The organism is Fulvivirga marina (assembly GCF_016775155.1).
In the GTDB taxonomy this organism is placed as follows: Bacteria; Bacteroidota; Bacteroidia; order Cytophagales; family Cyclobacteriaceae; genus Fulvivirga; species Fulvivirga marina.
The window spans coordinates 75,733-191,075 of record NZ_JAEUGD010000058.1 but is presented as its reverse complement, the minus strand read 5'-3'; the positions used below and the strand labels follow the sequence as shown (position 1 = coordinate 191,075).

At 40.5% G+C, this 115,343-nt stretch carries 94 protein-coding genes; 45 read left to right on the top strand and 49 right to left on the bottom strand.

The genetic code is table 11. From position 1 onward, the window contains the following. Positions 1–62: 62 nt before the first annotated feature. From JMN32_RS17205 to JMN32_RS17170, 8 genes are all read right to left on the bottom strand, one after another. The gene (locus JMN32_RS17205; protein ID WP_202857599.1) at positions 63–1,121 is read right to left on the bottom strand and encodes a M20 family metallo-hydrolase; all 1,059 of its coding nucleotides are present in this window, start codon (positions 1,119–1,121) and stop codon (positions 63–65) included. Between the two features lie 5 nt (positions 1,122–1,126). Further along, positions 1,127–1,900: an acetylglutamate kinase gene (argB, locus tag JMN32_RS17200; protein WP_202857598.1), complete on the bottom strand. Its 774-nt coding sequence runs from the start codon at positions 1,898–1,900 to the stop codon at positions 1,127–1,129. Positions 1,901–2,063: 163 nt separating this feature from the next. Further along, complete coding sequence (locus JMN32_RS17195) at positions 2,064–3,002, bottom strand: N-acetylornithine carbamoyltransferase (protein ID WP_202857597.1); 939 nt, start codon at positions 3,000–3,002, stop codon at positions 2,064–2,066. Beyond that, on the bottom strand, positions 2,977–4,137 hold the full coding sequence (locus JMN32_RS17190; protein ID WP_202857596.1) for an aspartate aminotransferase family protein: 1,161 nt from the start codon (positions 4,135–4,137) through the stop codon (positions 2,977–2,979). Before JMN32_RS17190 ends, JMN32_RS17195 begins: the two co-directional genes overlap by 26 nt. A gap of 302 nt (positions 4,138–4,439) precedes the next feature. Continuing rightward, on the bottom strand, positions 4,440–5,258 hold the full coding sequence (gene proC / locus JMN32_RS17185; protein ID WP_202857595.1) for a pyrroline-5-carboxylate reductase: 819 nt from the start codon (positions 5,256–5,258) through the stop codon (positions 4,440–4,442). Positions 5,259–5,383: 125 nt separating this feature from the next. Then, positions 5,384–6,358 (bottom strand): N-acetyl-gamma-glutamyl-phosphate reductase, encoded by a 975-nt coding sequence (argC, locus tag JMN32_RS17180; RefSeq protein WP_202857594.1) that lies wholly within the window; start codon positions 6,356–6,358, stop codon positions 5,384–5,386. A gap of 120 nt (positions 6,359–6,478) precedes the next feature. Then, the gene (locus tag JMN32_RS17175; RefSeq protein WP_202857593.1) at positions 6,479–7,690 is read right to left on the bottom strand and encodes an argininosuccinate synthase; all 1,212 of its coding nucleotides are present in this window, start codon (positions 7,688–7,690) and stop codon (positions 6,479–6,481) included. Further along, on the bottom strand, positions 7,663–8,373 hold the full coding sequence (locus JMN32_RS17170) for a GNAT family N-acetyltransferase (protein ID WP_202857592.1): 711 nt from the start codon (positions 8,371–8,373) through the stop codon (positions 7,663–7,665). The genes JMN32_RS17175 and JMN32_RS17170 overlap by 28 nt, the downstream gene beginning before the upstream one ends. 61 nt (positions 8,374–8,434) lie before the next feature. On the opposite strand from JMN32_RS17170, the gene JMN32_RS17165 reads away from it, so the two are divergent. The 4 genes from JMN32_RS17165 to JMN32_RS17150 all read left to right on the top strand — a co-directional run bounded on the left by JMN32_RS17165 (position 8,435) and on the right by JMN32_RS17150 (position 14,098). Then, positions 8,435–8,626, top strand: coding sequence for a hypothetical protein (locus tag JMN32_RS17165; protein WP_202857591.1), 192 nt, complete (start codon positions 8,435–8,437; stop codon positions 8,624–8,626). A 107-nt stretch (positions 8,627–8,733) separates the two neighbouring features. Continuing rightward, positions 8,734–9,231, top strand: coding sequence for a tetratricopeptide repeat protein (locus JMN32_RS17160; RefSeq protein WP_202857590.1), 498 nt, complete (start codon positions 8,734–8,736; stop codon positions 9,229–9,231). A gap of 43 nt (positions 9,232–9,274) precedes the next feature. Further along, positions 9,275–12,556 carry an amidohydrolase family protein gene (locus JMN32_RS17155; RefSeq protein WP_202857589.1) on the top strand — a complete coding sequence of 1,094 codons (3,282 nt, stop codon included), beginning with the start codon at positions 9,275–9,277 and terminating at the stop codon, positions 12,554–12,556. A 408-nt stretch (positions 12,557–12,964) separates the two neighbouring features. Next, positions 12,965–14,098 (top strand): DmpA family aminopeptidase, encoded by a 1,134-nt coding sequence (locus tag JMN32_RS17150; RefSeq protein ID WP_202857588.1) that lies wholly within the window; start codon positions 12,965–12,967, stop codon positions 14,096–14,098. A gap of 9 nt (positions 14,099–14,107) precedes the next feature. Here JMN32_RS17150 and JMN32_RS17145 read toward each other — a convergent pair whose 3' ends face one another. After that, entirely contained in the window at positions 14,108–15,199 is a 1,092-nt protein-coding gene (locus JMN32_RS17145) for an alkane 1-monooxygenase (protein WP_202857587.1), read from the bottom strand. 305 nt (positions 15,200–15,504) lie between these two features. Here JMN32_RS17145 and tgt point away from each other — a divergent pair, with 305 nt between their 5' ends. The 12 genes from tgt to JMN32_RS17085 all read left to right on the top strand — a co-directional run bounded on the left by tgt (position 15,505) and on the right by JMN32_RS17085 (position 33,245). Beyond that, positions 15,505–16,635 (top strand): tRNA guanosine(34) transglycosylase Tgt, encoded by a 1,131-nt coding sequence (tgt, locus tag JMN32_RS17140; RefSeq protein WP_202857586.1) that lies wholly within the window; start codon positions 15,505–15,507, stop codon positions 16,633–16,635. After that, a complete protein-coding gene (locus tag JMN32_RS17135) occupies positions 16,636–17,709 on the top strand; it encodes an LptF/LptG family permease (protein ID WP_202857585.1) in 1,074 nt (357 codons plus the stop codon). Continuing rightward, positions 17,709–18,623: a DMT family transporter gene (locus JMN32_RS17130; protein WP_202857584.1), complete on the top strand. Its 915-nt coding sequence runs from the start codon at positions 17,709–17,711 to the stop codon at positions 18,621–18,623. The genes JMN32_RS17135 and JMN32_RS17130 overlap by 1 nt, the downstream gene beginning before the upstream one ends. Before the next feature lie 282 nt (positions 18,624–18,905). Then, on the top strand, positions 18,906–19,265 hold the full coding sequence (locus tag JMN32_RS17125) for a hypothetical protein (RefSeq protein ID WP_202857583.1): 360 nt from the start codon (positions 18,906–18,908) through the stop codon (positions 19,263–19,265). Between the two features lie 816 nt (positions 19,266–20,081). Continuing rightward, the gene (locus JMN32_RS17120; RefSeq protein ID WP_202857582.1) at positions 20,082–23,267 is read left to right on the top strand and encodes a glycoside hydrolase family 48 protein; all 3,186 of its coding nucleotides are present in this window, start codon (positions 20,082–20,084) and stop codon (positions 23,265–23,267) included. A 349-nt stretch (positions 23,268–23,616) separates the two neighbouring features. After that, positions 23,617–25,746, top strand: coding sequence for a glycoside hydrolase family 97 protein (locus JMN32_RS17115; RefSeq protein ID WP_202857581.1), 2,130 nt, complete (start codon positions 23,617–23,619; stop codon positions 25,744–25,746). Positions 25,747–26,046: 300 nt separating this feature from the next. After that, entirely contained in the window at positions 26,047–26,976 is a 930-nt protein-coding gene (locus JMN32_RS17110; protein ID WP_202857580.1) for a DUF5996 family protein, read from the top strand. A gap of 221 nt (positions 26,977–27,197) precedes the next feature. Next, entirely contained in the window at positions 27,198–28,310 is a 1,113-nt protein-coding gene (locus JMN32_RS17105) for an SPFH domain-containing protein (RefSeq protein ID WP_202857579.1), read from the top strand. Next, positions 28,310–29,425 (top strand): hypothetical protein, encoded by a 1,116-nt coding sequence (locus JMN32_RS17100; RefSeq protein ID WP_202857578.1) that lies wholly within the window; start codon positions 28,310–28,312, stop codon positions 29,423–29,425. Before JMN32_RS17105 ends, JMN32_RS17100 begins: the two co-directional genes overlap by 1 nt. Before the next feature lie 265 nt (positions 29,426–29,690). Next, positions 29,691–30,566, top strand: a complete 876-nt coding sequence (locus tag JMN32_RS17095) for a thioredoxin family protein (RefSeq protein ID WP_202857577.1) — start codon at positions 29,691–29,693, stop codon at positions 30,564–30,566. 89 nt (positions 30,567–30,655) lie between these two features. Then, positions 30,656–32,536: a tetratricopeptide repeat-containing sensor histidine kinase gene (locus JMN32_RS17090; protein ID WP_202857576.1), complete on the top strand. Its 1,881-nt coding sequence runs from the start codon at positions 30,656–30,658 to the stop codon at positions 32,534–32,536. 370 nt (positions 32,537–32,906) lie between these two features. Next, complete coding sequence (locus JMN32_RS17085; protein ID WP_202857575.1) at positions 32,907–33,245, top strand: single-stranded DNA-binding protein; 339 nt, start codon at positions 32,907–32,909, stop codon at positions 33,243–33,245. Positions 33,246–33,470: 225 nt separating this feature from the next. Here JMN32_RS17085 and JMN32_RS17080 read toward each other — a convergent pair whose 3' ends face one another. Then, positions 33,471–34,019: an ExbD/TolR family protein gene (locus JMN32_RS17080; protein ID WP_202857574.1), complete on the bottom strand. Its 549-nt coding sequence runs from the start codon at positions 34,017–34,019 to the stop codon at positions 33,471–33,473. Positions 34,020–34,108: 89 nt separating this feature from the next. On the opposite strand from JMN32_RS17080, the gene JMN32_RS17075 reads away from it, so the two are divergent. The 6 genes from JMN32_RS17075 (at position 34,109) to JMN32_RS17050 (ending at position 40,886) form a co-directional block, all read left to right on the top strand. Then, positions 34,109–36,106, top strand: coding sequence for a BatA domain-containing protein (locus JMN32_RS17075; protein WP_202857573.1), 1,998 nt, complete (start codon positions 34,109–34,111; stop codon positions 36,104–36,106). 18 nt (positions 36,107–36,124) lie between these two features. Further along, positions 36,125–37,396 (top strand): dihydroorotase, encoded by a 1,272-nt coding sequence (locus JMN32_RS17070; protein WP_202857572.1) that lies wholly within the window; start codon positions 36,125–36,127, stop codon positions 37,394–37,396. Then, positions 37,383–37,937 carry a DUF4199 domain-containing protein gene (locus JMN32_RS17065; RefSeq protein ID WP_238354520.1) on the top strand — a complete coding sequence of 185 codons (555 nt, stop codon included), beginning with the start codon at positions 37,383–37,385 and terminating at the stop codon, positions 37,935–37,937. The genes JMN32_RS17070 and JMN32_RS17065 overlap by 14 nt, the downstream gene beginning before the upstream one ends. 456 nt (positions 37,938–38,393) lie before the next feature. Next, positions 38,394–38,948 (top strand): DUF4199 domain-containing protein, encoded by a 555-nt coding sequence (locus JMN32_RS17060; protein ID WP_202857570.1) that lies wholly within the window; start codon positions 38,394–38,396, stop codon positions 38,946–38,948. A gap of 2 nt (positions 38,949–38,950) precedes the next feature. Then, entirely contained in the window at positions 38,951–39,919 is a 969-nt protein-coding gene (locus JMN32_RS17055; protein WP_202857569.1) for a glycosyltransferase family 2 protein, read from the top strand. 1 nt (position 39,920) lies between these two features. Continuing rightward, on the top strand, positions 39,921–40,886 hold the full coding sequence (locus JMN32_RS17050; protein ID WP_202857568.1) for a glycosyltransferase: 966 nt from the start codon (positions 39,921–39,923) through the stop codon (positions 40,884–40,886). Positions 40,887–41,041: 155 nt separating this feature from the next. Here the strand turns inward: JMN32_RS17050 and JMN32_RS17045 are convergent, their stop codons facing one another. Then, a complete protein-coding gene (locus tag JMN32_RS17045) occupies positions 41,042–41,815 on the bottom strand; it encodes a class I SAM-dependent methyltransferase (RefSeq protein WP_202857567.1) in 774 nt (257 codons plus the stop codon). A 141-nt stretch (positions 41,816–41,956) separates the two neighbouring features. Between JMN32_RS17045 and JMN32_RS17040 the strand changes: the two genes are divergently transcribed. Then, positions 41,957–42,358, top strand: coding sequence for a hypothetical protein (locus tag JMN32_RS17040; protein WP_202857566.1), 402 nt, complete (start codon positions 41,957–41,959; stop codon positions 42,356–42,358). Positions 42,359–42,423: 65 nt separating this feature from the next. Here JMN32_RS17040 and purB read toward each other — a convergent pair whose 3' ends face one another. After that, positions 42,424–43,767, bottom strand: a complete 1,344-nt coding sequence (purB, locus tag JMN32_RS17035) for an adenylosuccinate lyase (protein ID WP_202857565.1) — start codon at positions 43,765–43,767, stop codon at positions 42,424–42,426. A 254-nt stretch (positions 43,768–44,021) separates the two neighbouring features. Here purB and JMN32_RS17030 point away from each other — a divergent pair, with 254 nt between their 5' ends. From JMN32_RS17030 to JMN32_RS17010, 5 genes are all read left to right on the top strand, one after another. After that, the gene (locus JMN32_RS17030; protein WP_202857564.1) at positions 44,022–45,155 is read left to right on the top strand and encodes a ferredoxin--NADP reductase; all 1,134 of its coding nucleotides are present in this window, start codon (positions 44,022–44,024) and stop codon (positions 45,153–45,155) included. 213 nt (positions 45,156–45,368) lie between these two features. Beyond that, positions 45,369–47,093 carry a M3 family oligoendopeptidase gene (locus JMN32_RS17025; protein WP_202857563.1) on the top strand — a complete coding sequence of 575 codons (1,725 nt, stop codon included), beginning with the start codon at positions 45,369–45,371 and terminating at the stop codon, positions 47,091–47,093. 651 nt (positions 47,094–47,744) lie between these two features. Next, positions 47,745–48,050 (top strand): hypothetical protein, encoded by a 306-nt coding sequence (locus JMN32_RS17020; RefSeq protein WP_202857562.1) that lies wholly within the window; start codon positions 47,745–47,747, stop codon positions 48,048–48,050. 542 nt (positions 48,051–48,592) lie between these two features. Further along, positions 48,593–48,943, top strand: a complete 351-nt coding sequence (locus JMN32_RS17015) for a hypothetical protein (protein ID WP_202857561.1) — start codon at positions 48,593–48,595, stop codon at positions 48,941–48,943. 104 nt (positions 48,944–49,047) lie between these two features. Further along, the gene (locus JMN32_RS17010; RefSeq protein ID WP_202857560.1) at positions 49,048–50,880 is read left to right on the top strand and encodes a tetratricopeptide repeat-containing sensor histidine kinase; all 1,833 of its coding nucleotides are present in this window, start codon (positions 49,048–49,050) and stop codon (positions 50,878–50,880) included. A 414-nt stretch (positions 50,881–51,294) separates the two neighbouring features. On the opposite strand, the gene JMN32_RS17005 is transcribed toward JMN32_RS17010, so the two are convergent. The 4 genes from JMN32_RS17005 to JMN32_RS16990 form a co-directional block, all read right to left on the bottom strand. Next, a complete protein-coding gene (locus JMN32_RS17005; RefSeq protein WP_317191790.1) occupies positions 51,295–51,819 on the bottom strand; it encodes a MarR family winged helix-turn-helix transcriptional regulator in 525 nt (174 codons plus the stop codon). Positions 51,820–51,865: 46 nt separating this feature from the next. Next, a complete protein-coding gene (locus JMN32_RS17000) occupies positions 51,866–52,444 on the bottom strand; it encodes a YceI family protein (protein WP_202857559.1) in 579 nt (192 codons plus the stop codon). A gap of 236 nt (positions 52,445–52,680) precedes the next feature. Continuing rightward, positions 52,681–52,935, bottom strand: a complete 255-nt coding sequence (locus JMN32_RS16995; protein ID WP_202857558.1) for an RNA recognition motif domain-containing protein — start codon at positions 52,933–52,935, stop codon at positions 52,681–52,683. A 355-nt stretch (positions 52,936–53,290) separates the two neighbouring features. Further along, positions 53,291–54,010, bottom strand: coding sequence for a tRNA1(Val) (adenine(37)-N6)-methyltransferase (locus tag JMN32_RS16990; protein WP_202857557.1), 720 nt, complete (start codon positions 54,008–54,010; stop codon positions 53,291–53,293). Between the two features lie 210 nt (positions 54,011–54,220). Between JMN32_RS16990 and JMN32_RS16985 the strand changes: the two genes are divergently transcribed. Genes JMN32_RS16985 through JMN32_RS16975 form a run of 3 tightly spaced genes read left to right on the top strand, consistent with a single transcriptional unit; the run spans position 54,221 to position 57,140 of the window. After that, on the top strand, positions 54,221–55,903 hold the full coding sequence (locus JMN32_RS16985) for a formate--tetrahydrofolate ligase (RefSeq protein WP_317191789.1): 1,683 nt from the start codon (positions 54,221–54,223) through the stop codon (positions 55,901–55,903). A 33-nt stretch (positions 55,904–55,936) separates the two neighbouring features. Further along, on the top strand, positions 55,937–56,785 hold the full coding sequence (gene fdhD, locus JMN32_RS16980) for a formate dehydrogenase accessory sulfurtransferase FdhD (protein ID WP_202857555.1): 849 nt from the start codon (positions 55,937–55,939) through the stop codon (positions 56,783–56,785). After that, entirely contained in the window at positions 56,769–57,140 is a 372-nt protein-coding gene (locus JMN32_RS16975) for a DUF7009 family protein (protein WP_202857554.1), read from the top strand. Before fdhD ends, JMN32_RS16975 begins: the two co-directional genes overlap by 17 nt. A 109-nt stretch (positions 57,141–57,249) precedes the next feature. Here JMN32_RS16975 and JMN32_RS16970 read toward each other — a convergent pair whose 3' ends face one another. The 7 genes from JMN32_RS16970 to JMN32_RS16940 form a co-directional block, all read right to left on the bottom strand. Beyond that, entirely contained in the window at positions 57,250–57,705 is a 456-nt protein-coding gene (locus tag JMN32_RS16970; protein WP_202857553.1) for a carboxymuconolactone decarboxylase family protein, read from the bottom strand. 110 nt (positions 57,706–57,815) lie between these two features. After that, entirely contained in the window at positions 57,816–58,658 is an 843-nt protein-coding gene (locus JMN32_RS16965) for a sigma-70 family RNA polymerase sigma factor (RefSeq protein WP_202857552.1), read from the bottom strand. Between the two features lie 125 nt (positions 58,659–58,783). Next, positions 58,784–60,187, bottom strand: coding sequence for a S41 family peptidase (locus JMN32_RS16960; RefSeq protein WP_202857551.1), 1,404 nt, complete (start codon positions 60,185–60,187; stop codon positions 58,784–58,786). Positions 60,188–60,265: 78 nt separating this feature from the next. Beyond that, on the bottom strand, positions 60,266–60,688 hold the full coding sequence (locus JMN32_RS16955; RefSeq protein ID WP_202857550.1) for a DUF3995 domain-containing protein: 423 nt from the start codon (positions 60,686–60,688) through the stop codon (positions 60,266–60,268). Continuing rightward, positions 60,688–61,128: a prealbumin-like fold domain-containing protein gene (locus JMN32_RS16950; protein WP_238354519.1), complete on the bottom strand. Its 441-nt coding sequence runs from the start codon at positions 61,126–61,128 to the stop codon at positions 60,688–60,690. Before JMN32_RS16950 ends, JMN32_RS16955 begins: the two co-directional genes overlap by 1 nt. 185 nt (positions 61,129–61,313) lie before the next feature. Further along, positions 61,314–63,773 carry a PspC domain-containing protein gene (locus tag JMN32_RS16945; protein ID WP_202857549.1) on the bottom strand — a complete coding sequence of 820 codons (2,460 nt, stop codon included), beginning with the start codon at positions 63,771–63,773 and terminating at the stop codon, positions 61,314–61,316. 54 nt (positions 63,774–63,827) lie between these two features. Continuing rightward, complete coding sequence (locus JMN32_RS16940) at positions 63,828–64,166, bottom strand: PadR family transcriptional regulator (protein ID WP_202857548.1); 339 nt, start codon at positions 64,164–64,166, stop codon at positions 63,828–63,830. A 332-nt stretch (positions 64,167–64,498) separates the two neighbouring features. On the opposite strand from JMN32_RS16940, the gene JMN32_RS16935 reads away from it, so the two are divergent. The 4 genes from JMN32_RS16935 to JMN32_RS16920 all read left to right on the top strand — a co-directional run bounded on the left by JMN32_RS16935 (position 64,499) and on the right by JMN32_RS16920 (position 74,627). Then, on the top strand, positions 64,499–65,572 hold the full coding sequence (locus JMN32_RS16935) for a putative type IX sorting system protein PorV2 (protein ID WP_202857547.1): 1,074 nt from the start codon (positions 64,499–64,501) through the stop codon (positions 65,570–65,572). After that, the gene (porU2, locus tag JMN32_RS16930) at positions 65,569–70,611 is read left to right on the top strand and encodes a putative type IX secretion system sortase PorU2 (protein WP_202857546.1); all 5,043 of its coding nucleotides are present in this window, start codon (positions 65,569–65,571) and stop codon (positions 70,609–70,611) included. The genes JMN32_RS16935 and porU2 overlap by 4 nt, the downstream gene beginning before the upstream one ends. Before the next feature lie 387 nt (positions 70,612–70,998). Beyond that, positions 70,999–73,986 (top strand): ligand-binding sensor domain-containing protein, encoded by a 2,988-nt coding sequence (locus JMN32_RS16925; protein WP_202857545.1) that lies wholly within the window; start codon positions 70,999–71,001, stop codon positions 73,984–73,986. A gap of 11 nt (positions 73,987–73,997) precedes the next feature. Continuing rightward, a complete protein-coding gene (locus JMN32_RS16920) occupies positions 73,998–74,627 on the top strand; it encodes a response regulator transcription factor (protein ID WP_202857544.1) in 630 nt (209 codons plus the stop codon). 575 nt (positions 74,628–75,202) lie between these two features. Here JMN32_RS16920 and JMN32_RS16915 read toward each other — a convergent pair. The 16 genes from JMN32_RS16915 to JMN32_RS16840 all read right to left on the bottom strand — a co-directional run bounded on the left by JMN32_RS16915 (position 75,203) and on the right by JMN32_RS16840 (position 88,597). Further along, positions 75,203–75,514 (bottom strand): hypothetical protein, encoded by a 312-nt coding sequence (locus JMN32_RS16915; RefSeq protein ID WP_202857543.1) that lies wholly within the window; start codon positions 75,512–75,514, stop codon positions 75,203–75,205. Positions 75,515–75,521: 7 nt separating this feature from the next. Further along, positions 75,522–76,781, bottom strand: coding sequence for a hypothetical protein (locus JMN32_RS16910; RefSeq protein ID WP_202857542.1), 1,260 nt, complete (start codon positions 76,779–76,781; stop codon positions 75,522–75,524). A 16-nt stretch (positions 76,782–76,797) separates the two neighbouring features. Continuing rightward, on the bottom strand, positions 76,798–77,022 hold the full coding sequence (locus JMN32_RS16905) for a hypothetical protein (protein WP_202857541.1): 225 nt from the start codon (positions 77,020–77,022) through the stop codon (positions 76,798–76,800). A gap of 277 nt (positions 77,023–77,299) precedes the next feature. Further along, positions 77,300–78,010: a hypothetical protein gene (locus JMN32_RS16900; protein WP_202857540.1), complete on the bottom strand. Its 711-nt coding sequence runs from the start codon at positions 78,008–78,010 to the stop codon at positions 77,300–77,302. 71 nt (positions 78,011–78,081) lie between these two features. Beyond that, a complete protein-coding gene (locus tag JMN32_RS16895; protein ID WP_202857539.1) occupies positions 78,082–78,309 on the bottom strand; it encodes a hypothetical protein in 228 nt (75 codons plus the stop codon). 6 nt (positions 78,310–78,315) lie between these two features. Beyond that, entirely contained in the window at positions 78,316–79,314 is a 999-nt protein-coding gene (locus tag JMN32_RS16890; protein WP_202857538.1) for a beta-ketoacyl-ACP synthase III, read from the bottom strand. A 336-nt stretch (positions 79,315–79,650) separates the two neighbouring features. Continuing rightward, positions 79,651–80,343, bottom strand: a complete 693-nt coding sequence (locus JMN32_RS16885; protein ID WP_202857537.1) for a lycopene cyclase domain-containing protein — start codon at positions 80,341–80,343, stop codon at positions 79,651–79,653. Positions 80,344–80,396: 53 nt separating this feature from the next. Beyond that, positions 80,397–80,864 (bottom strand): sterol desaturase family protein, encoded by a 468-nt coding sequence (locus tag JMN32_RS16880; RefSeq protein WP_202857536.1) that lies wholly within the window; start codon positions 80,862–80,864, stop codon positions 80,397–80,399. Between the two features lie 13 nt (positions 80,865–80,877). Then, positions 80,878–81,354: an SRPBCC family protein gene (locus tag JMN32_RS16875; RefSeq protein WP_202857535.1), complete on the bottom strand. Its 477-nt coding sequence runs from the start codon at positions 81,352–81,354 to the stop codon at positions 80,878–80,880. 26 nt (positions 81,355–81,380) lie between these two features. Further along, positions 81,381–82,826 (bottom strand): SDR family oxidoreductase, encoded by a 1,446-nt coding sequence (locus tag JMN32_RS16870; protein WP_202857534.1) that lies wholly within the window; start codon positions 82,824–82,826, stop codon positions 81,381–81,383. Then, a complete protein-coding gene (locus tag JMN32_RS16865; RefSeq protein ID WP_202857533.1) occupies positions 82,823–84,124 on the bottom strand; it encodes a cryptochrome/photolyase family protein in 1,302 nt (433 codons plus the stop codon). The genes JMN32_RS16870 and JMN32_RS16865 overlap by 4 nt, the downstream gene beginning before the upstream one ends. 82 nt (positions 84,125–84,206) lie before the next feature. Next, a complete protein-coding gene (gene idi, locus JMN32_RS16860) occupies positions 84,207–84,728 on the bottom strand; it encodes an isopentenyl-diphosphate Delta-isomerase (RefSeq protein ID WP_202857532.1) in 522 nt (173 codons plus the stop codon). 2 nt (positions 84,729–84,730) lie between these two features. Beyond that, positions 84,731–85,567, bottom strand: coding sequence for a phytoene/squalene synthase family protein (locus JMN32_RS16855; RefSeq protein ID WP_202857531.1), 837 nt, complete (start codon positions 85,565–85,567; stop codon positions 84,731–84,733). A 3-nt stretch (positions 85,568–85,570) separates the two neighbouring features. Further along, positions 85,571–87,046, bottom strand: a complete 1,476-nt coding sequence (locus JMN32_RS16850) for a phytoene desaturase family protein (RefSeq protein ID WP_202857530.1) — start codon at positions 87,044–87,046, stop codon at positions 85,571–85,573. Between the two features lies 1 nt (position 87,047). Then, positions 87,048–87,554 carry an RNA polymerase sigma factor gene (locus JMN32_RS16845; protein WP_202857529.1) on the bottom strand — a complete coding sequence of 169 codons (507 nt, stop codon included), beginning with the start codon at positions 87,552–87,554 and terminating at the stop codon, positions 87,048–87,050. Positions 87,555–87,712: 158 nt separating this feature from the next. Beyond that, entirely contained in the window at positions 87,713–88,597 is an 885-nt protein-coding gene (locus JMN32_RS16840; RefSeq protein ID WP_202857528.1) for a MerR family transcriptional regulator, read from the bottom strand. Positions 88,598–89,153: 556 nt separating this feature from the next. Between JMN32_RS16840 and JMN32_RS16835 the strand changes: the two genes are divergently transcribed. Further along, complete coding sequence (locus JMN32_RS16835) at positions 89,154–91,424, top strand: GEVED domain-containing protein (RefSeq protein WP_202857527.1); 2,271 nt, start codon at positions 89,154–89,156, stop codon at positions 91,422–91,424. A 428-nt stretch (positions 91,425–91,852) separates the two neighbouring features. Then, entirely contained in the window at positions 91,853–94,390 is a 2,538-nt protein-coding gene (locus JMN32_RS16830) for a fibronectin type III domain-containing protein (RefSeq protein WP_202857526.1), read from the top strand. A 190-nt stretch (positions 94,391–94,580) separates the two neighbouring features. Here the strand turns inward: JMN32_RS16830 and JMN32_RS16825 are convergent, their stop codons facing one another. The 7 genes from JMN32_RS16825 to JMN32_RS16795 form a co-directional block, all read right to left on the bottom strand. Beyond that, positions 94,581–95,207, bottom strand: coding sequence for a class I SAM-dependent DNA methyltransferase (locus JMN32_RS16825; protein ID WP_202857525.1), 627 nt, complete (start codon positions 95,205–95,207; stop codon positions 94,581–94,583). A gap of 202 nt (positions 95,208–95,409) precedes the next feature. Further along, positions 95,410–96,339 (bottom strand): NAD(+) diphosphatase, encoded by a 930-nt coding sequence (nudC, locus tag JMN32_RS16820; protein WP_202857524.1) that lies wholly within the window; start codon positions 96,337–96,339, stop codon positions 95,410–95,412. A 10-nt stretch (positions 96,340–96,349) separates the two neighbouring features. Then, positions 96,350–96,673: a winged helix-turn-helix transcriptional regulator gene (locus JMN32_RS16815; protein ID WP_238354518.1), complete on the bottom strand. Its 324-nt coding sequence runs from the start codon at positions 96,671–96,673 to the stop codon at positions 96,350–96,352. Positions 96,674–96,899: 226 nt separating this feature from the next. Beyond that, a complete protein-coding gene (locus tag JMN32_RS16810) occupies positions 96,900–97,832 on the bottom strand; it encodes a PD40 domain-containing protein (RefSeq protein ID WP_202857523.1) in 933 nt (310 codons plus the stop codon). A 31-nt stretch (positions 97,833–97,863) separates the two neighbouring features. Beyond that, the gene (locus JMN32_RS16805; protein WP_202857522.1) at positions 97,864–98,637 is read right to left on the bottom strand and encodes a DnaJ domain-containing protein; all 774 of its coding nucleotides are present in this window, start codon (positions 98,635–98,637) and stop codon (positions 97,864–97,866) included. Between the two features lie 65 nt (positions 98,638–98,702). After that, entirely contained in the window at positions 98,703–99,794 is a 1,092-nt protein-coding gene (locus JMN32_RS16800; RefSeq protein ID WP_202857521.1) for a hypothetical protein, read from the bottom strand. Then, positions 99,791–100,420, bottom strand: a complete 630-nt coding sequence (locus tag JMN32_RS16795) for an ABC transporter ATP-binding protein (protein WP_202857520.1) — start codon at positions 100,418–100,420, stop codon at positions 99,791–99,793. The genes JMN32_RS16800 and JMN32_RS16795 overlap by 4 nt, the downstream gene beginning before the upstream one ends. 265 nt (positions 100,421–100,685) lie before the next feature. Between JMN32_RS16795 and JMN32_RS16790 the strand changes: the two genes are divergently transcribed. Further along, positions 100,686–100,994, top strand: coding sequence for a hypothetical protein (locus JMN32_RS16790; RefSeq protein WP_202857519.1), 309 nt, complete (start codon positions 100,686–100,688; stop codon positions 100,992–100,994). Positions 100,995–101,059: 65 nt separating this feature from the next. Here JMN32_RS16790 and JMN32_RS16785 read toward each other — a convergent pair whose 3' ends face one another. Beyond that, on the bottom strand, positions 101,060–102,238 hold the full coding sequence (locus JMN32_RS16785) for an MFS transporter (RefSeq protein ID WP_202857518.1): 1,179 nt from the start codon (positions 102,236–102,238) through the stop codon (positions 101,060–101,062). A 197-nt stretch (positions 102,239–102,435) separates the two neighbouring features. On the opposite strand from JMN32_RS16785, the gene JMN32_RS16780 reads away from it, so the two are divergent. The 3 genes from JMN32_RS16780 (at position 102,436) to JMN32_RS16770 (ending at position 106,919) form a co-directional block, all read left to right on the top strand. After that, entirely contained in the window at positions 102,436–103,116 is a 681-nt protein-coding gene (locus tag JMN32_RS16780; protein ID WP_202857517.1) for a response regulator transcription factor, read from the top strand. Positions 103,117–103,121: 5 nt separating this feature from the next. Next, the gene (locus JMN32_RS16775) at positions 103,122–104,375 is read left to right on the top strand and encodes a sensor histidine kinase (protein WP_202857516.1); all 1,254 of its coding nucleotides are present in this window, start codon (positions 103,122–103,124) and stop codon (positions 104,373–104,375) included. Positions 104,376–104,486: 111 nt separating this feature from the next. Further along, complete coding sequence (locus JMN32_RS16770) at positions 104,487–106,919, top strand: outer membrane beta-barrel family protein (protein ID WP_238354517.1); 2,433 nt, start codon at positions 104,487–104,489, stop codon at positions 106,917–106,919. Between the two features lie 238 nt (positions 106,920–107,157). Here JMN32_RS16770 and JMN32_RS16765 read toward each other — a convergent pair whose 3' ends face one another. Beyond that, the gene (locus JMN32_RS16765; RefSeq protein ID WP_202857514.1) at positions 107,158–108,513 is read right to left on the bottom strand and encodes a sensor histidine kinase; all 1,356 of its coding nucleotides are present in this window, start codon (positions 108,511–108,513) and stop codon (positions 107,158–107,160) included. Positions 108,514–108,644: 131 nt separating this feature from the next. Between JMN32_RS16765 and dinB the strand changes: the two genes are divergently transcribed. The 4 genes from dinB to JMN32_RS16745 all read left to right on the top strand — a co-directional run bounded on the left by dinB (position 108,645) and on the right by JMN32_RS16745 (position 114,256). After that, positions 108,645–109,859 (top strand): DNA polymerase IV, encoded by a 1,215-nt coding sequence (dinB, locus tag JMN32_RS16760; RefSeq protein ID WP_202857513.1) that lies wholly within the window; start codon positions 108,645–108,647, stop codon positions 109,857–109,859. A 110-nt stretch (positions 109,860–109,969) separates the two neighbouring features. After that, positions 109,970–112,960, top strand: coding sequence for a DNA polymerase III subunit alpha (locus JMN32_RS16755; protein WP_202857512.1), 2,991 nt, complete (start codon positions 109,970–109,972; stop codon positions 112,958–112,960). A gap of 306 nt (positions 112,961–113,266) precedes the next feature. After that, complete coding sequence (locus JMN32_RS16750; protein WP_202857511.1) at positions 113,267–113,800, top strand: hypothetical protein; 534 nt, start codon at positions 113,267–113,269, stop codon at positions 113,798–113,800. Between the two features lie 234 nt (positions 113,801–114,034). After that, complete coding sequence (locus tag JMN32_RS16745; protein ID WP_202857510.1) at positions 114,035–114,256, top strand: pinensin family lanthipeptide; 222 nt, start codon at positions 114,035–114,037, stop codon at positions 114,254–114,256. 469 nt (positions 114,257–114,725) lie between these two features. Here the strand turns inward: JMN32_RS16745 and JMN32_RS16740 are convergent, their stop codons facing one another. Beyond that, complete coding sequence (locus JMN32_RS16740) at positions 114,726–114,989, bottom strand: winged helix-turn-helix domain-containing protein (protein WP_202857509.1); 264 nt, start codon at positions 114,987–114,989, stop codon at positions 114,726–114,728. Positions 114,990–115,343: the final 354 nt, after the last annotated feature.

Genomic DNA, 115,343 nt, shown 5'->3' with positions numbered 1-115,343 from the left:
CAATCTTCCCTCGAGGGAGGTACCCGCAGGGAGGAGGGTAGTCTGCGTTAACAATATACATCTCATTTTCTAATCAATTTTTCCAACAGCTCCTTGTACACTCTAATCCCCTCTTCAATTTCTTCAATATAAATAAATTCATCCGGAGTATGAGAACGAGCGGAGTCTCCGGGACCTATTTTTATGCTTGGGTATGGGATCAGTGCCTGGTCACTTAAAGTCGGAGAACCATATGTTCTGATCTGCATTTTACTTGCTAGTTTTACCACCGGATGGTCTTTGTCTATCCCTGATGGCCTTAAACGTGTTGACCGTACTTTTACTTCACAACTGGTGTATAGCTTTATAATTTCCAGAATCTGCTCATGGCTGTAAGCATCTGTTACACGAATGTCAACCACAAAACTGCAAGTGTCTGGAACCACATTATGTTGTGATCCCGCCTGGATTTGGGTAACATTCATATGAATAGGTCCCAGTGTTTCAGAAACCTTTGGGAAATGGTAGCCCTCAAACCAGCTGATATCTTTTATGGCCTTATAAATTGCGTTTTTCCCCTCATTTCTAGCCGCATGCCCCGCCTTTCCTTTTGCAGTACAGTCCAGCACCAACAATCCCTTTTCGGAAACGGCCATTTGCATCAGGGTGGGTTCCCCGACAATAGCAAGTTCCAACTCGCCCAAGTCAGGTAGTATGCTTTCTATTCCACCTTTGCCAGAGATCTCCTCTTCGGCAGTAGCTGCTATGATAAGATTATGTGTTAAGTTATCGGCTTCATAAAAAGCCAGAAATGTAGCAATAAGACTCACCAAAGCCCCGCCCGCATCATTGCTGCCCAATCCAAACAGCTTTCCATCGACCACTTCTGCTTTGAAAGGATCTCTGGTATATCCGGCGTTCGGTTTAACCGTGTCATGGTGCGAGTTGAGCAGAATAGTCGGTTTGGTCGGATCGTAAAACTTATTTCTTGCCCACACATTATTACCGGACCTGAACGCCGCTATTCCACGTTGTTCCATAAACGTGGCAATAGCCTCAGCCGTGCCTTCCTCTTCCCGCGACAATGAAGGAATATTAATTAATTCTCGGAGTAATGATATGGCGTCTTGCGTGTAGTCCATGAAATTTATAACAAAATAGTACCTGCGGGTTTATTCAGATCGAGAGCATGCTTAATGCCTACTTCAATACCATGCCGTCGGGCAGCAAAAGCATTATCAAGTTTGGGGATCATACCGGTGTGGATGATGCCGTCATCTTTAAGTTGCTGGTAGTGCAAATACCCCAGTTCACGGATCAAAGTGTTGTCGTCGTCAGCATCCAGCAGTACTCCTGGCTTTTCAAAGCAATAAATGAGTTTCGTTTCATAAAATTTAGCCAGTGTGGTTGCTATGCCTGATGCCAGAGTATCGGCATTGGTATTGAGTAAATTACCTTGCTGATCATGTGTCAAGGCGCAAAATATAGGGGTGAGGCCTCCGTCAATAAAAAAGGATAATCTCTCGACATCAATATTGTCCACTTCAAAATCACCTACATATCCGTAGTCAATCTCTTTGGTTACACGCTTTTGCGCAGGGATAACGTTGGCATCCGCACCAGTCAGGCCGATTGCATTACATCTGAATGCCTGAAGCTGAGCAACTATGTTTTTATTGACCAAACCTCCATATGTCATGGTGACCACTTTGAGGGTATCAGCGTCAGTAATACGTCTCCCATCAACCATCTTTGGTTGTAATCCCATTTTAAGAGAAAGCTCAGAAGCAATTTTCCCCCCGCCATGGATCAGGACTTTAGGAGAGTCCAACTGGCTAAACTCCTGCAACACATGCTTCAAAGTTTCAGCATCATCAATGACATTACCTCCGATTTTAACTACGGTTAGTTTGGTTTTCATATCTATAACTTTACTGGATGGCTAACACCCCTGTAGTCCCCTCAAGAGGACAGTTAGTGTAGTGCCATCAATTTTAATAGTTTGCACCCCTTGAATCCTTCAACTGCGCTAAAGTCCTCCCTCAAGGGAGGTGGCCGCAGTCCGGAGGGTGTTCTGCTGAACGTCATTTCATCCTCTCCAATATCTCCAGCAACACCACCTGCGCTGAAAACTCACGGTTTTTTGCTTGCTGGTAAACTATTGAGTGATCAATAACCTCATCAGTAGCCACCACATTTCTGCGTATAGGCAGGCAATGCATAAACTTTCCATTATTAGTTAGAGCCATTTTGTCGCTGGTAATTGTCCAGTCCTGTTTTACCTCCAAACGCTGTCCATAATGGTGATAGCTGCTCCAGTTCTTGGCGTAAATGATGTCCGCTCCTTCAAAAGCTTTGTCCTGATCATGGCAGATGGTTACACCATCGATAAACTGATCATCCAGTTCATAACCTTCCGGGCATGCCAGCGTTACTTCAGCATCTGTTATTTTTATCCACTCCAGGAATGAATTCGATACCGCCTGTGGCAAAATGCGTGGATGGGGAGCCCATGACAGAACTACTTTTGGCTTTTTTATGCCCAGTTCTTCAATAGTGATCAGGTCTGCCAGCGATTGTAACGGATGCCGGGTGGCTGATTCAAGACTGATGATGGGCACCTCTGAATGTTTCACAAATTGATTGATTACATTTTCAGAGTAATCCTCTTCCCGGCTTTTCAAAGCAGGGAAGGTTCTTACTCCCAGAACATCAACATACTGGCTCATTACCCGGGCGGCATCTTTGATATGCTCCTGATTGTCGCCATCCATGATGGCGCCATCATGAGTTTCTATTTTCCAGCCGTCTTTATCAATGTTCATCACCATGACATTCATTCCCAGGTTCATGGCCGCTTTCTGCGTGCTCATGCGGGTTCTCAGGCTGGGATTAAAAAACACCAGCCCGAGAGTTTTGTTTTTTCCTATCTGATTACCAAAAGGATCTTTTTTTAAGGCCAACGCCTTTTTTACTAAACTACCCGGGTCTTCCGAGTCACTTACCGATAAGAACTGCTGCATCTGAACTTATTTTTTGAATGCTTAATTTTAGTTTCTCTACAAATAAAGCGGCTTGCTCCTGAGTTAGGGTTAGCGGTGGCAATAACCGGATTACATTGGGGTTAGCTGCCATTCCTGTTAAAACATGCTGCTCCTTCATTAGGTTTTCTCTTATATCTTTTACAGGGAAATCGAATTCCACACCGATCATCAAACCAGCCCCGCGAACTTCTTTCACTTCAGGTATGGCTCTTAAAGCTTCGATCAATTCTGCCCCTACCTTTTGAGCATTTTCTACAAGCTTTTCATTCTCGATGATTTCCAATGTTGCTAAAGCCGCTACACAAGCCAGGTGGTTGCCCCCAAAAGTGGAGCCCGACATACCAAACCAACCCTCAATTTTCGGACTGATGAGTACGCCGCCCATAGGAAAACCGTTGGCCATACCCTTGGCTACTGTGATCAGGTCAGGTTGCACATCAGCATGTTGGTGTGCAAAGAATTTTCCACTGCGGCCATAACCGGACTGTATTTCATCCACAACCAGTAAAGCGCCATACTTTTCACAAAGTTGCTTTAGTCCCGGAAGGAAATCGGCCTCAGGCATGTAAATACCGGCCAGTCCCTGAATGCCTTCTATCAACACGGCGCAGACATCTTGGTTTTTTAAGGCAGATTCAACAGCATTAAGGTTCATTTCCAGAAACTGCACATTGCTGTACTTGTCAAGCCGCGAACGGTATTTATCGTTGTCCGTTACAGAAAGCGCTCTTGAAGTACGACCATGAAAGGACTTGTTGAAAGCAACAAGCTTATCCTTTTGAGTATGGAAAGAGGCTATTTTTAAGGCATTTTCGATGGCTTCTGCTCCTGAGTTACATAAAAATAACTGGTATGCATCATATCCTGATATTTTACCCAGCTTATCCAAAAGGCTGTGTTGAACAGGGTTAATTACGGCATTGGAGTAGTAGGCTATTGCGTCCAGTTGTTCCTTTATACGTTTAACATAATGGGGGTGCGTATGACCGACCGAGATCACCGCATGTCCTCCGTAGAGGTCAAGATACTGAGCGCCGGATCTGTCATAAATGTAGCATCCCTGAGCTTTCGTAAGCTCGAGGTCAAGCTGGGGGTATACCTTAAATAGTTTCATAATTGTTATTTAGTCATGGATGATTTTTGTAGTTCATCTTTTTGTTTAAATGGTTAATAAATTCTTTTTCTTTTGTCTTATAAATGGTATCTCTTGAGTTTCTGTTCGGAGAACACCCCTGTAGCCCCCTTAAGGAGACATTTTGGGACATTGCTATCAATCATTCAAATACAGCCCTTTATTAGTTGCACACTTTAAATCCTTTTATGCCCTAATCCTCCCTTGAGGAAGGTGTTCTGATTTTTTCTGTCGGGACAGAGGGTGTTCCCTGTAGTATTTTATTTTTCAATGTTTATTCGTTCTTATTTTGATGTTTCCTTCATTTTATTGATCCTTTCATAGGATTTCACCAGTCCCTTGATCAATGCCGAACTAAGCCCATTATGTTCCATTTCATTCAGGCCAGAGATAGTGCAGCCTTGAGGTGTTGTTACCTTATCAATCTCCGTTTCAGGGTGACTACCACCGTTCTCGCCGAGAAGGCTTGCTGCGCCCAAACAGGTTTGAACAGCTATCTCCTGAGCATATTCAGCATCGAAGCCCAATTGTACTCCTCCTTGCGTAGTAGCCCGGATGAAGCGCATCCAGAAAGCAATGCCACTGGCACAAACTACCGTGGCAGACTGCATGAGTTCTTCTTGAATGACCAGAGTTTTGCCTACACAGTTGAAGATAGTTTCAACCATACCTGTCTTTTCCTTTCCCAGTTCATTGTAGGCAATACAGGTCATAGATTGCAGTACTGCAATAGCCGTGTTTGGCATAGCCCGGATGATGGGAAATTTACCGGGGAGTGAGGCTTCCATTTCAGCGATGGTCACCGCTGTAATTACAGAGATTAACATGTGTTTGTCTGGGTCCAAAACCGGGCTTACCTCTTGTAATAATCCTTTTAGTTGTTTGGGCTGGACGGCAAGAATGACAATATCCGCTTCGCTCACAGCTTTAGGGTTTTCTGTGGTTATGGTTACAGAAGGGTCCTTGATACCAATTAAGCCGCTGATGTCTCGTCGTGTGAGTATCAGTTTATTGGTTTCCAGCAAACCACTTTTTTTCAGTCCTTTGTAAATAGCAAGACCAAGGTTGCCCGCTCCTAAAATGGCTATTGTTTGTTGTTTCATGTGTATATAGTTAATTTCTAAGGGCCACTGGAATAACCAAAGTGGCCAAATTCTGCTCTGTGATCAAAAAAGAAGTTTGATATTCATATCGGTTCGTATAGCTTAGTTTTACGGTCATTTCATGATTAGAATGCGTTTGCTTTTAATTTGAGTCCAAGGCTTTGATCCAGGCTAAACATCAGGTTCATATTTTGAACGGCCTGTCCGGAAGCCCCCTTTAATAAATTGTCTATAATACTTGTGATCAGCAGCTTGTTTCCATGCTTCTCAAGTTGAATCAGGCAGTTGTTGGTGTTGACTACCTGCTTGAGATGAACGGGTGATTCAACCACCTTTGTAAATACTGCTTCACGGTAGAAGTCTTTGTAAAGCTTTTGTGCGTCTTCCAGGGAGCCTTCAAAGTGGGTGTAAGCGGTTGCGAATATTCCCCGGCTGAAGTTACCTCGCACTGGAATGAAATTAATGTCCTGCCCAAACCCGGATTGAAGACTCTCAATACTCTCTTTTATTTCTGTGAGGTGTTGATGTTTAAATACTTTGTAAACAGAAACATTATCATTTCTCCAGCTAAAATGTGTTGTTCCGCCTGGAGCCTGACCTGCGCCAGTTGACCCGGTAATAGCGTGTACATGAACTTCGTCTTTGATCAGGCCGAAGTCAGCCAATGGTAGCAGAGCCAGTTGAATAGCAGTTGCAAAGCAACCAGGATTAGCTATATTCTGAGCTGATTCAATTCTACTTTTATTTAATTCAGGCAGCCCGTATATAAAGTTACGGTCACCATAAGTGGCCTTTGCCTGATGGCGAAAGTCCTGACTTAGGTCTATAATGCGTGTGGAGCTATTCAGATCATTTTCTTCAACCCATGCGTATGATTTTCCATGCCCTTGACAAAGGAAAATGACATCTGCCTGAGCCATAGCATCGCTGAAAACCAAATCAGTTTCTCCGATCAGGTCGTCATGGATGCTGCTGACAGGTTTACCGCTTTGACTGGAGCTTTGAACAAAACTTATTTCAACTTCAGGGTGGTGTATCAGTATGCGCAGCAGCTCCCCTGCTGTATATCCTGCTCCACCTATAATTCCTGTTTTTATCATTTTATCTTTTGGTTATTCTTAAATATGGCTCGTCATTCCAAATTTGATTAGACCGGCATATGGCCTTGCTAAGTGTCCTGGAATTACGTCCAGGGTGACGGCTGCTATTTAAATTTTAAATTAAGTGGCCTCTACTTCGGCCTGTTTGTTTACAGCATAATAGATCTTCGTCTGGTTCGCCAATATTTTAGTGAAGCCTTTTACATCCTCGCCAGTCCATCCGCTGTTCATTTCACCGTAGTGTCCAAACTTGGAGTTCATCAGGTCATGTTCAGACTCAATGCCTGTTATTTGAAAATGGTATGGAGCCAATGTTAAATAAACCTTACCCGTTACATTTTCCTGAGTATCCTCTATGAACTTCTCTATATTTCGCATGACAGGGTCAAGGTATTGTCCTTCGTGCATCATCATACCATACCAGCTAGCCAATTGTTCCTTCCAGTGCTGTTGCCATTTGGTAAGCACATGCTTTTCCAGCAGGTGATGTGCCTTAATGAGCATTAGAGGAGCTGCGGCCTCAAACCCTACACGGCCTTTGATACCGATGATCGTATCACCAACATGAATGTCTCGCCCAATAGCATACTCATTACCCAGTTCGTTTAGCTTTATTATCGCATCCACTGGTTTGATCGACTCTCCGTCAATACTAGTGATCTCGCCTTTTTCGAAGCTCAGAGTGATTTGGCAAGCCTCACTTTTTTTCAACTGGCTGGGATAAGCCTGTTCAGGGAGAGCTTCTTTAGAGGTCAGTGTTTCAGCACCTCCGACACTTGTGCCCCATAACCCTTTATTGATAGAGTATTTTGCCTTTTCCCAGTTCATTTCCACGCCGTGTGACTTCAAGTATTCTATTTCAGCCTGGCGGGAAAGCTGCTGATCCCGTATAGGAGTTATGATCTGAGCATTAGGTACCATGATGTTAAATACCAGGTCAAATCGTACCTGATCGTTGCCAGCACCAGTGCTTCCGTGTGCGATGTGCGAGGCATTCACCTCTTTAGCATACTCGGCAATGGCAATAGCCTGAAATACACGCTCAGCACTTACAGATAGTGGGTAAGTGTTGTTTTTTAAAACATTACCAAAAATGAGGTACTTGATGGCTTTTGCATAAAATTCATCAACAACATCAATGGTTTTATGTTGTGTCACGCCCAGTTTATAAGCGTGATCTTCTACCGACTTAAGTTCTTCCTGGCTGAATCCTCCAGTATTGACCAGAACGGAATGAATCTCCATGTTAAGGTCATGCTTCAGGTACTTAACACAGTAAGAGGTATCTAACCCTCCGCTAAAAGCTAAAACAACGATATTTTTGACAGCCATGATGATTTATTGATTTTGAGATTACCAGATTTGTTTTTGATTTTTTGACGCAAACGGTCAGCTCCTTCCTTAATGCCCTGAAACTTCATAAATCGCTTAAACCTTTCCCATTGCTCCTCTTTGTTGAGCTTTTTGTTAGCTGGTTTAGCGGGTTTGCTCGGGTCGAACATCATACCTGTACAAAGGCAATGTGACCTGTTGGTACGGGTTAGGATGTCATAATTTCGGCAACTCTGGCATCCCTTCCAGAAATCTTCGTCTGTTGTTAATTCAGAAAAAGTTACCGGTTTATAGCCCAGATCAGAGTTAATCTTCATTACAGCGAGGCTGGTAGTGATACCAAAAATCCTTGCTTCTGGAAATTTCTTTCTTGAAAGCTTGAAGATCTCGGCTTTTATGTCTCGGGCCAATCCTGTATTGCGAAAGTCAGGGTGCACGACTAGCCCTGAGTTAGCTACATGCTTGCCATGTCCCCAGGTTTCGATGTAGCAGAAACCAACGGGGGTATTATCTGATATGGCAATAACAGCCTTTCCTTCCATCATTTTAGCACTTACATAGAGATGGGAGCGTTTGGCAATACCAGTGCCACGTTGTTGGGCGGCTTGCTCCATCATAGAGCAAATTTCTTCGGCAAAGTGCACATGCGCTTCACCAGCTATGGTAATTTTAATTTCCGACATTGCAGGAAATAATTTAAGAATGTGAGCCTTTCGGCCTTTGATTAATTGAGAATAAGATTGATTGGAGGATGCAGTGGACGTACCACCGCTAAAAGATTATATACCCGCAAGGGGCCTGGCTGCCCTAATCCTGGCCACAGGAGCATACACCGCGGCTGCCGCAACGGCTGCTACGTTAAGAACGGGTGTATATGTGGCTGAATTTTTCATCGAAAGCCCAAAGTATGTAACTTTATTTTTTATTCGCAAGTAATAAGTTAATTTATTAACGTTATCTGCATTTTTTTGTTTAGACTACCACTAGTGTAAAAAGTCACTATTTTTTATCAATACATTTTGAAAACACTTAATTTGGCAGCTATGAAAACACTTTTTGTAGCCTTAATGGCAGTTTTTGCCTTCTCTTCCGGTATATGTCAAGACCAGCAAAAAGTTTCTGAACTGGTAGATATTGGTTATCAGGAATATGAGTCTGGTGATTACCGTTCGGCAATTGACTTTTTCAATCAGGCGTTGCGGCGTGATCCTGAAAATCCTGAGGCTTATTACCTTATGGGAGTATGTAGATCGCAGGTTGGAGAGAATTGGGAAGCTATCACAGCTTATAACAGGGCCTTGGAGATCAAGCCGGAGTATCCTGAGGCTTATTATGAAAAAGGGTACGCCTATTTTGTACTCAACCAATTCGAAGAAGCCATCGCTGCATTTGACGAAGCTATAAAGCTTAGACCCGATTATGCTTTGGCGTTGATAAACAGAGGCAGCATCAAATGTATCATAGGAAAAACTCAGGAGGCTGCTGAAGATTGGGAAAAGGCTAAAGAGCTGGGCTCTGATGTGCCTGTAGAGTGTGAGTAGAATTGAGAATTTAAAATTAGAATTAGGAATAAATAATACAACAATGAAAAAACACCTGCTAGTAGGGGTATTCCTTGTAATTGCATCAGTAGTTAATGCACAGAAAAAAGAAGAGTGGAAAGTTGCTGATCCGCACGGAGACTGGAACTTTAAAGAAGTTGATCTAAAAACGGATAAGGGAACCTGGATGAATCTGGATGTGAGTCCTGATGGGAATGAGATTGTTTTTGACCTCTTGGGTGATATTTACATTATGCCGGTAACCGGAGGTGAGGCCAGGGTTTTGAGGTCAGGTCTTCCATTTGAAATCCAGCCCAGGTTTAGCCCGGATGGTAAGAAAATATCCTTTACCAGTGATGCAGGTGGAGGGGACAATATTTGGATCATGGATCGTGATGGTAGTAATGCTAAACAACTGACCAAAGAAAGTTTTCGGTTGTTGAATAATGCAGTTTGGGCCGCTGATGGGAACTACATTATTGCCAGAAAGCACTTTACGTCTCAGCGATCATTAGGAGCAGGGGAGATGTGGATGTACCATGTTACCGGAGGGAGTGGGCTACAGTTGACAACTCGAAAAAATGATCAGCAGGATGTTAATGAGCCATCAGCGTCTGCTGATGGTAAATATTTGTATTATAGTGAAGATATGTATCCAGGTGGGTACTTTAAGTATAATAAAGATCCGAACAGCCAAATCTATGTGATTCAGCGATATGATTTTACTGATGGATCTGTTAAAACTATTACCGGAGGCCCGGGTGGTGCTGCAAGGCCTCAGGTATCCAGAGACGGTTCAAAACTTGCATTTATTAAAAGGGTCAGAGAAAAGTCTGTATTATTTATACACGATCTAAAAACTGGTGAGGAATGGCCTGTTCATGATCAACTGAATAAAGACCAGCAGGAAGCGTGGGCGATATTTGGTGTTTACCCCAACTTTAGCTGGAGTCCGGATAATAAGTTTATTTATATCTGGTCAGGCGGGAGAATCAATAAAATTGATGTAGCGAATCTTACCGTAACAGATGTGCCTTTTACAGTTAATGCGAAATTGAAGATCGCAGAGGCTCTTAAATTTAGAAATGAAGTGGCTCCTGATAAGTTCAGTGCCAAAGTAATTCGTAATGCAGTGACCTCACCTGATGGTAAAACTTTGGTGTTCAATGCGCTTGGACATATTTACAAAAAAGAACTGCCTGATGGCAAGCCACAAAGATTAACCTCCTCGTCTGATTTCGAGTTTGAACCTTCTTTTTCTCCCGATGGTAGCGAAGTAGTATATGTGAGTTGGAGTGATGAAGGAATGGGCGCAGTTCAAAAAATTAGCCTGAAGAGCAGAAAAGCACAGCCTGTTAAGGTAACATCAGAAAAAGGTATTTTCAGAAGCCCGGCCTATTCCCCTGATGGTAAAGAGATCGCTTATGTAAAGGAGTCAGGAAACAGTGTGTTGGGGGGTACATTTGATAAAAATGCAGGAATATACAGGGTTTCTGCCAGCGGAGGCAAGGCTAAGCTTGTGGTGGAGCAGGGAGAATATCCTAGCTACAGTGCTGATGGGGAACGAATATTCTTTCAGACTGGTGGATACTTCTTCGGAAACCTTACTAAAGAACTTAAAAGCGTTGACCTGAATGGTGAGGATGAAAGAACTTTGTTAAAGTCAAAATATGCCAACAGACTGGTGCCCAGCCCTGATAACAAATGGGTAGCTTTTATAAACCTGCATAAGGCATATATTGCTCCAATGCCTCACACGGGACAGACCATAGATCTGGATGATAAAACAACGGCTTTCCCTGTATCACCTATTACCCGAGATGCCGGTATCAACCTTCATTGGTCTGCAGACAGTAGAAAGATTCACTGGACGCTGGGCGAGGAGTATTTTACCAATGATATTAAAGAGCGTTTTACCTTCCTTGAAGGTTCTCCCGACAGCATACCTCCTGTAGATACGGTAGGGTTGAAAGTAGGCCTTGTAGCTGATGCCTATAAGCCTCAGGGTACTGTTGTGTTTAAAGGAGCCAGAATAATCACAATGGAAGGTGATGAGGTGATTGAGGACGGTACTATAATAGTGAAAAATAACAAGATTGAGGCTATAGGTAAGACCGGAGAAATAACGGTGCCTGCTAATGCTAAGGTATACGATGTTGCGGGCAAAACTATTATACCGGGTATAGTGGATGTTCATGCTCACGTAGGAGCATTTAGCTACGGTGTGTTGCCTCAAAAGCACTGGCCTTTTTATGCAAATCTGGCCTATGGAGTAACTACGGCACATGACCCTTCGGCCAATACTACCACTATATTTGCGATGTCTGAACTCATTAAATCAGGTCAGATGCATGGGCCGAGGTTGTATTCCACAGGTATCATACTTTATGGAGCAGACGGCGACTTTAAAGCAACAATTAATAGTATTGATGATGCTAGGTCGGCATTAAGAAGAACTAAAGCATTTGGTGCGTTCTCGGTTAAAAGCTATAATCAACCGCGCAGGGATCAGCGTCAACAGGTAATTCAGGCAGCAAGAGAGCTTAACATGCTGGTTGTGCCGGAAGGCGGTTCGACTTTCTACCACAACATGACCATGATTATGGATGGTCATACAGGAATTGAGCACAATATACCTGTAGCCCCGGTTTACAAAGATGTTGAAACGCTTTGGGGAAATAGTAAAACAGGCTATACACCAACACTTATTGTTAATTACGGTGGTTTGAATGGTGAGTACTTCTGGTATCAGAAAACCAATGTTTGGGAAAATGAAAGGTTGTTGACCTTCTACCCAAGAGGGGTTGTTGACTCGAGGTCAAGACACAGAACCATGGTTCCTGACAAGGAGTATGAGAATGGACACATTCTGGTTTCTAAAACAGCTAAAGCCCTGACTGACGCAGGGGTAAAGGTTAATTTGGGTGCCCATGGACAGCTTCAGGGGTTAGGTGCCCACTGGGAGCTATGGATGCTACAACAAGGTGGAATGACTAATATGGAAGCCTTGAAAGCAGCCACAATCAATGGTGCTAACTATCTGGGTATGGATGATCAGATTGGGTCGTTGAAAGCCGGCAAGCTGGCAGACCTTGTGGTGCTGGATAAAAACCCACTGGAAGATATTCAAAATAGTAACTCAGTAGTTTATACCATGGTGAATGGCAGGCTCTATGATGCCGCTACCATGAACGAGATCGGAAATAGAGAGGAAAAAAGAACTAAGTTCTACTGGGAAAATAATAAGTACAATCAGGCGTTTGATTGGCATGAGGCTGGAGAAAGCTATATGACCGTAGGTTGTAGCTGCGAAGAGAGCCACTAAGTTTATATCACAGGTTTGAGACTTAGCCTTACCGAGCTTTGATGTTTGGTAAGGCTTTTTTTGCTGTAAGATTGCGTAAATGAGAACCTCACTAAAAATTCGTCGTCATAATCAGGGAGATCACGTCGTCATACCTCCTCATGATTACAGCTAGTAAAAAATACACCGTCATTGCGACGGCCGAGGGAGCAATCTCCCTGTCGCTTCACATCCCCACGAGGAAATAAAAACTTTGAATTTAAAATGTGTGTATTGGTTTAAAAATCAGTGGGTTAAAAATTTTATGGGAGTTGAGGCATTCACCCACGTTGATTTGGGCTTGTTTTCATAGCCTTGTCTAATTACCTTGCCAGCCATCATTAATAAAATCAATCTTAGCCGTTAGTGAAACGGCAACGCCGTAAAACCATGAAAAAAAGTATATTAACCCTAATATTGACTGTAACTGTACTGATGCATGTTAATTCACAAACCAAACGATTAAGAGATTACGGAATAAAGATCGGTGTTTTAAAAACCGGTCAGAATAACGCTATAACTGATGTTGCCGGAGTAAAAGTCGGCCACACCACAGTGGTAAAAGGCGACAACATCAGGACTGGCGTAACAGCAATAATACCTCATGAAGGTAATATTTATCAAATGAAGGCGCCAGCAGCGATGTATATTGGCAATGGCTTTGGTAAACTAGCCGGATACAGCCAGGTAGAGGAACTAGGAAACATAGAAACACCCATTATTTTAACGAATACACTTAGCGTGCCTGCCGCTGCTGAAGGGCTGATTACTTATACCCTCAATCAGCCGGGGAATGAAGAGGTAAGATCAGTAAACGCTATTGTGGGAGAGACAAACGATAGTTGGCTAAATGATATTCGTGGTAGGCATATTACCCAGGAACACATACTCGAGGCCATTAAAAGTGCTAAGTCAGGTAAAGTAACAGAGGGAAATATTGGTGCAGGTACAGGAACCATATGTTTTGGTTATAAAGGAGGTATAGGTACATCTTCAAGAGTGGTTCCAAAGGCTAAAGGAGGTTATACTGTTGGCGTGTTAGTACAAACCAATTTTGGAGGTGTTTTGGAGATCAATGGTGTTCCCATAGGTCAGGAGCTTAATAATTATCCTTTTATGGAGGAGCTTCTTAATGAAGCTGACGGATCATGTATGATCGTAGTCATGACAGATGCTCCACTTTCATCGCGTAACCTGAAGCGGTTGGCAAAAAGGGCTATGTTAGGCCTTGCTAAAACAGGAGGAATAGCCTCAAATGGTAGTGGCGACTATGTAATCGCCGTGTCAACAGCAAAAGATAACTTTGTGCCCAATTCGGAGGAGTCCATGTTTTACAAAAGTGAGGTGCTGTCTAATGAGGCCATGAGTCCATTGTTTCTGGCAACCATTGAAGCTACAGAGGAAGCCATCTTGAATTCACTGTTTGCGGCAGAAACTACTGAAGGTAGAGATAGTCATACCATCAAGGCGCTGCCCGTAGGGCAGGTCGTAGATATCATGAAGAGATACAATAAGGTGAAGTGACTTATAGGCTTATGCAGCTTGCAGGTCATGCGATGAGTGCCACTTTTCCAGCCTTTTATTCATCATGCTGAACCATAGCGGAGGAACCAGTGCAATGATGATCATAGTAGGGTAGCCGGCCGGCAATTGCGGGCTTTCATCGTAATGGTCCAGTACCTGGTATCTTTTAATGGCATTGGCATGGTGGTCAGAGTGACGCTGTAACTGAAAAAGAAAGAAGTTACTGATGAGATGGCTGGCATTCCACGAGTGAATAGGAGTTACCCTTTCGTACCTGCCTTCGGAAATCTCTTTGCGCTGGATACCGTAATGCTCTACATAGTTGACCAGTTCAAGCAGGCTAAAGGCAAAGAAACTTTGTGCGAAGAAAAACACAGGTACCTGCCAGGTGAAGTAACCTGCATAGGCGCTAAGAACGAAAGTAATTGCTGCGCAAAACAAGATAGGCAGCACAGCAAACCAGATCATGCTGTTATCCAGACTCAGCGGTTTTTTACCTTTACGTCGCAACCTGTCATTTTCAATTTTCCAGGCATGGGTATAGCCCATAAAAACGGATCTTACCCAAAAAGCGTAGAAGGTTTCATTTTTGTGAGCCGTGGCAGGATCTTCAGGAGTTGCCACATGTACATGATGGCCTTTATTATGTTCTATATAGAAATGCATATAGCAGACTGTCATCAGCAGTAGTTTGCTATAAAATCGCTCTAAAGGGGATTTTTTGTGACCCAGCTCATGAGCTACGGTTATACCGATGCCACCAGTAACTAAGGCAAAACTTAAAGTGAAACCGATCCATTCTAAAGGAGTGTTGATGTTGCCGAAAGTTACTACATAGATGCCCCAGAGAAGAAAGGCCAGTTGGAACCAGGTCCAGATGTATGTTACAAAACGATAATAAAATTCGTTGGATACCGCCTTAACCTTCTCTTTAGGTATATTTTGAGTATTAATCCCTACGGATTGGTCAATTAATGGCATTAAAATAAATACATGAAGCATGGTAATGAAATTTCCCCATCCTCCCAGAGTGTAGCCCAGCAGTATCCATGCAGGCAGTATAAAAGCAGTAAAAAAGCCTAGTTTGCGACCTATATTCATGTATGTAAAATAGTGAATTTAGGTGAGGTTTGCCAGTACTATGAAGAATCAATACTAATAAAATATAAACGTTGCTCTTTAATTTAACCTGCCTTTTCGGTTTGCAGGAAGGTGTCTGATTGTGGAAGACCGGGTTTAGGTCATTGATTTTTATTTTACTTAAAGCCATGCTGGGGGAATAAAACCATGAGGTATGCAGCCCTGGAACCTATGTCCATAAATTTCAATACTGAGTAAAATACTAAACCTTAGTGGCATTTGTAATATTCCCCTTATTTTTGCAGGCCATTTATTAAAGGTAAAAAATGAATTTTAAGCTAGAGTCAAAAGATCCTGGGAGCAAAGCAAGAACAGGTACTATAACCACTGACCATGGAGACATCAAGACTCCTATTTTTATGCCGGTAGGTACAGCAGGTTCTGTTAAAGCGGTACATCAACGAGAGCTGAAGGAAGATATCAAAGCCCAGATCATATTAGGAAATACTTATCATTTATACCTTAGGCCAGGGCTTGACATTCTTGAGGAAGCAGGAGGTTTACATAAATTTAATGGGTGGGACAGGCCTATTCTTACGGATAGTGGAGGGTACCAGGTCTACTCATTGGCCGATACACGTAAAATAAAAGAAGAAGGAGTAACCTTTCAGTCGCATATCGATGGCTCAAGGCATATGTTTTCACCAGAGGCAGTAATGGATATTCAGCGGACCATAGGGGCAGATATCATCATGGCTTTTGATGAATGTACACCTTACCCCTGTGAATACGACTATGCTGAGAAATCCATGCATATGACGCATCGCTGGTTGAAACGCTGCTGCGAGCATTTTGACAAAACTGAAGGTAAATATGGATATAGTCAAACATTATTCCCGATAGTGCAGGGCAGTGTTTACAAAGACCTGCGTACACAGTCTGCTGAGGCTATAGCATCGTTTGAACGTGATGGTAATGCTATTGGAGGTTTGTCTGTAGGTGAACCGGCGGAAATGATGTATGAAATGACGGATCATGTTTGTAATATTTTGCCGTTAGATAAGCCACGTTACCTGATGGGAGTAGGTACGCCTGCCAACATCCTGGAGTGTATTGCTTTAGGTATAGATATGTTTGACTGTGTGATGCCTACCCGAAATGCCCGGAATGGCATGCTGTTTACATCGGAAGGTATCATTAATATAAAAAATAAAAAGTGGGATAGAGACTTTTCTCCGATCGACCCAGTTTTGCCTGGATATGTCGATAATTTTTATTCAAAAGCTTATCTTAGACATCTGATCATGAGCAAGGAAATTTTAGGCGCGCAAATTGCTAGCATACATAACCTAAGTTTTTATCTATGGCTGGTAGGAGAGGCTCGAACACAAATAGAAGCGGGCACTTTCAGTCAATGGAAAAACAAAATGGTCAGCAAGGTTTCTCAACGACTCTAAATGAAGTTAATAGATAAGTACATACTTAAGAAGTTTTTAGGGGCTTTTATCTTTACAGTTCTCATTATTGTATCCATTATTCTGGTGATTGATATCACAGAGAAGACGGATAAATTTGCGGATGCGGGTTTGCAAACACCACAAATCCTGGGTTACTATCTGGATTTTATTCCATGGATAGCCAATTTTATTACCCCACTAACTGTTTTTATTGCTACAGTATTTGTTACAGCCCAAATGGCCGGGCACACTGAAATAGTGGCTATACTGAGTAGCGGTGTTTCCTTTAAAAGAATGTTGCTACCCTACCTGATCGGATCTACCATGATTGCTGTTACCAGTTTTGTGCTTACAGGATGGGTAATACCTAACTCTAATAAATCCAGGGTGGCTTTTGAAGTGGAGTACCTTAAGAGCAAATTTTACTTTGATAAAACTAACTACCACATACAGGTGGCACCCAATACCTATCTCTATATCAGGAGTTATAATAACCAGACAGAGATGGGGTATGATTTTACCTTGGAGAAGGTTGACGGAACCAGACTTTTAGAGAAACTTTCGGCGTCGCGGATCAAATGGGATGAGGATAAATCGAAGTGGGTGCTGAGCAATTGGCGTAAGCATAGCATAACCGGTGATGTTGAAAAAATTGAAGAGGGCAAAGAAATAGATACAACACTGGCTATACATCCTAGTGAATTTGATAATGACTATCGCAGTCAGGATGCCATGACCATTGATGAACTCAACGAACAAATTGATAAGCTCAGATTGCGGGGGGCCAGCAATGTGGAGGTTTTTGAAGTAGAAAAATACACCCGTTTTACTTCGCCGTTTGCAGTTTTAATACTGACCTTCATGGGAGTAATCGTATCAGCAAGGAAAACACGAGGTGGGGCAGGGTTCCAGATTGCCCTGGGGTTCTTTTTATCTTTCCTTTATATTTTGTTCTTTATCATGACCAAGACCATTGCCGAGGCGGGAAGTATGAATCCTGCATTTTCGGTATGGATTCCTAATATTCTATTTGGAGGAATTTCACTTTTGATGTATAAATACGTACCCAGGTAATGACTGCTACCACAAAAGATTATGTCACCTTACACTTTATTGTGTGGATTTGGGGGTTTACGGCTATTCTTGGACTTCTTATTTCTATTCCTTCGGTTGAAATAGTTTGGTACCGTACCATGCTGGCCTTTATGGCACTAGGAGTTATGCTACATTTCAGAAGGCATAACTTTCAACTTGGGTACAAAGAAGTACTTAAAATCCTGGGTACCGGTTTTATTATTGCAGCTCATTGGATACTTTTCTTCGCAGCGGCAAGAGTTTCCACAGCTTCTGTTTGTTTGGCGGGTATGGCCACCTGCTCTTTGTGGACCAGTTTTGTTGAACCTTGGGTGAACAAGAGAAAGATCAAGATCTTTGAAGTTGTTCTTGGCTTAGTAGTTATTGTAGGCCTGTATATTATTTTTAGATTTCAGTTCAACCACGCCCTTGGATTACTGATGGCAGTGGTTTCTGCTATGCTGTCAGCCCTGTTTTCTGTGATTAATGGGCAACTGACAAAGAAACACGGACCTTATATGATCACCTTTTATGAAATGCTTGGTGCATTTCTGGGCACCTCGTTATTTTTTCCGGTCTATATGACTCACTTTGCATCAGATGGGCAGCTACACTTGGTACCTACAGCTATGGATTGGCTTTACCTTTCCATACTGGCCTTGATTTGCACAGTTTACGCATTCTCCGTGTCAGTAGAACTTATGAAAAGGATATCAGCCTTTGTGGTTAACCTTACGGTTAACCTTGAGCCTGTTTATGGTATTATCCTGGCCGTACTCATTTTTGGAGAAAAGGAAAAAATGGAGCCAGGCTTTTATTGGGGAACGCTAATTATTCTTGCTTCAGTCTTGGTTTACCCGGTTATCAATAAGCGCTATAAGCGGAAAGCTCTTGAGGTAGATAATCTGCGATGACGGTTTCTGGTCTTCATGGTGTGAAGAGAGGGGAGAATGACAAAGCAATCTCCTGATTTTGCATAGACTTTAGGAAAGCCTGCAACTAGCAAGAAAGTAGCGGTAACTATTTTATATTATTAAGTTCCCTCTTAATTTATCCAGACTATGTTTTGATTATCAAAATTTTATAGTTTGGATTAAAATGAAGGACGATAAATTACGAACATACATTATAGGAGGGGCATTTTTAGCTTTCCTTGGTCTCAAGGATTTTCCTGTATTCAATCCCCTGTATCCAGAATGTCAAAAAAAGTAGAGCAAGAAAAGAAATTTGATATTTATGCCACTTGCGAACTTGCAGGATTACAAATAAACAATACCACTGCTAGATTGCAGGTAAGGTCTAACCTCGATCTGTGTGATAAGCCAAGAATTGGATTGCTTCTGTTGTTTTTAATTGGAGTGTTCGTAGGAATCTTGACAATCGCCTATTCTCACAATTATATAGAAATAATAATAGGGGCGTGCCTTGGATTCGGAATTGCGGGATTTTCAGTATTGATCATGTTAAAACAAGCTTCAGACTATCTTTTGATAACTAAGGAGAATATTGAATTTCGAAACGATTTCAAAAAAAGAAGGCTGCTGATCTTAAAGTAAAAATGCATTTAAGAACTGAGTGTGTTCAATTGAAATCACTGCCAGGGTCAGGGTCCAAATTTAGGATTGTGGAGTTATTAATTTGCAATGGTATAAATGAGTATCGAGTGTTAAATTTTCAATTGGAAGAGAAGTTTTCAAAGGAAGCTAATATCCTTGGAAATGAATTTTGTAGACTCATTAAAGATAGAGTTAAGAAAGCTTGATTGTACAATTGTTTATTCGGTCCAGATCGATGACTATGGCCTAAGCTTGAACCACAAATGAGACTATATTCCAATAATAACATTCAGGCAAGAGGTTCCCTCAAATTTTCTGCCACTCCTTAGCTTGTTCAAATCATTTCCTTGATGAAACAGCATTTGTTCCGATGATAATCTTGTGATGAACAGTAAGTTTTCTCCGCTTTTACAATCTTACTAAGTCTGACCGTGATATAATCACCCCGCTGTTTTGATGTAAATGTCGCGGTTTTAATTTTCATCCCATGTATGCGTTCCAAACTAAAAAGGTAAGGTAGAAAGCCCCCTTTTATGCCTGTTTAAATGGTTTTTTATGGCAGACAATACTCCAGAACTTTGAGACTATAGTGCCAACAGGTGAATTTAATTAGTGATTTCTTTGGGAAAAGCTCGAGTAAGAGTCTGGTGAAAACAGATTCTTGTTTTTGGGGACTCAATACCAGCTACTTTCTGTGAGATGCATATTCCGAACATTGACGGTGGGATATATCACGGAAATGAATTTACTCCCACTATCCCCTTTTTTAATATGGAATGTAATCGATTAATCAACTATAACCAAACCCTTACTTCTATGAAGACAAATTTAAAATTACCGATGCTTTTTTTGTTGATGCTGGCATGGTGTTCCTATGTCAGTGCGCAGAACGTGTACATTGATAGGTTTAAAGAGTTAAGAGGAGAGTTTTACGATCCTGCCAACGGCTATTTTAGCCCCGACGGAGCTCCCTACCACTCAGTAGAAACCTTGATTGTAGAAGCTCCTGATCATGGGCATGAATCTACCAGCGAATTATATTCTTACTGGATCTGGCTTGAGGCCATGCATGGCAGGATCAGTGGAGACTGGCAGCCCTTGAATCAGGCATGGGGGAAAATGGAGGATCATATTATTCCTTCAAAAGAGGACCAGCCCACTAACAGTGCTTACAATGCTTCAAGTCCTGCTACCTATGCGCCGGAATTCCCCGAACCTAGTTACTATCCATCACCATTGCAGTTTAACACACCCGTTGGGAGTGACCCTGTATCGCCTGATTTGACGGCTGCCTATGGTCCGGAAGTCTATGGCATGCACTGGTTGCTAGACTGCGATAACTTTTATGGTTATGGAACAAGAGGTGACGGCGTTACCACCCCGTCTTTCATCAACACCTTCCAGAGAGGGGAGCAGGAGTCTGTTTGGGAAACAGTTCCCCAGCCCTCTTGGGAAGCGTTCAACTGGGGAAGCGACAAAGGTTATTTGCCTTTATTTACCCTCGACCAGAACTATGCACAACAGTGGAGGTATACCAATGCGCCGGATGCAGACGCCAGAGTAGTGCAGGCCATGTATTGGGCAGCTGAGTGGGCAAAAGAGCAGGATTTGAACCCTAACTCAATCATTCCACTAAATGATGCCAGCAAAATGGGTGATTTTACCCGGTTGGCCATGTTTGACAAATACTTCAAACCGCTGGGTGCGCAAAGTCCGGATGCTTCAGCTTCTGGTTATGAAAGTGCACATTACCTGATGTCGTGGTACTATGCGTGGGGCGGCTCTATTTCTACTTCTGGAACCTGGGCATGGAGAATAGGATCAAGTCATTGCCACTTTGGATATCAAAACCCGGTTGCAGCCTGGGCTTTGACAGCCTATGATGATTTAAAGCCGGCATCTCAAAACGGAGCCAGAGATTTCGGAACTAGTTTGGATCGTCAGCTTGAATTCTATCGCTACCTACAATCAGCTGATGGCGCCATTGCAGGTGGAGCTACTAACAGTTGGAACGGAGACTACAGCCCATATCCGGCAGGAAAATCAACTTTCTACGGAATGGCCTATGATGATCAACCCGTGTACCATGATCCCGGAAGCAATACCTGGGGAGGATGGCAGGCATGGTCTATGGAGCGGGTGGCTGAATACTACTACCTGTCCAACGACCCAAGAGCCAAGGAGTTGATGGATAACTGGGTGCCTTGGGTAAAAGAGCATGTTCAGTTAACAGGTAGTACTTTTCAAATCCCTGCTGAACTGGAATGGAGCGGTGAGCCGGATACATGGAACCCTGACAACCCGGGAGCTAATAGTAACTTAAGAGTAACAGTAACCGGTTATAACCAAGATTTAGGAATCGCCGCATCCTTTGCCAAAGCTTTAATTTATTATGCCGCAGCTACGGAGAAATACGAAGTGATCGATGAGGAATCAAAAGTACTTGCCAAGGAGATATTGGACAGAATGTGGAATAACTTCCGTGATGAAAAAGGCCTTGCTTCTCCCGAAGAAAGAGGAGATTATGTCAGGTTCTTCGAGCAGGAAGTCTATGTTCCTGAATCTTTTAACGGAACCATGCCTAATGGAGATGTTATAGAAAGTGGCATCACTTTTCTTGATATCCGCAGCAAATATAAAAATGACCCTGACTTTCAGAAGCTGCAAAGCAGTTACGAGAGCGGTCAGCCTTACGAAACCAGATACCACAGGTCATGGGCGCTGATAGAAATTGCCCTGGCCAATGCAGAGTATGGTTTCTTCTTTGGTGATGGTGGTGATGCTTCTCCTACAGTAAGCATTGAGTCTCCAGCTAACAATGCCGTTTTTACGCCTGGTAGTGATATTACCATTCAGGCCAACGCAGCGGATGACAATGTAGTGGCATCGGTAGAGTTTTTCCAGAATGGTATCAGCTTGGGTGTAGATAATAGTGAACCGTATGCAGTCATTTGGAATAATGTTGCGGAAGGAAGTTATGTATTAACTGCTGTTGCTACGGATGATGCTGGAAATACAAGAACATCGATTCCTGTAAACATTACTGTTGGAGAGGAGAATAATGATCCTGTTGCTATAATATTGGCTAATCCACTTACAGGAGAGGCATCATTAGAGGTGAACTTTGATGCCAGTGGTTCGAGTGATGCAGATGGCGATGTGCTTTCCTACAGTTGGAACTTTGGTGACGGAGCTTCTTCCACAGGAGCAGTTGTTAGCCATATTTATACAATGGTAGGTACATATGCAGCTACGGTCACGGTAACAGATGGCAATGGAGGTTCGGCTACGGCCAGTGTAAATATTGAAGTATTGCCTTCAGGTCCATCAGATTGTGGTTTTGATACACCACTAGCATCGGGCTTGCCTAGCATAAACAAGAGCTTTAACAATACTCATGTGCTTGGTGCAGGAGGCCCTGACCTGAGCAATGTCACTAACTTTACCATTAACTGGAGTATCCAACACAACGGTTTATGGCAGTTGTCTTTCAATACAAATAATGGTCAACCCAACTGGTGGATTGATTTAAGAACTGTGTCTGCTTCAGCATTTAGCCAGGCACAGCCGGATATAACGTTCAGCAACAGCGGTATTCCGGGTTTGGATGGGGCTTACTGGGTGGCATTGGATAACGATAACTTTGTGATGGTATCTAAAACAGGCGGATTTTCTATCTATTTCAGTAATGCATCCACACCGCCGGTTTGTAACGCGAGTAGCAGGTTAGCGCAACGGTTGCCAGAAGCTGAATACAGATCAAATTCGGATATTGTTGTATACCCTAACCCTGCGGCAAACAAGTTGAATGTTGTGGTACGAGATGGTTATACCTGGCTGCGATTGGTGGATGTAAGCGGCCGTGTAGTACTCGATAAACAAACTACTACTTCTAATTCCCAAAGTATAGAACTGGACGTTAGCAGTTTTGAGCCAGGAATGTACCTGTTGCATATCAACAATGGAGACAGATCTGAAATAAAGAAGGTGGGGATAAAGTGAAATAAAAATAGTTAGATAGGAGGCCCTCGGAGTTGATTTGGCTTCGGGGGCTTTTTTGTGGGGTGTGCAGAGGAACCCTGAGTCACCGGAATTACGATTTAATCAATCGGTTTTTAAATTATCAATGCTTTTTATACCTAAACGGGTATATTTTATCTCAACACCATATAGTTATACTTGTACGGGTATAATTTTATAATTAAGTCTCAAAGCGTGGGAAAAAGCTAATATTGGCAAGAAAACTGGGTAAATGAACCCTTCTACCAAACCTTTCCTCTATACTCAATACCCACTTTTCAATACTACTCTTTATTTTAGAGCCTGAAAGAATAAAAACTAAAAACGTCCCATGTTAAGAAAACTAACCCTGCTGGCAATGGTATGCCTGATTCCTATACTATTGACGGCTCAAGAATTAAAATCCCCTGATGGTAATTTGTTAATGAAGTTTGAATTGTCTGATGAAGGGATCCCTTATTACAACCTGAATTATAAAGGCAAACCGGTTATAAAGCCCAGTGCGCTGGGGCTGGAATTGATGGATGTCGCTTCCATGGATGCAGGCTTTGAGATAAAAGAAGTAAAAGAGCAGTCAGTGGATAATAGCTGGAAGCCCGTTTGGGGAAAGCAGTCAATCATTAGAAATAACTATAACGAACTGTCGGTCATGTTGGTGCAGCCCGCTCTTAAAGGGCGTTTTATCCGTATCAGGTTCAGACTTTTTGATGACGGGCTGGGCTTTAGGTACGAATTTCCCAAGCAGCCTGAGCTAAAATACTTCATCATCAAAGAGGAACTAACCGAATTTTTCCTTGCTGGTGATCACAAGATATTCTGGATTCCTGGTGACTATGACACAAACGAATATCCATATACTACTTCTAAAATCTCTGAGCTACCTGAGAAAATGGAGGAGGCGACCATTCAAGTAGCGGCTCAAAGCCCTATTGAAAATCTGGCAGTGCAGACACCATCCATGATGAAGACTGCCGATGGTCTTTATATCAACATTCATGAGGCTGCTTTGGAAAATTATTCGGCTATGAATCTCAATGTAGATGCTGATAATTATAAAATGAGTGCTCACCTTACGCCAGATGCCATTGGCAATAAGGGCTATTTGCAAACGGATACACATTCGCCCTGGAGGACCATAGTAGTAAGTGACAAGGCTACAGATATTCTGGCATCTAACCTGATTGTAAATTTAAATGAACCTACCTCTTATCAGGATGTATCATGGATAAGCCCCGTCAAGTACATTGGTGTGTGGTGGGAGTATTTTGTCCATGGCGGAAGTACCTGGGCTTATGGCACTGAAACTAATGTGAAGATGGATGATGATTTTTCGAAATTAACTCCCAATGGTCGGCATGGAGCCACTACTGAAAATGTAAAAAAGTATGTCGATTTTGCAGCAATGCACGGTTTTGACGCTGTTTTGGTTGAGGGTTGGAATATAGGCTGGGAAGACTGGTTTGGCAACTGGAAGGAAGATGTTTTCGATTTTGTAACACCATACCCCGATTTTGATGTAGAAGAGCTGCAAAAATATGCCAGTGCCAAAGGTGTACGAATTATGATGCATCATGAAACTTCAGGTTCAGCTGCCAACTACGAGCGCAGACTGGACAGGGCATTTCAGTTTATGGCTGACCATAACTACAATTCAGTAAAAACCGGTTATGTTGGTAAGATTATACCCCGGGGAGAGCATCATGATGGTCAGCGGATGGTGAATCATTATATCCATGTGGCACGACGTGCCGCAGATTACGGGATCATGATCAATAGCCATGAAGCCGTTCGCCCTACAGGTTTACATCGTACTTACCCTAACTGGATAGCTCAGGAGTCTGCCAGGGGTACAGAGTTTGAAGCTATGGGTGGCCTGCACCCGGAGCACACGACTATTCTGCCTTTTACAAGACTGATGGGAGGGCCAATGGATTATACACCAGGCATTTTTCAAACCACTTATAACGATGGCGAGCAGCGGATAAATACTACCTTGGTAAAGCAGCTGGCATATTATGTAACCATGTACAGCCCACTACAAATGGCGGCTGATCTGCCTGAAAATTATGACCGTTTCCCTGATGCATTTCAATTTATTAAAGATGTAGCTGTAGACTGGGATGAAAGCCATTACCTTGAAGCCGAGCCGGGCGATTATGTGACTATAGCTAGAAAAGCGAAAGGTGAAAACGAGTGGTATGTCGGCGGAATAACCGATGAAAACGCCCGAACTGCTAACATCTTATTCAGTTTTCTACCCAAAGGAAAGAAGTTTGTGGCTACTATTTATGCGGACGGCAAAGATGCTAGCTGGAACGAAAACCCTCAAAGCTATGATATTCGAAAGGTTGTGGTTGACTCAAAAAGTAAATTGAACCAAAAACTGGCTGCCGGTGGAGGTGTTGCTATCAGCATAGTTGAGGGTACAAAAGAAAATATGAAAGGCCTTAAGAGGCTTTAAATAAGCAAGTATTCCACTTGTAAGGTGCAAGAAATTGTTATAAGCTGTCTTAAAAGTCACATTCATCACTTTTGAGGCAGCTTTGATAGTATATTTTACCCGTGACGAGTGAGATCAGTTGTTTGCATTTGTCTCTTATTAAGATAGCATGAAAAGCCATTACTAAAAGCAGCACCTTCGATTTAAACAGTAAGCTAATTATTGGTGTCAAACTGCAGACTTTGTTATCTTACAAAAGGGCTCAAGCGTGTTGAATTGTTGGTTATAGACCTGAGCCACCCGTACAAAACAACATACGTTATGACACAAGCCCCTCAATTGCCTGATTTACCCTTCCATGCCTGGACTGATACTCGTCTTACCCTGCATTTGATATTGCAGATTATCGGTAAATCCCAGTTAAAACTAACAACCAGAAAAAATCACTGGTGGTACATCACCTTATACGTCACATCAAGGGGTTTTGGCACCCACAGCATTCCTATTAATTGTGGTCAGGATAGTGTTGATATAACGTTTGATATATTGAGAAAAGAAGTTGTTATTTTATGCAGTACAGGTAGAATAATGACTATATCTCTGAAGAAAGAGCCTGATGTTGCTACTTTCTATAAACAATATATGGAAGCACTGGCCAGCCTCGGCTTGTCCCCTCAGTTTGTACCTAAACCCTTTGATATGGGGGTTGATGAACCATTTGACCAGTTGAAGGAGTATCACCACTATGATTGGGATTTTATTAACCGTTTTTGGGGAATCATGAGGTGGAATGATGCTATTTTTAAAGAATTCAGCGGAAGATTTTATGGTAAAACCTGTCCTGTTCAGATTTATTGGCATCATATGGATTTGGCTGTAACCCGGTTTTCAGGAAAGAAACTCCCGGCTATGGATAGCTCGGCTCGTACCTTAGAGAAGGATACTTATTCGCATGAACAAATAAGTTTTGGCTTCTGGGCGGGGGATGATAATGTTCAGGAGCCTATGTACTACTCTTATACTTATCCATCCCCAGAAGGAATTGATCAAGAAGTTTTGAAACCAGATGCAGCAAAATGGATGGATAGCAATGGTAGCCCTATGGTACTTCTTACTTACGAATACGTAAAGAATGCCAAGGATCCAGCTGGGGCAGTATTATCTTTTTTGGAAAGTGCCTATCAGGCCGGAGCGAAACGAGCGGGCTGGAATTTAGAAGAGCTCAAAGTGCCTGCCATCAAAGACCTATGATAGACTCAAAAACTTAATTTAAGAGATAAGTCTAAAGGAAATAAATAAGCTACTTTAGATTTTCTAGCATTCTCTGATTATAACTATAGCAGAATTAGATCGGGTGCCTTGTAAATTTTTACTGAAATAAAATCACTGAAAATTATAAAGTTTATTTAATTTGGATGGTGATTTTAGCGTTGTATAACCTGGGTCAACATTATTACCAATAAACTAAGGACATGGGACTATTTAGCAGTATCAGGGGAGAATTTATAGATATCATCGAATGGACCGACAATACCAATAATACTCTGGTATACCGGTTTGAAAGGCACGATAACGAGATAAAAAGTGGAGCGAAGTTAACCGTAAGGGAAGGCCAGGTGGCTGTATTCATTAATGAAGGTCAGCTGGCGGATGTGTTTTTGCCAGGCATGCATACGCTCACAACTGCCAACCTGCCAATTCTGTCTACTTTAAAAGGGTGGAAATATGGATTTGATAGTCCTTTCAAGGCAGAGGTTTATTTTGTTAGTACGCGCAAATTTACGGACCAGAAATGGGGTACTAAAAACCCCATAACGCTTTCAGACAACCGGTTTGGTATGCTGGAAATCCGCGCATTTGGTACTTATGTGATCAGAATTACTGACCCCGGACTCTTCATCCGCGAGGTGGTAGGTACAGATGGACACTTCACAACAGATGAAATCAATAACCAGCTTAGAAGTCTGGTGGTTACCCGCTTTACAGATGCTATAGGAGAGGCTGATCTGCCCGTAGAAAAATATGCTGCCAATACCAATGAAATATCCCAACTGGTGCAGGGCATCATGCAGGAAGATTTTGAAGTTTATGGAATTGACCTGGCTAATTTCCTAATAGAAAATATCTCTATGCCAGACGAAGTCAAGTCTGAGATATTCGAGCTAAGTAGACTCAGTGCGGTTGATCTGGATAAGTTTGCAAAGATCAAAGCTGCCAAAGCATTGGAGAAAGCTGCTGAAAATGAAAGTGGTACAGCAGGTGCCGGAATGGGCATGGGTATGGGTTTTGCCATGGCCAACCAGATGGGACAGTCTTTTTCACAACAACAAAACCAACAACAAAACCAACAAACACAAGGGGGCCCGCCACCAATACCTAACCAAGTAACATTTTATGTGGCGATCAACGGCCAGCAGGCGGGGCCATATGATATGCCTACACTACAACAAATGGTAACACAACAGCAGGTTACAAGAGAAACTTTGGTCTGGAAACAGGGTATGGGTAACTGGACAGCAGCAGGTCAGGTATCAGAACTTAACAGCCTGTTTGGTAGTGTGCCACCGCCACTTCCCCCTCAATAATGAATATGGAAAGTCAAATGAATCAGGAGGCAGCTACAACAGGTACTTTTGGCTGCACCTCCTGTGGCGCAGACCTGAAATACAAGGTAGGTACATCAGAGCTGAAATGTGAATACTGTGGTGCTACAAATGAGATTCCTCAATCAGAGGAGGCCATAGAAGAACTGGATTTTGAAGCACATTTTGAGCAGGCTTCGAAAGCTCAGGATCATATAGCTGTAAATATGGTTAAATGCTCGGTGTGTGCTGCCGAATCATCTTTGGAGTCCAATATCACTTCATCTCATTGTCCTTATTGCGATACACCATTGATTGTGAGTACGGCCCACATCGAAGATATTTTGCAGCCTAAAAGTTTACTGCCTTTTAAAGTTACCAAAGAGGAGGCCCTGAAGGCATTTCGTAAATGGATTAATAGCCTCTGGTTTGCTCCTAATGCCTTAAAAAAGGCAGTGCTTTCGTTTGACCATTTTAAAGGGGTTTACTTGCCATACTGGACTTATGATGCGCAAACGGATACTCCTTATACCGGTCAGAGAGGGGAGTACTATTATATTACAGAAACTTATACAGCGACCGAAAATGGTAAATCTGTGACAAAAAGCAGACAAGTGCGTAAAACACGTTGGCACTCGACTTCAGGCCGGGTTCAACAGTTTTTTGATGATGTGCTGGTGCCAGCATCGCAGAGCTTGCCACAAAAGCAGGTAACAGCCTTGCAGCCTTGGGACCTGGATAATCTGATACCATTTGATGCCAAATATTTGAGTGGCTTTATTACCGAAAAGTATCAGGTTGATCTGAAACAGGGGTTCGGTCAGGCCAGTAGAGTTATGGATGCCCGTATTTCCCACCTGATTCGCCAGGACATTGGAGGTGATGAGCAGCGTATTCTTAACTACAATACTGCCTACTCTGATATAACATTTAAGCACATCTTATTACCGGCGTATGTCAGTGCATATAATTTTAAAGGCAAACTTTACCGCTTTTTAGTCAATGCAAGAAGTGGTGAAGTGCAGGGGGAAAGGCCATGGAGTGTGGTCAAAATTGTATTGGCTATTTTAGCTTTTGTTGGTATTTCAGCACTTTCCTACTGGCTTTTTGGGAAATAAGGTTTAGCTTGACAAGGAGCAGGTTATGATTACAAATTTGGCTGTTGCTTTACTAAACTTTAAAAGTTTGGTAAAGTTTACGGCTGGTTGTACTAGCGGAGACAATAATGAGGGATTACAATGGCTTTAAATTGATTTTGGAAACATCAATTACTCATATTACCTACCTTTTTTAACACTTCATTTAGAGTACTTTAACAAACCATTAACATAAATAATGGAAGGAAAAATGTTGTTTTACAATTTTAACATCAACCAAACCATTATGAGATTACCCCTAATTATTTTTGTTCTTGTACTTAGTGGCATGGTAAAAGGCCAAACCCCTACAACATATACATCCAATGGAAAGACCCATTTGCTCGGGGAGTTTGATCTTACCGTGTTGGAAACCGATACATTGTACAGTCAGTGGTACCAGCAGAGCTATGAAAGTGCTGAACTGGATTACACCAAAATAGATTGGAAACATAACCTGCATGGGATAGAGGTGGAAATTTATATGGGTACATGGTGTGGTGACAGTAAAAACTGGGTTCCTAAGTTTGTCAGAATGTGGGAAGAACTCGGCCTGCCAAGAGATCAGTTAAAGTTTATAGCCCTTTATGGTTCGGGAGCACATTATAAGCAAGGACCAGAAGGTGAGGAGCAGGGAAAGCAGATTCATCGTGTACCCACTTTTATATTTAAAAGAGAGGATACGGAATTTGCCAGAATAGTAGAAAGCCCGGCCTCTGATCTGGTTACAGATGTTGCTCAGATAGCACTAGGGTACCCTTCAAAACCTAACTACAAAGCAGCAAACTTCTTGTTAGAGCACTTTTCGTTACATCCAATAGATCATATGAGAGATAAAATCAGGTTCTATTTCAGTCAGACATATCATTTGGTGGGAAAAAGTAGTGAGCTGAATACCTTGGGCTATGTGTTGCTTAAGGCAGGGGAAATTGACAAAGCCATTTATACTTTCGAACTCAATACTTACCTATTCCGATATGAGCCTAATGTTTACGATAGCTATGGAGAGGCGCTGGCCATGGCGGGAAAAGTAAAAGAGGCAAAAATACAATACCAAAAGGTATTGGAATTGGATCCGGAAAATAATAATGCCAGGCAGCAACTGGCTGAGTTGGAGGAATAAGACAGTGAGCCGTTGCTATCAATTAGGATAAATCCAGAAAGGAGGACGAAAATAGTTTAAGATTTAGTTATATTTCATAAGTCTAAACTATGGTTTTTCGTCTGATGATATGGTGTCTTTGCTTTTTTGCTGCTCAAGTTTGGGGTCAATTCACCTATGCTCAAAAACAAGGTAAAATATGCGATGAGCAGGTAAATAAAAGAGACAGTATAAGCCAAGAGATACTTTATACTAACCCTAAGAGAGCGCTGATGTTGGCCAGGGAGAATCTTAAAGCAGTTGAAAATCAGCAGAATAATGATCGGTGTAAAGGCCGTGTATTATTAACACTGGGGCTGGCAGAGCAGTATACCAATGATCTGGTAAAGTCCGTCGAGTATTTAAAGCAAGCCAATATCATATTTAAGAGAGAGGAGATGTATGTGGAGCTTGTTGAAAGCCACAACCTTATTGGAGGTAGTTTTTATAAAATTGGTCAGTTTGATCAAACCATAAAATCAACCAAAGAAGCCTTGAAAGTGGCTAGAAGTAATGACCTGAAAGGTAAAATCCCTGTTTTGTATAATAACCTGGCGGGTGCTTATAGAGAGCTGAATCAGTTTGAAACGGCTCTGGAATATGTAAACCTGTCAATCAAAGACTTGACTCGCCAAAAAGACTTTTTAAGATTGCTATATGCCTATAGTACAAAAGGAGAAATATTGCTCAGCCAGAAGAAGTATGACAGTGCATTGTATTTCATACAGAAGGCTTATGATACAGGTGAGGAGCATAATTTACATGTCGATTATTCAAGAGCTTTTTGTCTGTATGGCATTGCCGTTAATCACTTTCAATTAGGAGATATAGGAAAGGCAATTTCTTTTGGAAACAGGGCTTACAAAACGGCGGATAAAGAACATCTGATTTTTATTCAAAAGGACATAGCCCTCTTAATGTCTAGGATTCATCATCGCTTAAATAATATTGACAGTGCTTTCTTCTATCAGTCGAAGGTGTTTGAGATTGAAGGTAAAATACAGGCGAAAGAAAAAACAAGTCAGTTGAATAATATTATATTCAGAGAGCAGGAAGAAAAGATGCAGCAGCAGATAGTGAAGACAAAAAAACAGCAAAACCTTTCAATAATTGGAGCTATTATAGGGTTTGTATTACTATGCCTGCTTATTCTTTTTATAATGCTCAATAAGAAAATACGTAGTCTGTATCAGCAGGTAAAGGTACAAAAGGAAACTATAGAAGTTTATAATTATCAACTTGCCACACAACGGGACGAACTGGATAGTTTGAATCAGCTCAAAGACCGGATGTTTACCGCCGTAATGCATGACTTTAAGACGCCCATCAGTACATTAGAGAACATGCTCAATTTGCTTATCAAAAAACATATGTCACCTGATGAGGCGGTGCCTGTTTCAAAACAGCTTTTGCAGGTTGTAAAGCAATCTAAAACTTCGATTAACAATATTATCACTTGGATAAAGAGCCATTTTGAAGGGTTTACAGTTCGGCGTGATACTATCGATTGTGATGCTTTATTTAGTGAGATCAAGACATACCATGCTAGTCAGGCCAATAAAAAGAGTATAATGATTGAGGTGGACAATGGGGTGCGTCTGAATTTCATATCTGATCGGGAAATACTTTTTGTCGTACTTAACAACCTCATGTCAAATGCCATCAAGTTTTCCAATAGAAATGGAAAAGTTAGTCTGAAATCATCCATTAAGGACAAAATTGTGACGTTTGAAGTCTCCGATACAGGGGTTGGTATTTCGCAGGATATTCAGAAAAAACTGTTTGGGACCTCGAACTATTCCACAGCAGGAACCTCACTCGAAAAAGGTACCGGTTTAGGTTTGCTTATATGTAAGGAACTGATTGAAAAAATTGGAGGAGACATATCTGTAGAAAGCGAACTTGGGGAAGGGACTACTTTTAGGGTATCAATACCTTTTCGCAATAGTTGATAGGTTGTTTTATAAAGAGATTTGCAAATTTTTCCAACCATATTTCATATTGCAGCGACATACTTATTGTAATGGTATTTCTTCGGTATGCACTGGTGAAGCATTTATTTTATTTGTTTTTTAGGGGTTATTACAGATTTAAAAGGTCAAAATCGTAAACTTTTTATAAAGCCGAATATTGTTCTGTATTTTTTGTTTTATTCTGATTATCAATTTTTTACTCATTTGTAAACGACTACAAACGGATAATAAGCGACTACAAATATTTACTATCCGACTGCCTTTTTTTGCTTGCTCTTACTTTGTGCCAACGAAATCGATGAACGGCTCATCACTGATAAAAATTATAAACTTTTAATTATTACACGACATGAAAAATTTAAGAAACAGCGTACAGTTAATTGGTAGACTAGGAAAAGACCCTGAAGTTAAAAACCTTATAAGTGGTAAGACAATGGCAAGTTTTACGCTCGCAACTTCAGACAGCTATCGCAATTCTAAAGGAGAAAAAATAGAAGATACACAATGGCATAACATTGTAGCCTGGGGGAAAACAGCCAAAATAGCAGAGGAGTACTTGCAGAAGGGACAGGAGATAGCTGTTCAGGGTAAACTGATACATAGATCATATGAAACCGTAGAAGGTGAAAAGAGATACATTACAGAAATCAACATCAATGAGATTTTGATGCTTGGGTCTAAGAAGTAACAGCTAGATGCTACATTCTCCCTTGCTTTTGATAGGCAAGGGAGAATGTGATCACTAAGTTATGATCATCAAACCAGTCCTTCACCTTAACGGCTCTCCCTCCCTTGGCTTGTCAAGAGACAAGCCGCTCTCACCCCCTAACTATACCGCCATAGTCTCGTCCCAGACAGACCACTATACTCATTCTTTAATTGGTCGCACTTCCCAGGCAGGGAATTAAAAATATCAATTAGATGGTTCTGCAATGGAGATATTCATAGGTATGCCCTTCCTACCCAAATCGTATAACCACTTTTCAGCAGGTACGGCTAATGATAAGTTGCGATATTCCGCAGGAGTGATTCTGGCACGTTTTGCATAAATCTCATAATATGCAGCTTTAACCTCATCTAGCATTTTAATAAACATCTCTTGGGTAGTACCCCGGTTGGTTTTAATAGAAACCACAGCTTTCGAAGGGCTTTCACTCAAATCGGCCGATTTTCCGTAATTCAAAATGAAGGCTTTTATCTCTTCCCTAAGCCCGGACGTATTCTCGCGGAGTTCTCCTTCAACCAGCAGTTTATCCTGAGAGTTGATCTGTATCTTGTATAAATTACGCTCATTAATCGGCACTAATTCAGTTTTAAGCCGTTCAGGAGGTAACAACAAACTTATTCCTTTGTCGTTTACAATCGTGGTGGTGATCATGAAAAAGATGAGTAACAGGAAAGCTATGTCGGCCATAGAGCCTGCATTGACCTGCATTTGTTGACTGTTGTGTGAATTTCTCATAACTTTTTATTTCCATAATCTCTTAAACAGGTAAAGTCACTTCAATTAATCTGCGTATGATTGGTTGATTTTTTCTACTTTTGCAGCCAATGAATTTTTTATACCCACAATTCTTATATGCCCTTTTCGCCCTCTCTATACCGATCATTATTCATTTATTCAATTTTAGAAAGACTAAAAAAGTATATTTCTCCAATACCCGCTTTCTGCAAAAAGTAAAAGAAGCCAGCAGCTCAAAAAGAAAACTTAAGCATTACCTCATCCTTGCCTCCAGGCTTTTGATGTTGTTTTTTCTGGTTATAGCATTTGCTCAGCCCTTCTTTCCATCTGAAGAGGAAGCTTCTGCACAAGGTAAAACATTGATATATATTGACAACTCATTGAGTATGAATAATGAGGTGGATGAAGGGGTAGCTGCTTTCGATGAGGCAATGCAGTATGTTAACACACTGACGGAGCTATACCCTACTTCTGTTGAGTATAAAGTATTGACTAATGACTTTAATACCTACTCAGGTATTTATCAAAATAGAAAAGAAGTTTCAGAGCTTACCACGGAGTTGCGCATGACAGGCGTTACTCGCTCTTTTGAGGACATCAAAGAAAGGCTAAGCCTACAGAAAGATGATGGGACCTACGATGTTTTTTGGATAAGCGATTTTCAGGTATCCACTGCTGGAAAGGAAGAGGAAATACATTTTGACAGCACGTACAGTGTGAACCTTGTACCCATGAATTTCACTTCTGTCAATAATGTTTACGTTGACTCTTTGTACCTGGATAACCCTTTTCTTATCGGAGATGAGAAACTGAAATTGAATGTTGTTCTTAAAAACATAGGTGAGAAAGAGGCTAGTGACCTCATAGTTAAGGTATATGTAGACGAGGTGCAGTCTGCTACCGCAAGTGTAAACATCAAACCCAATGATATAGTGACGGCTACCTTTGATCTGGCCTTTAATATTGAAGGTAATAATAAGTGTCGTATTAGTTTTGAAGAGTTTCCGGTCACTTTCGATAATGATTTTTACTTCACGATCAATGGTAGTCAGAAAATTGATGTACTTGAGATCAAGAGCAAGTCAGAGGTTATCCATGTGCAGAGTGTATTTGGCAATGAAGAGTTATTTAATTTAAAGAGCACAAACTATTCAAATCTTGATTATAGTCTGATCCCTGAAGCAGACCTGGTGGTGGTCAATGGACTGGAGAATATAGACCCATCGCTGGCAGTGGTATTAAATGAATACTTGGCGGAATATGGCAATGTAATTTTTATCCCGGCATCTTCACCTGATATTGCAAGTTACAGGCAGTTATCTGGTCTGGGAAATCTTACTCACATGGACTCTGTAGGTAAAGTAGCTTTAATGACTCCGGATTTCAAAGATCCGTTTTTTGAAAATGTTTTCGAGGAGACTAATAAGAGCTTTGCCATGCCTGAAGCTACAGGGGTAGTGCAGTGGGGGAGAGATCGAACCGCTTTACTGAAATACAATAATGGGATGCCATTCTTGTCTAAAATGGGTGTTAACGGGAACCTATACGCCTTTGGATCACCTTTGAATACTAATTATACCAGCTTGCATGCTCATGCCATTTTTGTCCCTATTATGTATCGTATAGCAGCCCAAAGTGCTTCAAAGGAGTCAAAGCTATATTATTTTATTGATGATCCACGAATCACTTTCAAAACAGATACATTGATCACGGATAATATATTCAAGCTGAAAAGAGGAGATGAGGAGATCATTCCCTCGCAACATATTGTCGGCAACAATGTATTTATGGAAGTACCCAAATTCACTTTGGGAGTAGGCTTTTATGAACTGGTGTTTGAAGGAAAAAAACTCACTACCCTGGCTTTTAATGCCTCCCCTGCCGAATCAGATCTGAGGCAATACCTGACTGAAGACCTAAAAAACACTTTTAAGGGCAAGGTAGAGGTATTTGAAGTGCAGGATGAAGAAGGTTTTAAACGTTCAGTAGAAAAAAAATATATCGGACAACCGTTATGGAAATATGCTATTATTATTGCACTTATATTTCTTTTAATGGAAGTTTTATTAATTAGGTTTTTGCCATAATTTCATGTGTCAATTATAATGAAGAAAGTACTAATAAAATCAGCCCAGGTCATTGATGAGTTATCCGCTTACCACGGTAAGACTGTTAATGTACTTATTGATAAAGGAAACATTGTAAAGATTGGAAAGGAAGCCCCTGAAGCAGATAAGGTTATTGATGCTAAAGGTATGATACTTTCGCCAGGCTGGTTTGATTTGCGGGCTTCATTTGGAGACCCGGGTTACGAGTATAAGGAAGACATTACTTCAGGGTTGGAAACTGCAGCGGCAGGAGGATTTACAGGAGTGGCACTACTACCCAATAATAAACCTGTAACACAAACTAAAAATGATGTCAGCTACCTGAGGTCAAGGAATATAGATTCCCTGACTGAGGTATTTCCTGTTGGGGCAGTATCTATTGATACCAAGGGAGAAGAGCTGACAGAGATGATTGATCTGCACCATGCCGGAGCAGTGGCTTTTTCAGATGGAATTAAGCCTATATGGCATACGGATATTCTGTTGAAATCCTTGCAGTACCTTCAGAAATTTGATGGCTTGCTGATCAACCTGCCAGAAGATATGCGCCTCAATCTGTTTGGTACTATGAATGAAGGTGTAAATAGTACTATGCTCGGGATGAAAGGGATGCCTAAGCTATCCGAAGAGCTGATCGTACAAAGAGACTTGGAGTTGCTGCAGTACGCAGGTGGAAGACTTCACTTCACTAATATATCTTCGGAGAAGTCGGTAGCAATGATTAAAGCAGCTAAAAAACGTGGGCTGGAGGTGTCCTGTGATATTGCAGCCTTTCAAACCGCTTTTGATGACAGCGCTCTGAGTGGTTTCGACACTAATTTTAAGGTAAATCCACCTTTTAGAGAGAAAAAAGATAACAAAGCATTGATCAAAGGCTTGCAGGAAGGTACTATTGACGTAATTGTGTCCAGTCATATAGCCCAGGACGAAGAAAGTAAGAAATTGGAGTTTGATCTGGCTGATTTTGGTATTATCAGTCTCCAAACGGTGGCTCACAACCTGACTATGTTGTCTTCGGCTGTTGACATGGAGTTGTTGATCAAAGCCGTGACTTATAATCCTAGAAAGTTGCTTCGTTTACCCATCCCCGTGGTAAAAGAAGGTGAGGGTGCTAACCTTACACTTTTTGACCCCACGCATGAATGGACTCTGGATAGAAAGAGCAATAAATCTAGATCGAAGAACTCACCTTATTGGGACAAGACCATAAAAGGAAAGGCGGTAGCAGTATTTAACCAGGGAAAGCAATATATAGATGACGCAGTTTAATAATATGAAACCCATTTTTAAGATCCCGCTTAAGTATGGTTTAATAGGTTCCCTCTTTGGTATTATACTTATTATTGTTCTTTTTTATTCCAATCGGCATCCTTTATTGATACCACCCATGTTTGATTTTAGGATCATTCTGTTTGGGCTATTTATCTTCTTTGGCCTTAAAGAGTTTAGGGAGTACTACAATGGAGGTATCCTTAATTTTTGGCAAGGCATGGTAATAAGTTTTATCATGTATATGATGATCGGTGTAGTGGTAGGGGTGTTTATCATCGCATTTGCAAACCTTGTTCCTGAGTTCCTTGAAGGGTATATAACAGGTACCATTAAGGGAATGGAGTTGGAAAAAAGCAGACTACTGACTGAAGGGAGTATAACCATTTCGGAAGAAGAGTTTAATCGTCAGGTTACACTTTTGAAAGAAACAAGCCCCATGCTTTTGGCTGTAGACTATATTATAAAAAGCTGTTTCATTGGCTTTTTCCTAGCCATCATAATTTCAGTGATCCTGAGAAGAACAGAAAAAAGATTTTAACTAAAACCAGCCTTACCAAAACTCAAATGGTTTAGTAAGGCTGGTTAGCTTTAACTCTGATTATGCATTAGGGCTTCGTTAGGAGGGTCTAAATGGTAATGAATGAGCAAAATCAAGCAAAGGGTCTGATTTGAAACTATTCCGACAGAGCGTTCTCATCCTTACCCTGACCGATGCTCTGTCCCCCTGACAGAATACAAAACATACATTATCTCTGAAAAAATCAAGTTTCCAAGTGTTTCCTACTTCTGCTTTATGCCTTTTGGGTAGCGCTTTACCTGCTAATTGACAGATACTTATTCCTCATCATCTTCAGGTTAACACCTTCCTTTTTTCCGGTTAACAGGAATTCAGACCATGCAATTGATAAGCTTTTGAAATATAGATCCTTGGAATTAATTTTCAACCGTTAATAAATTCAGTTAACTTAATAGATACAACCAAAAACCTTTTATTATGGAAGATAGTAATTCTGTACTGGATCACTCACAAGGAGGAGAGCAGATCTCTGTGAAGCAAGTAGCCACCAAATACGGTCTGATTTTAGGAGTAATCTCAATAGCCTTATTTTTGGTCACGGTATTTGCCGGACTTATAGGGAACCAAGCCATGCAATATGTGGGGTATATACCTACCATTATACTCATTATTTATGCACATAAGGAATTTAAGTCGGAGGGCGATGGGTTTATGTCTTACGGGCAAGGACTTGGTTCAGGTACTTTGTTGGTTTTGATAGGTACCGTTATCTCAACTGTTTTTTTCTATGTGTATGTCAAGTTCATTGACTCATCTTTTATGGAGATTGTAAGAGAAAAGCAGCTTGAAGGTATGCAGGAGCAAGGGATGAGTGAAGAGCAGATAGATCAGGCTATGGCGATGGCAAGCGGCTTTATGACCCCTGAATTTATATCGGTAATCGCTATTTTCATGACTGTATTTTTTGGATTTATCTTATCTTTGATCATCAGTGCGTTTACTAAAAATAGTAATCCGGATCTTGATATGTAACTATGCTAAATAATTTGGATATTTCCGTGGTGGTTCCGCTTTACAATGAAGAGGAATCACTACCGGAACTTTGTGATTGGATAAGCCGTGTAATGCTGACACACGGCTTTACTTATGAAATAATATTAGTGGATGATGGTAGCAGTGATCGTTCTTGGGAAACGGTACGCAACATCTCTGTCAGCAATCCATATGTAAAAGGCATAAAGTTTAACAGAAACTATGGCAAATCAGCTGCCTTAAACACTGGCTTCAAAAAAGCCAAGGGCAATGTGGTGATCTCCATGGATGCAGACTTGCAGGACAGTCCCGATGAAATCCCCGATCTGTATAAAATGATCATGACTGAGGGGTATGATATGATATCGGGCTGGAAGAAAAAACGCCACGATCCAATCTCAAAAACTATTCCTTCAAAGTTCTTTAATTACATCACCCGAAAGATATCGGGTATCAAACTTCATGACTTCAATTGTGGGCTGAAAGCATATAAAAACCAGGTAGTAAAAAATGTCCATGTTTATGGAGAGATGCACCGCTATATACCTGTAATAGCCAAGTGGAACGGCTACAGTAAAATAGGTGAAAAAGTAGTGGAGCATCGCGCTAGAAAGTATGGTACTACCAAGTTTGGCCTGGAACGTTTTATTAATGGTTTTCTGGATTTGCTTTCTATCACATTTGTTTCCAAGTTTAAGCGCAAGCCCATGCACTTTTTCGGTACATTAGGTACCTTGTCATTTTTTACAGGTCTGATCATAACTATTTATGTTATCGGAGATAAACTCTATCGCCTGAATTATAAAATGCCCGCAAGAGATGTGGTGGATCAGCCCTTATTCTTTCTGGCGCTTGTTGCATTGGTGATCGGTGTTCAACTCTTTTTAACGGGCTTTTTGGCTGAGATGATGGCCATGAAATCACAGTCTTCTAATGAATACCTGGTAATAGAAAAGATAGGTTTAGAGTAAGATGCGTCTTTATTCTGTAATTATTCCTGTTTATAACCGCCCTGATGAGGTAGATGAATTGCTGGAAAGTCTGACCCGTCAGACCTATAATCACTTCGAAGTACTGGTTGTTGAGGATGGGTCTTCGAAACGATGTGACGGGATAGTTGAAAAGTACACGAATAAGCTTCGCCTTACCTACTTTTATAAACCAAACTCAGGTCAGGGATTCAGCCGAAATTTCGGTTTTGAGAAAGCCAAGGGCGATTTTTTAGTCGTGTTTGATTCGGACTGTATCATTCCTGATCACTATTTCGAAACCGTTGAAAAGTATCTGGATAAGCACCAGTTAGATGCTTATGGTGGGCCGGACCGTGCACATGATAGTTTTACTCCTACTCAAAAGGCTATTAGTTATTCGATGACCTCCGTTTTTACTACAGGGGGTATTAGAGGAGGAAAGAAGCGTGTGGGGGCATTTCATCCGAGAAGTTTTAACATGGGTATTTCCAAAGAGGTTTATCAGAAAACCAAAGGCTATAAGATTACCCGGATGGGAGAGGATATAGAGTTCAGTATCAGGATCATAGAATTGGGTTTTAAAACCGGTCTGATAGAGGATGCTTATGTGTACCATAAAAGAAGAACCAGTCTGAGTCAATTCTATAAGCAGCTACACTTCTTTGGACGCGCCAGAATCAATATCAGCAGATTTTACCCTGATGAAATCAAACTGGTTCATATGCTGCCAGTGGTGTTTACCCTTGGGTTCTTCCTCATGTGGGTACTTCCCGTTGTAAGTCCGGTACTATTTTTTATAGCATTTACAGTCTTTATCTCGTTTTTTGGACTCATATTTTTCGATGCTTTTGCAAAAGAGAAGAGCCTTCAGGTAGCGGCATTAAGTGTAGGGGCAGCATTTACGCAACTGTTTGCCTATGGTGTAGGCTTTCTCACCGAAGGGTGGAGGAAATTAGTGAAAGGCTAAGTTGATAGCCATGCATGACAAAATTAAGCGGTTGCTTTACTCAACTGCTAAAGTTTTATGAAGCTTAACATTCAGTCCACACCAGCAAAAAGGGGATGACCTAGAAACAGGCAAACCATTCTACTCCATTTCAGACATTCATATGCAAAGCCTGATTACCCCTTTTTTTGACAGAAATAAATAATCTCATGGGCAGGCAGCGCATACTTCTTTACAGCTTCCTCTCCAAGTTCATAAATAAACCGGTCTTCAGTGACATCAAAGCCAGCTTTGCGAAGTCGATCTGGGTAGTCTTTGCCATATAATCTGACATGGTCATCCTGGCCGTACCACTTTTCGCGCTCACGAGGATCGGTAATCGATTTATCTTCAAAAGTAACATCGGGAACTGGACTGAAGAAAGGTACCTGCATGATGGCCCATCCGCCAGGTTTTAGTACACGATAGATCTCACTCATGGCCTTGATGTCATCATCAACATGTTCCATAACATGGTTACACATAGCGGCATCAAAGGTGTTGTCTTCAAAAGGGATTTCGTGGACATCCATTTTTACCTTCGCCAGGGGAGATTCAATATCTCCGGTAATATAACCATCCTGGTGTTGGGCTTCAAATTGTTTCATGAAGCACTGCTCGGGAGCAATATGTAGAAAATGTATCTTCTCCTTAAAAAAGTTGGTCTTCTCCTTTAGATACAACCATAGAAGTCGATGTCTTTCAAGGGACAGAGAATCAGGGCATAACGCATTAGGACGAGGGTTAATCCGTCCGTATGGAAGAAACTTTCTATAGCTTTTATTGATTATAGGGCAGGTCACGTTGTTGCCTCGAAGAAAAATCCCTACTACTTTTAGTGCAGGAGCACTCACCCGTTGTAAGTATTTACGGGGAACAAAACGAATAATGAAGCTGATCAACTTTTTCATGAAGGGGCAAATATATCAAAGAGTGAGGCCATTTTAGAAGTAAAGCAAAAAAGAATATGGCTATATGCTGGTGAAATGGCCGGATCACGTGCTTTGTTGCTGATTTCTGTGGTTAAAAATAATTTATGTTAGATTTGTAATATGAGAATGGGTGTCTATATCATTGTTTTCTTGTTGTCAGCAGGAACTTGCTATGGTCAGGATGATTTGAAATTTGGAGATACAGGAACTACAAATAAAGCCTCTAAGTATAAGCCCAATGCTAAAATGCATAAGAAAAGACGAATGATTCAATGGGTGAAGAGTGATGCTGCAGGGCTACTGCAAGGTAATAGGTGTATGGACGAAATAACCAATGATATGGGGTTTGTCTATGTGGTACAGCCTAAAGGACAGGTAGGGAATAGAAGTGAGTTTGGGCGCTTGGCACATAACTTTTTTGCCAAAATAGGCATAACTTTTCGCAATGGGCCCTTTTGGAAATTTAAACTCAAAAAGAAACGTAGAGAATGCCGACGCAGTACCGGAGACTTTGTTGGTTAATGTAGGCTGATAACAATATAGGGTTTGCCGGAACCCTGAAGATTCCGACAAATTCAAAACTTTTTCTAAACACCTGTATAATTAAAAGGCGAAATAACTTTAAGCTCTTCTTTAATGCTATCAGAGACATTTAAAGTGTCTATAAAACTCTTGATGCTCTCCTCAGTTACCTTTTCATTCTTTCTGGTTAATTCCTTAAGCGCTTCGTAAGGTTTTGGATAGCCTTCGCGACGAAGGATAGTTTGGATAGCCTCAGCTACAACAGCCCAGTTTTCAGACAGGTCAGCCTCAATAGCATTTTGATTAAGTTCAAGTTTTTCAAGACCCTTCTCAAGAGATTTCAGGGCAATTAAGGTGTGAGCAAGAGGAACGCTTATATTTCTTAAAACGGTTGAGTCAGTAAGGTCACGCTGCAGTCTGGAGATGGGCAGTTTTGCAGATAAGTGCTCAAATATAGCATTTGCCAAACCCAGGTTGCCCTCTGCATTTTCAAAATCAATAGGATTTACCTTGTGAGGCATGGCCGATGAACCGATTTCTCCGGCCTTTATCTTTTGTTTGAAGTAGTTTGAAGCTATGTACTGCCAAATATCTCTGCTAAGATCAATGAGTATGGTGTTGATTCTTTTTAGGTTGTCAAATAAAGCAGCAAGGTTGTCATAGTGTTCTATCTGGGTAGTTGGGTGACTTCTTTCCAGTTCCAGATATTCTTTAACGAACTTGTCTCCAAAAGCAACCCAGTCTGTATCAGGGTATGCAATGTGATGTGCATTGAAGTTACCTGTTGCTCCTCCGAACTTGGCTGAGTAAGGTATTGTTTTTAATAGTTCTATTTGTTTAGCTATTCGGGCATGAAAGACCATGAATTCTTTTCCTAGTCTGGTTGGAGAGGCGGGCTGTCCGTGAGTTTTAGCCAGCATGGGTATGTCCTTCCAACTCTCAGCATCCTGAGCTATTTTGGTGTGAATCTCACCCAAAAGAGGTAAAACAACTTTTTCCAATGCATGCTTCAAAGAAAGAGGAATAGCCGTATTGTTAATGTCTTGAGAAGTTAACCCAAAATGAATAAACTCTTTGTATTCGCTGATATTGAGTTTGTCAAAATTCTCTTTTATGAAATACTCAACAGCTTTCACATCATGGTTGGTAGTCTTCTCTATTTCTTTGATGCTCTCCGCGTCACTTTCTGAAAAGTTTTCATAGATATTACGCAATTGAGCAAATAGCCCACGGTCAAACCCTTTAAGCTGAGGAACATCTGCTTCGCAAAGTGCTATGAAATATTCTATTTCTACAAGCACTCGGTACCGGATAAGTCCAAACTCTGAAAGATATTGAGCTAAAGAATGAGTATGTCTTCTGTAACGACCGTCAACAGGTGAAAGAGCGGTTAATGCATTTAAATCCATGAAAGAGATAGGTTTTCTTTGAAGCGCACAAAATTAATAAAATAACTCTTTTAAGCAGTTAATAATTACGGATTTAATAAGACCTGTTATGGTCGTTTTTCTTAATTTTGATTCGGGCACAGAAAGGGTTAATTAGGCTTGTAATACAGCTTTTTTTAGAGTTAAATGATTACTTACTACCTTTATGCCTTCAAAATTATTGAACATAAAGCCGGGTATAGCGCTTTTAAATAAACAGCTAAACATTCAAATCAATGGCATTCAGCTTTTTTAAGAAAAACAAAGAGGAAAAAGAAGAGAAAAAACAGCCGCAGAGCGGAGGTAGTCATTATTATAACCTGAAGGTAAAAGAGATCATTCAGGAAACTAAGGACGCCATCACTATCGTTTTTGAGAGTCCTGAAGATAAGATTAATTACAAATCAGGTCAGTTTCTTACCCTGATAGTACCTATGGAAGGTAAGGATGTGAGAAGGGCATACTCCCTATGCTCATCACCGTTTGTAGATGGAGACCTTGCCGTTACCGTTAAAAGAGTGGAAGGCGGATTAATGTCCAATTGGTTGCCCGATAACCTGAAGGTGGGGGATACTATGAGGATCATGGAACCTATGGGTGTGTTTACTACCGAGTACAAGTCAGATAATAAGCGGCATATTATAATGTTTGCTGGAGGTAGTGGTATAACACCTATGATGTCCATTACAAAATCCATGCTTACCCAGGAACCTGATAGCATTATATCATTGATATATTGTAACAGAAATATAGACAGTATTATTTTTAAAGAGAAGCTGGACCAGTTACAAACTGACTACGAGGGAAGGTTTCGGGTGATCCATATCCTGGACGATGCCCCCATGAATTGGCAGGGACACTCGGGTTTGCTAAATCATGGTATGCTGGTTAAAATATTTGAGCGTATTCCAAACTGGGGAGAAGATAATACTACTTACCTGATGTGCGGGCCTGAGGGTATGATGAAGAATGTTGAGAACCTGCTGGATGAGCAGAAAATTGATAAAAGCAGAGTTTTTAAAGAAAGCTTCGTAGCCGGAACTATCGATAAGGAACTCAAAAAAGAAGGTGCAGAATCTGTAGAGGGAGAAATAGTAACCCGAGAGGTTACAGTTATCTATGATGGTGAGGAGCATAAGTTTACTGTAGAACCTGATGCTACAATTCTTGAAACTGCTTTGGATTTAGGAATTGATCTTCCCTACTCTTGTCAAAGTGGTTTATGTACTGCTTGCAGAGGAAAATGCATCTCAGGTAAGGTGAAGCTTGATGAAGAAGAAGGTCTTAGCGAATCAGAAATTGAGGAAGGGTATGTACTTACCTGCGTAGGTCACCCTTTATCCGATGATGTGGTGATAGAGATCGGGTAAATAAAGGTTCGGTCTTGAGGAAGTTGGAAAGCAAGCCAAGGTTTGCGCCAATGTAAAATGTATTGATTTCTCCCCCGATTCAGGTACGGCTACTTGTCTGTATTGCGGAGAGTCTGTCAAATCAGGAGCATATGTTAAAGCAGTGACTCCTGAACATGGTGAGTTTTATCTCAGTAAGGTCAAGTATTACAAAGAAAAAAGAAACAGGAACCCATGAAAAAGGAAATAGTACTACCAGAAAGAAAGCCAAGGAAATTTTTGCCAGAAGATTTTAAAATAGATAACTGGGAAGGACTTGAGCCATTTTATAACAATTTATTGGAGAGAGAGATCAATTCAGCGGAAGACTTGCGCAAATGGCTTAGTGATCGCAGCGAACTGGAATCGATAGTGTCAGAAGATGCTGGCTGGAGATATATTTTCATGACTCGATTTACGGATAATGAAGAATATACTAAAGCGTATCATCATTTTGTGCAGCAAATCCAGCCAAAAATATCTCCTATTGCGGATAAGTTAAACAAGAAGGCCCTGAACACTCCTTTTACGGAAAAACTGGAGCAGGAAGAAGGCTTTGATATTATGATCCGTGAGTTAAGAAAAGATATCGAAATATTCAGAGAGGAGAATATTCCGCTTTTTACTGAAATGCAGACCGAGACTCAAAAATTTGGGCAGATCAATGGTGCCATGACGGTGGAGGTCGATGGGAAGGAGCTTACCTTGCAACAGGCTGCAGTTATGCTACAGTCCACCGATAGGGCTAAGCGTGAAAAGGTATATCATAAGATTGCCAAACGAAGACTTCAGGATAAGGAAAAGCTCAATGAACTATACAGCAAACTTATCTCCCTGAGAGATCAGGTGGCTGAAAATGCAGGTTTTGATAATTATCGTGATTATATGTTCAAGGCTATGGGCCGCTTTGATTATACTCCGCAGGATTGCTTCGACTTTCACTCATCAGTAAGCCAGGAAATAGTGCCTATGCTGAATCAATTAGCCCAGGAGAGAAAAGAAAAGCTTGGTGTTGACCAGCTTCGTCCTTGGGATAAAGCGGTTGATGCTGAAGGTAAAGAGGCCTTAAAGCCATTTGAATCTAGTAAGGAGCTGACTTCAAAAACTATCGAATGCTTTAAGCGTTTAGATCCGTTTTTAGGCCAGTGTCTGGAGATTATGGAGGAAATGGGGCATCTTGATTTGGAGTCTCGAAAAGGAAAAGCTCCCGGGGGGTATAATTACCCACTTTCTGAGATAGGGGTGCCATTCATTTTTATGAATGCAACGTCAACCCTTCGCGATATGATTACCATATTACATGAGGGTGGGCATGCCGTACACTCATTCCTTACCAGAGATCTGGAGCTAGCTGACTTTAAACACACTCCTTCAGAGGTTGCTGAGTTGGCATCCATGAGTATGGAGCTTATTTCCATGGATCATTGGAACCTTTTCTTTGACAATGAAGATGACCTGAAGCGTGCCAAAAAGGAGCATTTGGAACAGATTATAGAAACTCTGCCATGGGTGGCAACCATTGATAAATTCCAGCATTGGGTATATGAAAATCCGGAGCATTCTGAGGATGAAAGAGCCAAAGCCTGGAATGAAATCTTTGCTCAGTTTTCAGATAATGTTACAGACTGGTCGGGGTTAGAGCAGAATCGTGATTTTTTGTGGCAAAAACAGCTTCATTTGTATGAAGTGCCCTTCTACTACATTGAATATGGAATGGCTCAGTTGGGAGCAGTAGCTGTCTGGAAAAATTATAAAGAAGATTCAAGAAAAGGTCTGGAAGGGTATATGAACGCTTTGAGGTTAGGCTATATGCGGTCAATACCTGAAGTCTATAAAGCTGCACATATCAAGTTTGATTTTAGCAGATCTTATATCAAAGAGTTGATGAGTTTTGTGCAGCAGGAAATGGAGAAGCTTTAAGTTCTCCATTACTGCTCTCATGTATTGATTCGTAGTTTCCGAAGGTGTTGTAATATCAAATTTTACAATGGCTTCGGAAGCTATATTTGGCTACAAGGTGCTTAACCTGATTTTCTTTCAAATGTTACAGAATATCTCTTAGTGACCTTCGATATTCTGTAATCTATATGGTTGCTACATTTATAGCTTCAGTTTATAAAATTCTAAACCTCCATTAGTGTAGAATATTTAAGAGTTGCGACAAATAAAATAGGTGAAGGTATGTATTTTATATTTAGCGGATATTTTTCTGTGATGTAACTTTTTTGTGGGATGAAAGGATTTTTTTATTTGTCCTAGTTCAATGTCTTTTGTTGTTTTTATATTTATTCATGTAAGTGAATCACTTAATTTTGGGGTTTATGAGTATAAATATTGTTTTGTGTGTGTAATAAAGTTGTGGGAAATTATTATATTCATGAGATAGTAAGGTTGCTGCAATGCTGAACTTTACTATTAACAAAGTGTAATATTTCGCTGAAATGCAGCTTAGTGATTTTCTTTTCAACCTACCAGGATCATTCTATTTGAGGTAATATGGGCAAAAGGTTTTTGCCGGGAACTTCAAGTAAATGGAAAGAAAATAGATGTAAAACAGAAAATGCAAATGCAATGAAAATGACATGGGAGGATTCTAACGGCCGTTATAACAAACTTTTTGAAAGCCTGAACACACTATTGGACAAAACAAAAAGAGCGTTATTTGAGTATGAGCAAATTAACATGGAATTTGCCCACAAAATATATAATGAGGATCTGACCCCGTTGATGGAAAAGGCGGAGTGTTTGGAAGATTACGAGAAGGAGTTTAAGGTGATGCATGGATTAATGACCAGACAGATAGAGCACCTTATCCAAATTAGAGATGAAGTTAAAATGATGATGATTAAGGATAGTGTAAACTTTCCACTTAATTAATAAGTAGGGTTGTCGCAGTCGAACTGCGGCTTTAAGGCGGTCATTTCAAATCCCGGGCTTTTGGTCCGGGATTTTTTTGTAAAATCACGGGCGAAATTTTACTATGAAGACCGGTGAAAGGTTAAGCCTGGGGTCGGCAGAATTGACATTTACGTACCTTTCAAGGCAGCTTAACTTAACTTCCAAAGTTTGGAAAGCTTAACCGTCAAATGCACGGACATGAGAATGTGTTCAATATCCTTTTTAAATCACATATATCCTTCTTTTGTTTTTTTAATATTCTGTAAATCAGTTATTTGATTTGTGATAAGGCTATATTCTTACTTGCCACTTCTGTTGATTGCCATTTTAGCATCAAAAGCTTGTTGATAAAGTCTTACAGTTTTTGTTTCAAATGAAGTGTTAATTTTTTAAACTTGAATGGTGCTTTATATTGATTGATTGCCATATAGCTGAATTATTTTGTTATTGTTGATTTAATCAAACCCCACTAAAGCCCATATGTGCTAAAACTTTTAACTTTTAATTAACCAAATTTAATTATGGCAACCGAAACTATTTTTATTAGTAAACAAGCCAGTGGAACCGGTCTCTTTCTTTCCGATAATGAAGGGGACTCTGGAGATAATACCATTACTACAGCGGTATCTCCGGGAGATACCGTTGTATGGGAACTTGTCAGTGGTGGAGGCATTGATGAGATCGTCAATATTTATGCAAAGACAGGTAGCCAGGATATTTTTAGCAGTGACCCCACGAAACAAAGTGATGGTTCTTTTAAAGGGATTGTGAGCAACTCAGCCACGGGGAACGAGTCTTATAATATTGCTTACAAAATTAATGGGACGGAGTATGTTGATGATCCTGAGCTTGAAATTCAGCCTAATCCATGATAATTGCTAACTCAATGAAAAAAATGGTCTATATATTAATAGTAGGCCATTTTTTTTGTTTGCCGTTATACAGTCAAAATTCGAATAGAATAGATAGTCTTGCTATGGCTTATAAGGAAATGAGTTTTCCTGATGATTCTACTCATTTCGAATATTTGCATCAAATTTTTGTTAAACACAGGAATCCCAATACAAGGATTGAGTTTGCAGGAATAGCTATTAGACTTTCAAAAGAGAACAATAATGAGGATTGGCTTTTTAGGGCACTTTTAAACATTGGTTACGCTAATAAGCTGAAAGGTGATTTGGATCAAGCGTTAGAAGCTCTTTTTAAGAGCCTTAAGTATGTTGATGCCAGTAGAGAATACAGTAGGGAGGCCTCCGCATATAATGCAATTGCCAGCGTCTATAGGCTTCAAGGAAATTACAGGCTTGCTTTACAGTATTATCAAAAGGGGATTGGTATATATAAAGTACATAAAGATACATTAGGTCAGGCTACCCTATTGATGAATTCAGGTGAGTCATATAGGTTGAATAAGCAACTTGACTCCTCATTGATAGCTTTCAAATTGTCGAAAACGCTTTTTTCGATTAAAGAGCATCGTACCGGATTGGCATATAATCATGGAAATATAGGTCTTGTATATGCCGAACAAGGTCAAAATGATTTGGCGGAGGAAAATATAAATGAGGCCATTGGTATACTTAAGGGGTTAGGTGATACATATGCAATTTCAGTCTATGATACTTACATGGCGGATATATACAAAGATAAGGGCGACTATGAAAGAGCATTGGAGTATGCAAATCGAAGTCATAAACAGGCTGTTAAGGGTGGTTTTAAAGAGCAAATAAGAGACGCTTCGCTTAAACTTTCAGAACTCTATAACGACCTTAGGGAATACGAAAGGGCTTTTGAATTTCAAAGTCAATACATAGTTTACCGAGACAGTATCAATAATGAAGAGACTATACGGAAGATGGCGGATTTGCGTACTGAGTATGAAGTTTCTCAGAAGCAGGCAGAAGTAGATTTGCTAAGTGTCCAAAAGCGCAATCAACAGATTATAGGAGTCGGACTGACCATTGTAACCATACTGGTGGGTGTTTTGGCTTTTATGTTTTATAAAAACAGTAAGCAGAGGCAGCACACAAATTACATCCTCAGTGAACAAAAAGAAGAAATTGAGACGCAGCGAGATCAGTTGGATGAGTTAAATCAATCCAAGGATAAGTTCTTTTCTATCATTTCTCATGATTTACGTGGGCCAGTTCATGCTTTTAAGGGGATGTCCAGGCTCATTAAAATGTATATTGATCAGAACTGTATAGATGAACTGGTTGAACTTAATGAACACTTTGATCACTCTGTAGATCAATTGTCAACCTTACTGGACGATCTGTTGGATTGGGCAGTTTCTCAGCAAGGAAAAGTGCCCTATAGTCCTGGAATGGTTAACCTTCATGATCTTTCTAAGGATATTATGGGGTTGTTTAACAATATGGCCCAAGCTAAGAAAATTAGCTTAACTACACATATTCCTGAAGATATTCAGCTATGGGTGGATAGTAATAGTTTAAGAACCATATTGAGAAATTTAGTGAATAATGCGTTGAAGTTTACAGGGGAAGGGGGCTTTGTAACGCTATCAGCAGAAAAGGATGATGGTATGGCTGCTGTACATGTTGCAGATACCGGAAGAGGAATTCCTCAAGAGGAATTGAAAGGTTTATTTAAGCTTGCCGGACACAAGAGATCATGGGGGACAGAGGGGGAAAAAGGACTTGGTCTTGGGTTACAGTTAGTTTATTCCTTTTCAGAAATGAATGGCGGTAGCATTACTGTAGATAGTGAAGAAGGTGTGGGAACCACCTTTACTATACATATGCCTTTGTTTAAGGGGGTACTCACGTCAGAAGTTGTTGGTTCTTAGTCGATCATAGAGCGCTTTATTTCATTTTTTATTGCAGGTATAGTCTTTAGATAAGCATAAATAGCTTTAGACTCACTGTCTTTTAGCTGAATATATGGCATCATGGGCTCTCGTAGAGTGGGCTCATTTTCCTTTATTCCATACTTCACAGCTTTTACAAACCGTTCTTTTGGCCGCTTTCAGGGGCGGATGTCAGGATAGTGGTTATCATTACGTTACCTTGACTGTCAATAGGTTTGTTACCTCCTCTCATGAAACTGCTATTGTTTTTCACCAGCAAAAATTATAAGGGCAACACAACCTATGTTAATCAGAATGGCTTTTAGTATCTTTTTCATGGTTGATGACAAACGGGAGAACCATGTGATAAGCTAAAATTGCGCGATTAATTTATGCTTTTTGAAGGATAAATTCTTATTCCCTGATTTTGTCTAATAGATCATTTAGGAGCTTTGCGTCTTTTTCAGATAAATTCCCCAGTTGACTGTCCAGTTTTTCAACAGCACTATCCATTCTCTTAAGCAGAGCTAAGCCGTCGTCGCTGATGATGACATCTACAAGTCTACGGTCATTGGGGCAAATTTCTTTACTTACCCAGCCTTTTAGGGTAAGGCGATCTACAATTCTGGATACATCAGAGTTTCTGTCAAGCATCCGCTCTTTAATAACGCAGGTTGATATGGATTTGGGGTGTTGGCCACGCAAAATACGCAAGACATTGTATTGTTGATTGGTAATGCCAAAAGGTTTAAAAAATTCCTTATGTCTGTTAACCAGCCATCCGGATGTGAAAATCAGGTTTAGAGTAGCCTTCTGTTTTTCACTTTTAAATTTTTTTTGCTGTATTTCTTCTTCAAAATTCATTTCTATGGGATTCATCTCCAGCGATCTACAAGTGAAACAGGCATATGGGTAATAGGTGATAGAACCTAAGCCCATATTAATTTATAAAAAAACTGGAGGGTCTTTTTAACCCTCCAAGATACTAACCTTTTTTCTGTAACTCAACATTACAGATGATATTGACTTCATCTCCTACTACAGCGCCACCGGCTTCAGTCAATGCACCCCATTTCAACCCGTAATCTTGTCTGTTAACAATTCCGTTAATTTTGAAACCTGATTTGATGTTTCCCCAAGGGTCTTTAACAGTGCCGTTGTACTTCACATCAAAAGTCACTTTTTTAGTTACACCTCTCATAGTGAAATCTCCAACTAGCTGATATTTAGAACCTGATTTCTTGATCTTACCATCAAATTTAATTTCAGGATACTTTTCAGCGTTGAAGAAATCTTCTCCTTTTAAGTGCTCATCTCTTTTCTCGTTGTCTGTGTCGATAGAAGCTACTTTGGCAGTAAATACAACTGCAGCGCCATCAAAATCTTCTTTGCTGCTGGTAACAGTAGCATCAAATTCTTTGAAGTTACCTTCAGTTTCTGAAATAACCATATGACTTACAGTGAAGCCGATGTTAGAGTGAGCGGCATCAATTCCCCATTTGGTTTGGCCGAAAGACATACCAGCAATAAGTACTAAGGCTGATAATAGACTTACTTTTTTCATGATTCTAATTTTTGTGATTTCAATTTGTTTCATGCAAATATAAACGATGTTAAAACAATAATGTTTAAACAATGAATAATTTTTTGAAATTTTCTTTTAAGATTTTCAAGAGCAAGCTTTTAGCTATTGTGTTTAACCTGGTGGAGGTGTTGGGTAGGAGGTGGTGTGGCTGAAAATAAAAAAAACCGTCTCAATTATGAATTGGGACGGTTTGTAACACTGATGTTTATTATAAATTAATAAGTTTCAGTTTTCGGTCTCGCTTCTTTAACAACGATAGTTCTTCCGTCAAATTCAGACTCATTGAGTGCCTGAATAGCCTCTCTGGCGGCATCATCATCTGGCATTTCAACAAACCCGAAACCTTTAGATCGTTGTGTTTCTCTGTCAAAGATAACTTTGGCAGAACTGACTTCACCAAATGCTTCAAACTGTCTTTGGAGTTCTTCGCTGGTGGTTCGGTAGTTTAGCTTTGCTACAAAAATGTTCATTGGAAATAATAAATTAATTAAAAACACGATGTTTGAGTGTCAGGGAGTAGCAAGGTTAAAAGAGGCCCTTGCTATATCAAAGAGGCCCAAATATCGATATAAAGATAGTAGAACTCATCCATTAATGCTAGTGATATAAGCATTGTTTATTTTTAGGTAACATTAAGGTTATTTTGGATTTTAACCTATTGTAAGTCAGTTTGTTGTTGTTTTTGGAGATGGTTTCTAGTCTGTGCTTGACGCTTATTTTTAAATTTTTTTAACCTTCCGAACCTGTTTTGATCAGAACATCAACCTACATGCCAAGGGAGGCTTTTGAGTTGGCTTTGAAGCTTAAAGAGACTCTGATTTTACATTATAGTTTAATATGAAAGTCGCGTGTCAGTTTTTTGTACTCTTCTGTCCAACTACCATCTTCACAGTACTGAACTAGCTTGTTCTCAGTAAAGGGAGAAGCTTGGCGGCTAAACTCAATTAAGAGGCGTTCGGAAGGTTTCCGGGCTTTAGGGTGAAAAATGGTTTTGTGACTAACCGATAAATTGTTATTAGCGGCCAGAAAAATAAAGTGTTCACTCTCCGTAACTGGTAATATAACACAAAATTTACCAGAGTCTGATAAAAGCCTGGTAACAGCTTTGATTAGGTCCTCTTGGGATAATTGACCCGTGTGCCTGGCTTGGTGCCTGTTGGTTATTGGGGAGGGTGTTCCTGAATTAAAAAAAGGAGGGTTGGATACAATGAGGTCATAAGTGTGTGCAGCATGTTCGCTGAAATTTTGAATGCTCTCATGAAAAACCCTTACCCTTTCAGTCCAGGGGCTATGCATCACGTTGTTAGTAGCTTCGATCACTGACTCCTGATCGATTTCAATGGAGTCTATGATAGCGGTGGGGTTACGCTGGGCTATCATTAAAGCGATAAGTCCTGTGCCTGTACCAATGTCAAGTACAGTTTTGGAACCGCTTACACAAGCCCAGGCTCCTAACAAAACACCGTCAGTTCCAACTTTCATGGCACTTTTCTCTTGTTTGATACTAAATTGCTTAAAATCGAATTGCCCCTTTCTTCTTTTCACACTACAAATATGCATGTAGAAAAAAGCTAAAACAATAGATTATTGGATGGAGGAACGTTCGTTGCGTCGTAATTTTGCATCTTGTTATGTAGCTGTCTGGTGAAAAGTCAGTTAAATACACTCACAAAAATAATATGGTTTCCAATTACCCTGTTAAATTTGAATAATGTAATCACAAACGATGAATTTTATATCAAAATGAGTACTTCAGTGAAAAAAAAGCCGGGAACTGACCTGGAAATAGCCCAATCAGCAGACCTGCGTCACGTTCGTGATGTTGCTTCTTCAGTCGGTATACCCGAAGATAGTCTTGAAATGTACGGTAAGTACAAGGCTAAGCTGCCTTTAGATCTTATAGATGAGAAGAAAGTAGCTCAAAGTAATCTTATATTGGTTACAGCAATGACACCTACTCCGGCGGGCGAAGGTAAAACTACTACCTCAATTGGGTTGACAGAAGGATTGAATCGTATAGGAAAGTTAACAACAGTAGTACTCAGGGAGCCATCACTCGGCCCTGTCTTTGGGATGAAAGGAGGGGCTGCCGGAGGAGGGTACTCTCAGGTAGTACCGATGGAAGATATAAATCTACACTTTACCGGAGACTTTGCGGCCATAGAAAAAGCGAATAATCTACTTGCGGCTATGATTGATAATAATATTCAAAGTGCTAAAAATAACCTGGGTATTGATCCTCGTACTGTGGAGTGGAAACGTGTGATGGATATGAATGATCGCTCGTTGAGAAATATAGTATCCGGTATGGGGGGGAAGGCAGGAGGTATGATGCGTGAAACTGGGTTTAACATTACTGCCGCATCCGAGATTATGGCTATCCTTTGTCTTGCCAGGAATATGGATGATCTAAAAGCTAAAATTGGTAATATTTATATAGGGGATACCTATCAGGGAGAAGCCGTATTTGCGAGAGATATTAAAGCCGAAGGGGCTATGGCAGTTTTGTTAAAAGATGCCATCAAACCTAACCTGGTTCAGACACTTGAGGGTAACCCTGCTATTCTCCATGGAGGGCCGTTTGCCAATATTGCGCAGGGTACTAACTCTGTTATTGCCACAAAAATGGGGATGTCATTGTCAGACTATGTGGTAACTGAAGCTGGTTTTGGAGCTGATCTTGGAGCTGAAAAATTCCTGAATATCAAGTGTGGATATTCAGGATTGTCTCCCAAAACTATTGTAGTTGTAGCTACTATACGTGCTTTGAAGTACCATGGAGGCCAGCCATTGGCAGAATTGAAAGAACCTGATACAGTGAGTTTGTCTAAGGGACTCCTGAACCTTGAGAAGCACCTTGAAAATACAAAAACCTATGGTGTACCAGCAGTTGTTGCCATCAACAAGTTTATCAGCGATACAGATGAAGAGATCAGTTTGGTGAAAAAACGTTGTGAAGCATTGGGTATCCGTGTGGCGCTTTGTGAGGGCTGGGAACATGGAGGAGAAGGTACCAGGGAGCTTGCAGAGCAGGTGGTGGCTTCTGTAGAGTCATTTAAAGGCAAATATAGCCCTGTGTATGACTGGAACTGGGGGGTAAAGGAGAAAATTGAGGCTGTAGCGAGAAAAATATATGGTGCGCGTGATGTGGAGTTTTTACCTAAAGCAAAGCAAAACCTTAAAAAGATAGAAAGAATAGGTCTGAATGATAAGCCGATTTGCATAGCCAAAACGCAAAACTCCTTCAGCGATGACCCTAAGTGGCTGGGAAGGCCTGAGAATTTTACTTTGACGGTGAGAGAAATAGAAATAGCAGCCGGGGCTGGTTTTTGTATACCGATAACCGGTAACATGCTGCGAATGCCAGGGCTGCCTGCTTTACCTGCGGCTGAGGGTATGGATATTGACAATAATGGTAAAATCACCGGGCTGAGCTAATTGTTAACATTTGCTGTTTTAAATCAAATAGCGATGGATAGAGTAGACAAGGCAGAGATATTAAAAGTTGGGGAGAGGGCTCCTGAAATTAAGCCGGACCTGATAGCTGTTGAGGAACCGCTTGAAATTCGTATAGGTTTTGGGGCTGAGCAGCAACGTGAGCAACGAAGCATATCCGTTACTATGAGAACCCCAGGGCATGATTTTGAACTGGCACTAGGGTTTCTGTTTACCGAAAATATTATATTGTCATACGATGAGGTAGTAAGCATTCGTTATTGTCAGGGTACGGGCAAACAGGCGGAGAAAGAGAACGTGGTGCGAGTGGAACTGTCACCTTCTGTGCAGATCGATTTTAAAAAGATTGAACGACATTTCTATACATCGTCTAGTTGCGGTGTTTGCAGTAAGACGTCTATAGATGCAGTTAAAACTGGTTGTCCCGTAATCAGCTCTGCTTTGAAGATTGATGAAAATGTCATCCATCAGGCGCCTGATATATTACGGGCTGAGCAACGTGTATTTGAATATACTGGAGGGTTGCATGCAGCAGGCTTGTTTAACAAACAAGGAGAGTTAATGATCATGAGAGAGGATGTAGGAAGGCACAACGCCTTGGATAAACTGGTAGGAACTGCTTTGGTTAAGCAGATGATTCCTCTGTCAGATTACTTTGTGCTGGTAAGTGGGCGAGCCAGCTTTGAGTTGGTGCAGAAGTCGTTAATGGCTGGAGTGCCTCTAATGGCGGCTGTAGGTGCTCCGTCAAGCCTGGCAGTTGCTTTGGCTACTGATTTTAATATGACCTTGTTGGGCTTTGTAAGAAATCAGAGCTTTAACGTATATTGTGGAAGGGAAAGACTGGCCTATGAAAATAAGAATTAAAGGAAATACACTGCGACTTCGACTCTCGCAGAGCGAAGTGGAAGAGGTGAAAAGTGAAGGTAGAACTAGCGATAGCATTAATTTTGGTGTCCGTAAGCTTATTTATACACTACAGGTAATTGATCAGCCAGAGGTTACGGCATCGTATGATGGGGATTTTATTATGATCGATGTTCCTTCTCAGGTTTCAGAACAATGGGTTAGTTCGAATCAGGTTGGCTTTGAAGCAGAACAGCCATTAAAGGATGGTGACAAGCTTCATATTTTAGTGGAGAAAGACTTCCAATGTCTCAATCCAAGACGAGGAGAAGATGAAAGCGACCTTTTTGATAATCCATTAAACGATGTTTGCTAAGAAAGTACGTATTCAGGTGCTTATCTGAAAAAATCTTATATACAAAAAAACTGAGGCCGTTCAAATTGCTTTTGAGACGGCCTCATGTTTAGGCTGTCACTACTAAAAGTTAATGCTGCCCTACCTCGTAATTTCCAGGAGTAAACTTAAAGCAATTAACTAATCTGTTCCACGAATTGATCTGGGCAACAGCCAAAGCAAGGTTGGCAATCTCTGCCTTCGAAAAGTGTTTTTGAAGCTCTTCATAAAGGGCCTCGTGTATTCCCTCTTCTGGTAAAAGTGTTAATGCCTCAGCCATGGCTAACATAGCTTGTTCCCTTTCTGAGTAATATGGAGCTTCTCGCCATGCAGATACTGAATACAAACGAAGTGGTGATTCACCTGCATGAGTGGCTTCTTTGAAGTGCATGTCGAGGCAATATGCGCAATTGTTGATCTGAGAAGCTCTGTAGCGCATAAGTTCCAACTCTTTAGTGCTGATCCCTGAATCACGTAGCTTTTCTTCAGTTTTTAACATTCCTGAAAACAAATCCTGTGGTAACTCCTGATATGAAATTCTTTCCATGATTTTATATAGTTTTTTGATTTTAAAAATGATTCATGGATATGACAGAAAATCGCGGGAGAGCGTGACGCTTTTAGTTGATTTTTTGCAAAAAGAATAAAAAAACTGAATTATAGGGAAGTCAGGTTTTTTAACTTTTCAGGATTCCTTACGAAGTAGATACGTTCTATAGTGCCGGTTTTGCTAAACTGGAATACTTGACAAAGGCGAATGGCTTGACCTTCGGTATACAATAGGGCAGGTTGATGGTTTAACTCGGCAAGGTTTATTTTGACATTGCTATGTTTATAAAATTTCTCATAGATGCCAAGGAGCAGTTTTCTAACATTTTTAGGTCCAAAAATAGCCTTTCTTATAGCAGAGACTTCCTTGCCTCCATCAGAAACGGCTTTAATATCGTTGGTTAACATTTGTTGCAATGCTTCTGCATTACCATTAATCATGGCTTCAACAAATAGCTTCAGTTTGGTCTCATTCTTTTCTGCGCTGGGAGTTATAGATGGGTTTAACCGTTGCTTTGATCTCTTGAGTATTTGTCGACAGTTTTCGACAGAAATGTTTAGTAATTTTGAAATTTCAGCATGACTGAAATCAAATGATTCCTTTAAGATGAATATGGCTCTTTCCTTTGCGGTTAGTTGCTCCAGCAAGACCAATAATGAATAGGAAAGGATGTGTCTGCGATCCATCTCGGTATCCAGGTGTACAGGTTCAGGCAACCAGTCTCCGGGATAATCAGAGAGCCTTTCTTTTTGTTTGTCTTTGAAGTTGATGGCGGCATTTATCACTGACCTGATCAGGTATGACTTCTCATTCTCAACCTTTGCGTGATCTACATTTTGCCATTTGATCATCGTATCCTGTATGATGTCTTTGGCATCTTCGGCATTTCCTAAAATGTTATATGCATAGGGAAAAAGGATTTTCTGGTATTCATCAATATTAAATGCCATAGTTTGCTTTTGAAGTGCAGCTGTGAATCTAGGAAAAAGGAATAAATGCACATAATAGTGACTATCCAAAAATACAAACGGCTACCCCGTAAAGAAGTAGCCGTTTGTATAATATCATGTGAGCTTTATTTCAGAGGCCTGTCAAAAATAAGTCTGTTGGTTCTTGGTTTTTTGTCAACAGAAGTCATTATCGGGCTGAACTCCTTTCCTGAGGTTCTGCTCTGGCGTCCGCCCAAGCTGGTTCCCTGGATTAACTCAATGGCACGGGCCAACAAGGGTTCTTCGATATCACCCAGAGCCTTCATTGGGTATTGGAAGTCGTTAACCAGGTTGCTTCCTAAAGGAGCAAAGCCATTGTCATAGCCAGAATACATTTCACTATTAAAAATCTTGAAGACTATTGGAAGTATACCATACTTATTATTTTCATTGTCCTGATCATCAATAGGAATGGAGCCTACGTTTTTACCTACAGTGGTGTCACCTATAATCGTCACATTCATATAGGGATCAAGCCCGTTGATGATCAATTCACTGGCGGAAGCTGTATTTGATCCGGTGAGTACATAAAGTTGATTGCCAATATCGCTGCCTATATTCTCTGGTTTGCTAAGAAACTTTCCTCTTAGTATATCATCTCCATCAGGCTGACTTTCGATATAATTTTGATACAGGTCATTCCACTGGTTTTGATAGAAAACATCAGTAGAGCTAACACCCGGTGCTAACAAGCTGGCCAGGTTAGTGGCTGATGATACCGAACCACCACTATTGTATCTCAGATCTAGGATCATTTCATTTACACCGTTGCTTTTGAAATTGGCTATAATCTGATTCATTTCTGTATCATATTCTTTTGCATCAGTTGTACCGGGAGAAAAGAAGTTATATACATAGTAACCAATTTTTCGGTCGCCGATGGTGAGGACCGTATCCAGTAAGTTAGGGTTCTCAGCCAAAACTACCGCTGACAGGTTGACGTTGCCCTGGTCTTCGTAGGCAGATAAGCTTTCATTGTATCTTCTGTAGGTGATGGAGTGGTCATTGTAGATTTCAGGGACTAATGTCCGATAGTTTGATAAAGTGATGGTGGTTCCATTGATCTTGTAGATCACATCTCCTCTTTTTAGACCTGCAGTTTTTGCTGACGAGTTGTCTTTGGTATAAACAACAATGACAATTACATCGTTGCTATTTTCAACTTTTGCCAACGCAAATTCATACCCGGCATCCTTACTTACACCGCTCAAAGAGTTGATGAGGTCTTGATAATTAGGGACGATCACGGAGAATCTGTCATCTGAATAAACAAGGTCGTAGAAAAGCTCTTCAGTATCTTTTGATTTGTCTACGTTCGCAGGTATTTCATCGGTCCAATAATAGACCTCTTTCATAATATCGTAGAGCCAGTTGTTGGTGTCTACTTTTAACTGTTCTTCGGGGCTTAATGAAGGATCATCATCCTTACAGCTTGAGAAGCTGATAAGAACGGCTAATAGCAGCAGAAGTGTACGGTTAGTTTTTACCATTATATATTAATTTTTAAATATAAAAATACGAACTCCAGACCATGAAAAAAAATTCTTTATGGCTGCTGGGAAAAATGATTAGCCTACATTGATCAGAAAGCTACTTAAACCTAGATACAGACAAAGTGGGGAGTAGTACTTTGTGTCAAGTGAGGCAAATGTATTATTCTTGATTTTTTTCATAAAGCCAACATACCTGAAATCCCCTATAGCGCGTATGGTAAATATTGCTCCGATAAACCAGAGGCCATTAGTAATTAGCCATTTCGGTAATGAAGGTACGGGAATAAAAGAGTAGATCATAAAAAATGAGGCAAATGCGAGGAGGCCAGCCGCCACTACAATGCAATCAATGGTACGGGGTACGAACAATAGTTCCCCGTTTTGTGTCCTAGGTAAGACATTTTTGGCAGCCCAATTGCCGCCAAATGCCCAATAAATATGTAGAGCACCTAGCAGCGACAAAATGGTGGTATTGATAACAGATAGAGTAGATATCATTAGTAAACAGCTTTATAGTTAATGTTTATGATTATCTCGGTTATTTCACCTGCTTTGATAGTGACGGGGTTAATATGGCCTTCTCCATCAAATACATTGGCGAACAGTCCTTCTTTCTCTTTTGTGAAAATAGAGTATGTTCCAGGAGGCAGGTCAGTAGAAAATTTCCCGTTTTTATCTGTTATAACTGTTTTGATTAGCCTGGAGGGTATCTCATTGTAAAGTTGATTTTCCTTTGTGGCTTCATCCATGGACGTTACCTCATAGATGAGTATATCCCTTTGTACGGGTCTGCCTTTATTAGATTGGCCGGGACCAGGCATAAAGTTTCCTTCAAACCAAAAAACCTGACCTTTAACGCCTTGCGATGTTTGTTGAGCAGTGCTGCTTCTGCATGCTATAAAGGACGCAGCCATAATGAAGAGCAGTGAGAACTTCATGTATTAAAAACTTGGTCTGATATAAAGTTACACTGCATTTGGCTAATTGCTACAATTTGGCACTGTTTTATTAAAACATGGAGTAATGAAATAGTCGTTTTATGATTGAATTGATAAAAATAAACCCGTCACCCTGAAAATATTCAGAATGACGGGTGTTCCTTTATCTCGTTGATTATAAAGATTTATAAACCATTGCGCTCGCTGGTTACTCTGGCTCCTCCTCGATAGTTTACTTTACTTGCAAACGTCTCTTCGATTTCCAGTTCTTTAGTAACATAAACTTTGGCGGTAGAAGCACCGTGTGCCTCAATAGCGGCATTGCTAACTTTAAAATCATCGGCATCCATATGCGAGGCTCCGGATAGGTCGGCACGGAGGTTCAATGATTCTCCGCTTAAGATCATTTCCGAGGCTCCGGTAAGCTCAACATCCATGTCATCAATCTGAATGTCTGATAGTTTTGCGTAAGATGCTCCCGTTATAGAGAGGCTCAAGTTGCGTTGCTTGAAGTTATTCATATAAAACTTGCATGCTCCGGTTAGTTCTACTTCCGTTAATTCGGGAGTATAAACGGTAATTTCAATATCATTTCGGGTAAGATCGCGTAATATCAATCTCCTTGGACCGTCATAGTCTATAAAAAGTTTATCCCCTTCAACATATACATCAATGTCATCAATATACTTTTCTTGTCCATTGATCCCCACTTTGTATGCTTTGGCATTCACTACATTAATGATGAAGGCACTTTCTGCATCTATGGCTTGGAAGCCGTCACGAAATGTATATTCCTTATCAAACTCACCATTACTGTACCTACTGGTTTTTGTTGGATATGTGTCATTGCTATCTTCTTCAAACCTACCCTCATCTTCAAAACGTTCAGGGCAGGTGGTACATTTCAGGCTACCCTCTTCAGTGAATATCCATGTATTGTTTTCCATATCGGATACCCTGTAACCATTGCGATAGATGGTGTTTCTGATGATATGTTTCATATCTTCCTCCATCATAAAGGGTTTGTTGTAAGGTATATACAATGTCATGTCAAGGTGCTGAGCCCTGAAAATAGCATCATCTTTAAACCTGATGTTAGAGTCAAAAGTAAATACAGAGTCCATAAAGGTTACATTGTAAGAGATCATCTGAGCATTTTCAGAAGCTTCTTTTCTTGAACGGCCACGAGATTCAAAAACCTGAACTAATTCATAACCCGAGCCGCTATGACCTCTGAGTTTTAAGGTGGTTACATCATAGTCTTCCATACCCACTTCTTTCAGGGTTAATATTGCAGTCTTGTTACCCAGATCATAGTTTTCAGTTACTTTGTGCTCACCCTCTTCTCTGAAGTTATAAACAATCCTTGGAATGTTGGCAGATACGACGATGCCACTAATGATAAATATGGCAAATAATGACCAGCCTACGGTGGCATTAAAAATTATTCTCTTGCCAATGATGGATGCTCCTAAGAGAATAAGGAAAATGCTGGGTACCGTTATTACCAGAAAAGCGGCAATAGAAGTAAATGTTGGAAAACTATCAGTGATAAGGTCTAACGGAAGCCCCATATTTTCATAGCCGCCAAATGCGGGGTCGTACAGGAAGCCGGTTGTGAAGATGCCAAGAAACGCTCCTAAGGCTATTACCATAGCAAGAACTGCTGACACCCCGGTGATAATAAATATAACCCCTGCAATGACTCTTATGAACTCAACGAGAAAAAGCATGATTGGTCCCAAAGCCTTGCCTAAGCCATTGATAATAGCTGCAATTAACCTGAATGGGAAAAGTAGGATCTTGATCAGGATATTCTCTTCACCCTCCTCTACATGAAGTCCTTTTTTAATGTTGGACTCAATGTTGCTAAGCGTAACAGGGTCCCCCTGCATTTGAACTTTGTCTGTGATGGACTTAGCTTCCGGGAGTATAATCCAGAGGATAATATAGGCTAATAAGCCTGAGCCACCAAGAAATGTAAAGATCACGAACAATACGCGTATTACTACCACATCTACACCAAAGTAAGTGGCTACGCCTGACGAAACCCCGGCGATGACTTTCCCATCCGGGTTCCTGTACATCTTCTTAAGCTTTTTATCTTCAGAAAGGTCATAACTAGGAGGGAGCACTACCCAAAGTATGATGTATGCCAGTATCAGGCCTCCATAGCTGCCTAAGAACAGGATAATGGTAATTAAGCGTATCCACAAGGGATCTATGTTAAAGTAATGGGCCATTCCTGCACAAACACCGGCCAGTAATTTCCTTTTCTCGTCACGGTACATCTTTCTGGATGTAGTGTCTGACCAGCTTTGGTCCGATTCCTGTTGAGATCCACTGTGTTTTTGACCTTCATCGGGAGTGTCTTGCTCTTCCACGGCCTGAAAATCCTTGATGCTACCCATAGTAGCTATGAGGGAGTCAACATCTTCCGTATTGATAATCTGTTTGCCTTCATTTAATTTGGCAAGGAATATTTCAGCAATACGGCTTTCAATGTCTGCAATGATCTCTTGGCTGCCTTCAAAACTGGAAAAGTACCGGTTGATGGAGTCCAGATAGTCCCGAAGCTTTTCAAATGCATCTTCTTCTATGTGAAAGATGATGCCGCTGATATTTATACTGATATTCTTTTTCATTGTTTTGAGTTTTTTAATCGATAGAGTTAAAGTTTCTGGCGAGCTGTTGTCAAATTAGCTCTTGACCTTTTTTGAAGTTATTAGTTTGGTAGACTTTACCAGATCTTTCCAGGTGCTGTCAAGACTATTAAGAAAGCCATTGCCTTTATCCGTAAGCGTGTAATACTTACGGGGCGGACCTGAATTAGACTCTACCCATTTATACTCTACCAGGCCTGATTTCCTTAGTCGTGTGAGTAATGGGTACAAAGTACCTTCAACAACCATGATTTTTGCCGTTGTTAATTCCTCCAGCATGTCGGAGGCGTAAACCTCACCACGGGAGATGATATGCAGGATGCAATACTCAAGAATACCCTTTCGCATCTGCACTTGTGTGTTTTCTAGATTCATACATTCTTCCTTTTATAAGAAATGTCATTGGAATGGTTGCGTGGTCACAACCACTCCATAAACATCTCTGAGTTTTTGACCTTGTTCAAGTATACGGAAAAGGTACTGTGTATGGCCAAGTACTAAGTAAAAAATATTAGCTTGTATTAAAAGTTCGTATTTATTTTATATCAATTATTAAAAATGTTAAATGTTTGGCTGATTTGTAGAGGAGGTCTGTTACTCTTTTCAATGATAAGGTATTAAACAGTTGAACTTTATGTGGTAAGAACTTCTTTTGTGTCGGATTCATTTTAGATATATTTACAACATATCATTCAGGCGTTGTTCAAATGGCTAAAAACATAATATTTATCTTCGTATTCTTTCTGCTTTCTTCTGAGGTACTGGCTCAAAGTGCTCCTAAGTATAGCAATGAGTTCTTGTCTATTGGGGTAGGGGCTCGGGGGTTAGCAATGTCCAACAGCCAGGTGGCTCATGTTTCTGATGTCACTTCAGGTTACTGGAACCCTGCGGGATTGTTAGAGGTTAAGGATCAATACGAGTTTACTTTAATGCATGCAGAATATTTTGCAGGCATCGCCAAGTATGATTACGCAGCTTTTGCTACGCCCGTAGATTCAATGAGCCATTTAGGTATTTCAATCATTAGGTTTGCTATTGATGATATTCCTGATACACGCTTTTTATATGATGCCAATGGTGCAATTAACTATGACAAAATCCGGTTTTTCTCAGCGGCCGATTATGCCTTTTTGCTGACCTATGCCCGAAGGGTCAATCTGATCGAGGGACTAAAACTTGGTGCCAATTTTAAGATAGTGCACAGGAAAGCAGGCGATTTTGCCAACGCATGGGGGTTTGGTTTAGATGCTGGTGCCCAGCTGAAGCGAAAGAATTGGCAGTTTGGGTTAATGCTGAGAGATGTAACAGGTACTTTTAATGCCTGGACACATAACACGGAGCTAGTGATAGATGTGTATACCCAGACAGGTAACGAAATACCTGAAAATTCGGTAGAAGTAACTTTACCTAAGGCTATATTGGGAGTAGGTAGATACATACCTGTAAAATCAAAATTTGGGATACTCGCATCTTTAGATTTGATTACTACCTTCGATGGTAAGCGCAATACGGTAGTGAAGTCAGACTTTGCATCTATAGAGCCGGCTCTTGGTTTGGAGTTCGATTATAAAAGAATAGTCTTTTTAAGAATGGGAGCAGGTAATATACAGGAAGTAAAAGACTTTGATGAGTCTACTTATAAAACTTTTCAGACAAATTTTGGGTTGGGAGTAAAGATCAAGAATATAACTATTGATTATGCACTTACTGACATCGGTGACCAGTCTGAGTCGCTATACTCACATGTTTTTTCACTTAAGGCTGGTTTGAATAAAAAATGATGAAGAGATTAGCACATTTGATAATATTCGCTTTTGCAGCCGTTACGGGGTATGGACAGGACTACGGCAATGAGTGGATAGATTATAACAAGCAATATTATAAAATACCGGTGGCCAAAGAAGGGATCTATAGGATCTCCCATGCAGATCTGGTCAATGCCGGTTTTCCTGTAAACTCTGTTGATCCTCGCAGATTGCAGCTCTTTCATAGAGGTAAAGAGCTGGCTATTAATGTGCGGGGGCAGGGGGATGCTATATTTAATACCTCTGATTACATTGAATTTTATGGTCAGAAAAATGATGGGAAGTCAGATGCAGATTTATACAAACCTACAGCGGCACAGCCACATCAATTTTATAATATTTATACCGATACTACAGCCTATTTTCTAACCTATAATGTGTTGCCCGTCAATGGTAAGAGGATGGCAACATTCTCAGAAAACAATATCAACGGACTACCTGTGCAGACCTCGCATGGGGCTGAAACCATGCTTATAAATACTGACCAGTATTCCGGTGGACAAAGCTTTAATGCCAGCGATGTTACCAAGTACAGCTACTTCGATTATGGAGAGGGGTGGACCGGACAAATGATTCAGGAAGGGCAAAGTATAGATTACATACTTGGTGGTGTGAGTCAGTCAGTGCAATCAGCAGGTAATCCAAGGTTAAAAATACTACTGGTTGGACGGGATAATGTAATACATAGAGCTGAAATATTTGTAGGACAAAACCCGGCATCTTTGAGGTCACTCGGACCAGTACAGTTTGATCAATACAATGCTTATTTATATGATGGAACCATAAACTGGTCAGATATTAACTCAAGCGGGGAACTGTACGTAAGAATATCCGCATTGGGAGTGAGTGGCAATAATGACAGGTTAAGCATTTCTTATTTGCAACTGGTGTATCCACAGGCTTTCAACATGGCGTCAGCCAATACCCAAAAGTTTAACCTGAATACAAACGTAGGCAATAAGTCTTATGTGGAGGTGCAAAACGCACCTGTTACACCTTTGATATTTGATATTACAGACCCGGAAAATGTTAGAAAAATAGGATACAATACATCTGGTTCTACCATTAATGCAATCGTGGATAACACCAGTTCCGCCAGGAAATTGTGGGTTAATGGTACGAGCTTTATTACTCCGGTTCTAAGTAAAGTTACCTTTCAAAATATTAATCCTGCCAATTACGATTATATCATTATTAGCCACCCCATATTGATGAAGCCTGCAGGCAGTGTCAGTGATCCGGTTCAGGCCTATGCAGATTATCGGGCATCCTTTGGGTATAATGTGCTGAAGGTCGATATCAACATGCTTTACAATCAGTTTAATTATGGTATTGTAAACCCTCTGGCTATTTATCGTTTTATGCGCTATATGGTGAATAACGGGAATCCGAAATACCTGTTTCTGATAGGAAAAGGTATTGACCCAATGGCTAACTTTCATAGAAATACTACCGGCTACGTACCTGTTATCAAATTTGGAGTCACTTATAAAGTTAGAGATCTGGTGCCCTCTGCAGGTTCCCCGGCGTCAGATATTTTATATACGGCCGGCCTGAATGGAACAACGTATGAGCCGGCTGTTCCGGTAGGTAGGCTTCCTGCAGTCAATTCTGGACAGGTTTTAGCTTACCTTGATAAGGTCAGGGAAATGGAGGCATTGCCTTTTGATGCATTATGGAGAAAGAGGCTCTTACACCTCAGTGGTGGGATTTCAACTACTGAATTGACAGTGTTCAGGAGTTACATGGATGGTTTTTCCAATATAGCGGAGAGTAAATACCTGGGAGGAAAATCGAAAACCATTTCCAAGGAATCCAATAGTACCGTGGAACTTATTAATGTTGATGAAGAGGTCAATAATGGTCTTAATCTGGTCACTTTTTACGGACACTCAGCGCCATCGGTAACAGATATTGATATTGGTTATGTTTCTGATCCTTTGCTAGGTTATAATAATAGTGGCAAGTACCCTTTCTTCCTGGTAAATGGTTGCAATGCGGGCCAATTTTTCAATGCCAATGTGCTTTTTGGAGAAGACTGGGTGCTGGCAGAAGATAAAGGTGCACTGGGGTTCATTGCTCATAGTTCATTTGGTTTTGCGAGTAATCTAAAAAAATATACAGATACTTTTTATAGTACTGGTTATGCTGATTCAGTTTATATCAGCAAAGGAGCAGGAGACATCATGCAGGAAACGGTTAAAAGGTATATGGCTACATCATCAGCCTCATCTGCAAACATTACCCAAGTGCAGCAGATGGTATTGTTGGGTGATCCGGCTGTGAATCTTTTTGGGGCAGAAAAGGCAGATTATGAGATAAATGATAATAATGTGTATCTGGAATCATTTGATGGAAGTGTAGTATCGGCTCAGCTGGATTCTTTTGCGGTTAAAGTAATTGTCAGGAATTTTGGAAGGGTTTCGTCCAGAAACGTGACCATGAGAGTGACTCGTACTTTGAGTAATAATGATATAATGGTCTACGACTCAATATTTTCCCCTGTATATTTTCAGGATACACTCACCATGGTTATTAAAAATGAATCTGCGGCAGGGTTTGGCAATAACCAGTTTTTAGTAGAACTGGATTATACTGCAGAAATAGATGAACTCAATGAAGGAAACAATACAGCAATACTCAACGCTTTCATACCACTGTTTGGTACTAAAAATTTGTATCCGGTAAATTATTCCATTGTTTCTGCTCAGCCAGTTGAACTATTGGTGCAAGCCACTGATATTTTATCAGCAAGCAGAGACTTTATCATAGAAATAGATACGGTAAAAACGTTTAGCAGTCCCTTTAAAAAACAGAATACCATCAACAGTAAGCTGTTAGCAAGCTGGCAGGTGTCTTTGTTGCCAGATATTGCAGCTAATGATAGTGTAGTATATTTTTGGAGGTCAAAATTAGCCCAGGCTGGGGAGGATGAGAATGAAGAGTGGGTTGTCAGTTCGTTCATTTATATAAAAGATGGACCGGAAGGGTGGTCGCAAAGTAAATTTTCTCAATATGATGAGAACGAACTGGACGGACTGAATAGAGATGACCCAAATAAAAAGCTGATTTATAAAAAGTCTGAAATTGATGTTTATGTTAAAACTTATGGGGCTGCAAACCCTGCGGGGGTTTATGATATCTCTGTGAGGCTTAATGGAACAGAGTATATTATTGCTAACGGCAGGCCATGCCGTGATAACACATTGAATATCCTTTCATTTGATAAATCTTCGACAATTCCATACCCGGCAATCCCATTCATAATCACTGATAGCCGAACTTGCGGAAGACTCCCACAAGTTATTAATAGTTTTACTCGTTCTGAATTTGAGGTTGGTGATGAAAACCTGTTGACTTGCATCGATAATATTAACGTTGGAGATTCTGTTATTGTGTTTACCATTGGTAATCCCCAGTTTAGTTTGTGGTCTGCCGCGGTTAAAAACAAACTGGAGGAAATAGGAGCCTCAACAGCAAACATTAATGCGCTGGCTGATGGAGAACCTTATATGCTATTGGGAAAAAAGGGGGCCTCAGCAGGCAGTGCCACAGAGATAAAAGCTACGATAGCTCCTGCAGATGAGCAGGAAATTGAGTTAAATGAGAAGATAACTGGCATTTACTCCAATGGTATGATGTACTCCACGCTCATTGGCCCTGCTACACAGTGGCAATCCCTGCTGTCTAATGTTGCTATTTCAGAGACCCCTCAAACAGATGTTTATGGCATAGATGTGTATGGAGTAAGTGCGGCGGGTGATGAACAACTCATACGAAACAATGAAACAGCAAAAGAGGTAGATATTAGTACTATTGATGCAGGACAGTATCCATTTTTAAGGTTGAAGTATAATATTGAGGATGATGTGAATCTCACTCCAGGCCAGCTTCGCAAATGGCAAGTGCTATACTCTGGTGTGCCTGAAGGTATATTATTGGTAGGCGATGAGACCGCCCAGAAAAAGGAACGCCCTGAAGGGGATATTGTTGAAACTGCTTTTGGGTTTAAGAACATCTCTGCTAAAAACTTCCCGGATTCGGTCACCGTAAAGTACACACTGTTTAACCAGGATAACCGGTCTTCGGAAGTTAAAAATCTCAAGATTAAATCTCCGTTACCGGGAGACACAACTAATTTTGGTTTTAATTTGAAAACACTGGGTAAGGTAGGTCTGAATGATTTTAATGTTTTTGTCAACCCGGATGATTACCCAGAGCAGTACCTTGAGAACAATGTCTTTGATTATAAAGGCTATTTGAAAGTTATTAAGGATAATATCAATCCACTTATTGATGTGGTTTTTGATGGTAATTATATTATGGATGGAGATATTGTTTCACCGACTCCGCTAATTTCCATCAGGCTGAAGGACGAAAACCAGTTTATACTCAAGCAGGATACTACCGATGTGAACATCTTCCTGCGTAAATGCGAGACTTGTGATTTCAAACGAATAGCTTTTTCTTCAGAACGATTGCAGTGGTTCCCAGCAGATGATAAGAACGATTTTCGCGTGGAATATAAGCCTGATTTCAATGAAGATTTCGACCCTGCCAAAACTGATCCTTATATATACACCTTAAGGGTAGAAGCAGAAGATGCCAGCGGCAACGCCTCGGGTAGCGAACCTTACTCCATAAATTTTGAAGTGGTGTTTGAATCTTCAATCACTAACTTTTATCCTTATCCGAATCCGTTCTCTTCCAGCACAAGGTTCATTTTTACTTTGACTGGAAGCGAAATACCCGATGAGATCAAGATCCAGATTATGACAGTGTCGGGAAAGATAGTTAGAGAGATTACTCAAAATGAATTGGGTCCTGTGAGGGTTGGTAATAACGTTTCTGATTTTGCTTGGGATGGGAAAGATGAGTTTGGTGATCAATTGGCCAATGGAGTTTACCTTTACAGGGTAATTGTGCGTCAGAATGGAGAAACTTTGGACCATAGAGAAACCTCCGCTGATAAGGCTTTCAAAAATGGATTTGGAAAGATGTACCTGCTACGCTGATTGTATGAAACCTTTGTAAGTCACTTTCCTTGCGTATTCCGGTAAAGTTATAGGACGGTGGAGAAAGGCACTAAGCATTTGCTTAGTTAAGCTGCTAATAGTTTGATAAAGCTTACCGTTCGTCAGTACTGGCGGGAGCATTATTCCAAACAGCATTTAACCCCAACCTTTAGGGCTTATTTGGATACTAATACTATGGCTGCTGGCACATATTGTTGGCATGGAGTAGTCTGAAGGAAAGGATATTTAAGGTGAGGTAAAGACAATTCAAACACTTATCTTAATAGTATAACCTCCCCCTAAATGGGTGATATATTTTTTCATGCTATTTTGCGTAATAATTGAGATTAATAGCCAGTGATTCGTCGTATTCTTCAATATGTCCTAATGTTAAGTTTCCTGGTTCAGGAATATTCGGGCTATGGACAATCTTATAACTTTATTAACTATGGCATTTCTGATGGTCTTGCCCATGAGAAAGTACTGGATTTTTGTGAAGATAAGTTTGGCAATCTTTGGATAGCTACTTTAGGTGGAGGTCTGTCAAAATTCAATGGCCTTACATTTCAAAACCTGACCATCCGCGATGGCTTGGCAAGTAATTATGTCCGGGATGTAATGGTGGATAACCAAGGTAACATATGGGCAGCTACGGCTGTAGGTATATCTCGTTATGACGGTAGGCAGGTCCGAAATTTTAATATTGCCGATAATAATGACAGAGAAAACTCTGTTAATGTTATCTATGAAGCTAGTGATGGTAATATCTGGTTTTCTGCACCAACAGGAGGTATAGGTAAGATTGATACAAAAACAGAACAGATAGAGGTTTTTGAGGTTCCTGGCAGCACTCCTAATGACAAGGTTATTGCAATTACTGAAGATAAACATGGTGTGCTTTGGTTTATTTCAGCTGTAAAAGGACTTTTTGCTTATGATGGCAGTGGCTTTGTAAATTATGTTGATAATTCTGAGTTCAAAGGTTATCTTTTATCTGTTTGTGCAGATGACAATGGGGTGCTTTGGCTGGGCTCTAACAAAGGTTTACTCAGATTTGATCCGGCACGGCCTAAAGTTATCAATGATTTTTTCCCTCCCCTCAAGGGTATTTTTATCAAATCAGCAATTGTAAAGGATACATCCAATTTTTGGAGCGTTTCTGCCTATGGCATCATGCAATATGATCATGGGCAGGTGCGGACATTTGGGGAGCAGCAGGGTTTTACTAACCTTGTAGTTAATAATATATACTGCGATCGGGAGGGAATCATTTGGGTAGGCACGGATGGTGATGGCATCTATAAGCTCTCTAATGAGATTTTTGTGCGTTATGGCCGTGAGCATGGACTACACAACTATTTTATCACCTCAATACTACAGGACTATGAGGGTAAGTACTGGGTAAGTTCCTATGGAGGAGGGGTAGATGTATTTGATAAAGGAAGCTTTCGCAATCTCAGCACTTCAGATGGTTTGAGTAATGCCTATATCTGGGCCAGTACACTGGATAAGCAAGGCAATGTGTGGCTGGGTACCAAGGGATCTGGCTTAATAAGGCTGGACGGTGAAAACTATACTTACCTTGACATGGAAGACGGACTGGTTTATAATTCTATACGGTGCCTATTCAGTGATAGCCAGAATAATTTATGGATCGGTACAGCTAATGGTTTGAGTTGTTATGATGGGAAGTCGTTTTACAATTACAATGTAGACAATGGTCTATATGACAATACCATATGGAGTATTTCAGAACCCATGGAAGGAAAAATAATGATTGTCACCCGTAAAGGGTTCAGCTATTATATGGAGGGCGAAATGAAGAAGGGCTTTAATGATAAGAAGGTCTTTAATAAAAGAGTAAATGTAGCTCTTGAAGATGTTTATGGTAACTATTGGATTGGCTACTCCGGGCATGGATTGCTTAGGATTAGTAAAGACAGAAAAGAATACGAATTGCTGACAACGGATAATGGACTGACTTCAGATTTGGTATATAATCTGATATTTGATGATGATGGAAACCTGATAGTAGGCATGGAGCGTGGAGTGGATAAGCTTTTTCTAGAAGGTAAGAATGAGATAAGGAGGATAAAAAATTACGGAAAGACCGAAGGGTTCAAAAATATTCAAACTACTCATAATGCAGTATATAAAGATAAAGAAGGCAATATTTGGTTTGGTGCACCCGATGGTGTATTTAAGTTTCAGCCCTATAAAGAGCATCCTAACCGGGTAGAACCTGTAACCTATATTTCTGGGGTGAAGCTTTTCTATCATGAGGTAAACTGGGGTAATTATGCTGATAGCACTTCTAATTGGCACAACCTTCCCATTGATCTGCAGTTGCCCTACAATGAAAACAATTTGGTGATTGAGTATTTTGGCAGCAGTCTTAATAATCAACCTGAGGTGACCTATAAATTCCGCTTATTGGGCCTGGAGAAGGAGTGGAGTCCGTTGACTGCAAAATCGGAGGCGGTGTATACCAATTTGTCACCAGGCGAGTACACCTTTGAGGTGCTGGCCTCTAATAGTGATGGTGTTTGGAATGAGGAACCTGCAACTTTCAAGTTTGAGATTGTGCCTCCATTCTGGCAGGAAGTGTGGTTTTTCCTTTTACTTCTGGTGTTGATTGTGGCAGGTATTAAGTTATTTAATGACTACCGGGTAAGGGCTAACCTGAATAAAATACTTACTGTAGAGCGCATACGTGCAGAAGAACTGGTGAAAGTAAGAAAACGGATGGCCAGGGACTTTCATGACAATATGGGAAACCAACTGGCCAGCATAACAGTATTTGCTAACCTGATCAGTCTCAAGCTTAAGGATAAATCCGATGAGATTGATGAACTGCTCAAAAACATAGAAAAGCATACCAAATCCCTTTTCAATGGCACCAAGGATTTTATCTGGTCTATAGACCCTGAAAGTGATCACCTCGGAGAGGTTTTTACCTACATAAAGGATTTTGGTGAAGACCTTTTTAATAATACCAATGTTTCTTTTTTCTCTAAAGCGGACGACCTGACGCGCAAAGATCTGTCTCTACCTTCTGGTTGGAGCAGGCAGATTGTACTGATATTTAAAGAAGCTATGACCAATGCTTTGAAACATGCACAGGCTGATGAAGTTCACCTGGATTTAAACCTTGTCAAAAATGAATTCGTTATAGTCTTTAAAGATAACGGTGTTGGCCTTGATCATAACAGGCTTGGAAAAGGGCATGGCTTTAAAAACATGCGTTCCCGAGCCTCGCAGATAAGTTGTACAGTGGAGGTCGAAAGTAAAATCAAGAGTTACGGTACCATTATTCGCTTTAGAGGAAGTATTCAGTTAGAACCCAAGAACGAGAAATTAAGATTTAATAATTAAATGAACATGAGATGAATTACTTCAGGTCAAGAATTGTAATCGTTGAGGACAACGACGCGGTAAGGGAAGGCTTTGCTTTGATTATCAATAGTGTTAGCGATTATTATGTGGTAAATGCTTACGATAACGCTGAGGACTGCATCAAAAATTTAAAAAAGGATAAACCAGAGATTATACTTATGGACCTGGAACTGCCAGGAATCAATGGTATAGAAGCCATTGCTTTGATCAAGAAGCAAAACCCCGGGATAGAGTTAATTGTAAATACCATTTATGAAAATAGCGATCTGGTTTTCCAGGCTTTGTGTGCCGGAGCCTCCGGTTATATCACTAAAAACACCAGTCATACAGAATTGCTGGATGCCATTGATGAAGTAATACAAGGTGGTGCCCCAATGAGTAGTAAGATAGCCAAGTTGGTTGTTAATTCATTTCAGAAAAATCCAAATTCACCACTTTCCAGTCGGGAGACCGAGGTTCTGGAGTTGTTAGCTAAAGGCAAAAGTTACAGTATGATAGCTCAGGAGTTATTCATAACCAAAGAGACAGCCAAATCACACATTAAAAATATATACTCCAAGCTTCAGGTGAATAGTAAGTCGGAGGCTATAGCTAAAGCTACCAAGGAGAAATTAATTTAAGAGATAAGTAAAAAGTACTCTTTCCCGCAGTGTATTCACCTTCATGTAGCCTTATATATTTCTTAATTCTATTTGTTTTGATGTGGCTCAATCCTGTACAAGAAACTTGGCTATTATACAGAGTAACTTTTCTTTTTTGTTTCCAGGCAGAGCCTTATGGAAAGTACCCTACATAAACTAGCAAACCGTTTAGGGAGACTCTGTTATTACCCAATTTGGAAGGATCAACTTTGAATTAATCGCTGCCACACCAGTGCCTAACACTTTTGCCAATTATTGTATCTCATATCCCGACCTGATTTTACCCAAAAGAGGAGCTAAATACCGACTTTTTTATATGCTTAGGTTAAAAATAACCTCAAAATCCATCATTTCGGAGGATTTTTCATGCATGCAGTTTAGTGAACTTTGATTAAGAGCCAATTTGGTTTTAGGACGAAAGGGGGGATGTTTAGTGTTGTGGACTGGCAGGTACTCAATTTACATTTACCATTACTCCGAATTAAACGTTAGTTACATTGTTTGTTGAAAGGGACTACACTTCTTGTGCAGTCCTTTTGCCGTTTAAGTAGGGATCAGGTCGGTTTTGAAGTAAACCATTCAATTATAGTGTCTTCCAAAACTTTCTTGAGTTCAGGGTATTGTTTACTTACAGTAAGGTACAGTTGTTTATCTGAAACTGTACCACTAATTTCAATTTGATCGTCAAAAGAAATTTTGAAGGTATCTCGAAACTGAGGTGAATATTCTGATAATTTATTCACCTCAATAAAACCGAGAAGGCTTAGCTTATCCATCAGGATAGCATCTATAGGTGCATTTAGTGTATAACAATACCGATAGAACCTTCTGCAATTTCTAATTTCTTTGCATTGAAATACCTTCATATATGTCCTAGCCTTTAACAGCCTCAATCAGGTCAAATTCATCTCCGAGTGCTCTGCATTTCAATTGTTTTGCTTTAAAGAACTCTGGCTTGTTGCTAATTTCTCTATATAAATTTTCATCTAATGTAACCGGAGTTCGTCCGGGAAGATCAAGCACATATACCAGGTTCATAAGACCAGCAACTCCTCCGGATGCAAGGAATGAAATAGGGATTGAAGGTTTCTCTTTATATCTGCCCAGGTATGCGTTAGCCTCATACCCTCCGGTGATTTTCATGATAATCTTTTCATCAGTCAGTTCCTGTATTTCCCAAAAACCCCAACCAAATGAATTAACTACGGCTGTTATACCATGAATCCAATCCTCTTTACTTGATAGCATAGGTTTGATCATAGCATTCCATTCGTTGGATTGCATAATACCTCCAAAGGTGTTGAATGCACAAACATGTCCGGCTTCCGTCATTAATTCTTTGGCTATTTCAATTTGATCTATACCCATTTGAGTAGTAAATAGATCTAAAAAGCCATATGAAATGTTGCAATAATAATTGGCGTAATGTCTAGTGAGTAACACACCAAAAGCGTCTATAAGACCTGTATTTTCAGCGCCTTCTAATGGCATATTAGTAAGAGCTTGACGTATTGCGGTATAGTCTACTTTTGTTGTGTCAGGTTGAATCAGTGAGTGTAGCTGGTAGTTGCCTTCTTGCTGGGAAGCAATCAGTTTATTTTTTCTATTATTTGACCTAATGATTGTGAAACGACTTATTTCATCTCCTTTACCAATACATAAATCCTGATTAGCTTCAAGTGAGCCGAGCTCCATATCGTAAATAGCTTCTATTGCGCCAGCTAAATAGCCACAAGTGAAATATGAAACAGGCTTCTTATTTATTCCAAATTTGGATTTAAACGCTACTCCATAATGATCAGATGAGGTTTCTACTACTCCTCCTGTTGCATCAATCCCTTTCAGGTCTATCTTACCAAAACCGGCAAATTTGAAATAGTCTTCCACAGCTTTTTTTCGCTCTTCTTCGTTTAAGGAATTTGATCCGTAAAAAGCTTTAAATTGAGTGTGTGCAATTTCCTGGGCGCTATCTGCAAGTAGAGTTTCTATTCCGTCTATATAACTGGACGCATCAAGCAAAACAGCCTGGAGGTAGCTGTTATAATGATGACAATGAAAGATTGCAGGTTCGCCTGCTGCAACATAGGCATTTCTATCTGGGTAAAATTCCCCTCTTAATATTTTTATTGACATGACTTCAAAGGTTAAGTTAGTTCAAAAATTCTGATGGTAAAGATTCATTATACAGTGTATTGACTGCAGTGTTGATTGCTGCCATCAGGTCACGATCTATTTGCATGCTATCAGTGATTGCGTGTAGGAAAATTCCTCTTTTATTAAACTCAGGAAGTAAACGCATCTGAATTCTTTGCCATGCCATTGAAGTTATTTTTTGGTTGAGATAATTTTTAACATCTCCAATAGTTGTTTGCATTTTAGTAACTTGTTAAGTTAAACTTAAGTGGATAGTAAAACCACCTTATTATTTACAATTTACAGTTTTTATTTTACGGTTTATATACTTTGTAGGAGGACAAATTGGGAGACATTTTAATTTTATTCCGTAAATGTCTGAAAAAGAGCGTTTGAGATAGGCGTCAGATAGCAAAAAAAAGTTGGCGAGGTGATTGTAGGAAAAGGCTAATCGGAAATACTGATAATAAAAATGGGCAGCCCAAAGCTGCCCATTTAAAGAAAGGTACATTTGATTATTATATAAATGAGTTGTAATAATCAAATATTTTTACCAGATCCATTTCCCTGTTAAACTTTAGCTTATTTTCTTTTGTGAAGCTTTCAATATCATTTCCCTTATTACCAAAGATTTCTTGGTTTTTTTTGAAAGATGATCCCGTTATTTTGTGTGCTTTTTTATTGATCACAACATAATAATCAACCTTTTTTAGAATCGTCTTATTACGGTTTCCCATATCAATAGCTGCTACATAAGTAGGGTCTTTTACTTCTATGTAGGGTACACCAATAAGCAATAACTTGTCCTCATAGAAAATCTGAGCAATTGATTTTGGTAAAATTTTGTTAGCATCATCAATAAGGGAGGTATTAATATAGCTTTCTACTACGTTATTTTGGTTTCTGTATGAAAATGTCTTCAATACGGGAAGGGTGCAGACCTTGGTTTTGTTATCATTCTCAATTTCAAGTATATGGTTTTTCAGATCATACCTCAATGGAAAATTTTTGTATAACTTATCGCTATTGGTAATTGTAAAATCTCCAATCAACCAGCTCTCATTCAGGTAAAAGCTCCCTTCTACTCCTGGAGGAGGTAAAGGAAGTTCATTGATAATCTGTCCTGGGTTAACATTTCTATCCAGAATCGATATTTCTTGGTTGGTTGACTGTGAAGAGGCTATGGTATATACCAAAGTGAATAGCATGGCCATTAAAAAGGTTCTCATAGGTACTGGTTTAAGTTTAAAAATTGAATTTAGAACTGATTGATCCGTAGTAAAAAATTCAACTTTGATGGTTAAAACTTATCCGGAGTCTGAATTATTTTGAGTACCACTTCATGTGGGTCGCCATCATTATCTTCCAGAAATAGTTTTACGAGAGGGTTGTCCTCTGTAATTCTATTTTCAATTTTTACAATTTTGGTGCCAGAAGATAATTGCTTCTGCAGGTTTTCCTGCATGTTTTCGATAGCCTGGGCTATTTGCACTTCCAAAGTACTGGGATTGTATGTTGAAGTCTTCATAAAATATTACCATTTAATAAGTGAAGAGGCCCAAGTAAACCCACTACCAAAAGCTGCCACACAGATCAAATCACCATCTTTTATTTTTCCTTCACCCCAGGCTTCGCTCATAGCAATCGGAATGGAGCCGGCAGTAGTATTTCCATACCTCATTATGTTATTATACACCTTTTCGTCAGCTAATCCAAGCTTTTGCTGGATGTAATTGCTAATTCTTAGATTAGCCTGATGAGGTATCAATAAGTCTATATCATCCTTGGTTAAGTTGTTGGCTTCCAGGGCTTCCATGATTACTTCGTGGAAACGCACAATGGCATGCTTAAATACCATGTTACCATTCATATGAACTTTGAATGTAGACGTATCAAGTATTTGTTCTGGTTGTCTTTCTTCATGAGGGCGACTGCTGCCCGGGTCTTTTACATAAAGCTCTTCAGCGTAACGACCATCGGAGTGCAAGTGTGATGATAGAATACCCGGTTGATCTGATGGCTGTAAAATAACTGCTCCGGCACCATCACCGAAGATCACCGCTGTACCCCGGCCCCGGGTGGTCAGGTCAAGAGCAGTGGATTGAATCTCAGCGCCTATTACCAGTATATTCTTATACATTCCTGTTTTGATAAACTGGTCTGCGGTAGAAAGTGCATAAATAAAGCCAGAACAGGCATTTCTGATATCCAAGGCCCCTATGGACTCCAGTCCAAGCTCACGCTGTAATAGCACACCTGAACCAGGGAAGAAGTAGTCAGGGGTGATGGTAGCCAACACAATAAAATCTATATCCTCAACCTTTAAATTGGCTCGTTCAAGGGCCATATGGGCTGCTTTGGCAGACATATTGGCTACGGTATCTGTTTTAGGGTCAATAAATCTCCTTTCCTTAATACCGGTTCTCTCGATGATCCATTCATTGTTTGTGTCCATTAACTTGGATAGGTCATCGTTAGTGACAACCCTTTCTGGTACGTAATGACCAACTCCAGCAATTTTTGAATAGTGCATTTATATAATTTTTTTAAGCATCAAATATAACCAAAATAAACTAATGTTAGTTAGGTTACCAAGTACTCTGCCAAAAGCCTGATCTTGGACTATGGTATCTATAAAATTCATCAGAAATAATATCTATCAAGTTTGTTCTTGTAGCTCTTTAGGATGAGGCTGACAGAACAATATAATAGCTTAGTATAGCTTACTGATTTTAATGCAAAGTGACTATAGGTCTGTTTGCTGTTTTGTTAGCAGCATTGTTGCTTTTTTGATCACTATTGGTTATTTACTCCACCGGAGCAGATATGATGATCGCTGTGGATACACTGAGGAATGAGTAAGTTTGTATTACCTGGGTTTGTTTTCTAATTCTTCAAATAACGTTACGTTCATCAAAAGTAGTAGCATCCCATAAAAAGTATCTTCAACCGGAATAGTACCCATTCGGATGCCTAAATTTTCGCTGTTGTTATACCAAACTACCTGATCTTCAATAAATGATCCGGTTAGTATACCGTTGATAAGGAAAAAGGGGATGAGTATGAATATAAAACTGAAATAGAATCTGCCAAGATATGCAGACTTAAGAATAAAGACATGTACTAATAAAAAGGCACATAGTGCAAAAAATGTAGCAGAGGTATATGCACGATCGACATTGATTACGGCTATCAAAAAGGACATGACAATAAGTGCCCAGGTGATGGATGACGCATATTTACCCAAGTAATCATGCTTAAAAAGGTATTTAAAACTGAAGTATGTAAATACGCAGGCGTAGGGGATACAGATAAAGAATAACCACTCTTCTACTGGAAGATTAGCGATATCGACCCCTGTCAGATATGTTTCATTAAAGCCCCATATACCCCACTTAGTAAAATATACATCCCAAAGAATAAAAATTGTTCCCGGTACAGCTATAGCAGGCATGAGGTATTGCCATTTTTTTGAAAAGTTGGCCCTAGGGTAAAAACTAAAAGCTAGTGGTACTGCTATGGCCAGCGAATTAAGTAAAAGGTATAGGTAATGAGAATCCATTGCTATGGCAGTTTAAAAAGCATGCTTCTAAAAATATAACCGATAGTTTATAACTATTTGATTTTTTGAATTTTATATTTTTTAGGAGCATAAAGGAAACCGAAGGCTTCACAACCTTCTTTTGAGTGCTTTTTGTGATGAATATAGTGGGCATTGATCATGCGATTTAGGTATTTGCTCCTTTTTTTAGGGCGCCATTTGATGCGTTGATGGACTATCACATCGTGAAAAACAAAATAGAATGCACCATAGCCAAATATTCCTATTCCTGCTGAAAGCAAGTAAGGGGAGTAGTAAATCAGGGTGGAGTAGTAAATCAGGCTGATGCTTGGCAGACTAAAGACAACGGCGAAAAGATCGTTCTTTTCCAGCTTATGCTTATGTTTTTTGTGATGCGACTGATGCCAGACCCATAAAAAGCCATGCATAATATATTTATGAGTAAACCATGCCACAAACTCCATAAACAGGAAAGTGGCAATAACGATCGATGCGCAAATTAGAATTGTTGATATTTCCATATTTCCACCTTATTTAAACGATTACGGCCCTGTTTTGAAAGTAGTTTTGTAGCACTTTGTGCCTGTAATCAAAGATAGCTTTTACCTCTTTTCCAACAAAGATGCTATTGGCCAACCTGCCAATAATACCAAAAGGGATGGCGTAGTTCACTTCATCTATCATTTCTACACCATCCTTGACTTCCCTGAAATGGTGCTGATGATGCCAAAGAGCATAGGGACCGAATCTTTGCTCATCAACAAAGTAGTATGGTTCCCTAACATGTGTAATCTCCGTTACCCAGTCAACCTGCATAGCTGGTAAAATGTTCACCTTGTAACAAATGATCTGCCCGGGGTACATTCTTTCATTCCCCGAAGAATATCGTATTCTGAACCCCATACGCTCTGGGGTTATTTCCTTTAAGTTCTTGGGAGTCGAAAAGAACTTCCATGCCTCAGATAAGGAGATTGGTAAATACTGGGTTCTTTTGAGGTTATATATTTTCATATGTCTTTTTTCAATTATCCACTTCGCTAAACTTTCACAATCCTGGAGGCCATACCCGGGAAAATGAGAAAATGAAAAGGCAATACACAATACCAGTAAATGCGTCCCCAAATGCCCAAAGGTCTGAAAGTAGCTTTTTGCGTCAATAGCTTTTTTCCTTCAGTCTCTTTGATATGAAACTCCAGCCATGCCTCTCCGGGAAGCTTCATTTCTGCATATAGCAAAAGCTTGCGATCCTTTTCGCTGGCTAGCAGTACACGCCAAAAATCAAGAGCATCACCAGCCTTTAGGTCAGTGGGACTCCTTCGGCCTCGTCTTAGGCCTACACCACCAACCGCTTTGTCCAGAAAGCCGCGAATTTCCCAAAGGAAGTTCCCATAATACCAGCCATTGATTCCTCCAATAGCCCAGAGCTTTTTTCTCACTTTCTGGATATCTGCATCGAATTCAACTGTCCTGATATCGTTAAAACACCCGTGTCGTGGTACTTCAATGAAATTCCTGAAACTATGGTTCATTCCCTCATTGGCAATGGCATCCTTCCAGCTGGAAACAACATTCTTTTGGCTGATTCTGCTGAAAGCCATCTCCAGTGCTTCATGGTAGGAGTATTTTTTGATATGCACATGCTCATCTATATTGCCAAGTTTGGCTACCACATCATGACGCATACTATCTACCAGATTTCTGGCCAGTGGATAGGAAGTGGACGTAACAAAATATAGCCATAAAGATGATAGCTTGGGAGAAAGTACAGGTACTGTAATAATGAGCCTTTTCAGTTTTCTTACAGTGGCATATTCCATGAGCATTTGCTTGTAGGATAATATGTCCGGTCCCCCAATATCATATACCCGGTCATAAGTTTTTTTGTTATCAAGAACTCCAGTCAAATACTGGATTACATTACGGATGCTGATGGGTTGACATTTAGTTTTAAGCCATTTAGGAGCTATCATAATGGGCAGTTTCTCCACCAGATCCCTGATGATCTCAAAGGAAGCACTTCCCGAACCTATAATAATTGCAGCCCTTAAAACAGTCAATGGCTTTTCTGAAGTTTTAAGGAAACCTTCTACATTTTTTCTGGAACTCAGGTGTTCTGAAAGCTTATCGTCATTGACTATACCACTAAGATAGATGATCTGTCGGGCTGAAGTACCCTTGAGGTATGTCGCAAAGTTTAGTGCGGTATTTCTTTCCGCTACGGAAAAACCAGCATAGGAACTACTCATGGAATGTACCATGTAGTAGGCAATATCAATATCCTTGGGTAGATCGTATAGTGTTTCCTTTTTTTCAAGATCCGCCTCTATAACGGTTACCTGTTTCAGGAATTCTTCATCAAAATCTTCCCAGTCAAACCTGCGCTTATCGCGGACGAGACATACAACATGATGACCTTCGTCTACTAATACAGGGAGTAGCCGCCTTCCAATATACCCCGTTGAACCTGTGAGAAGAATTTTCATGAGTCTAAAGCCTCTTTGTAGGTTTGGATAGCCCTTTCTCGAGCTTGCTTATGCTCGACAATAGGTCTTGGGTAGTTAAGCTCTTGAAATTCAGGTACCCATTGTCTGATGTATTTCAGTTCAGGATCAAATCTTTTGGTTTGCAATTCAGGGTTAAATACTCTGAAATATGGTGCCGCATCTACACCAGTACCGGCAGCCCATTGCCAGCCCCCATTGTTGGAAGCCAGTTCATAGTCTAATAACTTTTTCGCAAAATAAGCCTCTCCCCAACGCCAGTCTATTAGCAAGTGCTTAGTAAGAAAGCTGGCTACGATCATTCGTACCCGGTTATGCATGTGTCCTGTGGTGTTAAGCTCGCGCATTCCGGCATCTACAATGGGGTAGCCCGTTTGACCGTTGCACCAGGCTTCAAACTCCTTTTCGTTATTGCGCCAGTTGAGCTTATTATATTTCGTTTGAAAATTCTCAACCACAACTCTTGGAAAATGCCAGAGTATCATCTGATAAAACTCTCGCCAGATGAGTTCATTGAGGAAAACCTTACTCTTTTTTCTGGCATCATTTGCAATCTTTCTTATACTAACCGTACCAAAACGCAGGTGAACGCCCAAGCGCGATGTGCCATCCATAGAAGGAAAATCCCGATGCTCTTCATAATGTTTTAGGGTAGTATCAGCTAAGCTAGCAGGTGGAATTTCTATTCTTGTAGGCTTAAAGTCTATTTGTTCGAGGCTAAGAGGCTCGTTAAATCTTTTTTTGATAAAGTTCTTAAAAAGCAGGGCAGATGGCACCGGGTCATAATTTTTGTCTGAAATAGTGTTGTGCCACTGCCTGCTATAAGGAGTAAATACCACATAAGGGTCGCCATTTTCTTTCAGTACTTCATTTTTCTCAAGTAGCACTTGATCTTTATAAGTGTTGAATGTTATGCCATGCCCGTTGAATAAAGAAGCCACTTTTTTATCCCTGTCAAGAGCGTAGGGTTCATAGTCATGGTTGGTGTAAACCTTGGTGATCTGGTATTCCTGGATCAGTTTTTTCCAAATTTCGATAGGTGCGCCATATTTCACCAAAAGTGAGCTGCCTTTGCTTTTGAGCAGGTTATTTATAGATATGATTTGCTGATGAATAAACGATACGCGAGGATCATGCCTGTCTTCCAGTTGGTTGAGAATATTGGTGTCAAAAATAAACAGAGGGAGTACAGGCTGGTCATCAATTAATGCATGGTACAGCCCCATGTTGTCATCCAGCCGTAAATCTCTTCTGAACCAAAAGATGTTTATCGAATCCATTTTAAACTACTTTGTTATCAATCTCACTCTAATGGGCTCCGCGTCTTGTGTAAAAAATGAGAACATCCTAATGTCCCGATTCCTATGCCACCTCCAGTTTTATATGAGGTGTTATGTTGTCAATGATTATTTTAAACCAATGGGTATAGTTATCCGCGTTGATTTCCATATCTGCTTTTAAGCTTTTCAGATCTATATATTTCCAGTCTTCTACTTCATCTCTATTGATGACAGGTTTGCCATCGAATATGCCGGTAAATATATGATCAAGCTCATGCTCAATAAGCTGGTTATCCAGCGGGGTTTTATATATGAACTTGTAAAGATATTCTGGTTGAAGGTCTATACCCATTTCCTCCATCAATCTTCTTTTTGCGGCCTCGTGAAGGGGTTCTGAAGGCCTGGGATGACTGCAACAAGTATTTGTCCACAGACCACCCGAATGGTATTTATTGACATCTCGTTTATGAATAAGTAATTCCCCCCTTGAGTTGAATATGAGTATTGAAAACGCTCTATGTAGAAGCCCTTTTTTGTGGGCCTCAAGCTTTTCCATTCTACCAATCTCTCGATCTTGTGAGTCTACCAATACAACTTCTTCCATGCTCAAATCAGATTAAGTCTATGTTTTAAATACGAGTAAAAAAGTATGGAAAACTTTTTCTGGTTAGGTATCCTGATCCGCTTTTCCATTACATTAGAAGAAGGTGTTCTTCTAATTTTATTAAAGAGTGTGTAATAATAAACATAAGCCAGATAAACCCCAAAACGGGCTGACCGCGGCAATTGTTTAATCCCTTTAAAGCCCATTTTAAAATCACTTTCAATGCTTTTTTCTATTTCAGCTTTGCTTGGTTCATCAAAACGGTCCATGTTCAGTCCGGGGAAATAGGTCCGTCCCATGTGCTTATAGTCATCACGGAGATCTCGTAGAAAGTTAATCTTTTGAAAAGCAGAGCCTAGTTTCATCGCGTAGGGTTTCAGTCGGTCATACTCGGCTTTGTCTCCTTCGCAAAATACTTTTAAGCACATAAGGCCAACAACTTCTGCAGAACCCAGAATGTATGTTTTAAAACTATCATTATTATGGGTGGTTTTGCCCAGGTCCATACGCATGCTGTAAAGAAACTGCTCTATCAACTCTCTGTCAATATTATATTTGTTGACAGCAAATTGAAAGCTGTTAAGAATAGGGTTGAGGCTTATACCTTCTTCAATGGCCAGGTAGGTGTCCTTTTCAAACCGGTCCAGCAGTTGCGGTTTATCATAATCATGAAAAGTATCTACGATCTCATCTGCAAACCTAACAAAGCCATATATCGCACATATGGGGTTGCGCAGCTTTGCGTCAAGGCATTTAATAGCCAATGAAAAGGAAGTACTGTACGATTGAGTTGCAAGATAACTACACTTTGTTGAAACCTTATCATAGAGCTCTTTCATAGGTTAATGTAATTGGTTGATAATTTCACTTGCTACTACCTGTCCTGAAATAATAGACGGAGGAACTCCAGGTCCGGGTACTGTAAGCTGTCCTGTATAAAATAAGTTCTGTACTTTTCGATTGTTTATTGACGGCTTCAATATGGCCGTTTGCTTTAATGTATTTGCCAGCCCGTAAGCATTTCCTTTGAAGGCATGATAGTCTTCAATGAAGTTGCTGTGGGCATAGCTTCTTTTATATATTATATGTTCCTTGATGGATTCTCCCGTCAAACTTTCCATTCGTGAAATAGTAAGATTAAAATAGCGCTCCCTTACTTCATCATTATCCTCCAGCCCGGGAGCTACCGGGATCAGTATAAATACATTTTCCATACCTTCGGGTGCACACCCTTTGTCGGTTTTTGATGCTATACAGGTGTAAAAGAGAGGTTTGTGCGGCCATCTCGGGGTTACATAGATATCTTTGGCGTGTTGCTCAAACTCTTCATCGAAGAAGAGGTTATGGTGAAGCAGGTTTTTAAGCTTTTTGTTGATCCCTAAATAAAATATCAAAGAGGAGGGAGCCATATCCCGCTTGTTCCAGTATTTTTCGTCATACTTACGGTAATTTTTGGGCAATAGATTTTGCTCTATATGATGATAATCCGCGCCACCAATAATGTAGTCGTGTATATACTCAGTACTATTGACAATAAGGCTTTTAGCTTTTGAGCCTTCCATAACAATAGATGAAACCGGTGAATTGTATTTGAATTCAACTCCGAGAGACTCTGCCAGGGAAACCATACCTTCAACAATCTTAAACATACCGCCTTTAGGATACCATGTGCCCAAGGCAATATCTGCATAATTCATCAGGCTATATAAAGCAGGTGTTTTAGAAGGCATAGCCCCCAAAAAGAGAATGGGGAACTCCAGAAGTTGGATAAGTCTGGGGTTTGTGAAGTGTTTTCTGATGTATGAGGCAATAGATTGAAAGACGTGAAGTTTGAATATCCCCAGAAGCAAGCGCTTATCGATAAACTCCTTAACAGACCTGCCAGGTTTATAGACCAGATCATTGATACCCACTTCATATTTGTAGGCGGCTTCCTTTAGAAATAATTTTAATTGCCTGGAGCTCCCTGGTTCAAGTTTTTCAAATAAGGCGTAAATATCATCAGGAGCCGTGGGAATATCTACAACATCATTTTGGTCAAAAAGAACTTTATAGGATGGGTCTAATCTTATTAGGTCATAATAGTCAGAGGTTGATTTACCAAATCGGTTAAAAAACTTCTCGAAGACATCTGGCATCCAATACCAACTTGGTCCCATATCGAAAGTAAAGCCATCAGCTTCAAACTTTCTTGCCCTTCCTCCCGGAGATTCGTTTTTTTCGTAAACGGTTACGGTACAGCCTGCTTTTGCAAGACAGCAGGCTGCAGAGATGCCCGCAAAACCTGCTCCGATAATGGCAATATTCGTTTTTGTCATATTAGGTGCTATAAGCCACTAGTTTTTTTTGTATTTCCTTTCGGGCATGGAATATCCTGTTTTTTACAGTCCCAATCGGAATTTCCAGAGAGTCTGCTATTTCATGATATTTATACCCATCAACATGCATTTTAAAAGGAATCAATAAATCACTTTTAACATCATTCATACAGTTAACAATGTCTTTATATTCATATGATGAATCCGGTGAGTTAAAAGTATGGCTGTCAGCTACATTAAGATAATATAGTTCCTTGGTATCATCATGAGTGGTTCTTGCACGTTGCGCTTTTCTGTAATTATTTATAAAGGTGTTTCTCATGATGGTATATAGCCAACCTTTGAGGTTGGTATTCTGCTTGAATTTATCTCGATAGGTAAGGGCCTTGAGTACGGTGTCTTGTATCAGGTCTTCTGACTCCTCTTGATCTTTTGTGAATCTTCTGGTAAATAATTCTAAGGTGTCTTTCAGGGAGGCAATTCTATGGTTGAATTCTATTGCAGTCATATCTGTTTAATAATTTTAATTAAACGTTAAACAAAAATAAATTAATTAACTGATTTTGTCAATGTTTGTCTAATATTTACTTTTGATGATTAGACAATATCATTTACGCTTCAGGTGATATTCTGAATAGATGAAAAATCATGCTAGAATTATGTCGCTTAGGACTGAAGCCTGAATATGTTCCTCAAATCCTTAGCGTTTTGGAAAATATGAGTGTTTTTGGTGTTTTTAACTCCAAGGTCAAAAACAGGTTTGCCAGTTATATAGAGTTCAGTATTGTGGAATTTTTCCGACAGTAGGGTAATAAATTCCTCGAGGCTTTCACCTTTCGGATAGTAAGTGATGCAGGTGATGAGGTATTTTGGTCTTAGCTCGCTGACTACCTTTTCCAGGTCGTTAAGAGGAACGGCTTGTCCTAAATAAAAGGTTTTGTATCCTGCTTTTTTTAGTAAATAATTGAAAAAGAGCAGAGCGATCTCATGTAATTCTTCTTCAGGGAGAAATAAGACAACTTTTTCTGCATCTTTTTGGCTATTTATAGTGAGACCATCAATGGCCACTATTACTTTTTGTTTAACAAGGTTAGAGATAAAATGTTCCTGAATAGGAGAAATGTTATCAGAAAGCCATAAAATGCCTATTTTTTCCAGAAAGGGATATATGATGTCTATCATAGTTTTCTCAAAACCAAATCTTACGATGTAGCTTGAAAGAAGCTTGTCGAATTTGCCTTCATCCAGTTCTATCATGCAAATGGTGAGTTCATCTATAAGCAGTTCGAAGTCAGACTCTTCGCTGCTAAGCTCTGCCACCTTCTGGTACATCTCGCTGGTCGAAAGAGATGCTATTTTTGAGATTTTGTGCCCATGATTGTTGAGAATAGAGATGTTAAGTATCTTTTTCAGATCATCGTCAGAATAATAACGAATGTTAGTAGGAGTCCTTTTAGGCGTAATGACTTTATAGCGTTTTTCCCATATACGTATGGTGTGGGCTTTAATGCCTGAAAGTTTTTCAAGTTCCTTTATCGAATATTTCCCCATTTATTCTCTTGTCTTGCCTTAGAACATTAATGATAATATTTTGTTTCAAACATTGTTGTTTGGATTCAGGCATAATACTGATTTAAGTAAAGGTGTCCTTATAGTCGGGTTTAAGAAAAGTATCGCAATATATATGATGGTATAGTCGTTGGCAAATAATTTTTCATTAAACAACTTGATGACACATTCTTTACGTTCAAAGCGTTCTTTTGGTCTGAATTATTTCTGCGTGACCCATTTGCTGTCGATTTTTACTTGCCCGGCTAGTTGTTTACCAACTTATATAGACAAATTGAGTATGAACAATACTGTATTAATTTAGAATTAAGAATAAAATTTTTGTTTTATCTGAAATGTTAAAATTTTATTTTGATTCTGAGTGTATATTTTTGTAAATAGCGCGTCGTATTAATTCTCGGATCAATCAGCAGTTGATATCAGTCTTTTAAAAGTTTTAAAGAACGCCCCACCCTTAAGCTGTTGAGTTGAAATTGATACATACCCCATATAATTAAATCAACCATTTTAATTATTTCTAAACCTAAAAACCAATTGTATGTTGAAACATTTACTTGTTTTTTTCATGGCATTGTGTAGTACGTATTCTACTTATGCACAAGTGGGGCCTGTGAGAAAATGCGCAGCTCAGGAAGTATTTGAGGAGCAAAATAGCAATCCGAAAATTGCAGAGAGGAGAAATCTGATTGAGCAACACACCAGAGATTTTTTACGAAGAAAAGATAAGGGAATAGGGCAGGCAAGAACAGGTGTACTCACTATCCCTGTAATTGTACATGTTATTTATAGTAATGCTCAGGAGAACATTAGCGATGCACAGATTCAGTCTCAGATCGATGTTTTGAATGAGGATTACCGTAAGGTGAACAGTGATGTAAGTGGAGTACCTTCAGAGTTTACTGCTACTGATATGCAAATCCAGTTTTCCCTGTCTCAGATTACCAGAAAGTCGAGTACCAGAACATCTTGGGGCACAAATGATGCTATGAAAAGATCATCTCAGGGAGGTGTAGATCCTGTAGATCCCGCGCATAATATGAATATGTGGATCTGTAACATAGGCAATGATATTCTTGGGTATGCTCAATTTCCGGGAGGGCCTGCGGCCACTGATGGCGTTGTTTTTTCTCCACAATTCTGTGGTAGCCGGGATAAGCAGCCGGCAGGAGAGACTTTCTATCTAAGTGCGCCTTTTGATAAAGGCCGTACAGCAACCCATGAAGTAGGTCACTATCTTAACCTGAGACATATCTGGGGAGACGGTGACTGTAGTGTTGATGACTTTGTGTCTGACACTCCCACAGCGACAGCTCCTAATTATAATTGTCCAAGTTACCCTTCAAAATCATGCAGTAGCAATGGAGGTTTTACCAGTGACATGTTCATGAACTACATGGACTATGTTAATGATGCTTGTATGTTCATGTTTACTGCTGGCCAGAAAGCCCGAGTAGACGCTGTTCTGGAGCCGGGCGGTGCAAGAGCAGAACTGGGCTCCTCTACAGGAGGATGTTCTTTGGCAGCGCCTTCAGGGGTGGCTTCCTCAAATATTGGAGATAACGGCTTTACGCTTTCCTGGAACGCTGTTTCCGGAGCGGTTTCTTATGACGTAAATGTAGGCGGAACGGTAACTACAGTTTCAGGTACTTCAAGAACCTTGACCGGGCTTACTGCGGGTACAGCCTATACGTGTAAGGTAAGAGCTAATTGTGATAGTGGCAATGGAGCATATTCTTCTTCAATCACAGTGACTACAACAGGTGGTAGCTGTGCTGTCGGTCCTGTTACTTTGACGCTTGTGCTTGATAATTATCCTTCTGAAACAAGCTGGACGGTAATATCAGGTGGGAGCACTGTTGCTTCGGGTAGTGGTTATAATAAAAAAGGCGATACGATTACAGAGACATTTAATGTTGGAGGAGGCGCATATACATTTACCATCAATGACTCTTATGGTGATGGTATTTGTTGCTCGAATGGCAATGGATCTTATACTTTGAGAGATGCCAATAACAATGTAATTGCAACAGGAGGAGACTTCGGTTCTTCAGAGTCTGTAAATTATTGTACTGAGGGCAATGATACCTCTGCACCTGTTTATTGTAATTCAAAGGGTAATAGCACTAGTGATGAATGGATACAAAGTGTGCAGATAGGAAGCATTAATAATAACTCTGGCTCAAATGGTGGATATGCTGATTTTACTTCACTGTCAACCTCAGTAAACCCAGGTTCAAGCTATAACATTACTATCACGCCGGCATGGGCAGGCACTGTTTATAGTGAAGCTTATACTGTTTGGGTAGATTATAATCAGGATGGTGATTTTGCTGATCCAGGAGAGCAGGTTTACAGCAGAAATAAAACCACTTCGACTTCTATAAGCGGAAGTTTCACTGTTCCTTCAAGTGCGCTTTCTGGTGCAACCCGAATGAGAGTTTCTATGAAATATAATGGCAACTCTACATCTTGTGAAATATTTAGCTATGGTGAAGTAGAGGATTACACCATAGTTGTAGGCGGGACGGCTAGGTCTGTTCAGGTTGCTGAGAAGTCCGATGTGGGACTGTACCCTAACCCTGCATATACTACCCATGCTACAGTTCGTTTCTCTATAGCTGGAGACAGTCAGGATGTCGATTTAACTGTCTTCGATTCGATGGGCCGCTCCGTCTATCGCCAAATCATTTCTCAGGTAAGCGGATCACATGATGAAACCATTGATATTAGTAGCCTGGAGAAAGGTCTGTATCATGTGGTGATCAGAGGAAGAGATATTAATCATACTAAGAAATTATTAGTGAAATAATTAGGGGAAAATGATTCAGTTAGGGCTGCGCAGTTAGGGCTGGGCAGCTTTTTTTTTATATACCAGTTCAGTTTCATGCCGAGGCACTATAATATCGTTCTAATGAAGCTAACATGATTGATGGTAACATGATTTATTTTGTTTGGAGAGTAAGTTATTTAAACTGCTAGTATGAATAATTCTGTAAAAAATTGAGTGACATGAATAAAGTTTCCATTTATTTCAAAATGTTGAAATTTTCTTTTGATTTCAAGGATATATTTTTGTAAATAGCGGAACTAATTCTTGAATCGATCTTTAAATGACATCAATCTTAGGAAGTTTTAAAGAAGTACCCTCTCTTTACATCTCTAGTCAGAAGGTGGATGTTATTTCATACATTACAATCCAAAATAGTAATCCATTAATTAACCTAAACCATAAATTGCATGTTAAAACGTTTACTAATTACCTGCATGGTTCTATGCAGCGTATATTCTACTTATGCGCAAGTAGGACCAGTCAGAAACTGTGCTGCTCAGGAATTGCTTGAGAAGCAAAATGACAACCCCAAGATTGCTGAGAAAAGAAAGCAAATCGAACAACACACCAGGGAATTTTTACAAAGAAAAAGCAAGGGAATGGCTCAAGCCAGAACCGGAGTACTTACTATCCCTGTAATTGTACATGTTATCTATAGTAATTCTCAGGAGAACATTAGCGATGCTCAGATCCAGTCTCAGATTGATGTTTTGAATGAAGATTTTCGCAAACTGAATAGCGATGTGAGTGGTGTGCCTGCAGAATTTACTGCTACTGATATGCAGATTGAATTCTCTTTATCTCAGATCACTAGAAAATCTAGCACAAGAACCTCATGGGGAACTAACGATGATATGAAAAAATCATCTCAAGGTGGTGTAGATCCAATAGACCCTGCTCATAACATGAACATGTGGATCTGTAACATTGGTGGCGGTATCTTAGGATACGCTCAGTTTCCTGGTGGTCCGGCATCTACTGACGGTGTAGTATTCTCACCTCAGTACTGTGGTAGCAAAGATAAAGAGCCTGTTGGTGAAACATTTTACCTGAGTGCTCCTTTTGACAAAGGTCGTACTGCAACTCACGAAGTAGGTCACTACCTTAACCTGAGACACATCTGGGGAGACGGTAACTGTAATGTTGATGACTTTGTATCAGATACTCCAACTGCATCAGCTCCTAACTACGGATGCCCTAACTACCCTTCAAAATCTTGTACTAACAATGGAGGTTTTACTAGCGATATGTTCATGAACTACATGGACTATGTTGATGATGCTTGTATGTTTATGTTTACTGCAGGCCAGAAGGCTAGAGTAGATGCTATCTTTGAGCCAGGTGGTGCAAGAGAAAATCTTGGTTCTTCTACTGGAGGATGTTCTTTGGCAGCACCTTCAGGGTTGGCTTCATCAAATATTGCAGATAATAGTTTTACACTTTCATGGAACGCTGTTTCAGGAGCAGCTTCTTACGATGTAAGTGTAGGTGGTACTGTAACTACAGTTGCAGGTACTTCAAGAACTTTTACTGGCCTTACAGCAGGTACAGCTTATGCATGTAAAGTAAGAGCTAACTGCGCAAGTGGCAGTGGCGCATACTCTTCAGAAATCACTGTAACAACAACTGGCAGCAACTGCTACGCAGGTCCGGTTACTTTAACTTTAGTGTTTGATGACTACCCTGCAGAGACCAGCTGGTCTGTAACTTCAGGTGGTAGCACTGTAGCTTCTGGTAGTGGTTACTCTACAAAAGGTGCTACAATAACAGAAACTTTTAATGTTGGAGCTGGTGCTTACACATTTACTATCAACGACTCATACGGTGACGGTATCTGCTGCTCATATGGTAACGGATCATACACTTTGAGAGATGCGAGCAACAACGTAATAGCTACAGGTGGAAGCTTCGGTTCTTCAGAATCTGTAAACTATTGTACTGAAGGTAGTGGTTCTGATACGCAGGCTCCTACTGCTCCTGGTAACCTTTCTGCATCAGGTGTAACTCAAACTTCAGCAACTGTATCATGGACAGCGTCAACTGACAATGTTGGTGTAACGGGATATGATGTGTATGTGAATGGATCATTGAACGGATCTACAACTTCTACATCAAGTACAATTACCGGACTTACTGCCAGCACTACTTATACTATTGCTGTAAGAGCTAAGGATGCTGCTGGAAATGAGTCTCCTGCTAGCTCAGTGAGTGTTACTACACTTTCTAATAGCATCACATACTGCGATTCAAAAGGAAACAATACTAGCGATGAGTGGATTCAAAGTGTACAGATTGGAAGCATTAACAATAACTCTGGTTCAAACGGAGGTTATGCTGACTTCACTTCACAGTCAACTTCAGTGAGTAAAGGTTCTAGCTACACTATAACAATAACTCCAGCATGGGCAGGAACTGTTTACAGAGAAGCTTATGGTGTATGGATCGATTACAATCAGGATGGTGACTTTGCTGATGCCGGTGAGCAGGTATATAGCAGAAGCAGAACAAATGCTTCATCAGTAAGTGGAAGCTTTACTATTCCTTCAAGTGCTCTTTCAGGTGCTACAAGAATGAGAGTTTCTATGAAATATAATGCAGATCCTACATCTTGTGAGACATTCACTTATGGTGAAGTAGAAGATTATACAGTAGTGGTTGGCGGATCTGCAAGATCAGTTCAGGCTGCTGATATGTCTGATATTGGATTATTCCCTAACCCTGCATTTACTTACACTACTGTTCATTTCTCAGTAGCCGGAGATGTTCAGGATGTTGATTTAAGCATCTTTGATGCAATGGGACGTTCTGTTTATAAGCAAACTATATCTCAAGTAAGTGGATCGCACGACGAGACTATTGATATCAGTAGCTTGAAAAAAGGACTGTATCATGTTGTGATCAGAGGAAAAGACATGAACCAAACTAAGAAGTTATTGGTGAAATAATCACCTTAAGAATATAAGTAGTAGTAGTTATGAGGGCCGTATTGTAAGATACGGCCCTTGTTTTTTTCTGATTGGTGGAGAAACGGAAACAGCGGTTACTTCTTTATTAAAGTATCTCCTGTTGTGGATCAGGTCGAAACTCAACAGCGGGTGAGTTTAGTTGTTCAGAGCTTTTAAGGGTGCTCTCATTCTAGATTTTTCTAAAAACAAAAGACACTAGGCGAGGTATTTCATTTTGTCTGTCAGTATCAAACCACTCATCTACTTCCGTTAGCGAGAACCCTTGCTTTCCTGCTGCTTTTATAAAGTCAGACAAGTGGTGAGTGAAACACTTCAGCACCACCAGGCGCTCATCTGTCTCGTACCTGGCTTTACTTCCGGAGTATTGTTTAAAGGGATGTAGTTCACAGATGTAAAAAAGCCCACCATTTGCCAGAGCGATATTAGCTTGTTTGAAGATGAAATCGAGATGTTCGATATGCTCAAGTACGAGACTGGAGACAATAAGGTCTGCAGGTTGGGGCAGTTCAGGCCAACTTTGAGTGAGATCAACTTGTTGAAAAGTTACATTTGTATCGCTTACTTTCTTGCGAGCCTTATCCATCATTTCTTCAGAAAGATCGAAAGCTGTTAAGTTGTTGGTGAGGGATGCAAGCCAGCGAGTATTCTTTCCAGTTCCACATCCTGCTTCTAATATGTGATTGAATTTACGTCCGGTTAGTATCTTTCTTAGCACTTCAGCTTCCAGGTCTCTGGTCTTATTCGCTACAGTATCATAAGTAGCTGCCCAGTTGTTATATCCTTCTTGGTTATTCATTTTAACACTCTTCAAAGATTAGTAAATAATTATTGACAGGTTGTTACCTCACATAGAACGGAATGGCGATAGGTTTGTTCCAGACAGTTGTGTGATGGGATGTATATTCCTTTACGTTTTGCGGTTGTTCAAACGCAAAATTCCTAAAAAACCTTGCAGGGTTTATGGTCATGAACTGCTCAGGTTTATAAACTTAAGAAGTTTAACTGATGTTTTTATAAATCCAGTTTTCTATAAGAAAACGTGCGATGGAGTCTGTCTTTGATAAGCTGAATTTTTTAGCTTTAGAGGCGTCCAGCAATTCTTTGGCCGTAAACCAGGCTGCGTTAGGAACTTCATCCTTATCCAGCGTGAATTTTAGAGAGTCACTTTTTGCGGTAAATCCGATCATGATTGAAGCAGGAAAAGGCCAGGGTTGAGAGGCCACATAGCGGATATCTTTTACGACAAGCCCAACCTCTTCCATCATTTCTCTTTCTACAGCACCTTCCAGCGTCTCACCCGGTTCTACAAAGCCTGCCAGTGTTGTACAGAATCTGCCCGAAGGCGTATCATGAACACCCAATAGGCATACTGGATCGCCATGTTCAGGGATATGCTCTATAAGTGTGATGATAGCTGGGTCAAGTCGGGGAAAGCACATGGTCTTGCAGGCTTCATTAGCACATTCTCTTGCATGGCCACCCTGTATCACCGCTGACCGAGACCCGCAGTGGCTGCAAAATGCATGTGACTTGTGCCATTGCATTAGTCCTCTGGCGTAGGCAGCCAATGATGCCTGCTCCTGTGATAGTTGGGGAGCTACCTTTCGTAAATCCTGAAATTCACCGATACCCACCAGTTGTGATGCTTCTTCTAATTCATGACAGGAAAGGTCTGCAGCAAATATTGGCCTGTCATTGTCTAGTCCGAGAAATATGGTTTCAGAGGCCGCTGAAAAAACATGTTCGGATTGCCGGAGCAAGAGGTAGCCAAGACTTGAGTGGTCTGCAGATAATAGGCTCTTGCTACGCCAATAGGGCATAAGTAAGGCTTGTGGTGATTTCAGCTGACCGGAGAGCCAGACCTCATCTTTTCTAAGGTTTCCTGCTCTGTCAATTTGGTTGTGGCAATAATATAATTTCATTTCCATAATGTAGTATTCAGAATTTTTCAGCCCATTTTCCTGACCACTTACCTAAGGGGCTGAGTAGTGAGAAAAGTTCTTCTCCTGAAGAAGTCAATTGGTACCCTTCCAGACATCTTTCAATCAGGTATGCCTCGGTAAGTTCTTTTAACCGGCTATTCAAGGTAGTAAGGGACACCATGTTACACCGTGTTTGTAATTCTCTGAAAGTACATGGACCTCGGTTGAGGTTCCATATTACACCCATGGCCCAACTGCGGCCGAGCAGGTCAAACAGTGCCATGATGGGCTGGCCGGATTTGGAGCCTCTAACCGGAGCACCTGGTTTGGGTATTTTCATATGCCTTGTATGTGTCTGGCTATTATTTAAAAATTTTGAACCTGCTGGTTCCAAATAGTATAACCTTGGTTTTCTGAAATTTTCTTTACTCACCGATACTGGTAATGCTTTTGCGATGATACAAATATTGTAGCATTGCTACAATATTTGTATCATTAATCTGCAAGTGAAAGGACAAATAAAAATTTGTGCAAGGGGGCTTCTGAAGGTATGCTAACCTCTTGGGTTATTCGCTTAGAATTTTATCCCAACTGATACGGTAAACATTGTCGAAGCCATTTTCGATACTTTCCATCATGTTTATAATGGACTTATAGTCTCTTGCTGATGTTACGGAGCTTCTGTCGCTGGTGAAGTAAAGGTATTTACTATCAGCAGATACAAATGGACAATAATCCAGGGCGGTAGAATTTACAGAATGAGATAGATGTCGGGCTGGAGACCACTCACCCTGATCATTTTTTGAGCTTATGTAAAGGTCCCCACCACCCAAATCGTCAGGTCTTCCATATGAGGTGAACAAAATATAGCTTTCGTCTGGAACTATAAAAGCATTGAACTCATAGGTTTTACTGTTAACAGCCTCAGAAATGCTTTCTGGGTTGGTGTACTTTCCATTAACCAAACGACTTACGTAGATGTCTTCCTTGCCTTTGTTGTCTTCATATTCTGCTGTAAAATATAGGTCTCCCTTGCTGGTAATCGAAGGGTAAAACTCATTTTCTTCGGTATTAACAGGTGTTCCAATGTTTATAGGATCACCCCATTTATCATTGGTTTTATCAACATACCAAATGTCATAATCCTCCTTTGTCGTACCATTTGCCGAACGGTTGCTTACAAAATACAAGCGTTTGCCATCAGGAGAAAATGCAGGCTCCAGGTCGCCATGTTGTCCGGAGAATGAAGCAACCTGTGGTTTTGACCACTTTCCTTTGACTTTAACCAGCCGCATAATAACGCTGACCTCACGCTTATAGCTTTGCAAAGTATAAAACACTTCATTGCCATCTGTCGATATGGCGATGTCACGGTTAGGGTATTTCGTAGAAATCAGGCCAGGCTCGAAAAGTTGAGCAGTAGTATCTGCAGTATTTTGACCGTAAAGCATGGTACTGCATAACAACTCCAGCAGAAAAGGACATATGAGTTTTAACATGAAAGTTCAGGGTGATGTAAAACTTACACAACTAAATTAAAATATAGACAATAAGCAAAAAGAATGCGCTGGCAATACCAAAACTGATTTTCCCATGTGGAGAGAGGTTTACTAACCCACCCAGTAGCGAACAGGTTGCTAATATATACACCAGAAACATTTTAGGGCCATAAATATTATTATAGGCCCTGATTGGCGTCGCAAACCTTGCTTTTTTCGTAATATTAATAGCTGTATTTGTGATGAGGGTCCGCTTTAAGGCTACGCTGTCCCCAGCTTTAAAATAATCGTGATAGTCGTCAGGAATGCGCAGGCCCGTACCATTTCCAATGAATACTTCAATAGCAAGGTCATAGCTGCTGGTGTTTGTATAGTTTTTTTCTACTGCGCTGACAATATCTAAAGTGGTTTTGCTAGGTAAATAATAGTCCAGAAAAAGAAACATACAAAATGCAAATGCAACTCTGCTCAATAGTATAGAGTATTTCAGGTACGGCCTGATGCTTTCGTCATACTCTTCCTTAGTAAGTTGCTCAGCAGTGCTATGTGGCTGAGGTCTCTTTTTTTTCTTGTATATCTTGTGTGCGGTTGACTCAATACTACGAAGTAACGAGTCATATTGAAGTCGTTTTTCCTCATTTTCTAAAACTTCGTATGCCTCACTAATGTCGTGAAATTTTTCAGAAGTACCAGGCTGAGAGCTGGTGTCAGGGTGATACAGCAAAGCCAGCTTTCTGTAAGCTTCCTTGATCTCTTTTTTTGAGGCTTCTCTATTTACTTGGAGTATGCTGTAGTAATCTTTCACATGGGTAAAATTTGCAAAATAACCTCAAATGTAATTAAATCCTTTTTAACTCCTGTTGGTGTTACTTATTCGAGGTTAATTTTATAGTGGGAGACATGTACGGTTAGCGTAAATGAAAAAAGTAAAAATGCACTCAGAGTTGGCGGAATGCCAAAAAGGCAAAGTAAAAACAGTATGATAGCGAAAAAGAAATATTTCTTTAGATTATTGTCAGCCTCTGGTGATAAAACAGAAAAAGAGGCAAACAATGACAGACAGATGCTAAGAGCAAAGATGGTTAGCTCAACAAACAAACCCAGGGGACGGTCTTTGGGAAAATATTTTATAAAAACGAACCCTTCTGGCAGTATTAGCAAGAGGAGGCTGTTCCATTGAATAAAAGTTCTTTCCAAACCAGAAAGAGGCATGTTCATCATCCATGGGACATCTCGTTTAAAGAAGTTGAAAAGTTCCGTGATAAGCGTAATATTGATCATAGAAACCAGTATCACACCAATGCTTAGCCATCTCCAGTCATAAACACTTGCATTATCTATGGTCGTAAATGCTATCAATACTCCAATAGACAGTGTTTTGGTGATCAGGTAGAGGAAAGAACGATTGTGTAGTAAGCTGTTGAGTGACCATAGCCACACCGGAGTTGCTATCAGTCGGTTGGCTCTGACTTTTAGTCGACTTGATTTATTGTCACCTATAGGCGCCGCGAGCCGTTTCCTGTAAAAAACTATGGGTAATAAGTTACTTAAAACGATATAAGTGGTCAACATGGCCAGATTACTCCACTGGTTATATTTGGCTATAAATATGCTAATGAACCCGGCATAGGCAATGATTGGAGCATTGAGTACTATTTGGGTAATGATCAACATGATCCATTGCTGTTTGGCCTTAAAGAAAATAATATTCCTAACCCAAAGGTTTTCTTTAGAAGCAATGGCTTCCTGCACGAATCTAACGCTTGCCCATAGGTAAGCTGACCAGCAGATTATAATATAAAATAAAAGTGCAGGACTCTGTGCAATGGATGATGCCAGTGCAATATGCTCTTTGCCACTAAGAAAACCCAGGCCAAAAAACAAGAATAAAAGAAATATGCCACTGTTTTGAATATAAAACTGCTTCGCTATGAGCTTTAGGAGGATATAGGTATATCTCATGACCTGATGTTAAGCTTTTTGTTATCGATGAAAAAGGTACTCTTAAAATTGACAGGAATCTGTTTCAGGTCTTGGTGTGTGGAGATGAGGAATACACATCCCTGCTGATGTTGAGAGATGAGTTGGGCCAGTGATTTAAGCGTGTCAGCATCGATGGTGGTAAAAGGTTCATCCAGCAAGATTACTCTGGGGTGCCCCAGGAAACCCAGAAGTAGTGAGGTCTTTTTTAGCATGCCTGAGGAGTAGGTCTTTACCGGCTGATGAATAAAGCTGTCTAGGTTTAGTGCTTCTATGAGGCTGTTTACTTGCTGTTTAGAAGCCTTCTTGGCTTTGGCTACAAAAGAAATAAGATCGTGTGCAGTTAAAAAAGGAGGGAACCTAGGTTCAGCTTCACAATAGCTGACATGTAACCTGTATTTAACAGGGTCTTTCACCAGGCTAATCTCACCTTGCAGGGCAATTTCTCCGTCAAATTTTAACATGCCTGCAATAGATTTGAATAATGTGGTTTTGCCAGATCCGTTGCTGCCCTGGATGAGGTGATTGCCCACAGGAAAGTTTTGCTTACGGATGTCTAAAACAGGTTCGAAGCCATAGCTCTTGGAGTAATCGGATATAGAAAGCATCAAAGTTTATTATTTTGTTTAATAGTATATCTGCCAGGTATATCCTTACAGGTTAATACAGAAAAATGCTTTAATGGGCAATTGGAGTCGATTTTTAATTGTAATTCATATTTTGAATATAGAATTTTACCTTACTATTGGTGATTATGTTTGGGTATAATATTATTAGTATATAATTTTTCTAATAATTTGACTTCTGATTCTATTCATCTTTTTGTATATTGATAAGGGAGTTTCTTATCAATAATTTGTTCCCCTAAATTTTATGAAAAAAGCTTTTATTTCCTCTTGGGGTCTGACCTTACTCCTCATTACATCGCTTCCTGCAACTGCTCGAAACGAATCATATACTACTGACTTTTTTTCGATGTGCTTGAAGACCCTAATGAATTTGTTTACTGTGGTTTCCGTAGAAGTATTATCTCCCAGAGAGTCTCTGGGGGTTGTTAACCTGATTGCTGTGGGTGAAATATCAAAATCCTGTATACAAGCCTGCAATAGTGGTTGCTCACCTATGCCGGCTGCTAGTAGGGAAATAGTAGAGATGCCGAAATACAGATTTAAGATTAGTTAATTTGAAAGGAGCCTCCGAAGATGAGTTTAATATTTTAAGGTTATTGAACTGAGGAGGCTCCTGTTCTATTTACTGGTCTCTACCTTAGTAAGGTGCATCAGTCCGAAGACAGGTCCGACTGCCAGTGTAAGAAACAGATAATCAGATTGAACAAAACCATTGAGCCACGTCAACAGCTGAATACTTATAATTGTAATAGCAAAACCTATAGAATTGACTACAGTAAGGCCGGTTCCAATATAGGCCTTGTTTGCCGTCTGGGCTACTAAAGTGGAGAACTGAGGCGAGTCAGCTACTACAGCCATACCCCATACTTGTAAGATGGCAATGAAAATAACTATAGGAGCCATGAATAGCAAAGGTGACAGGATACAACAGATGCCGGATAGGGCTAGTGCAAAAAAAGCTACTTTTTTACTGCTAATGCTCATAGCTAAATGACCACCTAAAGCGCAGGATAATGCACCTACTGCTATAGTTATAAAAGACCAGAGGGATACATTTAGCTCAGTACCGACTGATGAATTATAGTATCTTAATATAAAGGGGGTGAAGGCCCAAAAGGCATACAACTCCCACATGTGTCCAAAATATCCAAAAGCGGCATTTCTGAAATCATTATGCCTGAATAACTTAAAGATCACTCCCAAATCAAATTTGCTACCTCTTTTTCTGAATGGTCCATCGCCAACACCAGCCAGAATGGCAATGCCTCCCATAACTGCTACTGATGAGGTGGCGATCAATATATATTTCCATGGCAGGCTACCTGTAAGATCTCTGATCAAATGAGGGAATGCCGTACCTAGTACCAAAGCGCCAACCAGATAGCCTAAGGCCTTGCCCAACCCCTTCTTGTGCCAGTCAGAGGCGATTTTCATGCCAATGGGGTATATTCCGGCAAGGAAAAATCCTGTTATAAACCTGAAGGAGAGGATCATTTCGTAGCTGTTAGAGATTAACGGACCGAGGTTGAAGATGCTCCCCAGTAGGGCGCAGATGAAAAATACCCTTGATGGCGAAAAACGATCAGCGATAGTCAAAAATGCAAAAGTAAGTGTACCTGTAATAAACCCGAGCTGGACTGCGGAGGTAATAACCCCAAGCGCATCGGCAGGGAGAGATAATGCCTTTTCCAAATCAGGTAAAATAGCGTTGCCGGCAAACCACAATGAGGTGCCTGCAAACTGGGCGATCACTATGATCGGCAGAATATAACCGGGCGTTGGATGAGCGTCTTTCAAGGCTGTAATTTAAAGTAGAAAGTTAAGGTATTGTAGTTGATAAGCCATGATCAGTATGATATGTACTGTAAATGACATTTTATTTCTTCAAAATCTCTTCAGAAACTATTGATATATTTGAAAACAAACGAAGCTTAACAAACATGCTGAATGCATTGGAGCCATGTTCGGTGCAGATGTAGAAACTATTAAAATCAATGAAACTGTTATTAGTAGAAGATCACGCCGAGTTAGCCAGCAATATAATTTCTTACCTGGCTAAGGCAGGCTATGTGTGCGAGTGGTGTAACAACTATCAGAACGCGATAAATAAACTGTCCGGCTTTGAGTATGATATTATTATGCTCGATCTTATGTTGCCAGATGGAGATGGTTTGGATATTCTCAAATTTGTGAAACAGCAGAGTGCTGACACGGGTGTACTGATCCTGTCAGCTAAAAATGCCCTTGATGATAAGATCAAAGGGCTGGATTTGGGAGCTGATGATTATTTGCCCAAACCTTTTCATTTGTCGGAACTGAATGCAAGACTTAAGGCTATTTACCGAAGAAGGCATCTGGGGGGAGCCCATGACATTATATTTAATGAAATAAGTCTCAATACAGATACCATGGAGGTTAAAGTCAATGACGAATATCTGGACCTTACCCGCAAAGAGTACGAAATGCTGCTCTACATGATCGTCAATAAAAGCAGGTTGCTGACCAAGCAGTCAATCGCCGAGCACCTCTGGGGTGATTATATGGATTCTGTAGACTCCTTTGATTTTGTTTATCAGCATATTAAGAACCTAAGGAAGAAAATTGTACAGGCAGGTGGCCGGGATTATATACAGACCATGTATGGCTCAGGGTATAAATTTAACCCTAACATATAACGGCCATGAAGCTAATCTTTAAGATCACACTCCTTTATTTACTGATCTCTCTGGTCGTTTTTTTGATAGGAGGTCTTATTACACATCAGATTATTATGCGCGAGGTGGTGTTTGAAGAACAACGGTTCTTGAAAGAGCGGTTGGATTTTGCCATTCGGATGATAGAACGCAGAAAGCTTCATAAGCCGTTTGAACGCGATAAAATCAAGATCATACCCTTGGGCACCAGGGCTAAAGAAACAGAAATAGCTTTTTCTGATACTGTAGTTATGCATAGCACCTTGCAACGGATGGAGCCTCATAACAAGCTTGACGTGGTTAAAAAAGTAGGTGATCAATACTATAAGGTCACATTGTATGATCTAATTGTTGAAGAAGATGATGTTGCAGAAGGAGTAAACGAAGCCTTGATCAAAGTGTATTTACTTCTGCTCGTAGTGGTGCTTATTCTTAGTTGGGTAGCTTCTGTTTTTCTGTTGAAACCTTTCAATTTTACCCTGGAGCATATTAAAAATTTCAGCCTCAGAAAAAACGACCATATTAAGTACAAAAAGTCAAGCACCCGGGAGTTTGATAAGCTCAATAAATTTGTGGAGGAAATGACGGAAAAAATCCAAACGGATTATCAGTCACTTAAGGAATTTACCGAAAATGCATCACACGAAATGCAAACGCCACTTTCCATTGCTAATGGCAAGCTTGAGCTGCTTATGGAGTCAGATAATCTTACCGATGAGCAGGTTGCATTAATTGTTTCTGCTCAAGGGTCGGTTCAGCGTCTTTCCAGAATGGGTAAAGCCCTGTCGCTATTGACCAAAATTGAGAACAAAGAGTTTGAGAGTACCGAGGAGATCGACCTTAATAAACTTTTATCAAAGTTGCTATTTGACTTTAAGGAGCTGGCAGGGTTGAAATCCATAAAAATTGAGACAGAGATACAGGAAAATGTTAAAGTAAAAATTGACAATACTCTGGCGGCTATTATGGTTACCAACCTGATACAAAATGCCATCAGGCATAACTACGAAGAAGGGTGGGTCAAGGTAGTTTTAAGTGCTAAATCCCTGTCCATCAGTAATACAGGGGCAGCACTTAAATCAGATCCTGGGTTGTTATTTGAGAGGTTCAGGAAAGACAACCAAAGTAAAGAGTCTATAGGACTTGGGCTGTCGATAGTAAAAAAAATATGTGAGGTGAGTTCGTTTGATATTACTTATCAACATCAGGATGAGAGCCATAAGATTGAGATAATATTTTAAACTTCAGAATTACTTCAGGTTTCATACATATTTAAATCAAACCCGGGATATAGTTTTGTAGTTAACAATTAAAAAGGACGACAGTTATTTTTCAATATTCATAAAGCACAAATGAAACAAAATTTTTTACTTCTAGTCGCATTTCTAACCATCTCAATGTCATTTGCCCAGAGAGGGGATCAGGGTGGGCTTCAAGCACCTACGGTGACTGGTGCTGTGATTGATGCCGAGTCAGGCTCCCCGTTAGAGTATGCGTCAGTAAGTTTGTTAAAAGCCATGGACAGCACACTGGTTGATGGAGGTATTACTGATGCCAATGGTCGCTTTATTATAAAAGGCAGGCCGGGAAAATACATCGTGCAAGTTCAGTTTATTTCATATGTGTCTAGAAATTTCAACATTACTTTAGAAGCAGGAGGTAAGGATCTTGGGGTAATTAAACTTAGTACTGATGCTGAAACCCTCAAAGAGGTGGTGATTACAGGAGAGAAGAGTCAAATGGTGATGGAGCTTGATAAGCGTATATTTAACGTAGGGCAGGACCTTAGCAACACCGGAGCAAATGCTGCGGATATATTGGATAACATACCTTCCGTAAGTGTAGATATTGATGGTAACGTAAGCCTTAGAGGTAGTGAGAATGTAAGGGTGCTTATCAACGGTAAGCCATCAGGCTTGGTGGGTATAAGCAGTACTGACGCCCTAAGACAATTGCAGGGGAATCTCATCGAGCGGGTAGAGGTAGTTACTAATCCATCGGCAAAATATGAAGCCCAGGGAAATGCCGGTATCATCAATATTATTTTGAAAAAAGAGAATAATGACGGTGTTAATGGTTCATTCAGTGCTAATGCCGGATACCCTGATAACTATGGACTCTCTTTTAATGTGAACTACAGAAAAAGGTGGATGAATCTGTTTGCTAATTATGGTATCAATTATAGGAAAAGCCCGGGTTCAGGTTTTGCCAATCAGATCTTTTATAAAGAAGATACTACGTACTATACCGATATTACCCGAGACCGGACGCGTGGAGGTATATCCAATAACTTCAGGTTTGGTTCAGACTTTTACCTCAACGATAAAAATACCATTACTGTAGCTGCGCTTTACAGAATATCTGACGAAGACAATGAGACAGAATTGTTCTATACTGATTATGATATTAATCGCAATCTGATATCAAGAACCCAAAGATTTGATGATGAGTTGGAGGATGAAGAGAATATTGAATTTTCATTGAACTATACCAAAACCTTTAGCAATGAAAAGCATAAACTCACAGCTGATATTCAATATAGAGAAAGCAGTGAAGTTGAGGATGCAGAGCAAAGACAAGGTGTTGTTCCGCTGCCAGGCGAAATATTTAAGCCTGATGTGTTGCAGCAGTCTTTAAATGATGAATTTGAAAATAACCTGTTATTACAAACAGATTATGTACATCCCACCGGTAAAAATGCAAAGGTTGAAGCTGGATATCGAGGGTCATTTAGAAGAATTGATAATGCATACATTGTAGAACAATTGGATGGAAATGGCCAGTTTGAGACACTGGAAGGCTTTACCAATGACTTTAATTATGATGAGAATATTCATGCAGTTTATGCTATATATGGTAATAAAGCCGGGAAATTTTCCTATCAGCTTGGGCTTAGAACTGAGATCACTGATATCACAACAGAGTTGGTACAGACTGATCTCAAAAATGATAAGAACTATACAGGTTTGTTCCCCAGTGCGCACCTGACTTATGAGCTTAAAAACCAGAACTCCATACAGGCGAGCTATAGCAGAAGGCTCGACCGTCCGGGGTTTTGGAGTTTGAATCCGTTTTCGAACTTTACCGACCCGCGTAACATCAGAGCGGGAAACCCTGATCTTGATCCCGAGTATACCGATGCCTATGAAATTGGATACTTGAAAAACTGGAACTCAGCATCACTGTTTACAAGCTTCTACTACCGCCACTCTACCGGTGTGATTGACAGGATTCGCTATGTGGAAGATAGCATTACCTATGCCATCCCCTTAAACCTGAATAGTCGCGATGCCTATGGTATTGAATTTACATTTTCCAAAGAGGTGGATAAGTGGTGGAAGCTAAACGGTAGCGCCAACTTTTATCGCTCAATTACCAAAGGGCAATATCTGGAGCAGGACCTTTCAAACGATACCTATACCATGTGGGCCAGAGTTACTTCAAAAATGACATTGTTTAAGGTGTTAGACTACCAGATCAGTGGCCGATACAGAGCGCCACAAAATGATACTCAAGGTAGAGTAAAAGCCTTTTATATGATTGATATGGGGCTGAGTAAAGATGTTTTTAAGGGCAAAGGTACCATAGCACTTAATGTACGAGACCTCTTGAATTCCAGGAAATGGAGGTGGGAAACCGATACGGAAGACCTTTATCAGGATTCTGAGTTTCAATGGAGGGCCAGACAGATCATGGCAACATTTACTTACCGCCTGAAACAGAAAAAGACCCGAGAAAGAAATGGAGAAAGAGGTGGTGATTTTAATGGAGATGATGGGTTTTAAAGGTCAACATAAGAATGTCTGTTCGAGAGCCAAAATCAATTATAGGGACAGACACTTATTTCTAAGTATTTAAGGAGAGGTGCTTATCGGAATAACTGTCCCTTGAGGCCTGCTATTATAGCAGGCCTTTTTTGTTTATACTCTTCCTTACAGGTTCCTTTATGTTTTATGTTATTCCCTCTTCATGGTCAGGGGACATACACCGGTTTGGATCAGGTTGCTCTACGGAGGCAGCATACTACTCCCTAAAAAACAACCGTATCTCCGTACCTTCGCCAAGTTCCGAGCTTACTTTGATGTTGCCACCGTGCAGATGCATGATCTGTTTTGAGAGACTTAAACCAATGCCGGAGCCATGCTTTTTGGTGGAGAAGAAAGGTACAAATATTTGATTGAGTTCCTTTTTAGAGATACCACAACCGTTGTCCCTGATCTCAATCACTTGCTTGTCGTAATCTTTATAGGCCTTTAAGTGAATGGTGGGGTTGGTCGCCCCTTCAAGGGCATGGATACTATTGGTGATCAGGTTAATTAGCACCTGCTCAATCAGGTGACTATCCATTTGCATGGTGGTTATTTTATCGATCCGGATTTCAAGCCGGATGTTTTCTTTGCTTAACTGACTGCTCATCAGGTTCTCGATAGAACTGAACAATTCCTGTACCGTTACAGACTCAAGTTTTGGTTTGGCTACCTTGGTTAACTTTCTGTAATCATTAATAAAAGCAACCATGCCGTTGCTACGTTTTTGTATGGTTTTTAATGAAAAGCGCAGGTCTTCAATAGTTTCCTCATCCAGTTCCTCCAGAGGCCTTTGTTTCCCATCTTTCTCCAGCATGGTTTGCATGGTTTCGGTGAGGGAAGAGATAGGAGTGGCGCTATTCATAATCTCGTGGGTAAGAATGCGGATGAGCTTATGCCAAGCCTCTATTTCCGTTTGCTCAATTTCCCCTTTAATATCCTGAAAAGTGATCAGTTTATAAGTTTTATTGAGCATGATCATTGAGTTCACATCGACAGAAAGTGTTCTGTTTTCGCCATGAACATCAATGTTGATCAACTTGCGGCCGGTATCGCCAATAGCGTCAATTTCCTGTACAAATGAAGGTTGTTTGGATTTTAGTATCTTCCAGTTTCTAACTCCCTCTGCACTTAGTGCCTGTTCTGCGGGTTTGTTGATCAATACAATATTTTCATTGTTTTCAAGAGATATGATGCCGATGTTGATATTGCTGACGACCATCTTTAAGTAATGAAACTGGCCCTCATTCTCGATAGTCACATTTTTATAGGTATCAATAATCTCCGTAAAGGCTTCATTAAGCTCATCAAACGACTGCCCGATCTTGCTTTTACTGAAATTGATTGAAAAATCTCGGTATTTTATAGCAAGCAGGAATTTTGCCAGCTCCCGGTTGGTGTGGTTAATGAACTTGAGTAATTCCACTACCTGTAAAACAAGAACGATGAATAAAATAATTTGATTGAAGAACAGCCTGTCGTCTCCAAAGATCAAGGCAAAAGCCGCCATCACTGCGAGGATCATAAAAAGCCTGGCAGCAACCTTAAAAGTGAATTTTTTATAGAACCTCATCTCTCCATTGCATACTAAAGCCTAAAACTAGCTTAAATCTCTCAATATTTATAATACTAAAATTATTAGTATTAGCTATTGAATTTAGTCTACGGATATTATATTTGTAAGTGATACGGGATCACAACTTTATGGCAGAGCGCTCAATTTTACATATGGACCTTGATACCTTTTTCGTTTCTTGCGAAAGGCTTATTGACAGTAAGCTTATAGGTAAACCCATCCTGATAGGAGGCACAACTGACCGGGGGGTGGTCGCATCGTGTAGCTACGAGGCCAGGAAGTTTGGAGTCCATTCGGCTATGCCTATGAAGCTGGCTCGCCAGCTATGTCCGGAGGCTATTATTATTAAGGGTAACGCCGGCACATACTCTAAAAAATCGGAGGAGGTAACAGAGATCATTAAAGAAGGAGTACCGGTATATGAAAAAACTTCCATAGATGAGTTTTATGTTGACCTTTCGGGGATGGACCGGTTTTTCAACAGTCTGGTGCTGGCCTCAGAGCTGCGTAAGAAAATAATGAAAGAAACCGGGCTGCCCATTTCGTTTGGTTTGTCTGAGAATAAAACGGTTTCGAAAGTAGCTACCGGAGAGGCCAAGCCTAATAATCAGCTTAAAGTTGATTATGGTTTGGAAAAAGCCTTCCTTGGTCCGCTATCTGTGACCAAAATACCGATGGTGGGAGAGAAGACCTACCATGCATTGCGTGATCTGGGCATAAGGAAGATACAGACCATCCAGGAAATGCCTATGGAGCTGATGGAAAAAGTGTTTGGCAAGAATGGAGTCACCATTTGGGAAAAAGCCAATGGTATTGACCGTTCCCTGGTGATACCATATTCGGAGCGTAAATCTATTTCTACAGAGCGAACTTTTGACAGAGACACCATAGATGTGATCAAGTTAAAAGGGATCTTACTGGCAATGGCAGAAAACCTTGCCTTCCAGCTTCGGAGGGGAGAAAAACTTACCTCATGCGTGACGGTAAAAGTGCGGTATTCTGATTTTAATACCCATACCCTGCAAAACCGTATTCCTTATACCTCTGCCGATCATGTTCTTATACCTAAGGTGCTGGAATTGTTTGATAAGCTATACAACAAACGGCTACTGGTCCGGCTGATAGGTGTCCGGTTCAGTCACCTGGTGAATGGAGGGTATCAGATCAACCTTTTTGAAGATGCCACCGAGATGATCAACCTGTATCAGGCTATGGATAAAGTGAGAGATAAGCATGGAGACAGAAGCGTGATGCGTGCGGCTGGTATAGAAGCCAAGACGATTAGCCGGTTTAATCCTTTTAGAGGAGAGCCACCGCCACTTTTGCCTAACAGGAGGGCTTAGAGAAGTGGGAAGTCTGGAGACAGAAGACCGAAGATGGAAGACATTGGTATTTGGCGATAGGTATCTGGTGAGCGGTAGTGAATCATGAACTAGGGACTAGTAACAAAAAAATGTACTTGAACAATCATACATATTACAGCTTTAAATATGGTGCTATCAGTCCCGGAGAGCTATTAGAGGAGGCACAGCGGTTTGGAGTAGATTGCCTGGCATTGACCGACATCAACTCTACAGCAGGTTGTCTGAACTTCGTTCGGCTGTCGGAGAAGTATGGAGTAAGGCCTGTGTTGGGGATTGATTTCAGGAATGGTGCGCAGCAGCAGTTTATTGGTATTGCTATAAACAATGAGGGTTTTAGGGAACTCAATGAGTATGTTTCATGGCATCTGCATAAGAAGGAAAGTATTTCAACTCGGGCGCCGGCTTTTGAGCATGTTTATGTGATCTATCCTTTTGCGGGTTTTTCAGGAGAGGTTTTAAGGAAGAACGAATTCATTGGTGTGCGTCCTGAAGACATTATGCGTTTGCGCTTTTCTCCATGGAGGCACCGGCAAGAGAAATTAGTAGCATTGCAAACTGTTACCTTTCGCAAAAAGAGAGACTACAATGCTCATCGGTTGTTACGGGCTATTGATAACAACACCCTGCTTAGCAAGTTGTCCAAATCAGAGGAAGGTGAGTCGCACCACAGGATGATGCCCGCGGAAGAACTGAGGGAAAAGTACGAAGAGTTTACGGGGCTGGTAGACAATGCGGCCAAACTTTTGGATGGGTGCCATATCTCATTTGAATTTGGGGAAAGTGCTCAGCTCAACCTGAAAACATATACAGGCTCTGAGGAGGAGGACTACCGGCTGGTACACCGGTTGTGCATGCGCGGGTTGAAATATCGCTATGACGATCCTGGTGATGATATTTTGGACAGAGTGGAGAACGAACTGGCCACTATAAGGCAGAAGGGCTTTTTGGCTTATTTTCTTATCAACTGTAAAATAGTATGCTATGCACGTAAGAGGGGGTACTTTTATGTAGGCAGGGGAAGTGGAGCTAATAGCATAGTAGCCTACCTGCTAAGGATCACGGATGTGGACCCGATAGAGCTGGATCTGTACTTTGAGCGGTTTATCAACCTGTACAGGAAAAATCCGCCCGACTTTGATATCGACTTTTCGTGGCGTGACCGGGAAGATGTAACAAGGTTTATTTTTGAGTATTTCAACAAAAGGGTGCCCAACGGGGTGGCACTGTTGGCTACCTACAGTACCTTTCAGTACCGGGCTATGGTAAGAGAACTTAGTAAGGTGTTTGGTCTGCCACCTCATGAGATTGACCGGTTGACTGAGGGAGGTGAAGCAGTGGATCAGGTATCAGCCCTGGTGTTGAGGTATGGTCAGTTGATATCAGGCTTCCCCAGTCATATGAGTGTGCATGCCGGAGGCATCTTAATCGCTGAAAAATCTATTCACAACTATACTGCTACCAGCTTGCCGCCAAAAGGCTTTCCTGTTACTCATTTCGATATGGTGATTGCAGAAGATATCGGACTTTATAAGTTTGATATTTTAGGTCAGCGAGGGCTGGGGAAGATTAAAGATACACTGGAGATCATCAGGGAGAATCGGCCCGAAGATGAAGAGATTGATATTCACGATATCAAGCGCTTTAAAGAAGATAGGCAGGTAAAAGCCATTTTGAGAGAGGGGCAGGCCATTGGTTGCTTTTATGTGGAGTCACCGGCTATGCGTATGCTGCTAAAGAAGCTTCGGGTAGATCATTATTTGGGGCTTGTGGCTGCCAGCTCCATCATCAGGCCCGGCGTGGCTAAGTCGGGGATGATGCGTGAATATATTTTGAGGTTTCGTGATCCTGAAAGGGTGAAGGATGCACACCCTGTATTGTTGAAGATTATGCCAGATACCTTTGGGGTGATGGTGTACCAGGAGGATGTGATCAAAGTGGCGCACTATTTTGCCAAGCTGGACCTGGGAGAGGCCGATGTACTTCGCCGTGGGATGTCAGGTAAATTTCGTTCAAGGGAAGAGTTTCAGAAGGTGAAAGAGAAGTACTTTGCCAATTGCAAAGCAGAAGGGCATTCCTATGAATTAGCTGCGGATGTGTGGCGGCAAATAGAAAGCTTTGCCGGTTATGCTTTTGCAAAAGGGCACTCTGCCTCGTATGCAGTGGAGAGTTACCAAAGTCTTTTTTTGAAAGCTCACTATCCGTTGGAGTATATGGTAAGTGTGCTCAATAATGGGGGTGGTTTTTATAGGAGAGAGCTATACATCCATGAAGCACGTATGCATGGAGCGCAGATTGTGCATCCGTGTGTAAATAAAAGTGCGGCTTATGCTGTGATAGAAAGGGAGAGGATTTACCTGGGGTTTGATCTGATCAAGGATCTTGAGGGCCAGGTAATAGAAAATATATTAATGGCTCGTAGTAAGCGACTTTTCCTAAACCTGAATGATTTTTTAAAACGTGTTTTTATTTCATTGGAGCAGCTGAGCCTGCTTATTCGTTCCGGAGGCTTCCGGTTTACCGGTAAGTCGAAAAAAGAACTGCTTTGGCAGGCACATATCGCCTTGGGTAGCACCAAAAAGACAAACCTGGTACCGTCTTTGTTTGATGATGCACCAACCAAAGAAATTAAGCTCCCCAAGCTATATACTTACCGGTTTGAAGATGCTTTTGAGGAAATGGAGTTGTTTGGTTTTCCTCTATGCGACCCGTTCACGCTACTCCGTGATGAACCTGCGGTAAGTATAAACAGAGTTAGTGAGATGATGGATTTTCTCAATCAGGAAATAACCATACTCGGATACCTCGTGGCCATCAAAAACACGAGCACGAGTAAAGGCGATCGCATGAACTTTGGCACCTTCCTGGATCGTGGTGGCCACTTCATTGATACCGTGCACTTCCCACAAGTGGCCTACAAGCACCCCTTCAGAGGCAAAGGCATTTACAAAATTACAGGCAAAGTAGTAGTAGAATTTGAATTCTGTACCCTCGAAGTCTCCGCCATGGAAAAACTGCCCTATATCGATGATCCGAGATATACGGATGATACTGGGGTGTTGAGGGTGGTTAGTAATCGGTGATGGTATTTCGGTAAGTGGTAATCGCTGTACCGTGAAATTAATAACGAATAACCATATTTTGATCGTCACTGCGTGGAGAGAGGTACGGACTGTTCCGAACACTTTCGGGGAGCGAAGTTGAAAGTATTATAATTATTCGGCAATCTATCTAATTATCTCTTGAAGGCCACCTAATGACTTTAGGAAAGTGATTGCTATCATTGGGAAAGTTAGATTGATAGTAGGGGTGCGAATGATTTATTTCACAAGTGGACAGACTCCTTTGTAGGGGGCAACAAAATAAATGAAAATTAAAAAGGTAAAACAATGAAACATTTATTTATACTAATACCACTTTTAGCTTTCAAGATCAGCTATGGACAGATTGAAAACAAACATGAAGTAAGTAATGCTGAAAAGTTTTCAGCAAAAGCGGGAACTCTAATTCAAAAGGAATTTATTGATGTATCGAGAATTAATAAAGCTGATGTTAAAGTTGTTCGTTATACCGACTTAGTATCAGATGAATCAATTAGTGCAGTAAGGTTTGAGTATGAAGTAGTAGGCAGTTATTCAGCAGATACAAAGGTTGCTTCGTTGGATGCCGATGAAATTGATGGACTACTGAAGTCAATAAAAATGATGCAACAAAAAGTGCTTTCTTCAACTCCGATAAATTATACAGAAGTTATTTATAAAAGCCGTGGAGGGTTTGAAGCGGGTTGCTATTGGAATAAAGGGACTTGGTCAACATACTTGAAATTGATGCAAAATGATGGGAAATCTTATTTGTTCTTAAAAAAAGATGATTTTCCTGAGCTCGTGACTTTATTAGAAAAAGTCAGGACTATGATGATGTAAACGGATTCGCAATTCCCGTGAAAGAAATAAGTTGTAAAATTTAATTTCGAGAAGAGTTAAGCCTCTTTCTCAGCAGAGTTCTCTCGAGGAGGGCTCTGCGCCTACCTCCCAAAACCCTATCAATCCACACCCAGCAAATATCAACTGAAACCACGCATTGGTTAATCGGCCATCTCCTGAATACATTATAGCCTCTATAATTGTGATGAATATAACCAACCAAAAATCACAATTATGAAAAAGTCAAAGTTAAAACTCGATGATTTAAAAGTTAATAGCTTCGTTACAGAGGTTCCTAAAGAATCTCAAAATACTGCTCAGGGAGGAGGAAGAGCCGTGATACTTAACTCAGTTCTTTGTCCATTCCAAAGTGTTGCCTTCGTTTGTGAAATTAAGGACCCATTGTATACCTGGGATGCTGAATGTCCGGCTACTGCTGGAAATACAGCATGCTAAAGTGTTCTCTCATTAAGTTTGTAGCAGAGTCTCGGTTTGTGAGATTCTGCTATGACTTTTATGTACTTCATGTATTTCTGAGAGCTGTTAATGCCCAGGGTTAATTACACCATCAATTGATGGCCACATCCGTCAATTGAAACCACACACTGGTTAATTCAATATGATTTGAGCGTCCTGATATAGCGATAATTGTAATGCACACTTTGATGTGCGAGTGCTAAGGTAATCTGGGTCGATTACTTTAGAAACTGTTATAGTTTGAGAACCAGGGAATTATTCTCTGGTTCTTTTATTTTATGTAAAACCATATACTCATACCTAATGCCATATTTCAACAGAAAAAATCTTTTTGAAAAGAGAAGCACCTGGACTGTTAATTTTCTTCTTTATATAGAGGTATGCCTCTTTCTTAGGTGAGTCTCGTGTCTATTTATAGCAAGATGAGAAATATCATATCTGACTGGTTTTAACCCCGGTTGCCTATCACAAATTTATACCCTATACCTCGTATATTTATTATTTTCAGGCTTGTGTCGGCCACGAGTTTCTTGCGTAATTTCGATATGAAAACGTCCAGCGTACGACCTACATAATCGCCCTCATCTCCCCAAACAACTTTCAGGATATACTCCCTTTTTAGAGTTTGGTTCTCGGAGCTGTAGAGTAGATATAGTAAATCAGCTTCTTTGCCAGACAGTTCGGTGGTTTTGTATTTATGAGAAAGCGTCATGCCTTTTTGTCAAACTGATACACTCGCAGGTATTATTTGACACTCAACCTTTCATTTTGCGGTTGGTCGATGTGGGTTTTCTTCTACCATAGGTAAGCAGTATACTTGTATCAATTAAAGCCAACTATAGACAACAGAAATCCCTCCGAGAACCAGGTTCCGGAGGGATTTTTTGTTTCGGTCAGGTTGAGTGATGAGATTCGCTTTCCAGCCTCACCCAGTTTGAATTCTTCCCTTCCCTTGTTTTTATTCGCAGGTATTATTAGGGATTCAACCTTTCATTTTGCGGTTGGTCGATGTGGGTTTTCTTCTACCATAGGTAAGCAGTATACTTGTATCAATTAAAGCCAACTA

What these genes read in the sequence shown, in the direction of transcription:
- JMN32_RS17040 (WP_202857566.1), top strand. Translation starts at nt 41,957, where the DNA reads ATGAGAATGGGTGTCTATATCATTGTTTTCTTGTTGTCAGCAGGAACT.
- JMN32_RS17020 (WP_202857562.1), top strand. Translation starts at nt 47,745, where the DNA reads ATGAAAATGACATGGGAGGATTCTAACGGCCGTTATAACAAACTTTTT.
- purB (WP_202857565.1), bottom strand. Translation starts at nt 43,767, where the DNA reads ATGGATTTAAATGCATTAACCGCTCTTTCACCTGTTGACGGTCGTTAC.
- JMN32_RS16745 (WP_202857510.1), top strand. Translation starts at nt 114,035, where the DNA reads ATGAAAAAGTCAAAGTTAAAACTCGATGATTTAAAAGTTAATAGCTTC.
- JMN32_RS17085 (WP_202857575.1), top strand. Translation starts at nt 32,907, where the DNA reads ATGAAAAATTTAAGAAACAGCGTACAGTTAATTGGTAGACTAGGAAAA.
- JMN32_RS17150 (WP_202857588.1), top strand. Translation starts at nt 12,965, where the DNA reads ATGAAAAAAAGTATATTAACCCTAATATTGACTGTAACTGTACTGATG.
- dinB (WP_202857513.1), top strand. Translation starts at nt 108,645, where the DNA reads ATGGCAGAGCGCTCAATTTTACATATGGACCTTGATACCTTTTTCGTT.
- JMN32_RS16780 (WP_202857517.1), top strand. Translation starts at nt 102,436, where the DNA reads ATGAAACTGTTATTAGTAGAAGATCACGCCGAGTTAGCCAGCAATATA.
- JMN32_RS16915 (WP_202857543.1), bottom strand. Translation starts at nt 75,514, where the DNA reads ATGAAGGTATTTCAATGCAAAGAAATTAGAAATTGCAGAAGGTTCTAT.
- argB (WP_202857598.1), bottom strand. Translation starts at nt 1,900, where the DNA reads ATGAAAACCAAACTAACCGTAGTTAAAATCGGAGGTAATGTCATTGAT.
- JMN32_RS16740 (WP_202857509.1), bottom strand. Translation starts at nt 114,989, where the DNA reads ATGACGCTTTCTCATAAATACAAAACCACCGAACTGTCTGGCAAAGAA.
- JMN32_RS16945 (WP_202857549.1), bottom strand. Translation starts at nt 63,773, where the DNA reads ATGAAAAAGAATATCAGTATAAATATCAGCGGCATCATCTTTCACATA.
- JMN32_RS16750 (WP_202857511.1), top strand. Translation starts at nt 113,267, where the DNA reads ATGAAACATTTATTTATACTAATACCACTTTTAGCTTTCAAGATCAGC.
- JMN32_RS16810 (WP_202857523.1), bottom strand. Translation starts at nt 97,832, where the DNA reads ATGTTAAAACTCATATGTCCTTTTCTGCTGGAGTTGTTATGCAGTACC.
- JMN32_RS16795 (WP_202857520.1), bottom strand. Translation starts at nt 100,420, where the DNA reads ATGCTTTCTATATCCGATTACTCCAAGAGCTATGGCTTCGAACCTGTT.
- JMN32_RS16770 (WP_238354517.1), top strand. Translation starts at nt 104,487, where the DNA reads ATGAAACAAAATTTTTTACTTCTAGTCGCATTTCTAACCATCTCAATG.
- JMN32_RS16905 (WP_202857541.1), bottom strand. Translation starts at nt 77,022, where the DNA reads ATGCAAACAACTATTGGAGATGTTAAAAATTATCTCAACCAAAAAATA.
- JMN32_RS16975 (WP_202857554.1), top strand. Translation starts at nt 56,769, where the DNA reads ATGAAAATAAGAATTAAAGGAAATACACTGCGACTTCGACTCTCGCAG.
- JMN32_RS16970 (WP_202857553.1), bottom strand. Translation starts at nt 57,705, where the DNA reads ATGGAAAGAATTTCATATCAGGAGTTACCACAGGATTTGTTTTCAGGA.
- JMN32_RS16940 (WP_202857548.1), bottom strand. Translation starts at nt 64,166, where the DNA reads ATGAATCTAGAAAACACACAAGTGCAGATGCGAAAGGGTATTCTTGAG.
- JMN32_RS16875 (WP_202857535.1), bottom strand. Translation starts at nt 81,354, where the DNA reads ATGAAAATATATAACCTCAAAAGAACCCAGTATTTACCAATCTCCTTA.
- JMN32_RS16830 (WP_202857526.1), top strand. Translation starts at nt 91,853, where the DNA reads ATGTTAAAACGTTTACTAATTACCTGCATGGTTCTATGCAGCGTATAT.
- JMN32_RS16790 (WP_202857519.1), top strand. Translation starts at nt 100,686, where the DNA reads ATGAAAAAAGCTTTTATTTCCTCTTGGGGTCTGACCTTACTCCTCATT.
- JMN32_RS17065 (WP_238354520.1), top strand. Translation starts at nt 37,383, where the DNA reads ATGACGCAGTTTAATAATATGAAACCCATTTTTAAGATCCCGCTTAAG.
- JMN32_RS16935 (WP_202857547.1), top strand. Translation starts at nt 64,499, where the DNA reads ATGGCTAAAAACATAATATTTATCTTCGTATTCTTTCTGCTTTCTTCT.
- JMN32_RS17075 (WP_202857573.1), top strand. Translation starts at nt 34,109, where the DNA reads ATGAATTTTTTATACCCACAATTCTTATATGCCCTTTTCGCCCTCTCT.
- JMN32_RS17090 (WP_202857576.1), top strand. Translation starts at nt 30,656, where the DNA reads ATGGTTTTTCGTCTGATGATATGGTGTCTTTGCTTTTTTGCTGCTCAA.
- JMN32_RS17190 (WP_202857596.1), bottom strand. Translation starts at nt 4,137, where the DNA reads ATGAAACTATTTAAGGTATACCCCCAGCTTGACCTCGAGCTTACGAAA.
- JMN32_RS16855 (WP_202857531.1), bottom strand. Translation starts at nt 85,567, where the DNA reads ATGAAAGAGCTCTATGATAAGGTTTCAACAAAGTGTAGTTATCTTGCA.
- JMN32_RS16955 (WP_202857550.1), bottom strand. Translation starts at nt 60,688, where the DNA reads ATGATATCTACTCTATCTGTTATCAATACCACCATTTTGTCGCTGCTA.
- JMN32_RS17130 (WP_202857584.1), top strand. Translation starts at nt 17,709, where the DNA reads ATGACTGCTACCACAAAAGATTATGTCACCTTACACTTTATTGTGTGG.
- JMN32_RS17120 (WP_202857582.1), top strand. Translation starts at nt 20,082, where the DNA reads ATGAAGACAAATTTAAAATTACCGATGCTTTTTTTGTTGATGCTGGCA.
- JMN32_RS17025 (WP_202857563.1), top strand. Translation starts at nt 45,369, where the DNA reads ATGAAAAAGGAAATAGTACTACCAGAAAGAAAGCCAAGGAAATTTTTG.
- JMN32_RS16925 (WP_202857545.1), top strand. Translation starts at nt 70,999, where the DNA reads ATGTTAAGTTTCCTGGTTCAGGAATATTCGGGCTATGGACAATCTTAT.
- JMN32_RS16920 (WP_202857544.1), top strand. Translation starts at nt 73,998, where the DNA reads ATGAATTACTTCAGGTCAAGAATTGTAATCGTTGAGGACAACGACGCG.
- JMN32_RS17125 (WP_202857583.1), top strand. Translation starts at nt 18,906, where the DNA reads ATGTCAAAAAAAGTAGAGCAAGAAAAGAAATTTGATATTTATGCCACT.
- JMN32_RS17110 (WP_202857580.1), top strand. Translation starts at nt 26,047, where the DNA reads ATGACACAAGCCCCTCAATTGCCTGATTTACCCTTCCATGCCTGGACT.
- JMN32_RS16995 (WP_202857558.1), bottom strand. Translation starts at nt 52,935, where the DNA reads ATGAACATTTTTGTAGCAAAGCTAAACTACCGAACCACCAGCGAAGAA.
- JMN32_RS16835 (WP_202857527.1), top strand. Translation starts at nt 89,154, where the DNA reads ATGTTGAAACATTTACTTGTTTTTTTCATGGCATTGTGTAGTACGTAT.
- porU2 (WP_202857546.1), top strand. Translation starts at nt 65,569, where the DNA reads ATGATGAAGAGATTAGCACATTTGATAATATTCGCTTTTGCAGCCGTT.
- JMN32_RS17115 (WP_202857581.1), top strand. Translation starts at nt 23,617, where the DNA reads ATGTTAAGAAAACTAACCCTGCTGGCAATGGTATGCCTGATTCCTATA.
- proC (WP_202857595.1), bottom strand. Translation starts at nt 5,258, where the DNA reads ATGAAACAACAAACAATAGCCATTTTAGGAGCGGGCAACCTTGGTCTT.
- JMN32_RS17175 (WP_202857593.1), bottom strand. Translation starts at nt 7,690, where the DNA reads ATGGCTGTCAAAAATATCGTTGTTTTAGCTTTTAGCGGAGGGTTAGAT.
- JMN32_RS17015 (WP_202857561.1), top strand. Translation starts at nt 48,593, where the DNA reads ATGGCAACCGAAACTATTTTTATTAGTAAACAAGCCAGTGGAACCGGT.
- JMN32_RS16900 (WP_202857540.1), bottom strand. Translation starts at nt 78,010, where the DNA reads ATGAGAACCTTTTTAATGGCCATGCTATTCACTTTGGTATATACCATA.
- JMN32_RS16755 (WP_202857512.1), top strand. Translation starts at nt 109,970, where the DNA reads ATGTACTTGAACAATCATACATATTACAGCTTTAAATATGGTGCTATC.
- JMN32_RS16890 (WP_202857538.1), bottom strand. Translation starts at nt 79,314, where the DNA reads ATGCACTATTCAAAAATTGCTGGAGTTGGTCATTACGTACCAGAAAGG.
- JMN32_RS16775 (WP_202857516.1), top strand. Translation starts at nt 103,122, where the DNA reads ATGAAGCTAATCTTTAAGATCACACTCCTTTATTTACTGATCTCTCTG.
- JMN32_RS17155 (WP_202857589.1), top strand. Translation starts at nt 9,275, where the DNA reads ATGAAAAAACACCTGCTAGTAGGGGTATTCCTTGTAATTGCATCAGTA.
- JMN32_RS16840 (WP_202857528.1), bottom strand. Translation starts at nt 88,597, where the DNA reads ATGGGGAAATATTCGATAAAGGAACTTGAAAAACTTTCAGGCATTAAA.
- JMN32_RS17205 (WP_202857599.1), bottom strand. Translation starts at nt 1,121, where the DNA reads ATGGACTACACGCAAGACGCCATATCATTACTCCGAGAATTAATTAAT.
- JMN32_RS16865 (WP_202857533.1), bottom strand. Translation starts at nt 84,124, where the DNA reads ATGGATTCGATAAACATCTTTTGGTTCAGAAGAGATTTACGGCTGGAT.
- JMN32_RS17030 (WP_202857564.1), top strand. Translation starts at nt 44,022, where the DNA reads ATGGCATTCAGCTTTTTTAAGAAAAACAAAGAGGAAAAAGAAGAGAAA.
- JMN32_RS17100 (WP_202857578.1), top strand. Translation starts at nt 28,310, where the DNA reads ATGAATATGGAAAGTCAAATGAATCAGGAGGCAGCTACAACAGGTACT.
- JMN32_RS16815 (WP_238354518.1), bottom strand. Translation starts at nt 96,673, where the DNA reads ATGAAAATACCCAAACCAGGTGCTCCGGTTAGAGGCTCCAAATCCGGC.
- JMN32_RS17095 (WP_202857577.1), top strand. Translation starts at nt 29,691, where the DNA reads ATGAGATTACCCCTAATTATTTTTGTTCTTGTACTTAGTGGCATGGTA.
- JMN32_RS16845 (WP_202857529.1), bottom strand. Translation starts at nt 87,554, where the DNA reads ATGACTGCAATAGAATTCAACCATAGAATTGCCTCCCTGAAAGACACC.
- JMN32_RS16765 (WP_202857514.1), bottom strand. Translation starts at nt 108,513, where the DNA reads ATGAGGTTCTATAAAAAATTCACTTTTAAGGTTGCTGCCAGGCTTTTT.
- JMN32_RS17000 (WP_202857559.1), bottom strand. Translation starts at nt 52,444, where the DNA reads ATGAAAAAAGTAAGTCTATTATCAGCCTTAGTACTTATTGCTGGTATG.
- JMN32_RS16880 (WP_202857536.1), bottom strand. Translation starts at nt 80,864, where the DNA reads ATGGAAATATCAACAATTCTAATTTGCGCATCGATCGTTATTGCCACT.
- JMN32_RS16870 (WP_202857534.1), bottom strand. Translation starts at nt 82,826, where the DNA reads ATGAAAATTCTTCTCACAGGTTCAACGGGGTATATTGGAAGGCGGCTA.
- JMN32_RS17195 (WP_202857597.1), bottom strand. Translation starts at nt 3,002, where the DNA reads ATGCAGCAGTTCTTATCGGTAAGTGACTCGGAAGACCCGGGTAGTTTA.
- JMN32_RS16960 (WP_202857551.1), bottom strand. Translation starts at nt 60,187, where the DNA reads ATGGTAAAAACTAACCGTACACTTCTGCTGCTATTAGCCGTTCTTATC.
- JMN32_RS16910 (WP_202857542.1), bottom strand. Translation starts at nt 76,781, where the DNA reads ATGTCAATAAAAATATTAAGAGGGGAATTTTACCCAGATAGAAATGCC.
- argC (WP_202857594.1), bottom strand. Translation starts at nt 6,358, where the DNA reads ATGATAAAAACAGGAATTATAGGTGGAGCAGGATATACAGCAGGGGAG.
- nudC (WP_202857524.1), bottom strand. Translation starts at nt 96,339, where the DNA reads ATGGAAATGAAATTATATTATTGCCACAACCAAATTGACAGAGCAGGA.
- JMN32_RS16895 (WP_202857539.1), bottom strand. Translation starts at nt 78,309, where the DNA reads ATGAAGACTTCAACATACAATCCCAGTACTTTGGAAGTGCAAATAGCC.
- tgt (WP_202857586.1), top strand. Translation starts at nt 15,505, where the DNA reads ATGAATTTTAAGCTAGAGTCAAAAGATCCTGGGAGCAAAGCAAGAACA.
- JMN32_RS16950 (WP_238354519.1), bottom strand. Translation starts at nt 61,128, where the DNA reads ATGAAGTTCTCACTGCTCTTCATTATGGCTGCGTCCTTTATAGCATGC.
- JMN32_RS16825 (WP_202857525.1), bottom strand. Translation starts at nt 95,207, where the DNA reads ATGAATAACCAAGAAGGATATAACAACTGGGCAGCTACTTATGATACT.
- fdhD (WP_202857555.1), top strand. Translation starts at nt 55,937, where the DNA reads ATGGATAGAGTAGACAAGGCAGAGATATTAAAAGTTGGGGAGAGGGCT.
- idi (WP_202857532.1), bottom strand. Translation starts at nt 84,728, where the DNA reads ATGGAAGAAGTTGTATTGGTAGACTCACAAGATCGAGAGATTGGTAGA.
- JMN32_RS17050 (WP_202857568.1), top strand. Translation starts at nt 39,921, where the DNA reads ATGCGTCTTTATTCTGTAATTATTCCTGTTTATAACCGCCCTGATGAG.
- JMN32_RS17080 (WP_202857574.1), bottom strand. Translation starts at nt 34,019, where the DNA reads ATGAGAAATTCACACAACAGTCAACAAATGCAGGTCAATGCAGGCTCT.
- JMN32_RS17005 (WP_317191790.1), bottom strand. Translation starts at nt 51,819, where the DNA reads ATGGGCTTAGGTTCTATCACCTATTACCCATATGCCTGTTTCACTTGT.
- JMN32_RS17070 (WP_202857572.1), top strand. Translation starts at nt 36,125, where the DNA reads ATGAAGAAAGTACTAATAAAATCAGCCCAGGTCATTGATGAGTTATCC.
- JMN32_RS17105 (WP_202857579.1), top strand. Translation starts at nt 27,198, where the DNA reads ATGGGACTATTTAGCAGTATCAGGGGAGAATTTATAGATATCATCGAA.
- JMN32_RS17045 (WP_202857567.1), bottom strand. Translation starts at nt 41,815, where the DNA reads ATGAAAAAGTTGATCAGCTTCATTATTCGTTTTGTTCCCCGTAAATAC.
- JMN32_RS17055 (WP_202857569.1), top strand. Translation starts at nt 38,951, where the DNA reads ATGCTAAATAATTTGGATATTTCCGTGGTGGTTCCGCTTTACAATGAA.
- JMN32_RS17160 (WP_202857590.1), top strand. Translation starts at nt 8,734, where the DNA reads ATGAAAACACTTTTTGTAGCCTTAATGGCAGTTTTTGCCTTCTCTTCC.
- JMN32_RS16885 (WP_202857537.1), bottom strand. Translation starts at nt 80,343, where the DNA reads ATGGATTCTCATTACCTATACCTTTTACTTAATTCGCTGGCCATAGCA.
- JMN32_RS17060 (WP_202857570.1), top strand. Translation starts at nt 38,394, where the DNA reads ATGGAAGATAGTAATTCTGTACTGGATCACTCACAAGGAGGAGAGCAG.
- JMN32_RS16965 (WP_202857552.1), bottom strand. Translation starts at nt 58,658, where the DNA reads ATGGCATTTAATATTGATGAATACCAGAAAATCCTTTTTCCCTATGCA.
- JMN32_RS17135 (WP_202857585.1), top strand. Translation starts at nt 16,636, where the DNA reads ATGAAGTTAATAGATAAGTACATACTTAAGAAGTTTTTAGGGGCTTTT.
- JMN32_RS17145 (WP_202857587.1), bottom strand. Translation starts at nt 15,199, where the DNA reads ATGAATATAGGTCGCAAACTAGGCTTTTTTACTGCTTTTATACTGCCT.
- JMN32_RS16850 (WP_202857530.1), bottom strand. Translation starts at nt 87,046, where the DNA reads ATGACAAAAACGAATATTGCCATTATCGGAGCAGGTTTTGCGGGCATC.
- JMN32_RS17170 (WP_202857592.1), bottom strand. Translation starts at nt 8,373, where the DNA reads ATGTCGGAAATTAAAATTACCATAGCTGGTGAAGCGCATGTGCACTTT.
- JMN32_RS16800 (WP_202857521.1), bottom strand. Translation starts at nt 99,794, where the DNA reads ATGAGATATACCTATATCCTCCTAAAGCTCATAGCGAAGCAGTTTTAT.
- JMN32_RS17010 (WP_202857560.1), top strand. Translation starts at nt 49,048, where the DNA reads ATGGCTTATAAGGAAATGAGTTTTCCTGATGATTCTACTCATTTCGAA.